At 66.1% G+C, this 111,323-nt stretch carries 114 protein-coding genes, 2 tRNA genes and 1 pseudogene (1 of these 117 cut by a window edge); 48 read left to right on the top strand and 69 right to left on the bottom strand.

Annotation, left to right across the window (positions count from 1 at the left end; translation table 11 throughout):
• The 4 genes from hisD to BSG17_RS09590 all read right to left on the bottom strand — a co-directional run.
• Window positions 1-980, bottom strand: partial view of a histidinol dehydrogenase gene (gene hisD, locus BSG17_RS09605; protein ID WP_089823910.1) — the 5' portion only. Its footprint begins 319 nt before the window's first position; the window shows 980 of its 1,299 coding nt (coding positions 1-980); the start codon lies at window positions 978-980; its stop codon lies off the left edge, out of view.
• Between the two features lie 94 nt (window positions 981-1,074).
• Window positions 1,075-2,145, bottom strand: coding sequence for a Brp/Blh family beta-carotene 15,15'-dioxygenase (locus tag BSG17_RS09600; protein ID WP_089823430.1), 1,071 nt, complete (start codon window positions 2,143-2,145; stop codon window positions 1,075-1,077).
• Complete coding sequence (locus tag BSG17_RS09595; protein ID WP_089823428.1) at window positions 2,142-2,867, bottom strand: lycopene cyclase domain-containing protein; 726 nt, start codon at window positions 2,865-2,867, stop codon at window positions 2,142-2,144. Before BSG17_RS09595 ends, BSG17_RS09600 begins: the two co-directional genes overlap by 4 nt.
• 87 nt (window positions 2,868-2,954) lie before the next feature.
• Complete coding sequence (locus BSG17_RS09590) at window positions 2,955-3,680, bottom strand: bacteriorhodopsin (protein ID WP_089823426.1); 726 nt, start codon at window positions 3,678-3,680, stop codon at window positions 2,955-2,957.
• Between the two features lie 245 nt (window positions 3,681-3,925).
• Between BSG17_RS09590 and BSG17_RS09585 the strand changes: the two genes are divergently transcribed.
• The gene (locus BSG17_RS09585; protein WP_089823424.1) at window positions 3,926-4,537 is read left to right on the top strand and encodes a hypothetical protein; all 612 of its coding nucleotides are present in this window, start codon (window positions 3,926-3,928) and stop codon (window positions 4,535-4,537) included.
• Between the two features lie 19 nt (window positions 4,538-4,556).
• Here BSG17_RS09585 and BSG17_RS25945 read toward each other — a convergent pair whose 3' ends face one another.
• From BSG17_RS25945 to BSG17_RS28585, 3 genes and pseudogenes are all read right to left on the bottom strand, one after another.
• The gene (locus BSG17_RS25945; RefSeq protein WP_139246583.1) at window positions 4,557-4,817 is read right to left on the bottom strand and encodes a hypothetical protein; all 261 of its coding nucleotides are present in this window, start codon (window positions 4,815-4,817) and stop codon (window positions 4,557-4,559) included.
• A 461-nt stretch (window positions 4,818-5,278) separates the two neighbouring features.
• A complete protein-coding gene (locus BSG17_RS27770) occupies window positions 5,279-5,866 on the bottom strand; it encodes an FAD-dependent oxidoreductase (RefSeq protein WP_170864780.1) in 588 nt (195 codons plus the stop codon).
• A gap of 198 nt (window positions 5,867-6,064) precedes the next feature.
• A pseudogene (locus tag BSG17_RS28585) lies at window positions 6,065-6,244 on the bottom strand (VOC family protein); the annotation flags it as partial.
• A 73-nt stretch (window positions 6,245-6,317) separates the two neighbouring features.
• On the opposite strand from BSG17_RS28585, the gene BSG17_RS09570 reads away from it, so the two are divergent.
• Window positions 6,318-6,935 carry a VOC family protein gene (locus BSG17_RS09570; protein WP_089823417.1) on the top strand — a complete coding sequence of 206 codons (618 nt, stop codon included), beginning with the start codon at window positions 6,318-6,320 and terminating at the stop codon, window positions 6,933-6,935.
• A 28-nt stretch (window positions 6,936-6,963) separates the two neighbouring features.
• Here the strand turns inward: BSG17_RS09570 and BSG17_RS09565 are convergent, their stop codons facing one another.
• Window positions 6,964-7,602 carry a hypothetical protein gene (locus BSG17_RS09565; RefSeq protein ID WP_139246582.1) on the bottom strand — a complete coding sequence of 213 codons (639 nt, stop codon included), beginning with the start codon at window positions 7,600-7,602 and terminating at the stop codon, window positions 6,964-6,966.
• Window positions 7,603-7,722: 120 nt separating this feature from the next.
• Between BSG17_RS09565 and BSG17_RS09560 the strand changes: the two genes are divergently transcribed.
• A complete protein-coding gene (locus tag BSG17_RS09560; RefSeq protein ID WP_089823413.1) occupies window positions 7,723-8,382 on the top strand; it encodes an HAD family hydrolase in 660 nt (219 codons plus the stop codon).
• 202 nt (window positions 8,383-8,584) lie between these two features.
• Here BSG17_RS09560 and BSG17_RS09555 read toward each other — a convergent pair whose 3' ends face one another.
• From BSG17_RS09555 to BSG17_RS09535, 5 genes are all read right to left on the bottom strand, one after another.
• Window positions 8,585-9,598 carry a cupredoxin domain-containing protein gene (locus BSG17_RS09555; protein ID WP_089823411.1) on the bottom strand — a complete coding sequence of 338 codons (1,014 nt, stop codon included), beginning with the start codon at window positions 9,596-9,598 and terminating at the stop codon, window positions 8,585-8,587.
• Window positions 9,599-9,892: 294 nt separating this feature from the next.
• Window positions 9,893-10,612, bottom strand: a complete 720-nt coding sequence (locus BSG17_RS09550; protein WP_089823908.1) for a class I SAM-dependent methyltransferase — start codon at window positions 10,610-10,612, stop codon at window positions 9,893-9,895.
• Window positions 10,613-10,635: 23 nt separating this feature from the next.
• Entirely contained in the window at window positions 10,636-11,520 is an 885-nt protein-coding gene (locus BSG17_RS09545; protein ID WP_089823906.1) for an aldo/keto reductase, read from the bottom strand.
• Between the two features lie 106 nt (window positions 11,521-11,626).
• Window positions 11,627-12,277 carry a hypothetical protein gene (locus tag BSG17_RS09540; protein WP_139246581.1) on the bottom strand — a complete coding sequence of 217 codons (651 nt, stop codon included), beginning with the start codon at window positions 12,275-12,277 and terminating at the stop codon, window positions 11,627-11,629.
• Window positions 12,274-13,674: an MFS transporter gene (locus BSG17_RS09535; protein WP_089823406.1), complete on the bottom strand. Its 1,401-nt coding sequence runs from the start codon at window positions 13,672-13,674 to the stop codon at window positions 12,274-12,276. Before BSG17_RS09535 ends, BSG17_RS09540 begins: the two co-directional genes overlap by 4 nt.
• Window positions 13,675-13,809: 135 nt before the next feature.
• Between BSG17_RS09535 and BSG17_RS09530 the strand changes: the two genes are divergently transcribed.
• The 4 genes from BSG17_RS09530 to asd all read left to right on the top strand — a co-directional run bounded on the left by BSG17_RS09530 (window position 13,810) and on the right by asd (window position 18,753).
• Window positions 13,810-14,640 carry a hypothetical protein gene (locus tag BSG17_RS09530; RefSeq protein ID WP_089823404.1) on the top strand — a complete coding sequence of 277 codons (831 nt, stop codon included), beginning with the start codon at window positions 13,810-13,812 and terminating at the stop codon, window positions 14,638-14,640.
• Window positions 14,641-14,797: 157 nt separating this feature from the next.
• A complete protein-coding gene (locus BSG17_RS09525; RefSeq protein ID WP_089823402.1) occupies window positions 14,798-15,910 on the top strand; it encodes a pyridoxal-phosphate-dependent aminotransferase family protein in 1,113 nt (370 codons plus the stop codon).
• 119 nt (window positions 15,911-16,029) lie between these two features.
• Complete coding sequence (locus BSG17_RS09520; RefSeq protein ID WP_089823399.1) at window positions 16,030-17,334, top strand: alpha/beta fold hydrolase; 1,305 nt, start codon at window positions 16,030-16,032, stop codon at window positions 17,332-17,334.
• A gap of 384 nt (window positions 17,335-17,718) precedes the next feature.
• Window positions 17,719-18,753, top strand: coding sequence for an aspartate-semialdehyde dehydrogenase (asd, locus tag BSG17_RS09515; protein ID WP_089823397.1), 1,035 nt, complete (start codon window positions 17,719-17,721; stop codon window positions 18,751-18,753).
• Between the two features lie 150 nt (window positions 18,754-18,903).
• Here the strand turns inward: asd and BSG17_RS09510 are convergent, their stop codons facing one another.
• Complete coding sequence (locus BSG17_RS09510; protein ID WP_089823396.1) at window positions 18,904-19,296, bottom strand: DUF8147 domain-containing protein; 393 nt, start codon at window positions 19,294-19,296, stop codon at window positions 18,904-18,906.
• Between the two features lie 224 nt (window positions 19,297-19,520).
• Between BSG17_RS09510 and katG the strand changes: the two genes are divergently transcribed.
• Window positions 19,521-21,704 (top strand): catalase/peroxidase HPI, encoded by a 2,184-nt coding sequence (gene katG / locus BSG17_RS09505; protein WP_089823394.1) that lies wholly within the window; start codon window positions 19,521-19,523, stop codon window positions 21,702-21,704.
• A gap of 194 nt (window positions 21,705-21,898) precedes the next feature.
• Window positions 21,899-22,621, top strand: a complete 723-nt coding sequence (locus tag BSG17_RS09500; protein ID WP_089823392.1) for a fumarylacetoacetate hydrolase family protein — start codon at window positions 21,899-21,901, stop codon at window positions 22,619-22,621.
• Between the two features lie 30 nt (window positions 22,622-22,651).
• Here the strand turns inward: BSG17_RS09500 and BSG17_RS09495 are convergent, their stop codons facing one another.
• Window positions 22,652-23,608 carry a D-2-hydroxyacid dehydrogenase gene (locus BSG17_RS09495; RefSeq protein WP_089823390.1) on the bottom strand — a complete coding sequence of 319 codons (957 nt, stop codon included), beginning with the start codon at window positions 23,606-23,608 and terminating at the stop codon, window positions 22,652-22,654.
• A gap of 120 nt (window positions 23,609-23,728) precedes the next feature.
• Between BSG17_RS09495 and BSG17_RS09490 the strand changes: the two genes are divergently transcribed.
• Entirely contained in the window at window positions 23,729-24,973 is a 1,245-nt protein-coding gene (locus BSG17_RS09490) for an MFS transporter (protein ID WP_089823388.1), read from the top strand.
• A 117-nt stretch (window positions 24,974-25,090) separates the two neighbouring features.
• A complete protein-coding gene (locus BSG17_RS09485; protein ID WP_089823385.1) occupies window positions 25,091-26,479 on the top strand; it encodes an NAD(P)/FAD-dependent oxidoreductase in 1,389 nt (462 codons plus the stop codon).
• A 105-nt stretch (window positions 26,480-26,584) separates the two neighbouring features.
• On the opposite strand, the gene BSG17_RS09480 is transcribed toward BSG17_RS09485, so the two are convergent.
• The 5 genes from BSG17_RS09480 to cofD form a co-directional block, all read right to left on the bottom strand.
• On the bottom strand, window positions 26,585-26,779 hold the full coding sequence (locus BSG17_RS09480; RefSeq protein WP_089823383.1) for a 30S ribosomal protein S17e: 195 nt from the start codon (window positions 26,777-26,779) through the stop codon (window positions 26,585-26,587).
• 89 nt (window positions 26,780-26,868) lie between these two features.
• A complete protein-coding gene (locus BSG17_RS09475; RefSeq protein ID WP_089823381.1) occupies window positions 26,869-27,489 on the bottom strand; it encodes a DUF447 domain-containing protein in 621 nt (206 codons plus the stop codon).
• Window positions 27,486-28,364: a triphosphoribosyl-dephospho-CoA synthase gene (locus BSG17_RS09470; protein ID WP_394327961.1), complete on the bottom strand. Its 879-nt coding sequence runs from the start codon at window positions 28,362-28,364 to the stop codon at window positions 27,486-27,488. The genes BSG17_RS09475 and BSG17_RS09470 overlap by 4 nt, the downstream gene beginning before the upstream one ends.
• The gene (locus BSG17_RS09465; protein ID WP_089823379.1) at window positions 28,361-29,116 is read right to left on the bottom strand and encodes a tRNA-dihydrouridine synthase; all 756 of its coding nucleotides are present in this window, start codon (window positions 29,114-29,116) and stop codon (window positions 28,361-28,363) included. The genes BSG17_RS09470 and BSG17_RS09465 overlap by 4 nt, the downstream gene beginning before the upstream one ends.
• The gene (gene cofD, locus BSG17_RS09460) at window positions 29,116-30,153 is read right to left on the bottom strand and encodes a 2-phospho-L-lactate transferase (protein ID WP_089823377.1); all 1,038 of its coding nucleotides are present in this window, start codon (window positions 30,151-30,153) and stop codon (window positions 29,116-29,118) included. The genes BSG17_RS09465 and cofD overlap by 1 nt, the downstream gene beginning before the upstream one ends.
• A gap of 382 nt (window positions 30,154-30,535) precedes the next feature.
• On the opposite strand from cofD, the gene BSG17_RS09455 reads away from it, so the two are divergent.
• On the top strand, window positions 30,536-30,811 hold the full coding sequence (locus BSG17_RS09455) for an acylphosphatase (protein ID WP_089823375.1): 276 nt from the start codon (window positions 30,536-30,538) through the stop codon (window positions 30,809-30,811).
• A gap of 1,665 nt (window positions 30,812-32,476) precedes the next feature.
• On the opposite strand, the gene BSG17_RS09445 is transcribed toward BSG17_RS09455, so the two are convergent.
• Window positions 32,477-33,313 (bottom strand): cupredoxin domain-containing protein, encoded by an 837-nt coding sequence (locus BSG17_RS09445; RefSeq protein ID WP_089823371.1) that lies wholly within the window; start codon window positions 33,311-33,313, stop codon window positions 32,477-32,479.
• A 325-nt stretch (window positions 33,314-33,638) separates the two neighbouring features.
• Between BSG17_RS09445 and BSG17_RS26950 the strand changes: the two genes are divergently transcribed.
• The 4 genes from BSG17_RS26950 (at window position 33,639) to BSG17_RS09430 (ending at window position 36,667) form a co-directional block, all read left to right on the top strand.
• Window positions 33,639-33,776 (top strand): hypothetical protein, encoded by a 138-nt coding sequence (locus tag BSG17_RS26950; protein ID WP_170864760.1) that lies wholly within the window; start codon window positions 33,639-33,641, stop codon window positions 33,774-33,776.
• 49 nt (window positions 33,777-33,825) lie between these two features.
• Window positions 33,826-35,049, top strand: a complete 1,224-nt coding sequence (locus BSG17_RS09440; protein ID WP_089823369.1) for an HD domain-containing protein — start codon at window positions 33,826-33,828, stop codon at window positions 35,047-35,049.
• A 48-nt stretch (window positions 35,050-35,097) separates the two neighbouring features.
• Window positions 35,098-36,111, top strand: a complete 1,014-nt coding sequence (locus BSG17_RS09435; protein ID WP_089823367.1) for an amidohydrolase family protein — start codon at window positions 35,098-35,100, stop codon at window positions 36,109-36,111.
• A gap of 94 nt (window positions 36,112-36,205) precedes the next feature.
• Window positions 36,206-36,667, top strand: a complete 462-nt coding sequence (locus BSG17_RS09430) for a universal stress protein (RefSeq protein WP_089823364.1) — start codon at window positions 36,206-36,208, stop codon at window positions 36,665-36,667.
• Window positions 36,668-36,673: 6 nt separating this feature from the next.
• Here BSG17_RS09430 and BSG17_RS09425 read toward each other — a convergent pair whose 3' ends face one another.
• Entirely contained in the window at window positions 36,674-37,621 is a 948-nt protein-coding gene (locus tag BSG17_RS09425; RefSeq protein WP_089823363.1) for a biotin--[acetyl-CoA-carboxylase] ligase, read from the bottom strand.
• Window positions 37,622-37,734: 113 nt separating this feature from the next.
• Here BSG17_RS09425 and BSG17_RS09420 point away from each other — a divergent pair, with 113 nt between their 5' ends.
• The 3 genes from BSG17_RS09420 to BSG17_RS09410 all read left to right on the top strand — a co-directional run bounded on the left by BSG17_RS09420 (window position 37,735) and on the right by BSG17_RS09410 (window position 40,366).
• Window positions 37,735-38,496, top strand: a complete 762-nt coding sequence (locus tag BSG17_RS09420; protein WP_089823361.1) for an acetoacetate decarboxylase family protein — start codon at window positions 37,735-37,737, stop codon at window positions 38,494-38,496.
• A 68-nt stretch (window positions 38,497-38,564) separates the two neighbouring features.
• Window positions 38,565-39,617 (top strand): mevalonate kinase, encoded by a 1,053-nt coding sequence (gene mvk / locus BSG17_RS09415; RefSeq protein WP_089823359.1) that lies wholly within the window; start codon window positions 38,565-38,567, stop codon window positions 39,615-39,617.
• The gene (locus BSG17_RS09410) at window positions 39,614-40,366 is read left to right on the top strand and encodes an isopentenyl phosphate kinase (protein WP_089823356.1); all 753 of its coding nucleotides are present in this window, start codon (window positions 39,614-39,616) and stop codon (window positions 40,364-40,366) included. The genes mvk and BSG17_RS09410 overlap by 4 nt, the downstream gene beginning before the upstream one ends.
• A 171-nt stretch (window positions 40,367-40,537) precedes the next feature.
• On the opposite strand, the gene BSG17_RS09405 is transcribed toward BSG17_RS09410, so the two are convergent.
• Window positions 40,538-41,269, bottom strand: coding sequence for an MBL fold metallo-hydrolase (locus BSG17_RS09405; RefSeq protein ID WP_089823354.1), 732 nt, complete (start codon window positions 41,267-41,269; stop codon window positions 40,538-40,540).
• 114 nt (window positions 41,270-41,383) lie between these two features.
• On the opposite strand from BSG17_RS09405, the gene BSG17_RS09400 reads away from it, so the two are divergent.
• Both BSG17_RS09400 and BSG17_RS09395 read left to right on the top strand, forming a co-directional pair.
• Window positions 41,384-44,155 carry an ATP-dependent helicase gene (locus BSG17_RS09400; RefSeq protein ID WP_089823352.1) on the top strand — a complete coding sequence of 924 codons (2,772 nt, stop codon included), beginning with the start codon at window positions 41,384-41,386 and terminating at the stop codon, window positions 44,153-44,155.
• 248 nt (window positions 44,156-44,403) lie between these two features.
• A complete protein-coding gene (locus tag BSG17_RS09395) occupies window positions 44,404-44,763 on the top strand; it encodes an amphi-Trp domain-containing protein (protein ID WP_211609096.1) in 360 nt (119 codons plus the stop codon).
• A 159-nt stretch (window positions 44,764-44,922) separates the two neighbouring features.
• Here the strand turns inward: BSG17_RS09395 and BSG17_RS09390 are convergent, their stop codons facing one another.
• Window positions 44,923-45,297 carry a tautomerase gene (locus tag BSG17_RS09390; RefSeq protein ID WP_089823900.1) on the bottom strand — a complete coding sequence of 125 codons (375 nt, stop codon included), beginning with the start codon at window positions 45,295-45,297 and terminating at the stop codon, window positions 44,923-44,925.
• Window positions 45,298-45,382: 85 nt separating this feature from the next.
• Between BSG17_RS09390 and BSG17_RS09385 the strand changes: the two genes are divergently transcribed.
• A complete protein-coding gene (locus tag BSG17_RS09385) occupies window positions 45,383-46,087 on the top strand; it encodes a ribonuclease H-like domain-containing protein (RefSeq protein ID WP_089823350.1) in 705 nt (234 codons plus the stop codon).
• A 43-nt stretch (window positions 46,088-46,130) separates the two neighbouring features.
• Here the strand turns inward: BSG17_RS09385 and BSG17_RS09380 are convergent, their stop codons facing one another.
• Window positions 46,131-48,791, bottom strand: a complete 2,661-nt coding sequence (locus BSG17_RS09380; protein ID WP_089823348.1) for an AAA domain-containing protein — start codon at window positions 48,789-48,791, stop codon at window positions 46,131-46,133.
• Between the two features lie 122 nt (window positions 48,792-48,913).
• Here BSG17_RS09380 and BSG17_RS09375 point away from each other — a divergent pair, with 122 nt between their 5' ends.
• From BSG17_RS09375 to BSG17_RS09360, 4 genes are all read left to right on the top strand, one after another.
• Window positions 48,914-49,255 (top strand): hypothetical protein, encoded by a 342-nt coding sequence (locus BSG17_RS09375; RefSeq protein WP_089823346.1) that lies wholly within the window; start codon window positions 48,914-48,916, stop codon window positions 49,253-49,255.
• Window positions 49,256-49,345: 90 nt separating this feature from the next.
• Entirely contained in the window at window positions 49,346-49,900 is a 555-nt protein-coding gene (locus BSG17_RS09370) for a hypothetical protein (protein WP_089823344.1), read from the top strand.
• Between the two features lie 67 nt (window positions 49,901-49,967).
• Complete coding sequence (locus BSG17_RS09365; RefSeq protein ID WP_089823342.1) at window positions 49,968-50,387, top strand: nuclear transport factor 2 family protein; 420 nt, start codon at window positions 49,968-49,970, stop codon at window positions 50,385-50,387.
• Window positions 50,387-50,608 (top strand): hypothetical protein, encoded by a 222-nt coding sequence (locus BSG17_RS09360; protein ID WP_089823340.1) that lies wholly within the window; start codon window positions 50,387-50,389, stop codon window positions 50,606-50,608. The genes BSG17_RS09365 and BSG17_RS09360 overlap by 1 nt, the downstream gene beginning before the upstream one ends.
• Before the next feature lie 38 nt (window positions 50,609-50,646).
• On the opposite strand, the gene BSG17_RS09355 is transcribed toward BSG17_RS09360, so the two are convergent.
• Window positions 50,647-51,603 (bottom strand): zinc-dependent metalloprotease, encoded by a 957-nt coding sequence (locus BSG17_RS09355; protein ID WP_089823338.1) that lies wholly within the window; start codon window positions 51,601-51,603, stop codon window positions 50,647-50,649.
• 126 nt (window positions 51,604-51,729) lie between these two features.
• Window positions 51,730-52,692, bottom strand: a complete 963-nt coding sequence (locus BSG17_RS09350) for a quinone oxidoreductase family protein (protein WP_089823336.1) — start codon at window positions 52,690-52,692, stop codon at window positions 51,730-51,732.
• 218 nt (window positions 52,693-52,910) lie between these two features.
• On the opposite strand from BSG17_RS09350, the gene BSG17_RS09345 reads away from it, so the two are divergent.
• The 3 genes from BSG17_RS09345 (at window position 52,911) to BSG17_RS09330 (ending at window position 55,629) form a co-directional block, all read left to right on the top strand.
• Window positions 52,911-53,612: a helix-turn-helix domain-containing protein gene (locus tag BSG17_RS09345; protein ID WP_089823334.1), complete on the top strand. Its 702-nt coding sequence runs from the start codon at window positions 52,911-52,913 to the stop codon at window positions 53,610-53,612.
• Between the two features lie 576 nt (window positions 53,613-54,188).
• Window positions 54,189-54,494 carry a DUF7526 family protein gene (locus tag BSG17_RS09335; protein ID WP_089823330.1) on the top strand — a complete coding sequence of 102 codons (306 nt, stop codon included), beginning with the start codon at window positions 54,189-54,191 and terminating at the stop codon, window positions 54,492-54,494.
• Window positions 54,495-54,738: 244 nt separating this feature from the next.
• Window positions 54,739-55,629 carry a carbohydrate kinase family protein gene (locus BSG17_RS09330; protein WP_089823328.1) on the top strand — a complete coding sequence of 297 codons (891 nt, stop codon included), beginning with the start codon at window positions 54,739-54,741 and terminating at the stop codon, window positions 55,627-55,629.
• A gap of 3 nt (window positions 55,630-55,632) precedes the next feature.
• Here the strand turns inward: BSG17_RS09330 and BSG17_RS09325 are convergent, their stop codons facing one another.
• Window positions 55,633-56,412 (bottom strand): SDR family NAD(P)-dependent oxidoreductase, encoded by a 780-nt coding sequence (locus BSG17_RS09325; RefSeq protein WP_089823326.1) that lies wholly within the window; start codon window positions 56,410-56,412, stop codon window positions 55,633-55,635.
• A gap of 85 nt (window positions 56,413-56,497) precedes the next feature.
• Here BSG17_RS09325 and BSG17_RS09320 point away from each other — a divergent pair, with 85 nt between their 5' ends.
• From BSG17_RS09320 to sucD, 3 genes are all read left to right on the top strand, one after another.
• The gene (locus BSG17_RS09320) at window positions 56,498-56,692 is read left to right on the top strand and encodes a hypothetical protein (protein ID WP_089823324.1); all 195 of its coding nucleotides are present in this window, start codon (window positions 56,498-56,500) and stop codon (window positions 56,690-56,692) included.
• 105 nt (window positions 56,693-56,797) lie between these two features.
• The gene (gene sucC, locus BSG17_RS09315) at window positions 56,798-57,943 is read left to right on the top strand and encodes an ADP-forming succinate--CoA ligase subunit beta (RefSeq protein ID WP_089823322.1); all 1,146 of its coding nucleotides are present in this window, start codon (window positions 56,798-56,800) and stop codon (window positions 57,941-57,943) included.
• Complete coding sequence (gene sucD, locus BSG17_RS09310) at window positions 57,940-58,809, top strand: succinate--CoA ligase subunit alpha (protein WP_089823319.1); 870 nt, start codon at window positions 57,940-57,942, stop codon at window positions 58,807-58,809. Before sucC ends, sucD begins: the two co-directional genes overlap by 4 nt.
• Window positions 58,810-59,219: 410 nt before the next feature.
• Here the strand turns inward: sucD and BSG17_RS09305 are convergent, their stop codons facing one another.
• Window positions 59,220-59,516, bottom strand: coding sequence for a DUF7577 domain-containing protein (locus tag BSG17_RS09305; protein ID WP_089823317.1), 297 nt, complete (start codon window positions 59,514-59,516; stop codon window positions 59,220-59,222).
• A 115-nt stretch (window positions 59,517-59,631) separates the two neighbouring features.
• The gene (locus tag BSG17_RS09300; RefSeq protein WP_089823315.1) at window positions 59,632-59,823 is read right to left on the bottom strand and encodes a hypothetical protein; all 192 of its coding nucleotides are present in this window, start codon (window positions 59,821-59,823) and stop codon (window positions 59,632-59,634) included.
• Between the two features lie 116 nt (window positions 59,824-59,939).
• Here BSG17_RS09300 and BSG17_RS09295 point away from each other — a divergent pair, with 116 nt between their 5' ends.
• Entirely contained in the window at window positions 59,940-60,344 is a 405-nt protein-coding gene (locus tag BSG17_RS09295; RefSeq protein WP_089823313.1) for a hypothetical protein, read from the top strand.
• 78 nt (window positions 60,345-60,422) lie between these two features.
• Here BSG17_RS09295 and BSG17_RS09290 read toward each other — a convergent pair whose 3' ends face one another.
• From BSG17_RS09290 to BSG17_RS09275, 4 genes are read right to left on the bottom strand one after another with little or no spacing between them, the layout of a single operon-like run.
• Entirely contained in the window at window positions 60,423-61,430 is a 1,008-nt protein-coding gene (locus BSG17_RS09290; protein WP_089823312.1) for a cytochrome b/b6 domain-containing protein, read from the bottom strand.
• Window positions 61,430-61,867, bottom strand: a complete 438-nt coding sequence (locus BSG17_RS09285) for a hypothetical protein (RefSeq protein WP_211609095.1) — start codon at window positions 61,865-61,867, stop codon at window positions 61,430-61,432. Before BSG17_RS09285 ends, BSG17_RS09290 begins: the two co-directional genes overlap by 1 nt.
• Window positions 61,864-62,532, bottom strand: coding sequence for a 4Fe-4S dicluster domain-containing protein (locus BSG17_RS09280; RefSeq protein WP_089823310.1), 669 nt, complete (start codon window positions 62,530-62,532; stop codon window positions 61,864-61,866). The genes BSG17_RS09285 and BSG17_RS09280 overlap by 4 nt, the downstream gene beginning before the upstream one ends.
• Window positions 62,533-62,534: 2 nt before the next feature.
• On the bottom strand, window positions 62,535-65,792 hold the full coding sequence (locus BSG17_RS09275) for a molybdopterin oxidoreductase family protein (RefSeq protein WP_089823308.1): 3,258 nt from the start codon (window positions 65,790-65,792) through the stop codon (window positions 62,535-62,537).
• 238 nt (window positions 65,793-66,030) lie between these two features.
• Between BSG17_RS09275 and BSG17_RS09270 the strand changes: the two genes are divergently transcribed.
• Both BSG17_RS09270 and BSG17_RS09265 read left to right on the top strand, forming a co-directional pair.
• Window positions 66,031-68,151, top strand: a complete 2,121-nt coding sequence (locus BSG17_RS09270; RefSeq protein ID WP_089823306.1) for a hydrogenase iron-sulfur subunit — start codon at window positions 66,031-66,033, stop codon at window positions 68,149-68,151.
• The gene (locus BSG17_RS09265) at window positions 68,151-68,780 is read left to right on the top strand and encodes a TorD/DmsD family molecular chaperone (RefSeq protein WP_089823304.1); all 630 of its coding nucleotides are present in this window, start codon (window positions 68,151-68,153) and stop codon (window positions 68,778-68,780) included. Before BSG17_RS09270 ends, BSG17_RS09265 begins: the two co-directional genes overlap by 1 nt.
• Window positions 68,781-68,792: 12 nt before the next feature.
• On the opposite strand, the gene BSG17_RS26945 is transcribed toward BSG17_RS09265, so the two are convergent.
• From BSG17_RS26945 to BSG17_RS09245, 6 genes are all read right to left on the bottom strand, one after another.
• A complete protein-coding gene (locus BSG17_RS26945; RefSeq protein ID WP_170864768.1) occupies window positions 68,793-68,948 on the bottom strand; it encodes a hypothetical protein in 156 nt (51 codons plus the stop codon).
• A gap of 64 nt (window positions 68,949-69,012) precedes the next feature.
• On the bottom strand, window positions 69,013-69,351 hold the full coding sequence (locus BSG17_RS09260) for a hypothetical protein (protein WP_211609092.1): 339 nt from the start codon (window positions 69,349-69,351) through the stop codon (window positions 69,013-69,015).
• Window positions 69,348-69,491, bottom strand: coding sequence for a hypothetical protein (locus BSG17_RS26940; RefSeq protein WP_170864767.1), 144 nt, complete (start codon window positions 69,489-69,491; stop codon window positions 69,348-69,350). The genes BSG17_RS09260 and BSG17_RS26940 overlap by 4 nt, the downstream gene beginning before the upstream one ends.
• A 1-nt stretch (window position 69,492) precedes the next feature.
• The gene (locus tag BSG17_RS09255; protein ID WP_089823302.1) at window positions 69,493-69,753 is read right to left on the bottom strand and encodes a hypothetical protein; all 261 of its coding nucleotides are present in this window, start codon (window positions 69,751-69,753) and stop codon (window positions 69,493-69,495) included.
• A 75-nt stretch (window positions 69,754-69,828) separates the two neighbouring features.
• Complete coding sequence (locus BSG17_RS09250) at window positions 69,829-70,557, bottom strand: DUF7124 domain-containing protein (protein WP_089823300.1); 729 nt, start codon at window positions 70,555-70,557, stop codon at window positions 69,829-69,831.
• Window positions 70,550-72,361 (bottom strand): aldehyde ferredoxin oxidoreductase family protein, encoded by a 1,812-nt coding sequence (locus tag BSG17_RS09245; RefSeq protein WP_089823298.1) that lies wholly within the window; start codon window positions 72,359-72,361, stop codon window positions 70,550-70,552. Before BSG17_RS09245 ends, BSG17_RS09250 begins: the two co-directional genes overlap by 8 nt.
• A gap of 562 nt (window positions 72,362-72,923) precedes the next feature.
• Between BSG17_RS09245 and BSG17_RS26935 the strand changes: the two genes are divergently transcribed.
• Window positions 72,924-73,094, top strand: a complete 171-nt coding sequence (locus tag BSG17_RS26935; protein WP_170864766.1) for a hypothetical protein — start codon at window positions 72,924-72,926, stop codon at window positions 73,092-73,094.
• A 4-nt stretch (window positions 73,095-73,098) separates the two neighbouring features.
• Entirely contained in the window at window positions 73,099-73,302 is a 204-nt protein-coding gene (locus BSG17_RS09240; protein ID WP_089823296.1) for a hypothetical protein, read from the top strand.
• A 66-nt stretch (window positions 73,303-73,368) separates the two neighbouring features.
• On the opposite strand, the gene BSG17_RS09235 is transcribed toward BSG17_RS09240, so the two are convergent.
• The 5 genes from BSG17_RS09235 to BSG17_RS09215 all read right to left on the bottom strand — a co-directional run bounded on the left by BSG17_RS09235 (window position 73,369) and on the right by BSG17_RS09215 (window position 75,758).
• A tRNA-Val gene (locus tag BSG17_RS09235) sits at window positions 73,369-73,443 on the bottom strand.
• A gap of 48 nt (window positions 73,444-73,491) precedes the next feature.
• Complete coding sequence (locus tag BSG17_RS09230; protein ID WP_089823293.1) at window positions 73,492-73,752, bottom strand: DUF7553 family protein; 261 nt, start codon at window positions 73,750-73,752, stop codon at window positions 73,492-73,494.
• A 243-nt stretch (window positions 73,753-73,995) separates the two neighbouring features.
• Window positions 73,996-74,529, bottom strand: a complete 534-nt coding sequence (locus BSG17_RS09225) for a cob(I)yrinic acid a,c-diamide adenosyltransferase (protein ID WP_089823290.1) — start codon at window positions 74,527-74,529, stop codon at window positions 73,996-73,998.
• On the bottom strand, window positions 74,526-74,765 hold the full coding sequence (locus BSG17_RS09220) for a glutaredoxin family protein (protein ID WP_089823288.1): 240 nt from the start codon (window positions 74,763-74,765) through the stop codon (window positions 74,526-74,528). Before BSG17_RS09220 ends, BSG17_RS09225 begins: the two co-directional genes overlap by 4 nt.
• A 57-nt stretch (window positions 74,766-74,822) precedes the next feature.
• Window positions 74,823-75,758, bottom strand: a complete 936-nt coding sequence (locus BSG17_RS09215) for a DMT family transporter (RefSeq protein ID WP_089823286.1) — start codon at window positions 75,756-75,758, stop codon at window positions 74,823-74,825.
• A 231-nt stretch (window positions 75,759-75,989) separates the two neighbouring features.
• On the opposite strand from BSG17_RS09215, the gene BSG17_RS26930 reads away from it, so the two are divergent.
• Window positions 75,990-76,154, top strand: coding sequence for a DUF7838 family putative zinc beta-ribbon protein (locus tag BSG17_RS26930; RefSeq protein WP_170864765.1), 165 nt, complete (start codon window positions 75,990-75,992; stop codon window positions 76,152-76,154).
• 448 nt (window positions 76,155-76,602) lie between these two features.
• On the opposite strand, the gene BSG17_RS09205 is transcribed toward BSG17_RS26930, so the two are convergent.
• From BSG17_RS09205 to gcvT, 10 genes are all read right to left on the bottom strand, one after another.
• Window positions 76,603-77,460, bottom strand: a complete 858-nt coding sequence (locus tag BSG17_RS09205; RefSeq protein ID WP_089823282.1) for a DUF58 domain-containing protein — start codon at window positions 77,458-77,460, stop codon at window positions 76,603-76,605.
• Window positions 77,457-78,440 carry an AAA family ATPase gene (locus tag BSG17_RS09200; RefSeq protein ID WP_244531508.1) on the bottom strand — a complete coding sequence of 328 codons (984 nt, stop codon included), beginning with the start codon at window positions 78,438-78,440 and terminating at the stop codon, window positions 77,457-77,459. The genes BSG17_RS09205 and BSG17_RS09200 overlap by 4 nt, the downstream gene beginning before the upstream one ends.
• The gene (locus BSG17_RS09195) at window positions 78,433-79,350 is read right to left on the bottom strand and encodes a DUF7502 family protein (protein ID WP_139246579.1); all 918 of its coding nucleotides are present in this window, start codon (window positions 79,348-79,350) and stop codon (window positions 78,433-78,435) included. Before BSG17_RS09195 ends, BSG17_RS09200 begins: the two co-directional genes overlap by 8 nt.
• Window positions 79,347-79,943 (bottom strand): hypothetical protein, encoded by a 597-nt coding sequence (locus BSG17_RS09190; RefSeq protein WP_089823277.1) that lies wholly within the window; start codon window positions 79,941-79,943, stop codon window positions 79,347-79,349. Before BSG17_RS09190 ends, BSG17_RS09195 begins: the two co-directional genes overlap by 4 nt.
• Window positions 79,940-82,330, bottom strand: coding sequence for a vWA domain-containing protein (locus BSG17_RS09185; RefSeq protein ID WP_089823275.1), 2,391 nt, complete (start codon window positions 82,328-82,330; stop codon window positions 79,940-79,942). The genes BSG17_RS09190 and BSG17_RS09185 overlap by 4 nt, the downstream gene beginning before the upstream one ends.
• On the bottom strand, window positions 82,330-84,129 hold the full coding sequence (locus BSG17_RS09180) for a vWA domain-containing protein (RefSeq protein ID WP_089823273.1): 1,800 nt from the start codon (window positions 84,127-84,129) through the stop codon (window positions 82,330-82,332). The genes BSG17_RS09185 and BSG17_RS09180 overlap by 1 nt, the downstream gene beginning before the upstream one ends.
• A 121-nt stretch (window positions 84,130-84,250) precedes the next feature.
• Window positions 84,251-85,669, bottom strand: coding sequence for an aminomethyl-transferring glycine dehydrogenase subunit GcvPB (gene gcvPB / locus BSG17_RS09175; protein ID WP_089823271.1), 1,419 nt, complete (start codon window positions 85,667-85,669; stop codon window positions 84,251-84,253).
• Entirely contained in the window at window positions 85,670-87,001 is a 1,332-nt protein-coding gene (gene gcvPA / locus BSG17_RS09170) for an aminomethyl-transferring glycine dehydrogenase subunit GcvPA (RefSeq protein WP_089823269.1), read from the bottom strand.
• Window positions 86,998-87,381, bottom strand: a complete 384-nt coding sequence (gene gcvH / locus BSG17_RS09165) for a glycine cleavage system protein GcvH (protein WP_089823267.1) — start codon at window positions 87,379-87,381, stop codon at window positions 86,998-87,000. Before gcvH ends, gcvPA begins: the two co-directional genes overlap by 4 nt.
• The gene (gene gcvT, locus BSG17_RS09160; protein ID WP_089823265.1) at window positions 87,378-88,496 is read right to left on the bottom strand and encodes a glycine cleavage system aminomethyltransferase GcvT; all 1,119 of its coding nucleotides are present in this window, start codon (window positions 88,494-88,496) and stop codon (window positions 87,378-87,380) included. Before gcvT ends, gcvH begins: the two co-directional genes overlap by 4 nt.
• A 485-nt stretch (window positions 88,497-88,981) precedes the next feature.
• Here gcvT and tuf point away from each other — a divergent pair, with 485 nt between their 5' ends.
• Window positions 88,982-90,247, top strand: a complete 1,266-nt coding sequence (gene tuf, locus BSG17_RS09155; protein ID WP_089823263.1) for a translation elongation factor EF-1 subunit alpha — start codon at window positions 88,982-88,984, stop codon at window positions 90,245-90,247.
• 218 nt (window positions 90,248-90,465) lie between these two features.
• Here the strand turns inward: tuf and BSG17_RS09150 are convergent, their stop codons facing one another.
• From BSG17_RS09150 to BSG17_RS09145, 3 genes are all read right to left on the bottom strand, one after another.
• On the bottom strand, window positions 90,466-92,217 hold the full coding sequence (locus BSG17_RS09150) for a cation:proton antiporter (protein WP_089823261.1): 1,752 nt from the start codon (window positions 92,215-92,217) through the stop codon (window positions 90,466-90,468).
• Window positions 92,217-92,372: a hypothetical protein gene (locus BSG17_RS26925; RefSeq protein WP_170864764.1), complete on the bottom strand. Its 156-nt coding sequence runs from the start codon at window positions 92,370-92,372 to the stop codon at window positions 92,217-92,219. The genes BSG17_RS09150 and BSG17_RS26925 overlap by 1 nt, the downstream gene beginning before the upstream one ends.
• Before the next feature lie 174 nt (window positions 92,373-92,546).
• The gene (locus tag BSG17_RS09145) at window positions 92,547-94,124 is read right to left on the bottom strand and encodes a S8 family serine peptidase (RefSeq protein ID WP_089823259.1); all 1,578 of its coding nucleotides are present in this window, start codon (window positions 94,122-94,124) and stop codon (window positions 92,547-92,549) included.
• A gap of 163 nt (window positions 94,125-94,287) precedes the next feature.
• On the opposite strand from BSG17_RS09145, the gene BSG17_RS09140 reads away from it, so the two are divergent.
• The gene (locus BSG17_RS09140) at window positions 94,288-94,743 is read left to right on the top strand and encodes an NYN domain-containing protein (RefSeq protein WP_089823257.1); all 456 of its coding nucleotides are present in this window, start codon (window positions 94,288-94,290) and stop codon (window positions 94,741-94,743) included.
• 4 nt (window positions 94,744-94,747) lie between these two features.
• On the opposite strand, the gene BSG17_RS09135 is transcribed toward BSG17_RS09140, so the two are convergent.
• From BSG17_RS09135 to BSG17_RS09115, 5 genes are all read right to left on the bottom strand, one after another.
• Window positions 94,748-95,005 (bottom strand): hypothetical protein, encoded by a 258-nt coding sequence (locus tag BSG17_RS09135; protein ID WP_089823255.1) that lies wholly within the window; start codon window positions 95,003-95,005, stop codon window positions 94,748-94,750.
• A 24-nt stretch (window positions 95,006-95,029) separates the two neighbouring features.
• The gene (locus tag BSG17_RS09130) at window positions 95,030-95,926 is read right to left on the bottom strand and encodes an alpha/beta fold hydrolase (protein ID WP_089823253.1); all 897 of its coding nucleotides are present in this window, start codon (window positions 95,924-95,926) and stop codon (window positions 95,030-95,032) included.
• 65 nt (window positions 95,927-95,991) lie between these two features.
• Window positions 95,992-96,396 carry a DUF4864 domain-containing protein gene (locus tag BSG17_RS09125; protein ID WP_170864763.1) on the bottom strand — a complete coding sequence of 135 codons (405 nt, stop codon included), beginning with the start codon at window positions 96,394-96,396 and terminating at the stop codon, window positions 95,992-95,994.
• Between the two features lie 101 nt (window positions 96,397-96,497).
• Window positions 96,498-96,809, bottom strand: a complete 312-nt coding sequence (locus BSG17_RS09120; protein ID WP_089823248.1) for a DUF7977 family protein — start codon at window positions 96,807-96,809, stop codon at window positions 96,498-96,500.
• Window positions 96,799-97,839 carry a zinc-binding dehydrogenase gene (locus BSG17_RS09115; RefSeq protein ID WP_089823245.1) on the bottom strand — a complete coding sequence of 347 codons (1,041 nt, stop codon included), beginning with the start codon at window positions 97,837-97,839 and terminating at the stop codon, window positions 96,799-96,801. The genes BSG17_RS09120 and BSG17_RS09115 overlap by 11 nt, the downstream gene beginning before the upstream one ends.
• 140 nt (window positions 97,840-97,979) lie before the next feature.
• Here BSG17_RS09115 and BSG17_RS09110 point away from each other — a divergent pair, with 140 nt between their 5' ends.
• Entirely contained in the window at window positions 97,980-98,693 is a 714-nt protein-coding gene (locus tag BSG17_RS09110; RefSeq protein WP_089823243.1) for a MogA/MoaB family molybdenum cofactor biosynthesis protein, read from the top strand.
• A gap of 1 nt (window position 98,694) precedes the next feature.
• On the opposite strand, the gene BSG17_RS09105 is transcribed toward BSG17_RS09110, so the two are convergent.
• Complete coding sequence (locus tag BSG17_RS09105; RefSeq protein ID WP_211609090.1) at window positions 98,695-100,233, bottom strand: alpha-amylase domain-containing protein; 1,539 nt, start codon at window positions 100,231-100,233, stop codon at window positions 98,695-98,697.
• A gap of 186 nt (window positions 100,234-100,419) precedes the next feature.
• Here BSG17_RS09105 and ilvD point away from each other — a divergent pair, with 186 nt between their 5' ends.
• Complete coding sequence (gene ilvD / locus BSG17_RS09100) at window positions 100,420-102,174, top strand: dihydroxy-acid dehydratase (RefSeq protein WP_089823241.1); 1,755 nt, start codon at window positions 100,420-100,422, stop codon at window positions 102,172-102,174.
• A gap of 132 nt (window positions 102,175-102,306) precedes the next feature.
• Window positions 102,307-103,992, top strand: coding sequence for a potassium channel family protein (locus tag BSG17_RS09095; RefSeq protein WP_089823239.1), 1,686 nt, complete (start codon window positions 102,307-102,309; stop codon window positions 103,990-103,992).
• 106 nt (window positions 103,993-104,098) lie between these two features.
• On the opposite strand, the gene BSG17_RS09090 is transcribed toward BSG17_RS09095, so the two are convergent.
• The 4 genes from BSG17_RS09090 to BSG17_RS09075 form a co-directional block, all read right to left on the bottom strand.
• A tRNA-Pro gene (locus tag BSG17_RS09090) sits at window positions 104,099-104,169 on the bottom strand.
• Window positions 104,170-104,281: 112 nt separating this feature from the next.
• Entirely contained in the window at window positions 104,282-105,148 is an 867-nt protein-coding gene (locus BSG17_RS09085) for an RNA-guided pseudouridylation complex pseudouridine synthase subunit Cbf5 (RefSeq protein WP_089823237.1), read from the bottom strand.
• A gap of 2 nt (window positions 105,149-105,150) precedes the next feature.
• Window positions 105,151-105,729 carry a (d)CMP kinase gene (gene cmk, locus BSG17_RS09080; RefSeq protein WP_089823235.1) on the bottom strand — a complete coding sequence of 193 codons (579 nt, stop codon included), beginning with the start codon at window positions 105,727-105,729 and terminating at the stop codon, window positions 105,151-105,153.
• Between the two features lie 192 nt (window positions 105,730-105,921).
• Window positions 105,922-106,842: a DUF106 domain-containing protein gene (locus tag BSG17_RS09075; protein WP_089823233.1), complete on the bottom strand. Its 921-nt coding sequence runs from the start codon at window positions 106,840-106,842 to the stop codon at window positions 105,922-105,924.
• A 389-nt stretch (window positions 106,843-107,231) separates the two neighbouring features.
• Here BSG17_RS09075 and BSG17_RS09070 point away from each other — a divergent pair, with 389 nt between their 5' ends.
• On the top strand, window positions 107,232-107,852 hold the full coding sequence (locus BSG17_RS09070; RefSeq protein WP_089823231.1) for a hypothetical protein: 621 nt from the start codon (window positions 107,232-107,234) through the stop codon (window positions 107,850-107,852).
• A 249-nt stretch (window positions 107,853-108,101) separates the two neighbouring features.
• On the opposite strand, the gene BSG17_RS09065 is transcribed toward BSG17_RS09070, so the two are convergent.
• Complete coding sequence (locus BSG17_RS09065) at window positions 108,102-108,728, bottom strand: adenylate kinase (protein WP_089823229.1); 627 nt, start codon at window positions 108,726-108,728, stop codon at window positions 108,102-108,104.
• Window positions 108,729-108,969: 241 nt separating this feature from the next.
• Between BSG17_RS09065 and BSG17_RS26920 the strand changes: the two genes are divergently transcribed.
• The 4 genes from BSG17_RS26920 (at window position 108,970) to BSG17_RS09050 (ending at window position 111,209) form a co-directional block, all read left to right on the top strand.
• Window positions 108,970-109,116: a hypothetical protein gene (locus BSG17_RS26920; protein ID WP_170864762.1), complete on the top strand. Its 147-nt coding sequence runs from the start codon at window positions 108,970-108,972 to the stop codon at window positions 109,114-109,116.
• Entirely contained in the window at window positions 109,116-110,111 is a 996-nt protein-coding gene (locus tag BSG17_RS09060; RefSeq protein ID WP_089823227.1) for a YeiH family protein, read from the top strand. The genes BSG17_RS26920 and BSG17_RS09060 overlap by 1 nt, the downstream gene beginning before the upstream one ends.
• A gap of 94 nt (window positions 110,112-110,205) precedes the next feature.
• The gene (locus tag BSG17_RS09055) at window positions 110,206-110,619 is read left to right on the top strand and encodes a DUF7975 family protein (protein ID WP_089823225.1); all 414 of its coding nucleotides are present in this window, start codon (window positions 110,206-110,208) and stop codon (window positions 110,617-110,619) included.
• A 146-nt stretch (window positions 110,620-110,765) separates the two neighbouring features.
• Complete coding sequence (locus tag BSG17_RS09050) at window positions 110,766-111,209, top strand: universal stress protein (protein WP_089823223.1); 444 nt, start codon at window positions 110,766-110,768, stop codon at window positions 111,207-111,209.
• Window positions 111,210-111,323: the final 114 nt, after the last annotated feature.

Here is a 111,323-nt window from a genome sequence, read left to right as displayed (position 1 = left end):
CGAGCCTGAATCGTCAGGTGTTCGGCGGCGTACTCCTCGGCGAAGAGGACGGCCTCGGACATCGACCGCGCCAGCAGGACGCCGCTGGCGTCGTTCGCGAGAGCGTCCTCGACGATGTCGGCGCGCTCGCGGTCGGCGGCCTGTCGCTCGACCTCGTCGACGACGGCCTCGGCGGTCGCCTCGTCGTCGGTGACGGCGACGACCGACGAGTTGGGGTCGTGTTCGGCCTGTGCGACGAGGTCCGCCGCGACGAACGCCGGGTCGGCGGTCTCGTCGGCGACGACGAGGATCTCGCTCGGCCCCGCGAGGAAGTCGATCTCGACGTCGCCGCGGACCTCGGCCTTCGCGGCCGTCACCCACTTGTTGCCCGGGCCGACGACCTTCTGGACCGCCTTGACGGTCTCGGTCCCGTAGGCGAGCGCCGAGACGGCCTGTGCGCCACCGACGCTGTAGACCGCGTCCGCGCCCGCGGCGTGGATGGCCGCCAGCGTCACGGGGTTGATCTCGTCGGCAGGCGGCGTCGCGACGGCGACGTGGTCGACGCCGGCGACCTTCGCAGGGATGACGCCCATCAGCGCGCTGGAGGGGTAGGCGGCCGTCCCGCCGGGCGCGTAGACACCGACGCGGTCCAGCGGCCGGAAGCGACGCCCCAGTTCGCGCCCGTCGAAGTTCTCGCGCCAGTCGTCGGGGAGCTGTCGTTCGTGAAACTCGCGGACGTTCGCCGCCGCCGTCTCGATCGCCTCGCGGACCTCCTCGTCGATCGCGTCGTAGGCGCGTTCGGCCTCGTCGGTGATGTCGAGATTCCCCACCTCGACGTCGTCGAACTCGCGGCAGAACTCCCGGACTGCGACGTCGCCCTCCTGGTGGACCCGGTCGACGATGTCGCGGACGTCGCCCCGAACCGCCTCGATGCCGGCGTCGCGTGCGAACAGCGCGTCGCGCTCGTCCGGCCCGAGGTCGGCGATCTCACGTATGTTCATGATCCGGAGTTCGGAACGGTCGCGAAAAACGGTTTCCATCGCGTCACACGCTCTCGGTCGAGTGGACGACCGCGCCGCTCCGTTCGGATATCTCTCACTCGACCGACCAGACACCCTGTCGAAGGTCAGCCCACGTCGCGACCACCACGTGCGGCAGCGTCAACACGGCGAGGAAGACGAGATAGAGCCCCGAGAACCCGGCGACGTCGGTCGGCGCGTAGGGGGCGGCGACGAACAACCCCGCGAGGACGACGAGCGACGCGACCGAGAGCGGTGCCGCGTCCAGTGTGAACTGCCACAGCGCCGCAGATGGTCGCCCCTCGTCGAGGGCGAGCGCCGAGGAGTCGTCGAGTGCGGCCACGCGGAAGACGTGCCGAAGGGCGTGCCACACCGAGAAGTACACCCCGATTGCCAGCACCGGCGGGACGACGGCGAAGTAGCCCGCGAGCAGGACTGTCTCGCCCGCGTCGACCTGCCACGCGCGCCACGTCGCGGCGGTCCCGTTTCGGGCGCGAAGACCGCCGAGGAGGAGTGACCCGACGACGAGCACCGCAAACGAGGTGCCGAGACCCAGACGCACTTCCGGGTGGAACGCCCACCCGAGAGCGTCGGCAGCGGCGGGGTCGAATCGGGAGACCACCAGTTCCGCGACCGTTCGATAGGCAGCCGGAAACGCCAAGAGCGGAACCAACATCGGGAGGCCGCCCCGAACGAGTAGCGTCAGGAGTCGCTGTGGGCGTGTCTGGAGGTGGTCCTCCCCGAACGAGCGCAACGTGGCAAGATCGCCCTGTCCCCAGTGGTACCACGTCAAGAGGATGAACGCGACGAACGACGCCGCCGGGGCGACGAACCACGCGAGGACGTACGCACCGCCGACGACGAGATAGACGACGCTCACGACGCCGAGATTCCGGGCGAGCGAGTCGGAGTCGCCTCGGAGTCGTGCGACGACGAGATGGTCGACCGCTCCGTGTGGGAGGCCGAGGACGGCCAGCGTCGCCAACAGGACCACGTACTGGACGCTGTCCGGAACGGTGCCACCGACCAGACTGCCCACAGCGAGCGCGGCGACGAGGAGCCACGCTGGCCGAAGTGCCGTACGGACGACCGTCTGCGAGTGTTCGACCCACGCGGCGCGCTCAGTGCCGTCTGCGTGCTCGGTCATCGGTCCACCACCCAGAGGAACAGTACGAGTCCCTGCACGACGAACATGTTCGTGACGAGGAAGAACAGTCCCTCCTCGACCGGGAGGCCGCCGACCGTGACGCCCGTCGTGTACGCCGGCGACAGCGACCAGATGCCGAGGTCGATCGCGACCCGGTCACCCGCGGCGAGATAGAGCGTCGGGACGCCCACTCCCAGGGTGACGAGTCGACGCTGCTCCCAGAGCTGTCTCCACCCGAACCCCCACTGGAGTGCGAACACCGGTCCCGCCCACGCGAGAATCGCGCCGAGGTAGAACGTCGCGTCCGACCCGAGAAAGACGGCACCCACTGCCGTCACGACGGCCCCGGCGAGAACGCCACCGGTCCGACTGCCGAGTGTCATCCCCGTCCGCCAGGTCGTTGCGGTCGGGACTCGGGGGAGGCGAGCGAGCCACAACCCTGTCAACACAGGCTGTAGCAGCATGAAGAGGTACTCCTCGGCGGGCGCGCGCCATATCGTCGCCAACACGGCGTTCTCACCGTACCACCAGACGCCACGGCCGATGAGTTCGTTGTCCCACGGCGTCGTGTAGACGAGACCGACGGCGGTGACGATAGTGAGACCGGCAGCCACACAGCGTCGACGGCCGAGCCTACAGTCGCCGGCCCACAGGAGCCCAGCGAGCACTACGAGCGGAGGGCCGAGCAGGAGGACGAGGAAATCCAGGTACGTCAGTGTCATCAGGGTGAATCGTTCATCACGGTTGTTCGGTTCGATAGGTCAGTCTGCTGAAAATTACGGTGGAGCTTTCGATGCTGCGACCGGCGCTCAGGCCGTCGCCGCAGCAGTCGGGGTGCTCGCCTTCTCGAGGACGGCGCGGCTCCGCAGCAGCAGGAAGCCGAAGCCGACCTTCGCCGAGAGGTCGAGCACCATGAACGCGGCCGTCTCCCAGTACAGCGGGAGGATACCGATGGTCCCCTCCGTGCCGAGGATCCAGACGACCGGGTACAGCAACCACAACACCATCGTCAGGTTGCGAAGCGTGCTGAACAGGGACTGTACCTCCGCGTCACGGGTCTCGACCTGCTTCGAGAGCGTGCCGACGAGGATGTACAGGAGCGCGAGCAGCGCACCAGTGCTGATACCCCACCACATGATGCGGTACGTCGCGTTCGGTTCCAGGGCGGCGATGAGCCCCGTCGCGATCATGAACACGTCGAGACCGACGAGGGTCGCGATGGTGTTCCGGTTTGCACCCGCGAGGAGTGCGAGGTCGAGCAACAGCAACGGCGTCGTGAACACCCAGTCGGCGTACCGCGCCCAGTAGATGTCCAGCGTTCTGTTACCGACCTGTACCTGTGTCAAGCCGAACCCTGTCGCCATGAGGAGGTACATCGCCGCCGCGATGGTGGTGATGAAGATGGTGATGATGTAGAACTCCTGCATCTTCTTGTCCGTGACTCCACGGCCACGGCCGACGAAGTACAGAGTCCCGATTGTCATGCCCAGTGTCCCGATCCACAGCCACAGTGATTCTGCGCCTACAGTTACCATACAGTGTGTACGTGGGCGCGCGTGGAAATATCGGTGTCGATAATCGAAGATAGTGAGGGATATCTTCGAGTTTATTGTGATAGAAGCCCAAGTATATTTGCTCTATCGAAAATAAGCAGTAGCTTGTGAATAATTTCTGTTAAAACGTACAGTCGTGTGAACCGAACACACGCGAACCAAAGCGTATATTTGTGTTGTTCGGTGTATCGGGTTTCAGCGGCAGAACAGTGAGACCGACCGCAATCATGACTGAATCAGACCCCCTCACCGACCCGATCGCAGATGCGATTTTAGGTGGCTCGACCTACGAGCGACTCCGTCTCCAGCGCTTTAGCTTCTTCAAGCAGCCTGTCCCGCGAAAGCTCGCGTGGCAGAGTGGCCTCCTCTTCGTCCTCGCGCTCGTCCTTCCACTGGCCGCGGGTTATCCGGCCGAGACGAAGGCGCTCTTCGCGAGCCACTCGCCAACGGCTGCCTCCCCGAAGATGCTCTTGCTCGGACTGGTCGGCGGCGGCATCGAACTCGGAACCGCGAGCGCGCTCGTGGCAGTGACAGTTCGCCGCCTCCAACTCGAACCGGACCTCACGGAGGACGCGGCCCGGCGACTCCTCAACGTCGAAGACGTCGCGACTCTGGTCGGGGTGGTCACCGGTGGCTTCGCCGTCCTGTTGACCCTCGCCTTCTTCGTCCTCGGTTATGCTGGTCCAGAAGCAGTCGCCGCGTTCGTCGAATCGGGCGGAACGAGTCCGTTTGCACCCTCCGGTGTCGGCGTGAGTGTCACGACCCTCGCCGTCGCCGCGCTCTGCGGTAGCCTCGTCGTCTTCGCTTCGAGTGTCGGCCTCGACCGGGTTCTGAACTGAGCGGCCGGAACGAGCCACCTCAATCCGGGTTGTACTCGACCTCACCCGTCCATCGACCGAAGACGTCGTCGCGTTCCGTGTCCTCGTCCATGAGCAGCACAGTCACCTCCAGCGTTCCGGGCCCGAAGGTCGTCAGGCCGCCGCCGCGGACCGTGATGTTGTACTCGCCGTCATCCTGCTCCAAGACGAGTTTCGTCCGTTCCAGCAGTTTGTCGTCCACGAGGACGACGAAGTACGGTTCGCCGTCTGCGGTCCCGTGGTCGGGGTCGACGTTCTCCATCGTCGTGTTCGCCCGGACGCGGAGGTCGAATTCGAGTAGCCCTCGCCGTCGGCCCCCTCGACGGTGTTCACGAACTCGACACTCGCGATGCGACCCTTCTCGACCTGCTTCTCGTCTACCTGTGTGGGGCTGTTCGGTGGTGTCGGCGAACTCCACTCCGCGGTCGGCGTCGGTTCGGACGTCGTCGTCGCGGTCTGCGTTCCCGTCGCTGCGTCGTCTGTCGTCTCTGTCGTGTCCGTCGGCGATACGTCTCCGGAGCCGATTCCACCCGTACAGCCGGCCAAGAGGACTAGTCCGCCGATCAGCAACACGAGAACACGTCGGTTCATCGGGTCGTGGTTCCGACGCGACGATCCTTATTATGCGGTTTCTAGAAGTTCATCCATCAGACACTAGCAGTGGTCGGCGAGCGGGGACCACCCAACGACCGACTGTCCGCTCGGACGGTCGCCCTCGTCCGCTTACGTCTCGTCGTCGGCCATCCCGCCGAACACCTCGTCGGCGTCGGCCGGGACGTCGAAGTCGTGGTAGTTCTCGCCCTTCTCGGCCGAGAGGATGTTGAGCGCGGCGGCGGCGCCGTCGCCCGCGGAGATGACGGCCTGCCACTCCTCTGCGCGGACCATCGCACCTGTCGCGTACGCCCCCTCGACGCTCGTCTCCATCGTCACGTCGACGTCGACGAGGTCCTCGTCGAACGCACAGCCGAGGTCCTCCGCGAGGTCGCGGTTCGCACCCGTCGCGAGGACGACGTAGTCGCCGTCGTACTCGCCGTCACCGGTCGTGACGGTGAACCCGTCGTCCGTCGAGTCGACGGCCGTGACCTCCTCACCCTGTGTGCGGTCGACGCCGAAGCTGTCGACCTGGTTCCGCAGCGTCTCGAGGAAGACGGTGCCGTCCTCCGACCCGATGCCGGGGTAGTTGAACAGATGCGCCTTGTGCAGCCACGTCTTGTCGGTGTCGAACACCGTCGTGTCGAGACCGTTCTTCTGTGCGAACAGCGCCGCGCTGAGGCCGGCGGCACCGCCGCCGACGACGATAACGTGTGCCATATGATGACGTACGTCGCTCTCCGCAGAAGGTGTTAGTTTAGCCGACATCTTTGCCGATACTCTCGGTCGGTCACAGACTCGACGGACGTCCGAGACCAGACGGTCGACCCCGGCCACCTGTCGCTGACGTGGCGACCGAGGTCGTGGTAGCGTCGGTCGCCCACCTCGGCGTCGAGGCGACGGAACGTCGTCGCCGTCGTGGAGGTGGTAGACGAACCTGTCCTCGAAGTCGACCGTCCGTCTGACGAACCGCAGCCCGAGTACGTCGGTGTAGAACTCGACGTTCCGCTGGGGGTCGGTGGCGATAGCAGAGGCGTTTCCCCCGGGGTGTCTGCGAGCACACGTCGACTTCCCCGCGGAGAGGGCTACCTCTCCCACTGACACCGGTGTAACCGCCTGACGGCTGGGTTACTGGATAGTTTATCCGTCGGTAGTGTGTACGAGGAGACAGATGAGCGACGACGTACCCGTCACAGCCGACCTGCCGGACAGTCCGTTCCACACCACCGGAACCGACCACGTGACCATCTGGGGGAGCAACGAGGCCGACACGGTCGCGTTCTACCGCGACCTGCTCGGGATGCCGCTGGTGCTGCGCCAGCCGAACCTCGACGACCCCTCGCAGACACACCTCTTTTTCGACACCGGCGATGGCCGTATCCTGACGTTCTTCGTCAGCGACGACCGCCCGTCGAACCGTCACGGCCAGCGCGGCCAGGTCGGGTCCGTCCACCACCTCTGTTTCCGCGTCGACCCCGAACGGTTCGAGGAGATGGTCGAGGCCATCGACGAGGATGGCCGCGGTTACAACATCTTCGACCGCGGCATCTTCTTCTCGCTGTACACGCAGGACAACAACGGTCTTGTTATCGAACTCTCGACCGACAAGTACGAGATCCCCGACGAACGCCGCGGCGAGGTACTCGCGAAGACCCAAGAGATCCGCGAGGCGGCCGGTGCCGACTACGCGAAGGACGAACATACGAAGGCGGCGCTGGAGGAGCTCGGACTCGACGCGACGGCACACGATCTGCCGGACGCCGCGTCCGGTGTCGGCGGTCTGCAGTAAAACAAAGAACCAACCGTGGGTTGCTGCTCTACTCTTCGGCTTTCGGGTTGTAGACGGTGTCGTAGTCGGTCCAGACGCCGTAGACGTCGTCGAACTCGCTGTCACGGTCGACGAGTTGGACCTTCACCTTCAGCGGGCCGGCGTCGAACTGGTCCCACGCCTCCCGCGGGATGTCGAGCGTCCACTCGCCGTCCTCTTCGAACTGGACGTAGTCGCTGCGGTAGGTGAGCGTGTCGTTGACGTAGACGAGGAAGTACGGTTCGCCCTGCACGTCACCGTGCTCCGGCGGGTCGACGTCTTTCATCGACGTGTTCGCGCGCACGCGGAGGTCGAAACTGGAGACGCCCTCGCCGTTCGCACCCTTCTCGACGTTGACGTACTCGACGCTCTTGAGGCGTCCCTCCTCGACTTTGTCTTCACGAGGGGAGTTCGGCGGCTGCGGTTCGCTCCACGACTCGTCCGGCGTCGCTGTCTCGGTCGGCGTCGCCGTCTCCGTCGACGACGTCGGCGACGTGGTCGCTTCGGTGGCCGCCGTCTCGTTCTCGGTCATCTCGGTGTCTGCTGTCGTCTCGGCCGTCGAACCGGCGTTCTGTCCGGTGCCGCCGGCACAGCCAGCGAGCACGACGAGGACTGCGAGCAGCCCAACTAGTAATCGTCTGTCAGTCATCGCTACGACGATCACCCCGGAACGCCCTTATTATACAGCGCCTATGTCCCCTCGGTTGCTGGTTTATAGCGACTCCGGACACCGAAACGTACAACCGCCCGGTCTGCTACCGAGTATCGTATGACAGCGTACGACGCGGTGCTCTTCGACAGCGACGGGGTGCTCGTCGAACCGCCGGCACGACGGACCCAACTCGAAGCGGCCGCGGCCGCGTTCCGAGCGGTCGGCGTCGACGACGTGGATCGAACACACCTCGTCGACGTGGTGAGCGGCATGACCACCGCTCGACTCGAAGAGATCTGTCTCGCCTACGACCTCGACGTGGCCGAGTTCTGGGACGCCCGAGAGCGCCACGACGAGCGGTCCCAGTTCGAGGCATTCAGAGCGGGCGACCGAGACCGGTACGAGGACGTCGAGGCCGTCGGAGACCTCCGGCGACCACGCGGCGTCGTGAGCAACAACCACCACACCACCGTCGCCTTCAAACTGGAGTTCTTCGACCTCGACCCGCTGTTCGACACCTTCTACGGCCGCGAGATGACGGTCGAGAGCCTGTCGTTGAAGAAACCGAACACCCACTATCTCGACCGGGCGCTTTCCGACCTCGACGCGGAGTCTGCGCTCTACGTCGGCGACAGCGAGAGCGACGTCGTCGCGGCGAACCGCGCGGGTCTCGACTCGGCGTTCGTCCGCCGTCGACACACCCGGGACGTCGACCTCTCGGTGACGCCCACGTACGAGGTCGACTCGCTCTACGACGTCGCTGATCTCGTCGACTGACGACCGTCCGGACGGCGAACTGCCGCCTCTCGACGGCCAGTCCGAGTCCACGGCGAACGGAGACGGCGTCGACGGTGCGCTTCGGCTACACCGCCTCGATCGTCTGTATCCGGCTGTCACGCTCCAGCGTCGCGAGACAGTCGAAGAGTAACCGGTCGTCGGACGCTGTCGGATGCGACCACTCCGAAAAGAGGGAGAACGCTCACTGTCCGCGATGCGCTTTGAGGACCGCGTCCCAGGTGACTGTACCTTCCTCGACGACGTTTTCGGGAGCGAGGACCTCCGCCTGCAGCACCTCCAGCGAGCTGGGGACGTTCGGGTCGAGACCACCGAGAATCGTCGCCAACTCGTTTTCCGCTTGGGGTGGACGGCCCGTGTTCTCGATGGAGGGCGACGGCACTTCGCCGTCCCCTTCGTGGACGACGACGCGCATGACCATCCCGAACACCTGGTGAGGTGGACAGTAGAGGTCGTAGACACCCGGCGTCTCGAATCGGTAGAGCCAGTAACCGCCGACTGGAATCAACGGCGACGCGATCGGGCCGACTCCGTCGGGAACCCGGTTCTGTCGTCCGTGGCGTTCGTGGAACGCCGCGACGGCGTGGTCGGGAGTCTCCGCACTGAACACGACGATGTCGCCGGGTGCGACGGCGATCCCCGCGGGGTTGAAGTGAAACCCGGTCGTCGCCCTGACCACCTGTGCGATCTCTGTGACCGTGAGCGACTCCGTCTCTCCACCGGACCGGCGAATCGAGACAGTCGTCTCGGGATTGTGAAGGTTCCCTGGCGTCACTCTCCCGTCTGCAACCTCTTCGTTGATGCTCTCGGTCGTCCGACGTGAGAGTCCGCCCTGCTCGGCGAGTGCGACCAGTGGCCCCGGTAACCCGATCTGCATCTCGACTTCGTGACTCGGCCGGATTGGCCTCGGGAACTCTTCGAAGCAGTCCGACGAGGCGGCACCGCTACAGGGGTTTCGCCGCTGTGAGGCCACCCCGAACACCGGGTCGAGTGCGGTCGGGTCGGCCGCCCCGCCGTCCGGGCCGTCGCTCTCCCCGCAGTCCCCGCGTTCGCGCTCCCCGTGTGCCGCTACCGTTCCCATCCCGAACGCCATCCCCGTCGTCGCTCCGGTCGCGGCCAGAACAGCACGACGGGGTACGGTGACGGTCGTCTCACGCCTGTACTCGTTTTCGTCCGGTTCGTTCGTTGTTTCGGTCATGGTTCGACGGTCGCAGTTCGTTCCCCCTCCGTTCGACGGACACTTCCCGGCTGTCGCCCGCCTCGGCACAGCAGTCGGTCGGAGGCGGTCGCGGACGCGACCGACCGCAACTACAACTGAGTGGCAGATATCAGTTGGGAGGTTGATAGTTTCGTGAACGAAACAAATCGAATTATTCGGGCGACTCGTCCGCGTCGACGGATTTGCCCGCCGACGTCGACGTCGTCGAGGCAGTCGACCCGCGAGGTCTTCGGCGTGGTCGCAGTCTGACGCTCCGATCGACCGGCGACCGACTCAGGAGGGGAACCGAAACGCGAGGCTGTACATCTCGCCGACGGACTCCGACCCGACCGCCTCGGCGACTCGATCGATCTTCTCCGTCAGAGAGGCCGCCAGTTCGTCCGACAGCAGCGTCGTCGTCGCGAGCGTCGCCTCGGCGTGCGCTCTGACGTGGCTCGCCGTCCACGGTACCGGGTCCAGAAGCGTCAGTTCTCTGTCGAACGCCCACCCGGACCCGACGAACAGGCGTCGGAGCACCGCCGAGGGGTAGAACGTCAGTGCGGGTCGGCCCGTCGCCAACTCGCTGGCGGCGTTCTCCAGCGCGAAGAGCTCCCGGACGGCGGCGGCGTCGGGGAGAGGTTCGTAGTCGTCGACGACGAGGTGACAGCCCGGAGCCGCGACTCGGGTCAGCTCCGAGACGACGGCGTCGAGCGACTCGGGAGCGAGGACGTTGAACAGCCCGTGGGCGGTGACGACGTCGACCGAGTCGGTCGAAAGCGGGAGACTCCGGAGATCCGCCTCCAGCACGGCCGCTCGCTCGGGGTTACTGCGGGCGACTCGGTCGCGCGCGGTCGCCGCGTGTTCGGCGTCGTTCGTCACCGCGTAGACGCGGCTGGCACCCGCCGCGAGCAGTCCGGCGGTCGTGTTGCCGACGCCCGCGCCGGCCTCGAGACAGACCGCTCCCGACACCGGTCGGTCGGCGAGCGCGGCCGTCACCGTCCGTGGAACGTCGATAGACACGCCTCGTCCACTCCGTGTCAGTGGTGCAACTGCTCGGGGACCGGGCTGTCGTCGTGACGCAGTCGCTCGACGAGCGACCGCTGGGCCGCGTCGTCCATCCCGTCGTAGCGTTCGGCCGCGTCGAGTACCATCGCGACCAGTTTCGGGTCGCCCGGGGTGACGACGCTCGTGAGCCCCTGTGCCGCCGCGAAGTCGAACCGCTCGCGGATCTCGTCGGGCGTGTCGACCGGCCGGTACCAGTTGGCGTACGGCCGGTCCGCCTCGGGGAGTTCGTCCGTCGACGGCCACGACCCCTTCGCGAAGGCCTTGATGCCGAGCGTGCCGACGCCGAGATCGTCCGCCCGTTCGAGCACCGACGCGTAGTCGTACTCCGCGCCGTCTTTGCCGACGACGACGGGGTTCATCGGGAGCATCAGCGTCTCGAGGTCGTCGATCCGGTCAAGCGCGTCGTGGATCAGTTGCGGATCCCCGTGACTCGTCAACCCGACGTGGTCGACGAGTCCCTCCGCTCTCGCGTCGCGGATGGCTGCGAGCGCGCCACCCTCGCCGGTGATCGTGTCGAGTTCCTCCTCGTACTCCAGCCCGTGTATCTGATAGAGGTCGATGTGGTCGACGCCGAGTCGAGTGAGCGACTGCTCCAGTTTCCGTCTAGCTCCCTCGTACTCCCGCTCCTGGGTTTTGCAGCCCAGAAAGATCTCCTCGCGGTGCTGTCTGAGCTTCGGTCCCAGTTTCAGCTCCGCGTCGCCGTACGTCGGGGCGACGTCGAAGTGGTTGACGCCGTGGTCGAGCAGCAGTTCGACCAGCTGGTTCGCCCCTTCCTGTTCGAGCCAGTTGAGCGCGATGGCACCGAACGTCGTGACGGTACTGTCGTGACCGGTCTCCCCCAGAGCGCGTGTCTGCATGACCGACGAGTCGCGGGCGACGGACAAAAGCGTGTGTCTCTCCCACAGACGACCGTCCGCTGTGGGAGTCGCCCCACCGTGCGTGGACCCCGACGACAACGGCGCGCTACGTCGAGCGGTCGTGTCGCGACACGGTCCACACGAGTCGACCGAGTGCCAGCCACCCGACGCCGAACGGGACGAGCACGAGGGGGGTCCGAACGACGAGCATACCGAGAGCCAGTGGCAGGAGCGAGAGGAAGCGGAGACCGACGACAAGGGCGGGAACGACGGCTGCGCCGACGAGCAACAGGGACGCGGAGAACGTCGGACCCTCGAGACGCCGAAGCGCGACACCGAGCACTCCCGCTCCCGTGAGTGTCACCCCCAGTCCGAGAAACGCCGTGATCGTGACGACGAGGCCGGCGGGGTCTTCGCCGGTGGCTGGAACGGCGCGAAAGCCGGCGTCGACGAAGGCGACGACTGCTCTGGCGAGGACGACTGCGACGAGCGCCATTCCGACCCCCGTCGTCCACACACCGACACGGCCGAGTCGTCCGTACTGTGCTCGGAACGTCGAGCGAAACCCGACGAGACCCCACACCATCAGCAGCCATCCGGCGCACGCGACGACGTCGTACGCGGTGGCGACGTACGGTCGGGTCCCCAGCGCGATTCGCTGCACCCACGGCATCGCCGTCCACAGTACAGCGCCCAACATCGCTCCGAGCGCGCTCCATGGGACCCACTCGTGAGGGCGACTACGTGTCGTACTCATCTCGTCTGTACCTCGATCTCCTCGCCGACTTCCTCCGTCGAGACGGCCGGGACGGCAACGGTGGACGCCGTCTCGGCCACGTTCTCGTTGGGCGTCTTCGCTGCTCTCTCACCGCCCGAGAGCGTCCGAAGCGAGAAGACGAGAACGGACGCGAGAACGACGAGACCACCTGCGACGCCGAACGCCGTGAGATAGCCGAAGCCGGCGACCCAGCCACCCAGCACGCCGCCGACGCCGCCTGCGACCGCGCTCAGCGCCGTGTGGACACCGAGCACCTCGCCGCGGACGCTCGGTGGCGCAAGTCGGGTGACGATGGCCGTCCCGACGACGGCGATGAACGCCCAGGTCGCCCCGATTGCGGCGAGTACGACGCCGACAGTGACGAACCCGACCGAGACTGCTGCGACGGCAGTGACGAGGACGACCATCGGAAACAGCGCTCCGCGCACGGCGAGTGCGCCGGACTGCAACAGTCGGACATCGTACTTCGTCGCGAACCCCCCGGCGAACTCGTAGAGGACGGCCGACGCGAGACTGGACACCAGATAGAGCGCGAACACCTGTCCAGAGACGAAGTTCGATTCGGTCAGAAAGAGCGGAAGCGGCGCCCAGAACGCCGCGAACCCGACGGAGAACAGCGTCGCGGCGGCGAAGTACGTCGCCAGCGCAGGATCGAGTCGCTCGAGGAGTCGTCGCGGACGAATCCCCCGTGTGGACCAGTACAGTCGGTTCGGAGCGAAGACGAACGTCGTCCCCTTGACGCCGCTTCGCGAACTCGACAGGAGGCGAGCGATCCGTCGCGCCCGACGCTCGCCCGTCACGTGGCCGTCGGGCGCCGGACGCGGTAGCGACCCCGCGGCAGTGACGACGGCGACGGCGGCGCAGGCGGCCAAGAGCCAGAACAACGTCTCCGTGACTGCTGTCTCGTCGACGACTCGAGGGCCGACGAGCGGCCAGACCGTCCCGAGCACAAGCCCCCCGGCCCAGCCGTACCCCTGATACTTGTTCAGCAGGCCGATACGCGCGCTCCACCTCGACTCGGGCGCGTCGTCGACGACCAACATCGTCAACACTGGACTCACCGACGCGACGACGAGCCAGAGCGCTGCATTCGCGACGATGATCGTCGTGATGTTCGTCGACAGGGGAATCACTACGAGCATGGCAGCGACGCCCAGCAACGTCACCAGCACCAGCGGTCGCCGCCGTGTGACGCGGTTCGCGAGTCGCCCGAAGAGAATCGCTCCGGGCGCGCCGATGACCGCGGCCGTCGACGCGAGCACGCCCAACTGGACCGACGTCGCCCCCAACTGGACGATGTACAGCGGCACGAGGAGCGAGGCGCCACCGAAGGCGACCGAACCCAACCCCCACGCGTAGAGCCATCGCTCCGTCATTGGTTTCGATTCTCCGAGCGTGAACTAAACGATGCCGGTCGGGCCAGTCGTTCGACTGGGTGGTCTCCCCTGCGGTTCGACTCGTGTTATCTCGGCTCTCAACAGTTACTTCGTAGATACTGTCGTCTAGAACACATGGTCTCCTCGAAGCGGCTCCTCGTCCTCGCAGTCGTCGGTCTCGTCGCTCTCGCGCCGCTCGCCGCGTTCGCGTTCCTGCTCTTCCCGCCGGACTTCGCGTACAGTCACTACTCCTCGTACTCCTACACGACGTCGGTCAGCACGAACGCCACCGTCGAGAACGCAACGTTGTTGCTCCCGTTCCCCCAGGGCGAGGACGTCGAGGCAGACCTCTCGTCGAACCTCTGGCTCTACGACGACGACGGAAACCGATTAACCGACTGGGACGCGTCGGTCGTCGAGACGGCACGCGGGCCGATGCTCCGCCTGCACGCCGACCGCCTGGTCGGGGAGGACCGCTACGTCCTCTGGACGTACGCCGACAACGGGTCGGTCGTCGACCGTCGGGAGATCTCACGCGACGAGATTCCGGAGGAGATGACTAACAGAGAACTCGTCGCCCACCCCACGACGTACTCCATCTCGTGGCAGGTGACGGTCGACCACGATATCGAGACGCGCGACCCCCTCGCGAACGGGACGTTCCTCGCTCCGATCTCCGACGCGACCACCGTCGACTGTCGAGCCCCGTGGAGCGAGACGGACAACTGCGCTCGCTTCGCCAGCACCGTCTCGGCCACCTACGAGACCGACGGTCCGGCGACGGTCACCGTCGGTGAGATCCGCTTCGAGGGGTGGAACGAGTGGGGGTTCTGGCTCTCGAACAGCTTCAACACGTTCGAGGCGACGACGACCCCCGCCGTCTACACCGACGGTCGGCGCGGGTGGACCGTCGTCGACGGGGAACTCCACGCCGGGATGGGTCGCTACGACGGCCCGTCGCGGTGAGGTCCGTCTCCGGCGTCGGCGCGTCGACGGGGTCCGAACGCCGTTCTCGACCGTCGCGCTCCGGGCCCGACGACCGGCCCGTCGTCCGCCGTAATTGGGGGGAATCAAAAGTACCATGCCCTCCGACTGCACAGTGAGTCGTACTTAGGTGGCTCCTGTGACCGAGAAACGCGAATACAAAGACGACTATCCGAACAAGACACTGTACATCCCGGGTCCGACCGAGGTCCGCGACGACGTCATCGAGGCCATGTGCGAGCCGATGTTCGGCCACCGCATGGACCGGATGACCGACCTCTACACGACCGTCGTCGAGGACACGAAGGAGTTCCTCGGCACGGACAACGACGTGATGATCCTCACCGCGTCGGGGACGGAGTTCTGGGAGGCGTCGACGCTCAACCTCGTCGACGAGAACATCCTCGTCGCGACCTGCGGGAGTTTCAGCGAACGGCACGCCAACGTCGCCGAGCGACTGGGGAAGAACGTCGACACGCTCGAGTACGAGTGGGGGCAGGCGGTCAAACCCGAAGACGTCCGCGAGGCGCTCGAGACGAGCGAGAAACACTACGACGTCGTCGCCTGCGTGATGAACGAGAGCTCCACCGGCGTCCGCAACCCCATCGAGGAGATCGGCGACGTCGTCGCGGAGTATCCGGACACCTACTTCGTCGTCGACGCGGTGTCCTCGCTCGGCGGCGACTACGTCGACGTCGACGAACACGACATCGACGTCATCTTCGCGTCGACGCAGAAGGCGTTCGCGATGCCGCCGGGACTGGCGGTCTGCGCCGTCAGCGACGAGGCCTACGAGCGGGAACTGTCGAAGGACTCCGCGTCGTGGTACGGCGGCTTCCAGCGGGCCCTCGACTACTACGACCGGAAGGGCCAGACCCACTCCACGCCCGCCATCCCCGTCATGCTGGCCTACCGAAAGCAGATGAAGTACATGCTCGACGAGGGCCACGAGGAACGCAGTCGGCGACACGAGGAGATGGCCGAGTACACCCGCGAGTGGGCGTACAAACACTTCGACATGTTCCCCGAGGAGGGCTACGAGTCCCAGACGGTGGCCTGCATCGAGAACACGCAGGGGATCGACGTCGCCGCGACCATCGAACAGGTCTCCGAGCAGTACGACATGGCGTTCTCGAACGGCTACGGCTCTGCACTCGGCGAGGAGACGTTCCGCATCGGCCACATGGGCGAACACGACGTCGAGTCGATCAGAGAACTGACCGACGCCATCGAGGACGTCGCGGGGCTGTAGCTCTCCGGCCTCACTCTCTGTTCGACGGCTGTCCGCTCAGAAGAGTTCCGCGTCTCGTCGAGTGTGACACCGAACACGTCAAACTATTTATCATCGCTCCCGTAATCACGACTCGACGCATGGCCCCCACGAGCGACACCGAAGAGACGGTTCGGGAGTTCGCGACGCGGTTCCTCGACGGGTCGTTTGCCGAAGCCGTCGAACTGGTCGCCGACGACGGTCGAGACGCGGTCGTCGTATCGTTCCCCGACGAGTTCGAAGAGGAGTCGACGACTGCCGAAGACGCCCTTGAACAGTACTGGTGGGGACTCTACGCCCAGTACGGCGACTTCGACGCTGTCGGCGAGGTGGTTGTCGACGGCGACGAAGCGACCGTCACGTTCCGATTCGAGAGCGGTACCGAGACGGCGAACGTCGTCGTCGACGGAGACGGCGTCACGGACTTCTCGTTCGCCCCCGAGTACGACGTCCCGGAGTACGTCGACGAGAGCGCGTTCGGCGAGCGCAGCGTGACCGTCGACGCCGGAGACGTGACCCTCGACGGCGTTCTCACCGTCCCCGACGGTGACGGACCGTTCCCGGGCGTCGTCTACGTTCACGGCGCAGGTATCCACGACCCGGACGGGACCGCAGGCGCATCGAAGCTCTTCAAGGACCTCGCGTGGGGGCTCGCCACCGAGGGAGTCGCCTCGCTCCGATACGAGAAGCGACTGGCAGCGCACGACGTCGACGACGGGGACCACACCCTCGACACCGTCGTCGTCGACGACGCGGTCGCGGCACTGGACACACTCGCCGCAGTCGACGAGGTCGACGGAGACGCCGTGTTCGTCGCCGGACACAGCCAAGGCGGGATGGCCGCTCCCCGAATCGCCGACCGTCACGGTGGCGTCGCTGGCGTCGTGAACCTCGACGGTTCTGCCACCACCGGCCTCGACCCGGAGGACGCCGACATCATCCGGTACGAGTTCGACCGAGACGGCGACCTCGACGACGAACAGGAGGCCCAACTCGAAGCGGACCGAGAGACGCTCCGTCGGATCGCGGCGGGCGAGTTCGAGGACGACGAGACGCTCGTGGGCAGACCGGGCGTCTGGCATCGAACTCTAAACGAGTACGACCCCGAGGCTACCGCCAGCGGCCTCGACGTTCCCGTCTTCGTCGCGACTACGTACCGGGTCGACGAGGAGGCCCGACCGGAGGTCGCCGCATTCCTTCGCGGGCGGTTCGAAGCGTGGGAAACCGCCGACCTCCCCGACGGGAGTCAGGTCGCGCTCTACGAGGGTCTCGACCACTTCTTGCAAGAGGGGTACGTCCCGACGACGCCGCTGAGCCTCTCCTTCGGCGGGAACGTCGCCCGTGACGTCGTCTCGGATCTCGTCGTCTGGATCGACGACGTCGCACCGGAGTCGGTCGGGTCGTAGCTCCAGAGACGTCTCTCGGAGGTGTAGAATGTTGCCCGGAACACTAACGGCCGGTCTCATCCCAGTGGCAGCATGCCGAGTCGACCGGGAAACCCTCGTGCCGGGCACTCGTCTCTTTAGGGCGGACGGAGTCCGGTCCGTCGTCGTCGCCGACGTCGGACGACCACTCAGTACGTGGTCCAGAGATGTCGCACACCCGGGTTCGCCGCGCGGTCATCGCTTCCGAAGTGGAAACACTCGGGCGGGGACTAAAGGTGTGCACTCGGAGGTAGCCGTCGGCGCCTCAAACCCTTTCCGACTCGTACGACCGCAGACCTTCACGGTTCCGCAAAGATGGGCGCGAATCCAAACCCCCTTATCCTCGTGTCACCCTACCGCATACCAATGTCAGTACGAGTCGGAATCCTCGGAGCCACCGGCGCAGTCGGACAGCGATTCATCCAACTCCTCGACGACCACCCAACGTTCGACCTGGCGACGGTCACCGCCAGCGACGACAGCGCGGGCAAGCGCTACGACGAGGCGGCCAAGTGGCGCGTCGACACGCCCATCCCGGACGACGTCGCCGACATGGAGGTCCAGCGGACTGCGGCCGACGCGGTGCCGGACGATCTCGATCTGATCTTCTCGTCGCTCCCCTCGGGCGTCGCCGCCGACGTCGAACCGGAGTTCGCCGAAGCGGGCTACGTCGTCTCCTCGAACTCCTCGAACGACCGGATGGCCGAAGACGTCCCGCTCACCATCCCCGAGATCAACGCCGACCACCTCGGCCTCATCGAGGTCCAGCGCGACGAACGCGGCTGGGACGGCGCGCTGATCAAGAACCCCAACTGCTCGACGATCACGATGGTGCCGACGCTCGCCGCGCTCGACGAGTTCGGCCTCGACCGCGTCCACGTGACGACGCTGCAGGCGGTCTCCGGCGCGGGCTACGACGGCGTCACCTCGATGGAGATCATCGACAACGCAATCCCGCACATCGGCGGCGAGGAGGAGAAGATGGAGTCCGAATCCCGTAAACTGCTCGGCTCCTTCGACGGCGCGGCGCTCTCGCTGCACGACGCTGAAGTCAACGCCTCCTGCAACCGAATCCCGACGCTCGACGGCCACCTCGAGTCGGTGTTCGCCGACCTCGCCGACGACCCCGACGTCGAGGCAGTCGCCGAGGCGATGCGCGAGTATCCCGGCGTCGACCTCCCGAGCGCGCCCGAACAGCTCATCCACGTCTTCGACGATCCGATGCGCCCGCAGCCGCGTCTCGACCGGAACCTCGAAGGCGGGATGGCCGTCGCCGCCGGCGGCATCCAGGAGACCGCAAACGGCATCAAGTACAACTGTCTCGCCCACAACACGATCCGCGGCGCCGCAGGTGCCTCGGTGCTGAACGGCGAACTGCTGGTCGAAGAGGGCTGGGTCTAGAGGACGGCCGTTCTCGTCGCGGACGCTCGCTTCGCTCGCGCTCTCGGAAAAAGTTGCTCTCGCCGTTCCGTTCTACCGAGGACGCTCGGAAGGGACGTCGTGCCTTCCTCCGAAGCAAAACTCGTCGCGAGTACTTTTCGTTTCGACTATTTAAACGGGCGCTGCTCGCTCCCCGAGTCTCCCACGCCCAGTCAGCAGCGCGGCGGCGAGAGCGACGACGACGCTCACGCCGACGTGAACGGGGAAGCTGAACACGTCGTCGGCACCGGGAACGTTGACGTAGCTCGTCCCGGCGATCACGACGAACGTGACACCGAACGTCGCGTAGGCGACGAGGGTCGGCACGGCGATTCCGGAGAGTCGGTCGGCGTACACGCTGACGAGTCCGCCCGCCAGAAGGCCGACGAGGACGCCGACGAAGACGCCGACGATCCCGACTCCGGGCGCTTCGCCCGCTCCCAGCAGTTCGATGGTCGCGGCACCGGCCAGTAAGAAGGTGGTGACGGCAGTTCCCGCTCCGAGAGCTAACGTACGGGCGTTCATGTGTGTGACGTCGTGTTCTCGCGGCAAATAGCCTGCTGGCGATTCTCGGAGGGCGAGAACCGGTCTCCGAGAGCGACCGGGACGGTCGCCACGACTAGCTCGATAGCAAGGTCGAACCCACCGCTGACAGAAGTTTATAAATCCGAAAGACTGCTTGGGTTGCAGCGAAATCTTCGTTTCCGAATTAGACAATCTTAACACGCAAAAGCAACAACGCACACATCATGAGTAGGTCCAACCAGGACTGGTGGCCAAACCAGCTGAACTTGGAGATTCTCGATCAGAACGCTCGCGACGTCGGACCGATGGACGAGGAGTTCGACTACGCCGAGGCGTTCGAGTCGCTCGACTTCGACGCCGTGAAGGCGGACCTCGAAGAGGTGATGACGACGTCACAGGAGTGGTGGCCAGCCGACTACGGTCACTACGGACCGCTGTTCATCCGCATGGCGTGGCACAGCGCCGGAACGTACCGCACCACCGACGGTCGCGGCGGCGCGACCGGTGGTACCCAACGCTTCGCCCCCCTCAACAGCTGGCCCGACAACGCGAACCTCGACAAGGCGCGCCGACTGCTCTGGCCGGTCAAGCAGAAGTACGGCCAGAAGCTCTCGTGGGCCGACCTGATCGTCTTGGCCGGGAACGTCGCCCTGGAGTCGATGGGGTTCGAGACGTTCGGCTTCGCCGGCGGGCGCGAGGACGCGTACGAACCCGACGAAGCCGTCGACTGGGGGCCCGAAGACGAGTGGGAGGCCTCCGAGCGCTTCGACGAAGAGGGTGAACTCGAGGGAACGCTCGCCGCCACCGTGATGGGGCTCATCTACGTCAACCCGGAGGGACCGGACGGCGAACCGGACCCCGAGGCGTCGGCGAAGAACATCCGCGAGTCGTTCGGCAAGATGGCCATGAACGACGAGGAGACGGCCGCGCTCATCGCCGGCGGACACACGTTCGGGAAGGTCCACGGTGCCGACGACCCCAACGAGCACGTCGGTCCCGAGCCCGAAGCGGCCCCCATCGAGCAGCAGGGCCTGGGCTGGGAGAGCAGCCACGGCTCCGGCAAGGGAGCTGACACGATCACGAGCGGGATCGAGGGGCCGTGGAACGCCACGCCGACCCAGTGGGACATGGGCTACCTCGACAACCTGCTCGACTACGAGTGGGAGCCCGAGAAGGGTCCCGGCGGTGCGTGGCAGTGGACCACGACGAACGACGAACTCGACGACACCGCACCGGGCACCGAAGAGCCGTCGGAGAAGGAAGACGTGATGATGCTGACGACGGACGTCGCGCTGAAGCGTGACCCGGACTACCGGGAGATCATCGAGCGCTTCCAGGAGAACCCGAAGGAGTTCCAGGACGCCTTCGCGAAAGCCTGGTACAAACTGATCCACCGCGACATGGGCCCGCCGGAGCGGTTCCTCGGTCCGGAGGTCCCGGACGAGGAGATGCTGTGGCAGGACCCTGTCCCCGACGCCGACTACGAACTGATCGGGGAGGAGGAGATCGACGAGCTCAAAGAGGAGATCCTCGCCTCGGAGCTCTCCGTCTCTCAGCTCGCCAAGACCGCTTGGGCGGCGGCGTCGACGTACCGCGACAGCGACAAGCGCGGTGGCGCGAACGGGGCCCGCATCCGCCTCGAGCCCCAGCGGAGCTGGGACGTGAACGAACCGGACCAGCTGGGGACGGTACTGGAGACGCTCGAAACGATCCAAGAGGAGTTCAACAGCTCGCGCTCGGACGACGTGCGGGTCTCGCTCGCCGACCTGATCGTGCTGGGCGGCAACGCGGCCGTCGAGCGGGCGGCGGCGGACGCCGGCTACGACGTGGAAGTGCCGTTCGAGCCGGGGCGTACCGACGCCTCGCAGGCACAGACCGACGTCGAGTCCTTCGAGGCGCTCGAGCCGGCGGCCGACGGCTTCCGGAACTACCTCTCGGACGAGGACGACCGGTCGGCGGAGGAGCTGCTGGTCGACAAGGCCGACCTCCTGAGCCTGTCGGCGTCCGAGACGACGGTGCTGGTCGGCGGCATGCGCGCGCTGGGTGCGAACTACGACGAGTCCGACCTCGGCGTCTTAACGGACGAGCCGGAGACGCTGACCAACGACTTCTTCGTGAACGTCCTCGACATGGACTACGAGTGGGAACCGGTCGAGGAGTCGGACTCCGGGGACATCATGGAGTGGGAATCGGCCTCGGAAGCCCAGGAGATCTACGAACTGCGCGACCGTGAGACGGGCGACGTCGAGTGGGCAGGAACCCGCGTCGATCTCATCTTCGGGTCGAACTCCCGACTGCGAGCAATCTCGGACGTCTACGCGTCCGACGACGCCGAGGAGAAGTTCGTGCACGACTTCGTGGACGCGTGGCACAAAGTGATGAGCCTCGACCGCTTCGACCTCGAGTAGTTTCGACTGCGATCCTCGCGGTCGAAGCCATCTGCGACGCCTCGGTGACGGGTCGCCGCGGCCCCCGATCCGGTCCTGCGATTGAGTCGTGAACGACTGTCGGGGGAGTGAGGACGACGTTCTCCGTCGTCTCGGGTCACGAACGCCGAGACAGAGCGCCACATCTTTTCGCCCCTCCCCTCTAACCCCCTCTCATGAGACGTGCACGCATCCAGACCGCAGACGGGCCCCGAGCGGGCGAGTATCGGGACGGCGTCGTCGTCGCCGAGAACGGCGAGTACGTCGTCGGTGAGGACGGCGACCTGCTCGCACCCTGTGACCCCTCTTCGCTCTACTGCGTCGGTCGGAACTACGCCGCCACGCTGGACCAGATGGAGTACGAACGACCCGCCGAACCGGACTTCTTCATCAAGCCGCCGGCGTCGGTGCTCGCTCACGAAGAACCGATCGTCTACCCCGAGTTCACCGAGGAACTCACCTACGCCGGCGAGTTGGTCGCCGTGATCGACGATCGCTGTCACGACTTCTCCGTCGAGGAGGCGCCGGAGCACATCCGCGGTTACACCATCATGAACGACGTCGACGCCCTCGACCAGCAGGGCCGGACGGCGCGGAAGGCGTTCGACGGCTCCGGGCCGCTCGGACCGTGGCTGGAGACGGAGCTCAACCCCCGGAGCCTGGAGATGCACACCGACGTCGGCGGCGAGCGACGGCAGGAGGCCAACACCGAACTGATGCTGTTCGGCCCGTACGAGATCGTCTCGTATCTCTCGAAGCGGTTCACCTTCCGCCCCGGCGACGCTATCGCCTTCGGCAGTCCGGCGAACCCCGGAACGATCGAACCCGGCGACGTGGTCGAGATCACGTACGAGGGGATCGGGACGCTGCGGAACGAGGTCGTCGCGGACGAAAACTGAATCCGACGACAACCCCTGCGACCGGCCGAGTCAGACGACCTGGTTTTCGAGCTCTTCGTACGCGCCGAGTTCCTCTGCCTGCTTCACGTTGCGCGCGAGGATGTCGGCCAGCCGCTCCCAGTAGGCCGGCGTGTGGCCGGCGTTGTGCGGCGTGACGAGCACGTTGTCGAACGTCCAGAGCGGGTGGTCCCGGGGGAGCGGTTCGGGGTCGGTCACGTCGAGCGACGCTCCGCGGATGCCGTTGGTCTCCAGCGTCGAGACGAGCGCGTCGGTGTCGACGATGGGGCCGCGACCGATGTTGATCAGCACGCTGTCGGGTTTCATCGTCTTGAACGCGTTCGCGTCGAACATCCCCTCCGTCTCGTCGGTGAGGGGGGCGGCGACGACGACGTAGTCGGCGACGCCGAGCGCGTCGTGGAGGTCGTCGAAGCCGAGCACCTCGTCGGTCGGACCACCTTTCTCTGGGGAGTAGCGGACGCCGACGGTGTCGACGCCGAACGGGTCGAGACGGTCGACGACGGCCTGTCCGATGGCTCCGAGCCCGACGATAGCGACGGTGCTACCCTGCAGTTCGTGGGTCTGAAATGAGCGCCACTCGGTGCGCTCCTTCCGCCGCCACGCCGTGTGGAACCCGCGGGCGAAACCGAGGATGCTGCCGAGGACGTGCTCGGCGATGTTGGGACCGTGAACGCCCGAGGCGTTCGTCACGGCGACGCCGTGGTCCTCCAACTCCTCCATCGGGAGGTGTCCCGTCCCGGCGAACGAGCAGGCGAACAGTTGGAGGTTCTCCACCTCGTCGAGCAGTTCGGTCGGGAGTGTGAACCCGGCGGCGACGGGGACCGTCCGGAGCAACTCTCGCTCCTCGTCGGGCGTCCGAGCGTAGACGATCTCTCGATCCGGCAGTCGCTCGCGCAGGGCGTCGATGTAGCCCTCGGCGGGCATCCCGTGGATCTTCTGTCGCAGCACCGCGATGTCGGCGTCGGTCATGTGGCGGTGGTATACGCGAGGGGACTAAGGTCCCTCCGTTTCGGCAGTCGCCGCCGCGTCCGCTCGCCAACGTGACCGGTTCCAGCGGTGATTTGTAGAGTGCCGCTGTAGCCGAAGGCAGTGACGCTCCGCGATCGACTCGTCGTCGCCACGGCGGCGGCCACCCGTTTCGGCAGTGGCATTCTCATGGGGACCGCACTCGGGTTCTACATCGGCGATTCCGGCGGGTCGGACCTCGCGGCGGCGCTCGTCTACACCGCCTACTTCGCGGGGATGATGCTGTTCGCGCCGGTCTGGGGTGCCGTCGCCGACGTCACCGGTCGCCGGCGAGCGGTGCTCGTCCTCAGCGGGGCGGGAGCGACGCTCGCGGTGCTCCCGCTCGTCGTCGCCGAGGGGACGTGGGCGTCGGTCGGTCTCCGCGGCCTCTACGCCTCCTTCGCCGCGGCGTTCCCGCCCGTGATGCTCACCGTCGTCAGCGCCGCCGGCGGCGAGTCCGGACGCGGACGTGCGGTCGGCTTCTTCAACAGCGCCCGGGCGTTGGGGTTCACCGGTGGGCAGTTGACGGCGGGGGCGCTGCTCGGACTGCTCGTCCCCGACTCGCTGTTTCTCGCCATCGCGGGGCTGAGTCTCGTCTCGACGCTCGCCGTCGCGTTCGTCGCCGACAGCGCACCGACCCCCGACGTCGACCCGACGCTCTCGGAGGTCGTCTCGGAGGTCCGTCACCGACTGCTGCCCGGCGTCGACGACCGTGCACACCTCCGGACCAACGGCCTCCAGTGGCTCTACGTCGCGCTCGCGCTCCGGAACACCTCCGTCCTCGGCGTGATGTCGCTCATGCCGGTCTACCTTCCCCAGTCGCTCGGCCTCTCGGAGCTCCTGATGGGCGCGTTGCTGGCGCTGAACCCCGGCGGACAGGCCGTGTTCATGCTGGTGTTCGGCCGCGTCACCGATGTGACGGGTCGGAAACGCCTCGTCACGCTCGGGATGGCCGGCAGCACACTGTTCGCCCTCGTCGCCGCCGCCGCGACGCTCCCGGCGACGGCGTCCGGTCGGTTCGCCGTCGGCGTCGTCGCTTTCCTGCTCATCGCGGCGTCGTTCTCGGCGATGACGACCGGCGCGCTCGCGTTCATCGGCGACGTCGCGCCGCCGGACCGTGAGTCCGAACTGATGGGGTTGCGGACGACCGCTAAGGGTGTCGGCGGCGTCCTCGGACCGGTTCTCGTCGGCGGGCTGGCGCTCGTCGTCTCGAAGGAGGTCGCCTTCGTCGTCGGCGCGGTGCCCGGCGTGGTCGCGACGGTGCTCGTCGGCGTCATGCTCGTCGAAAGCCACGGAGCACGAGCACGAGTCCCGCTGTTCGGTGGGTGACGTCCGAGTCGGCGACCCGTCTCGGCTCTCACGCGTCTGACCACTCGGGAACGACAGAATCTCTCCGCTCGATACTGTTCCGGGCATTTAATAGCGGAGTGCTTCCGGGTACAGTGTATGAAGCGCGTAGACGTGGCCATCGTCGGTGGCGGCCCGGCCGGGTCCGCAGCGGCCCACGCCGCCGCCAGCACCGGCGCGGAGGCCGTCGTTCTGGAGAAAGGCGTTCCCCGGGCGGACCGCGAGCGACTCGGTCCGGACTCTACCGACGCCGCGGGTATCCTCGACTACTGGGTGGACATCATGGGTATCCACCCCGACGAGTTCCCCGACGACGTCGTCCTCCACGAACTGGACCGCGCGGAGTTCGTCGGTCCCAACGAGTCGCTGACGATGCGGACGACCGGCATCGAATCCTCGTACGACCACTTCGGCTACGCGATGCACCGCGCGAAGTTCGACGACTTCCTCCGCAACCGGGCAGAGGACGCCGGGGCCGAATATCGCGTGAAGACGTCCGTGAAAGACGTCGAGACGGATCTCGACTCTGGCTCCGACGACCCGCGACACGTCCTCACGCTCGCCGACAGGTCGACCGTCGGTGCCGACTTCCTCGTCCTCGCCGACGGTCCCCAGCGGACGGTGACGAACAAGGTGCTCGATCGGTTCCTCCCCGACGGTCGCAAGGCGTCGGACGTGATGGCCTCGGTGAAGGCCAACCACATCGCCTACCAGGAACACCGGAAGTTCCCGCCCGAAGTGTTCGAGGAGGTCGCCGGCGCGATCATGTTCTGGTGGGGGTATATGCCCGGTCACACCGCCTACCCGTGGGTGTTCCCGAACGACGACGGCGTCTGCCGCGTCGGGTTGACGATGCCCATCGGGATGGACATCGACGACGTCGAGGACCGCGAGAAGTACGCGCTGCTCCGCGAGGACGACGAACGCATCCCCTCCGGCAGCGTCTACATCGAACGCCTGCTCGAACTGCTCTGGGGCGACGAGTACGACGTCGAGGAGGAGTTCCCCGTCGTCGAAGAGCGCGGGAAGTCGAAGGGGACCGAGACCTACCCCATCTCCTCGACGCGACCCATCGACTCGCCGACCGAGGCCGGCATCGCCGTCGTCGGCGGCGCGATGGGGGCGACGTCGGCGTTCCACGAGGGCGGCGACCACGTGGCGGTCCGCACCGGCGCTATCGCCGGCGAGCTCGCGGCCGAGGGCGACCTGAGCGACTACAACGACCGCTGGAAGGACGCCATCGGTAGCGAGGTGCTCAGAAACGTCGCGATGGCCGAGTGCGTCCGCGGCTACGGCCCCGACGACTGGGACTGGGCGTTCGAGACGGCGAACAAACTCAAAGCCGACGACGGCTACAGATTGTTCAACACGTCGAAGCTCGGTGCCGGATTGAACGCGGCACGGCTGGTCGGCAGCTACAAGAAGACGAAGCTCAAGTACCGCAAAGGCAAGTACGTCCAGCTCAAAGCGAACGAGTACGTCTACTGACTCTGCTCTGCTCGTCCGACTCTCTCCTTCACGTTCTGCGGCAATCGACGGTGCGACCGCTCGCGGGTCCGAGCGCCAAGAGAACGACTAGACAGAACTCGCAGATTACGCTTCGGCCGTCGCGCCGCCCTTCTTGCGCGTGACGTAGCCGGCGATGCGGTTGCGGACCGACTTCGAGTCGACGTTCGTGAGCTGCGTGACGTTCTCCTTGTTCGTCTCGAAATCCGTGTTGAACGCCTGCGGGTAGCGCTCCAGCAGGAGGTTCCCCATCTGCTTGACGTATTTGGGCTTGATTGCCATGTCCGACGATTTCCCGGAGAGACACTAAAACGATTCGTTCCGCGGCGCGCGTCCGACGGAGTGAACTACCGCTTCTCACGTCACCCACGTCACGCGTCGCGGTACTCGCGCCACTCGCTGACCTCGGTCAACGTCTCGAACGCCTCGCGCTCCGCCGATCCGCCGCACTTCTCGACCGTCTCCGCGAAGTAGTCGAGTCGCCGCAGCAACTCGTCGGTGTCGAACGCCGGGACGTCGAGTCGCGAGACTGCAACCGTCGCGTCCACGACGGCGGCGAACCCCCGATTTATCGTCGGCACGTACTCTCGCACCACCGCGTGCTCGACGGGCGCGAACTCCCACCGCTCCCAGCGCGTCCCGCCGTCTTCGCCCGTGTCGACCTGCTCGGCCTCGACGTCGACCCACGCGTCGGCTCCCTCGAGCACCGGCTCTGTCCGCTCGTGGATCGTCACCGCCGCGGCGACGAACTCCCGCGGGTCCTGGGTGAACTGGACGACGCCACCGCCCTGTCGGTGGAAGTTCCGACGGGTCCGGGTGTTTCCCCACGTCGTTGCCGTCACCGGTTCTCCGTCGTCTTCGGGTGCGTGCAGACCGAGCGCCGCGAAGTTCCACTGGTCGTTCGGGCCGAGCGTGGCGACGACCGACTCGGTGACACCGCGGAGAGCGACGGGCCAGTCCGCGTCGCCGTCGCGACGCAGTCGGCGCGTCACACCGCCACCCCACGTTCGAGCGCGACGAACAGCGCCGCGGCGGTGATGTCGGCGGTCGTCCCCGGGTTCAGCCCCTCAGCGACGAGCGCGTCTGCGAGTCTCGCCACCTCCTCCGGGTCGCCGCGCGCGTCGCCGGCGAGTCGACTCACCTCGGCGGCGACCTCGGAGCCGTGTTGGGTCGCGACGAGCGTGTCCGGTTCGTCCGCGAGCAGGTCGAGGAACGTGCGGGCCGCCCGGTCGAGGATCGGTCCGTCGTCGTCGAGGATCGACTCGGCGGCGTCGAACGTCCGACGGAACCCGCCGGTCCACTCGCGGGCGTTACCGTCCCGCTCGGCGCTCAGTTCCATCACGTCGTAAAGCGTCGTCCCACGATTCTGTAGGGTCGGGATCGCACCCGACCCTCGACGCACGTCGAGCGCCGGCGCGTCTTCGGGCGGGTCGCCGACGGCGACGTCGACGTGTTCGAAGGCGCGGTAGAAATTCGCGGCGTCGTCGACGGTGGTCGCCTCGACGACGGCGGTCACGTCTCCGGGCGTCAGGCCGGCCTCGACGGCGCTGGCAGCCGTCACGAGCGGCACGAGCAGCAGGAGGCAGCCGAACTGCGTGTTGCCGCCGTCTTGCTGGCTCATCCCGGCCACGCCGCGCTCGAACGCCTCGCCGACGGGTGCGCCGTCCTCGGCCGCCTGCAACCCCCGACGCGACCCGACCGACCCGGCGAGGAAGTGCTCGAACCGGAGGTCCGGGAGGTCGTGCTCGCGGTCGACGTTGCCCGGTTTCGGCGTCCCGGCCACTTCGAGTAGGAGCGCGAGTTCGGCGTGCTCTGCCGGCGAGAAGTCGCGAGCGGCGGGGCCGGTCACGTCGGTGTTGTCGCTCACGGCGCGACCTCCGGCCCGTGCGTCTCGAACCACTCGTCGACCGCCGCGCGGACCCGACGGAGGACGACCGGGTCGTCGCTCGGTCGCCCGACGCTCACCGCGTCCGCACCGTAGTCGAGATACTCCCGGACGCTCGCCGCGTCGCGGACGCCGTTGTTCGCGACGACGAACAGGTCGGTCGCGTCGACGACGTCGGCGACGACAGGTTCGGAGTCCATCGCGTCGACGTGGAGCCAGTCTGCACCGGCAGTCTCGACGCGCTGCGCCGTCTCAGCGAGGTCGACGCCGTCGACTTCGGCGCGCACCTTGACCGAGACCGTCGCTCCCGTCTCCGCCGCGGCGGCGACGTACTCGCAGAGGCGGTCGGTGTCGCACAGCAACGACTCGCCGCAGCCGACGGCGCAGAGCTCCGCCTGTCGGCAGTGGGCGTTGACCTCGATCGCCGCGTCGTGGGCGGCACAGACCGCGGCCGCCTCGGCGATCGGAGCGACCGTGGCGCTCCGGACGTTGAACCCGACGGCGAGCGAGGTGTCGGCGAGCTTCGCCAACTCGCGGTCGACGAACGTCACCGGGTCGTCGGGGAGGAACTCGGTTCGGTCGCGCGCGACCAGTTCTCTGGCCGCCGCCCGCGAGTCGACGTCGAGCGCGATACCGCCGAGGAACGCCGCGCCGATGTGGGCCTCGCCCGCTCGCGCCCACGCGGCGTCCGACTCGCCGCTGAGACTGGCGAGCGCCACGCGGGGTGCGAACATCAGCGTCCCCCCGTCGCGCTCGCGTCCGTCTCCGCCGCCTCGAACGCGCCTACCCCTTCGAACGCCTCGGCGACGGCACGAGCGACGCGCTCGGCGTCCGCCTCGTCGTCCATCCGCGTGTCGGTCCGGACGACCGGTCGACCCAGTTCGGTCCCGTCGTCGTCGTCGAGGACGAACGCATCGGCGAACGGGTAGGCGTCGGCGACGCCCGCAGTGCTCGCCTCGTAGCCGACCGCCTCCATCAGTTTCGCCGCCGGCCCGGAGAACACTTCGTCCTCCACGAACGGGGAGACCGCGACGACCGGCGTCTCCCGAAGCGCGTCTTCGACGCCATTCAGTGCCAGCATCGGACCGATGCTCGTCACCGGGTTCGACGGACCGATCACGACGGGGTCGGCCAGCGCGTCGAGCGTCTCTCGTGTCGGCTCTGCCTCACTGGCACCGCGGAACTCGACGTCCTCGACGTTCGGTTCGGCCCGCCTCGCCACCCAGAACTCCTGGAAGTGTAGCTCGCTCGCGTCGGTGTGGACGATGCTCGCGACGGGGTCGTCGGACATCGGCACGAGGTCGACGGCGAGGTCGAAGGCGTCGGCGAGCGTCCGGGTGACCTCGGTCAACGAGTACCCCTCGTCGAGGAGGCTGGTCCGTGTGACGTGGACCGCTCTGTCCCTGTCGCCGATCTCCATGAACTCCGCCACGCCGGAGAAGCGCCGCCAACGGGCGATCTCTCGCCCACTGACCTGCGCCTCGTCGTCGAGGTAACGCGGCTCGGCTTCGAGTCCGGCGGCGTCGGCCAGTCGGTGGAGTTCGGCGCTCGTCTCGGTGGTGTCGTCGGCGATGCCCCACCACCGGTCGGTGTCGAGGACGCCGCCGCCGTGAAAGAGCACGGTGTCGACGTCGGGACAGACGAGCAGTCCGCCGAGTTCGACGTCATCGCCGGTGTTGCCGACGACGGTCGTCTCGGCGGGGTCGAACACGCCGGAAGCGCCGTCCAGCAACTTCGGCGTCCCCGTCCCGCCGGCGAGGAAGGTGACCATTGGTCGGTGGTTGTCCGTCCGGTGGTTTGTATCTGACTCTCTCAGCGACGAGGGTCGCTCGTCGCCGCGCGAAACCTCGGCCATCCACTCCGGCGCGCGCTGGTACCCTCACCTCCGAGGATGCCAGCAGCGTGTGAGGTTCTCGTGACCGCAGGCGAACGAGGGCGAGACAGAGCCTGCTCTGCCGGAGCGACCGAGGAACGCAGCGAGACGCGCGAGTCGACAGCACGTGAGCTTTCGAGAAGGATCGGTTCAGATATCCTGCCGGCGTCTACAATTCCTGATAATTATCTCTTCCGTGCTGAATAGAGAGCGCGTCTTCAGTACGACCGCTCCTGAGCGGACGCGCAGTACTCTTCCGTCTCCAGCGGCAAAGAGTTTCGTGACCGAAGCACGCGCGCACGTTTTCGTCGAAGGTGATGTACAGCACGTCCACTTCCGCGACAACACCCACGAGACCGCTCGCGCACACGACATCGAAGGGTGGGTCAGGAATCTCGAGGACGGACGAGTCGAGGCGCTGTTCGAAGGACGCGAAGAAGACGTAAATACGATGATCGGCTGGTGTCAGAGCGGACCCGTGAAGGCCGACGTGAGCAAGGTCGAAGTCGAAGAAGGTGACCCCCAGGGTGATCTCGACGGGTTCGAAAAACACTGAACGTCGGTGCACGAACTGTCTCTCTTTCCCGTTTCTCGTCCAGCCTGACACGGTTCGGAGGCAATCCGTCCGCCGACGGTCCTCAGTCGTCCTCGCCGAGGAGGGAACGACCACGTCTTACGCGGTGGCCGTGCAACCCCAGAAGTACGAATACACTGGGTCTGATGAGACTGAGAGTCTCGGAGCGGTGAACCACCAGACGCTCACCCGATCGTCGCCGACCGTCGAAAACGGCAGACAAAAGAGTGTCACTCCGAGTCTGCCGGTCGACGAGGCTGGAGAGAACTCTCGGTTCATATTCCCCCGTACAGATCTGAGGCACCGGATACACTGAGTGAGAAAACTGCGTCTGACTCGCTCGTCGTCCCAGTCAAAATCATCACCGCTGAATAGACCCTCTGTGTGTCGACGCGGCTTCTGACAGCACCTGAGTAGGGTTCTGTAATCGTGCTGAATACAGAGCGCACGTTCACTAATCACATTTTCCCACCTATAACTGATATCAGTGAAACAAATAAAAATTTCAAAAGATAGGAAAGATAAAGTTTTTAAGTCTCTGAAGTAAGAATATGATTCGTAACCTACATTCTTCGTTTATGATTTGTGGCCGCAATGTCCTTCGGCGCAGAATTGATTAAGTGCAAATATGAAAACCAATCCTATTTACAGGTGTAGTGACGGGAAATATTACGGTGACGTGGACATTTGGAAACGGCTTGAATCGGGAACGTGGACACCCTGTTGTTGGGATACGGAGTCTGGAAAAGAGTGGATGGAAACGCAAGACGGGGAGCTACTGATTCTTGAGCCGATCTCCCAAAACGAGCTTCCTGAATCGGTACAAACCGAACGTGTTACCACCGGTACTGTCGTCAATAAAGAGAGTAGCTACCGATAGCAGATGAGTTGGTCGGGTGTGACTGTGTCGGCTCCACCGAGTCGAGGAGAAAGCCCACACGACTTCGGTCGTGGAAGGAGATCGAACGAGACAACCCTCGTTTGCCAACGCACGAGAGGGAGAGCCGATGGCGTCGAAGAGAACGTGAGACGAGGCAGGGAAACTGGCCCACAGTGCTCATTGCAGGGGGACACACCGAGACGGGAGCAGATATCCCGTGCCATGGCGTTTAGTGTTTTTTCCCAACGGTTACTGCTGCTTTGCCTGAGTTTTCACGTTGTCGCGCTCCTTGCGAGTTTTGTGCAGACAACCTTTGTCTGTTGCACGATGTTCCTAGCAGAATCTTAGAGGGCTCTGTGGGGTGCTGAATTCAAAGCGCATCTGCAGCACACGCAGTCGACCCGAGCCTACTGTCTGTAAGTGCTTTTTGAGTAAATACCCCTAAGGGGGGGGGGGAGGGGGTATTACCGGAATGCCTTGGTGCAATTCACCCTCCTGGAGTCGTGGTGATGAATTGTAGTTCATCGTTCTCGCGGTGCTCCGAAAAGGATGATGGCAAAATAGGTTAATTGATGAGATGCTCACGTAGCCGAGTAGATTCCTGAATGCACCCTCCTGTTCAGCACGCTGGAAAACGTGCAATTCAGAATCGCAAACCGTTCAGTACTGGCTCGATCCACCCTCGGAATGAGCTTCAGCCGATCGGAACCTGTTGTCTGTGTTCTATCGGAAAACGATATCGGCGAATGGCCAACCTCCCTCACGACTTACTCGTGTTCGTGGCTGACATCGGCACGACCGATGTCCTCGAGAACCTGATCGAACGACACTTTTCCATCACCCTCCTGTATGTTCCTTGGATCAAGCGCGTCCGTATCAAGGATCTCTTTGGGTGTCAGCCATACCCACTCACAGCCTTCGTTGCCTCCTTCGATGAATGCGGTGAAATTATGAAGTTCGTGTTCGAGAGCCTCTTTGCTAAATGGAGCCAAAAGCGGCGGTGGGCCTTCGGAACCCTCGAACGTATCCTCGTAGTCTGGGATATCCTCCTCGCTAAGATTTCCGACGACAATCCGCATTGCCATCCCGAGTATGTGGTGTGGTCCACAATACATGTCATAGAGGCCTTCTGTCTCGAATCGATAGAGCCACGCTCCACCGGCGTTGACCACCGGCGACGAGAAGGGTGGGGTCTGTTTAGGAACCCGCCGTTGGAATCCGTGTGCAGGGTGGTACGCCGTAATTGTGTGGTCGGGAGCGGTAAACGTGAACTGGACAACATCACCGCAGTCCACAGAGAGTCCACTGGGCGCAAAGTGGAACATCGGCGGTTGGTTCTCGGGAGGGTTTGGAGGAATTGCGTGTAATTCGACCACGTGATCCGGTTCCAGCTTCGTCGGAATATCATCGGCGTCCGAGGTCGCATAGCCGTAATGAGAGTCGATATGCGGTGGATGCGGATCGTCGTGCTTTGCGGCTGCGTTACCGGCACTAAGCGACAGCGCAGTTCCCACACCGAGCGCTTTCATCACAGACCGACGATCGATACCGTGGTTTTTGATCAATTCGAGTAGCTCTGCATCACTGAGCTCCCGTTCGTCCATGGCTGGTCGATCGGTCATGTTTTTTCTCTGGCTATCTACTGTTTCGACGAGACAGACTGTTTCTCGCCCGATTCGGACGATCTACGTCGAACCAGATATGTGAATTGTGAACGTGTACCAACATAAGTTGTAGGACGTTGTCGAGACTAGAGGCTATGGATACACCTTCTGTGTGTTGCACCTCCCTTTTGACAAGAACCGAGTAGGTTTCGGTGGGCGTGCTGACTCGATAGAAATTCGGGCAACGTTCGTATGACGATCGCAGCCTGCAAATCCACGCACCCCATCCGAAACACCAGATGACCGACAGCTCGTATCAGTCTCGATGATCGCCGCCAAGGACAGCGTCCACGACTACGTCTCGCTCGACCCGCTGGCGCAGGACCTCGTGGACGGCACCGCGATCGAACACGTCGATGCCGCACGCGACGTGCTCGGGGTGCGAGCGAGCCGGGGCGACTGACCGACGGCGCTCCGACGGTTTTTATCCCGTCGGGCCGAACTCCCGGCCCATGATTACCGTCAAGGACAGCGTCCACGACCACATCGAGGTCGAGGGCGTCGCCGCCGCTCTCCTCGACACTCGGGAGGTGCAGCGGCTCCGCCACATCAAGCAGTTGGGGACGGTCCAACTCGTCTACCCTTCGGCGAACCACACGCGCTTCGAGCACAGCCTCGGCGTCTACCACCTCGCGAACCGCGCACTCTCGCATCTCGGCATCGAAGGCTCGCTGGCCGAACGCCTCCGCGCGGCCGCACTCCTCCACGACGTCGGTCACGGCCCGTACAGTCACAACATCGAGGCGCTCACGTACCGTCACACCGGGAAGTACCACGACGACGTGGCGGAGCTGCTCGCCCGCGGCGAGGTCGGCGAGGTACTCCGCGAGCACGACCTCGACCCCGCCGCTGTCGCTGGCCTCGTCGCCGGCGAGGGACAGTACGGCCAGTTGGTGTCGGGAGAGCTCGACGTCGACCGGATGGACTACCTGGTGCGCGACGCCCACCACACGGGCGTCCCCTACGGCACCATCGACACCGGTCGGCTCGTCCGCGAACTGACGTTCGTCGACGGCGAACTCGTCTTGGACGAAGGAAACGTTCAGACCGCCGAGTCGCTGCTCCTCGCGCGGGCGTTGATGAACCCGACCGTCTACCAGCACCACGTCGCCCGCATCTCGAAGGCGATGCTCCGGCGCGCCGCCGAACGGCTGTTGGGCGAACCGGACATCTCGGCGTCGCAGATACGCCGGATGGACGACCACGATCTGCTGGCGAGCCTGCGGATGACGCCGTCGACGGCGGAGTTCGCCCACCGTCTCGACCGGCGAGACCTCTACAAACGCGGCGTCTGGGCCGAACTCGACGACGTCCCACAGTACGTCCTCGACGCGCCGCACGAGGAGCTCCGAGAGGTCGAACGCGAGGTCGCCGAGCAGACGGGGGTCGACCCCGGCGAGGTCATCATCGACGTCCCCGCCGAGCCGTCGATGAAGGAGTCCTCCTCGCGGGTCGTGGTCAACGGCGACGTCCGGCAGCTCGACCGGCAGTCGCCGCTCGTGAGCGCGCTACGGACCGCCCAGCGCCAGCAGTGGCGACTCGGCGTCTACGCGCCCGCCGACGCCGCAGACCGGGTCGGCGAGACCGCCGTGGACGTGCTCGGTCTCGACATCGAGGGCGCGCTCGTCAACTACGTCCGGACCGGCCAGCGGACGACGCTCGATCAGTTCGACTGAACGCCTGCTTCGGGAGGTTCAAGCCACTCGATTGCGACCCTGTAGACGATGATACTCGAGGGGACCGTGCTTCGAGGCCGCGACTTCGAACCGGTGGAGGGACGCGTCGTCGTCGAGGACGGCACCGTCGTGGACGTAGAGGAGGCAACGGTCGACTCGACCGACATCGTCCTCCCGGCGTTCGTCAACGCCCACACGCACATCGGCGACTCGATCGCCAAGGAGGCTGGGGCCGGCCTCTCGCTGGACGAACTCGTCGCGCCGCCGGACGGGCTGAAACACAGACTGCTCCGACAGGCCAGCGCCGAGGAGATGATCGCGGCGATGCGCCGTTCGCTGCAGTACATGCAGGCGGGCGGACAGGCGGCGTTCGTCGAGTTCCGCGAGGGCGGCGTCGACGGCGTCGACGCCATCCGACGGGCGCTCGACGGCCTCGACGTCGAGGGCGTCGTCCTCGGCCGCGAGACTCCGGAGGCGATGGAGGCGGCCGACGGGTTCGGTGCCAGCGGCGCGCGCGACGGCGACTTCGACGCCGTCCGAAACGCGACGCGCGAGGCGAACAAACTGTTCGGCATCCACGCCGGCGAGCGTGACCCCGATGACATCAACCCGGCGCTGGACCTCGTTCCCGACTTCCTCGTCCACATGGTCCACCCCGAACCGCTCCACCTCGAACGCGTCGCCGACAGCGAGATCCCCGTCGTCGTCTGCCCGCGCTCGAACCTCGTCACGGGCGTCGGTGTCCCGCCGCTGCGGGAGCTGTTGGACCGGACGACCGTCGCGCTCGGTACCGACAACGTGATGCTCAACAGCCCCTCGATGTTCCGCGAGATGGAGTTCGCGACGAAGCTGACCGACGCCAGCGCCCGCGAGGTGCTCCGGATGGCGACGGTCAACGGGGCCGAGATAGCCGACCTGAACTGCGGGCTCGTCGAGCCCAGCCGTGACGCGAAACTGCTCGTGCTCGACGGCGACTCGGACAACCTCTCCGGCGTCCACGACCCCGTCCGGGCCGTCGTCCGCCGGGCGGGTCACGCAGACGTGAAACGCGTCGTGCTCTGAGGCGACCGCATCGTTCGGGCGTCCACCGCCGCACCCTTGCGCTTTCTGCACGAAGAGCTAAGATGTTCGACAGACTAGCGTGTGGTGAGCTAACATGGATCTGTACGACCGGATTCTCGTCCCGACCGACGGTTCCGAAGGCGTCGAACGGGCAGTGTCGCACGCCGTCGACCTCGCGGCGGCTCACGGTGCGACGATCCACGCCGTCTACGTCGTCAACACGGCGGGGTTCACCGGTCTCCCGATGGAGTCCTCCTGGGAAGGCGTCGAGAATATGCTCCGGGAGGACGCCGAGACCGCACTGGAGACCGTCCGGACGCTCGCCGGCCGCCAGGACGTCACGGTCGAGACGCACGTCCTCGAAGGGCCACCGCAGCGCGAGATCGTCCGGTACGCCGAGGAGGAGGGTTGCGACCTCGTCGTGATGGGGACCCACGGTCGCGGCGGCATCGACCGGCTCCTGTTAGGGAGCGTCGCCGAGAAGGTCGTCCGCTCGTCGAACGTCCCCGTGATGACCGTCCGGGTCGGGACGGAACAGCCGGGACAGGCGACGTGAGGGCGTTCACACCGGCCGCAGATGCTCGCAGTCGCCCGCGTGAACCCTCACGTCCCCCTCGCTCGTGTCGACGACGAGCGCACCCGGAAACTCTACGTCGACGGCCGTCCCCTCGACGACGCCGCCGGACGTCTCGACGCGGACGCGCTGCCCGAGCGTCGCCGAGTGTGCGCGCCACGCCGGCAGCACCTCGTCGGGGTTCTCCCGTAGCTCGTCGAACTCCTCCAGCAGCCGCTGGACGAACACGCGACGGTCGACGTCGCCGCCCGTCTGTTCGCGCAGGCTCGTCGCCCCCTCCGGAAGTTCCGCGGCGTCGACGTTGGCGTTGACGCCGATGCCGGCGACGAGCCACGAGACGCGGTCGGCCTCGCCCTCCATCTCGGTCAGGATACCGACGAGTTTCAGACCGCCGCGCTCGCTCCGCTCGCCCGTCTCGACCAGGACGTCGTTCGGCCACTTGATGCTCGCGTCGACGCCGACCTCCCGGCAGACGCGAGTCACCGCGACGGCCGCCGCCAGCGTGAACACGGGGACGTGCGCCGGAGGTCGCTGCGGTCTGACGAGGATGGAGACCCACACGCCACCGGACGGGGCCGACCACGCCCGTTCGAGTCGCCCCCGCCCGCCGGTCTGTTCGTCGGCGACGACGGCGACGTCGTCTGCCCCCTCGGCCGCCAGTTCTCGCGCGCGGAGGTTCGTGCTGTCGACGCTGTCGTGGTACTCGACGGAGAACGGCGCGTCGAGTCCGAACTCGATGCTGGCCGCACCGTAGCCGGGGACGTCGGCGACGACGTAGCCGTCGTTCGTGCTCTCGACCTCGAACCCCTCGTCTCGGAGCGCCTCGACCTGCTTCCAGACGGCCGCCCGCGAGACGCCGAGTCGGTCGGCGAGTTCCGGTCCGCCCACGGGTCCCTCCGCGAGTGCGTCGAGGAGGGCGCGTCGAGTCTCGTTCATACCGAAACTGAGAGTGCAGGGGTCAAATGTCCGCCGCTCTCGGCTCGGCGACGTTCGACGACGCCGGTGCGACGGCCCGGAACGTTTAGACGTTCGGGGCCGTCGGGTCCGGCGTGACACTCCCCGACCACACTGCGACGCTCTCGACGGGCCGCCGCGTCGATCTGCCGCTCCGCTGTGAGGCGGATGTCGTCGGCGCGCTGTTCTCGGCGGACCAGCGGTCGCTCCGGGGGGCCGTCCCCGAGGCGCTGACGCCGGTCCGGGTCGGTCCACGGAGGGGCGTCGTCGTCGTCGTCGGCGTCTCCTACTCGCAGGCCGGCGACTTCGACCCGTACGACGAACTGGCGGTTATCGTCCCCGTCGCTCGCCGAACCGTCGCCGGCGTCCCTCGCCTCGACGGTGGTCTCGGCGGCTACGTCGTCTCCCTGCCGGTGACGACCGAGGAGTCCCGCCGGATGGGACGGGAGATCTGGGGCTACCCGAAGACCGTCGCCGACGTCGAGATCCGACGGGAGAGCGTCGCCGACGGGGGCGACGAGTGGCACGTCGACGTTCGCGAGGGCGGTCGTGACGACGACGGATGCGACGGAGGCGACGGCACTCTCGCGCTCTCGCTGTCGGTTCGTGAGACCGGCCGACGACCGACGCGGGAGGGGACGCTGGACAGCTACACGGTCAAGGAGGACCGACTGTGGCGGACGCCCGTCGACGTTCTCGGGCCGGTCGGTCTCGGCCTCGGCGGGAAGAACGTCTCGTTGAGTCTCGAACGCGGGCGCCTCGCCGAGGACGTACGTCGTCTCGACGTCGGTCGACCGCTCGGTCGGTTCACGGGGCGGGTTCGCGCACACGTGCAGGCCGGTTCGGCCGTCGAGTGAGGTCGGTACTCACGTCGACGGGGACCGTATCCGGAACCTCTGTTATCCCCCACCGCAATCGTCCGGGTATGACCGTCTCAAGCGCTCCCGGGAAGGTGTATCTCTTCGGGGAGCACGCCGTCGTCTACGGCGAACCGGCGGTGCCCTGCGCCATCGAGCGCCGGGCGACCGTCTCCGTCGACCGCCGCGACGACGACCACGTCCGCGTCGTCGCCGAGGACCTCAGTCTCAACGGGTTCGCCGTCGAGTACTCCGGGTCGACCGACGAGCACCCCGACGTCGACGTGCCGACGTCACTCGTCGAGGCCGCGATGGGCTACATTGACGCCGCGGTCGAACAGGCTCGTGACGCCGCCGACGAACCCGACGCCGGCTTCGACATCACCGTCGAGAGCGACATCCCGCTCGGCGCGGGACTCGGCTCGTCGGCCGCCGTCGTCGTCGCCGGCATCGACGCCGCCACCCGCGAACTCGGCGTCGAACTCACGCCGCAGGAGATCGCCGACCGCGCCTACCGCGCGGAACACGAGGTACAGGACGGGCAGGCCTCCCGCGCCGACACGTTCGCCTCGGCGCTGGGCGGGGCGGTCCGCGTCGAGGGCGACGACTGTCGCACCATCGACGCGCCGGCGCTCCCGTTCGTCATCGGCTTCGACGGCGGGTCGGGCGACACGGGCGAACTCGTCGCCGGCGTCCGCGAACTCCGCGAGACGTACGACTTCGCCGCCCAGACGGTCGAGACCATCGGCGACGTCGTCCGCGAGGGTGAGTCGATCCTCGCCGAGGCCGATCCCGACGGCACTCCCGACGAGGAACTTCTAGAGGAACTCGGCGGACTGATGGATTTCAATCACGGTCTCCTCGAGGCGCTGGGCGTCTCCTCGCGCTCGCTGGACAACCTCGTCTGGGCGGCCCGCTCGGGCGACGCCTACGGCGCGAAACTGACCGGCGCGGGCGGCGGCGGCTGTATCGTCGCGCTCGACCCGACGCCGGAGACCGAGACCGCACTCCAGTACACGCCGGGCTGTGAGGACGTCTTCCGGGCGGAACTGGCGACGACGGGCGTCCAGTCGGAAGACGATGCGGAACTGGGGGCGGAACGCGAGGAGCGAGAGCGATGACGACGATCCTCAAACTGGGCGGGAGCGTCATCACCGACAAGGACCGCCGCGAGACGGTCGACGTGCCGGCGCTGGAAGCGGCGGCGACCGCCGTCGCCAGCGCCATCGACACCGAGTCGCCCGTCGACGACCTCGTGGTCGTCCACGGCGGCGGGAGCTACGGTCACTACCACGCCGAGGAACACGGCGTGAGCACTACCGACGGAACCCACGACGCCCGCGCCGCGCTCGCAATCCACGACGCGATGAAGCGGCTGAACGGTCACGTCCTCGATGCCTTCGGCCAGCGCGACGTCCCCGCCCTCCCGGTCCATCCGCTCTCGGTCGGCGCACGCGACGCCGAGGGCGACCTCTCGTTCTCGCTGGATTCGGTCCGGACGATGCTCGCCGAAGGGTTCGTCCCCGTGCTCCACGGCGACGGGGTCGCCCACGCCGGCGAGGGCGTCACCGTCGTCAGCGGCGACGAACTCGTCGTCCGCCTCGCGGAGGGACTCGACGCCGACCGCGTCGGTCTCTGCTCGACGGTGCCGGGCGTGCTGGACACGAACGACGAGGTCGTCCCCGAGATCCGGGAGTTCGGCGACGTCGCCGCCGCGCTCGGCGGGAGCGACTCGACGGACGTCACCGGTGGAATGGCCGCGAAGGTCCGGGCGCTGCTCGCCCTCGGCGCACCCGCCCACATCTTCGGCCCGGACGAGCTCGAGGCGTTCCTCGCGGGCGACGCCCCCGGGACGTGCATCGACGGCTGAGAACTGGGCCGCGCAGACCGCCGACCGTGAGTCGAGTCGAGTCGGAATCCGACCGGAGACGCGAGCCGAGCGCCGACACGGGCAGTTTTCACCGGAAACGTAGTGTGTGGTGCTAGCACACGCAGGTCGCCTCGTCGTCGGTCGACCGGTCGATGTCGACGCGACCCGCGCTCAGAGCTCGAACTGCAATCCGTCGCGAGCAAAGCGGACGTCGCCGTCGAACCGAGCCTCGATCGCGTCGAGCATCTCGCGGTGTTTCCCCTCCGTGTGGGGGTAGAGATGCGTCAGGTAGACGCGGTCGATGTCACGGCCGGCGAGTACCTCGCCCAGTTGGGTCGGCGTCGGGTGGTTCGAGACGTCGACTTCGTCGGGAAAGGAGCAGTCGTGCGCGAGGACGCGGGAGCCGTCGGCGAAGTTCGCGAGACCGTCGAACGCCTCGGTGTCGCCGCTGAAGGTGAACGCGTCGCCGAAGCGGTAGGCGAGACCGGGCACCGAGTGGCGGGTCTCGTACCCCTCGACGTCGAACCCGGCGACCTCGAACGAGGCGGCCGTCACCTCGCGCACTCGGAGGTCGACTCGGCCCTGCAGGTAATCGTGGACGTCGAGTAAGTCGTCGACGAGCGCCTTCGTCCCGGTCGGGCCGACGACTTCGAGATGCTCCTCGCCGGCGAGCCAGCGCGCTTTGAGCAGGGGGAGGAGATCCGAGACGTGATCGAGGTGGTGGTGCGTGAGGAGAACCGTCGAGATCTCTTCGTAGCCGACGTCTGTCTGGCTGAGTCGATGGAGGACGCCGCTCCCGCAGTCGACGAGGAGCGTGTTGTCGTCGGCCTCCAAGAGCAGGCCGGTCTGCACCCGGTCGGCCGTCGGCATCGCGCTGCCGGTTCCGAGGAAGGTGACGCGCATACCGGTTTGCTCGCTCCGGAGGCCGAAAGCCGTTCGGGCTTCTCTCCGGACTTCCACCGGACGCGACGGCCGTCGGACACAACCCACTTACCCATCCGGTCGAAGAAGACAGTAATGAGAGGCCGGGAGTTGCTGACAGCGTCCGACGTCGACGTCGACGCCACCACCGTCGACATCGCGGACGAGGACGTTCTCGACCTGCTGGAGCCGTCGGTCCGAGAGTGGTGGGTCGACGAGTTCGGTTCGTACGTCCCCGAGAACGACGGGTTCTTCACCCCGCCACAGCGGGAGGCAATCCCGCTCATCCACGAGGGAACGAACGCGCTCGTCTGTGCGCCCACAGGGTCGGGCAAGACGCTCGCCTCCTTCACCGCTATCATCGACGAACTGTTCCGCCGCGACCGCGAGTCGGCGGACGGCCTCGACAACGCGGTCTACTGTCTCTACGTCTCGCCGCTGAAGTCGCTCGCAAACGACATCCACCGCAACCTGACGGTGCCGCTCGAGGGCATCTCCCAGAAGATGGCCGACCGGGGGGAACAGGTGGAGATCCGCCACGCCATCCGTCACGGCGACACCGCCTCCAGCGAGCGTCAGAAGATGCTGGAGACGACGCCGCACATCCTCAACACGACTCCCGAGACGCTGGCGATCCTGCTCAACTCGCCGAAGTTCAAAGAGAAGCTCCGAAACGTCGAGTACGTCGTCGTCGACGAGATCCACAGCCTCGCGGAGAACAAACGCGGCACCCATCTCTCGGTGTCGCTGGAGCGACTGGAGGAGCTGGCCGACGGCTCTCCAACCAGAATCGGCTGTTCGGCGACGGTCGAACCGCTGACGACGATGGCCGAGTTCCTCGTCGGCCGCGACGACGACGGCGCTCCCCGAAACTGCGAGATCGTCGACACGCGGTTCGTCCGCGAGTTCGACGTCGGACTGGAGTGTCCGACCGACGACCTCGTCGACACGCCCCGCAGCGTCGTCACCGAGCGGTTCTACGACCGTCTCCACAAGCTGATCCAGTCGCACACGAACACGCTCGTCTTCACCAACACCCGCTCGGGCGCAGAGCGCGTCCTGCACAACCTCCGCGAGAACCATTCCGAGACGTACGACGAGTCGAACTCGGGCTGTCACCACGGGTCGCTCTCGAAGGAGCGTCGACAGGACGTCGAATCACAGTTGAAGGCGGGCGACCTCGACGTCGTCACCACGTCGACGTCGCTGGAACTCGGCATCGACATGCCCTACATCGACCTCGTCGTCCAGGTCGGGTCGCCGAAGTCGGTCGCCTCGCTGCTCCAGCGGGTCGGCCGTGCGGGGCATCGCCTCGGACAGACGGTCACTGGGCGGGTCGTCGCACTCGACCGCGACGAACTCGTCGAATGTGCAGTGATGCTCAAGAAGGCCGAGGAGGGGTTCGTCGACCGCGTGTTCGTCCCGGAGAACGCCTACGACGTGGCCGCCCAGCAGGTGTACGGGATGGCGATAAACGAGATCCGCCCCGAGTCGGAGATTCGGGACGTCCTCACTCGCGCGTACCCCTACCGCGACTTCGACGACGTCGACTTCGAGCGCCTCTTTCGGTATCTGACTGCCGACTACGAGGGGTTGGAGGAGAAGAACGTCTACGCGAAGATCTGGCGCGACACCAACGATGCGCCGGACGGCGAACACCACTACGAGGAGTACGACGTCGGCCAACCGCTCGTCGGCAAGCGGGGACGGATGGCCCGCGTCATCTACATGACCAACGTCGGCACCATCCCCGACTCCTTCACCTGCGACGTCTACACTCGCTCGTCCAGCGAGTGGGTCGGCAACCTCGACGAGAACTACCTCGACACGCTGGAGAAGGGCGACGTGTTCGTCCTCGGGGGGTCACAGTTCGAGTTCAGGTATCGACGAGGGTCGAAGGTGTACGTCGATCCGACGAACGCTCGTCCGACGGTCCCCTCGTGGTTCTCCGAGCGGCTACCGCTCTCGTACGATCTCGGCCGCGAGATTCTCTCCTTTCAGGGTGATCTGGTCGACCGACTCGAACGCGGCGGTCAACCTGCTGCCCGCGACTGGCTTCGCGGGTTCCCGCTGGACGAGAACAGCGTCCGCGCAATCGCCCGGATGTACGACGAACAGCGTCGGTACGCCGGACCCGACAGCGTCAGCACCGACGACCGCCTCGTCGTCGAGGAGGTGAAGGACAGAGAGGAGTACCGCCGGCACTACCACGTCCACTCGAACTACGGCCGGAAGTTCAACGACGGTCTCTCGCGACTCGTCGCCTACCACTGCGCCCAGGAGGCGAACACGAACGTCCAGGTCGCCGTCGCCGACAACGGGTTCTCGCTGTCGATGCCGCTGAACCGGAAGGTCGACGTCGCAGGCGTGCTCCGTTCGCTGGACCCCGAGGCCGTCGGCAGCGACCTCCGGGCGGCGTTGGAGGGGACCGACCTCTTGAAGCGCTACTTCCGCATCAACGCGACGCGCTCGCTGATGATCCTGAAGCGGTACAAGGGGTACGAGAAGTCCGCCGCCGAACAGCAGGTGTCCAGCGAGATGCTGCTGTCGTTCGCACAGGGGCTCGACGCCTTCGCCGTGATGGAGGAGACGTACCGCGAGATCCTGGAGGACAAACTGAACCACCAGGCGCTCCGCGAGTTCGTCGCTTCGGTGCAGGCGGGCGACGTCGCGGTGACTCGCCTCGAACAGTCCTCGCCGTCGCCGCGAGCGTTCGGCCTCGCGACGCTGATGGCGTCGGACGTCGTCCTCGCCGAGGACGAGTCGGCCGTGCTCAGAGAGTTCCACGAGCGCGTGCTGGCCGAGATCGGCGACGGCGACGACGAGGAGCCCGACGAGGCGGCCGCCGGAGCCGGCTACAGAGACTAACAAAAGTTCCCAGAGTCGACCGACGTACTCTGCTGTGACCGACAGCTTGTTCGTGTTGAAGAGAGGGCGTCAGTCGGTCACCGACCGTCTAGTGAGAGGTCGGGCAACCGTTATCGAGAGTAACTGCGACACGCTTGGTCGTGAGCTAATCACAATCGATTTCGAGGCTTTGGTGAGACCACTGCCTAAGTGGTGAAGAACGATGTGTGGCGAGTGGAGTTTTGAGTACCGGGGGCGTACGGTGATGCGTGACAGACCAGCATCAGGACGCGGACGACGTGGAGGAGTCCGAGAACACCGAGAGCGAACAAGAAGAGTTCGAGTTGGAAGGCCAGATGACTCGCGAGGAGGGGGCGGCCATCCTCCGGCGAGTCGCCGACGGCGTCGAGAACGGATCGGTAGAACTCGGCGGGGACGAAGGGTCAGTAACTGTCCCCGAACGGTTCGAGATGGAATTTGAGTACGAGGAAGAAGACGACGAGACCGAACTGGAAGTCGAACTGGAGTGGCCGACGGCCGACGGCGATGCGGCCCCGGCCGAGGAGCCCGACGAGGACGAAGGCGACGAGACGGAGGAAGATAAGGGAAGAGCAGACGACGAAGAGTAGGACAAATCCGTGGGCAGAGTGCCCGTTTTTTGTACCACTGTGATGGATACAGCCTCTCTATTCAGCACGCAGCGTTCAGCAGGTCGCGACTCTGTCACGACGAAGAGGACGAAGACTTCCGATACCCCGTCTAACTGCCGACGCCACCTCGACGACGCATCACTCTTCGGACCAGTCGCCGCCGACGCGGTCGACGCCCATCATCTCCTCGCCCGCGTGCTCCGAGAAGACGACCTTCAGGTTCTCTCGCGGCACGTCGAACCGCTCCCGGAGGACGGTCATCGTCGCCAGCGCGAACGACCGCTTGCGCTCGAACGACCGTCCCTCGCGGACGTCGGCGTTCAGGAAGCAGAGCGGACCGTCGACGGCGCGGCCGAGCGAGAGGTTCTCCGACGAGTGCTCGCGGACGACGACGGCGACGTGACCCGTCGTCGTCGCCATCTCTTCGGCGTACAGGTCCGTCACCGCCGCGGTGAGCGTTCGCTTCTCGTCGGCGGTCAGATCGAGGGTCGTGTCGAACTGGAGCTGTGGCACGGTCGTCGCCACGGGGCCGACGGACCTGAACCCGTCGCTCTCCCGGTGAGACAACTTCAAGTAGCCGACTCTAGTTCCACCCTCTATGGCCGGTACGCTGGCGCTCGACATCGAGACGGTGAGCCCCGACCGCGAACCGACGGAGCAGGCCCAGTTCCGGGACTCCTCGTACTTCGAACTGCTCGCGGTCGGTCTCGGCTACCGGTCGGCGCCCGGCGAACCGGTCGAGACAACGGTGCTCTTCCGTGACGACGACTCCCCCGAGTCGGAACTCGCGCTCGTCGACGCCGTCTGCGAGTGGTGTGCCGACCGACCGGCCGACACGCTCGTCACCTACAACGGCGACGGGTTCGACCTCATCCACCTGCCGGGACGGGCCGACCGCGCCGGCGACGCCGTCGGCGACGACGGCCCCCGCCGGCGAGTCGACGACCTGCTCGCGCTGGACCACGTCGACCTGATGGACGACGTGCAGGCGACGTGGGGCAGTCGCCGGAGCCTCGAGTGGGTGTGCGACGAACTCGGCGTCGAGGTCGAGAAGACCGCCTGGGCCGACTACCGGCACAGTCTCTACCCCGACGACTGGCGATCGTACAGCGACCGCGGCTCTGCCGAGGTGTTGAGCGCGGACGTCCCGCGGTTCGGCGAGCGCTATCTCGCACTCGCCAGCGTCGACGCCCGTGACACGCTCACGTTCCGCGAACTGGAGAGACTGCTGTACGACTACACCGTCTGTGACATCCGACCGCTGTTCGAGATCGCGGATCTGCGACCGCTCGACCCCCGATGACCGATCGCGATCCGGAGACAGGTCAACGTGCCGCGCCGTTGCCTCAGCGCCGCGCCCAGTTCAGCATCCGCTCGTAGAACGGGTCGGACGCCAGCGCCGTCGGGTTGCCGACGAGGACGAGCCCCTTCTTCGCCCGCGTGAGCGCGACGTTCAGCCGACGGTGGTCCTCGAAGATCGGTTCTTCCAGGTTTCCGGTGGCGACGAACGAGACGACGATCACCTCCTTCGAGGAGCCTTGGAACCGGTCGACGGTGTCGACGGTGACGTCGACGCGACGGGCGATCTCGGCGACCTGCGCCCGGAACGGCGCGATGACGCCGACGTCGTCGGCAGCGACGCCGGCCTCGCGGAACGCCCGGACGACGTCGGCGACGCGGTCGGCCTCGACGGGGTTGGTGTTGCCGACGCGCTCCCCCTCGGGGTCGACGAAACTCACCGCGTCCTGTAGCTCCGCGGGGAGCGCGCTGGGGTCGACGCCCGGGAGATGCGACAGTCGCTGGGCGGCTACCTCGCCCGTGGCGGGCCGGAGTTGGCCGTCGTAGAACTCGACTGAGGAGAACGCCTGGATGCGCTGGGCCATCCGGTACTGGCGGTCCAGCATCACCGACGCGTCGGGGTAGCGTTCGATGAGTCGCTGAAAGAGCGATTTCGTGAGGTCGTTCTCCGCGCGGACGACGGGGGGCAACTGCTGGTGGTCGCCGACGAGCACGAACCGGTCGGCGAGGTTGGTCGCCGCGAGCGTGCCGGGTTCGGTGAGTTGGGAGGCCTCGTCGACGAGCGCGACGTCGAACTCCTGTTCGCGCATCACGCGCGACCCACAGGTGGAGGTGGTGGCGGCGACGACCTGCGCGTGGGCCAACTCGGCGACGCGGTCGTTCGGTTCGCCGCGCTGCTCCAGACGGAGGTCCTGCATGTCCTCGCGGACGCCGGTCTCTGTGCCAACTCTCACGATGTCTTCGCATCCCTGGTCGCGCAGTGCCTCCAGCGCGTTGTCGACGGCGCGGTTCGTGAACGCCGAGAGCAGCACCCGATTACCGTCGTCGACGAGCGCGCGGATCGTCCGGGCGATGGTGTACGTCTTTCCCGTCCCCGGCGGGCCGTGGACGAGCGCACAGTCCTCGGCGTTCACCGCGAGGTTGACCGCGGCGTTCTGCGACTCGTTGTTGTCGATGTAGATCTCCTCGTTCTCCTCGAACTCGGGTTCGCGTCGCCCGAACAGCACGTCTTTCCGGTCGGGGTCGCCCTTCAGGAGCGCGTCGTGGAGCGCGGTGAGCATCCGGTCGACAGAGATCTCCGAGGGGTAGACGTCGAGTCGGCGGAGTTCGACCGGTTCGTCGGTCGTGACGACGACCTCGTCGTCGAGTCGTTCGATCCGCCCCAACTCGGCGTGGCCGGAGACGGGGTCGCCGTCGCTGGCGAGGGCGATGTCACCCTCGCGGAGTTTGGAGACGGCGTCGTCGGTCTTCCGTGCCCGCAACTCCCAGCGGCCACCGTCGATCTCTGTCTGGCTCTGCGGGTCGAGATCGATGATAGCCCGGTCGTCTGCCGCCCGCTCCTCGGCCGACTGCTCCCAGAGTTTGCGGTACTCGCGGTGGACCTCGCGACGTTCCTCCTCCAGCGCCCGGTACAGTCGGTCGAAGTAGTCGCGTTCGTCCTCGGGGAGCGGCGTCCCGATCTTCCCCGCTTTCGACTCCTGATCGAGTCGTCCCGAGACGACCATGCAGGTATCCTTCTCGAAGCAGTACTCGCACTTGGCGTCCGCCTCGAACCCGGTCGGGACGGAGACGTCGAACTCCATCGCGGCGAGTTCGTTGCGCGTGCGGACGACGAAGTCGAGGAAGCCCTTGCCGATGGAGAACTCCTTTGCGGGCGAGAGGTCACCGGACTCCTCGGTACGGTCGAGAGCGGTGTTCTTGGTGTAGAGCAGGGTTCCGGTGTCGGTGGGGACGCCGCGCTCGGCGAGCATCAGCGCGTAGCAGGCCGCCTGCACCTTGTCCTGAAATCTGGGGTCGCGCTTGGTGTTCTTCCCCGTCTTCAGCTCGACCGGCATCCCGCGGCGGAGCGCGTCCGCGCGACCCTTGAGGCCGAACGTCGGCGAGATGAGCGTGTACTCCGAGCGCCAGGCGTCCTCCTCGGTCAGCGTCCCCTGCGCCAACCACCCCTCGATGGCGGCGGCGTTCTGCCGCACCTCGTCTGCGACCTCCTCGCGCTCGCGCCCGAGCAGGCCGAGTTCGAGGCCGGCTTCTTCGACACGATCCTCGATGGCGGGTTCGAGATCCTGTCCGCGCAGCAGGTCGCCGAACACCTCGTGGACGATAGTCCCCTTGACGACGGGGTAGTTCAGCGGAATCCCCGACAGCTTGTTCAGATAGTACATCCGGGGACACTGCACCCACGAGCGGATGGCGGTCACGTTGACGAGGAACCCCGGTTCGAGGACGACGTAGGACTCTTTGGAGGTCGTGTAGCCCACCTCGCCACCGAACTCGTTTTCTTCCGCTTCGGTGACGAGCAGCTCCATCCCCTCTTCGGCGTGCTCCGCGGTGTGGGTCCACTTCCCCCAGAGCGTCACGTCGACCGGCTCCGACCTGTCTGCGGGTGCCTCGTCGGGCCGAACTGTGACCTCGACGAGGTCGCGCTCGCCGTACTTCGTGTTGACGCTGCGCGGCTCTCCGACTGCGACGATGGGACCCCGAACGTTCACTATCCGTGTGTGTCGTCGGGGTCGAAAAACGCTGTCGGTCGGCAGAGTCGGCGTTCCGAGAACGCACGCCGTGACTGCCCCGCGACCACAGCACCGAAGTAGAGTCACCACCCAGAGCGGGTATGGCACCCCGACTCTCGGACAGACAGATAACCGTCGTCACGCGGGCGTTCGTCGCCCTGCTCTTCCTCGTCGTCCTCGTCAGCGCGTACTTCCAACTGCAGACCGGCGGCCTCTTCGAGTTGCTCGAAGTCGCCGTCAGCCTCTACGTCGTCTCGCTCGTCGCGCTCGCGGTCTTCCGCGGCGGGTTCGACACGCGCCGGTTCCGCATCGCGCTCTACGCCGGCGTCGTCGCGTGGGCGCTCGTGAACTTCGTCGGCGGGACCCAGACCGTCGTCACGATTCTGCTGCTCGTCCTCGGATCGCTCCTGTTGACCCGGGAACTCACGTTCGGGAGCGACTGACGGCGGCCGACACGTCGCCGCCGTCCGTGGTCTCGCCCCCGGTGTGAGAGAGACCGACACGCTCTTTCTCTGCACCCTCCAAGACACGCCATGCGCGTCAGAGACTGGTCGGACATCCTCCGCGGCGTCACCGAGAGCGGCGACGACCCCGACGAGTGGCGAGCGGTGGCCGGACAGCGCCGCACGGGCGTCGGCGAGGACCTCTATCTCGGCCACCCGACCGTGGGTGTGTTCCACCTCAAGACGTACGCGAAGAACCCCTACGAGCTGAAGGGCGTCGGCACGCAGGTCGCCCGCAAGGTCGACGGCGACGTCGACTCGCTTCTGCCCCGCCGCGACGACTCGACGGGTCGGTTCGCCGTCCGTGGCGCGCCGGAGGACGAAGACCACGCGAAGTCGATGGCGAAGCGGCTGGCGGAGACGCTGAAGGTCCACGCCGACGCGCCGACGACGGGCGAGGACCTCTTCAGCGACGTGATGGACGCCGTCGACAGCCCGGCGTTCGGGCCGATGGAGTTCGAGCTCTCCGAGCGACCGGAGCGACTGCAAGAGCTGTCGACGACGTTCGAAGACGCCGAGGAGGTGCTGGAGGCCGAACTCGACGACCTCGTCGAGCGCGACGAGATCAGCCGCGGCTTCCAGTGAACTTCTCGCCGCCCGCGCCCGCAGCGCTCGCAGAGCGTTCAAATGCCCCGCGCCCGTCCACTCTCCTATGAGCGCCGAAGAGACGGTCCTCGACTACTACGAGGCACTCCGCCGCGGCGAACCGCTGTACCCCTACTTCACCGAGGGCGAGGACGTGGTGAAGTTCGGTATCGGCGAGCGACTGACCGGCTACGACGCCGTCGCCGAGGGACTCCGCGAGCAGACGCGGACGACCGACGACTGGCACGTCGAGAGTCGGAACCTCCGCGTCGTCGAGCGCGACGGCCACGCGGCGTTCAGCGACGACGTCCGGATGGAGTGGCGCGACACCGAGAAGGGAGTCGACCGCGCGTTCGACACGCGGTGGAGCGGCACGCTGGCGGTGCGGTCCACCGGGGTCGACGGAGACGACGCGGCGAACGACGCCGACGACGAGTGGCTGTTCGTCGGGATGCACGTGAGCACGGCCCACCCCGTCGACGACTGATGGTGGGGCCGAGTCTCACGGACGAAGAGAAACGTAGCGCCTCGTTGCAGTTCAAACTCGTGTTCGTGCTCGTCGTCGGCGTCTCCGCGGCCGTGCTCGCCCTGCAGGTGCAGGGGTCGTTGGTGCAGGTCGCCGCAACGGGCGTCGGTGGCCTCCTCGTCGGGTGGATTCTCATCGCCTACCTGTCGCACATCGTCCCGTCGAACGGGCGGTACGACTGACGGCGGAAGTCGCAGTCGAGCGTCGGAACGGAGAGACCTCAGGCGACCCGTCGCACCCACCGCTCGGGGTGGTCGAGTTCGTCGTCGGTCGGGAGGTTGTCGGGGTGGTCCCACACCTTGCTCGCCGTGGCGACGCCGCGGGCGTCGGCGACGGCCTCGAAGAACGCCGCACCGCGTTCGTACTGCCGGCGTTTCAAGCCGAGACCGAGCAGGCGACGGACGAGCATTGCGACCGGGCCGCCGCCGCGCCGACGAGCGTCGAGTTTCTGCCGGAGGTCGGCGTAGTCGTCGTCGAACGCGCGGTCCATCAGCAGTTCGGCGTACCCCTCGACGGCCGTCATCGCCGTGTCGAGTTCGCGGAACGCCTGTCGGTCGAGACTCCCCTCCGAGAGCGCGTCGACCCCCTCCTCCATCCGCTCTTCGAGGTAGCCCGAGAGCCACGGGGCGGAGCCGAACTCGGCGGCGTGGGAGACCTCGTGGAAGGCGATCCAGCGACGGAACCGTGGGTAGTCGACGTCCAGCGAGTCGGCGACACGTCTGATGTTCGGGTGGACGAAGTAGAGGCCGTGGTCGGTGTCGTCGGCCTCCGCGAGCAGCAGCGGGTCGTACTGGCCGAGGACGTTCTTGCCGAGAAACGAGAGCATGAACGCCATCGTGCCGGTGTTGGCGACGCGGGCGACGCCGGGGAAGACGCCCTGTCCTTTCTCCTCGATGGGGCGCATCACGCGCTCGAACGTCTCGACGTTGGCGTCGATCCAGTGGTGGCGGTTCTGTATCTCGATGGCGTTCGGGAGGTCGAACTCGACCTCGCCGACGGTCTGGAGACGCGTCCGGGCGTCCTGTACGTCGGTCTTGTACCCCATCTGTTCGTCGGCCGAGAGAGAGAGCTCGCCGGGCGGGGTGGAGGCTTTCGCGGCCTCGGCGACGGCGTCCCAGTCGACGATGCCCGTTCCGGAGGCACCGGTGACCGCACGGACGCTGCGGTAGATGTTCATACCTCTACTGCGAGACGGCGAGACAAAACCCTTGTGCGAAGCCGTGACGTCGGGCGTGATGGTCGCTCGGTTCGCCGGCGCTCTCGTCCGTCGCTCACCGACACGGGTCGTCTCTGCGTGACCACGTTACGGTGCGATCACCAGCTTCCCGAGGAAACTGTCCTCAAGCACGGCGCGCTGGGCTTCCGCGGCCTCGTCGAGGTCGTACGTTCGGGCGACCGAGATCTCCAGGTCGCCCTGGTCGACCAGATAGCCGACTTTCTCCAGCGTGGCCGACAGATCGGGCGTGTTGAACATGCTCATCAGCGTCACCTGCAGATCTTTCCCTCTCGCGGCCGACGACTGCGAGAGGCCGATCTGCGGGTCGTTCTCGCCGATGCCGACGACCCTGCACCCGAGATTCGCCACGTCGGCGTCGAACTGGAGATAGTCATCGAGGCGGTGGTCGAGAATTACGTCGACGCCGCCGTCGCCCGCTTCGACCACCGCGTCCGCCAAGTCGTCGCGGTCGTAGTCGAGCACGACGTCGGCCCCGAGGTCGACGACCTGTTCGTGGTACTCCGGTGCCGCGGTCGTGACGACGTGTGCGCCCGTCGCGGCGGCGATCTGGACCGCCGCGTGGCCGACGCCGCCGCTCCCGCCGTGGATCAGCGCCACGTCGGCGGGCTTGAGGTTCGCGTGATCGACGAGCGCCCGCCACGCTGTGACGCCCGCGACGCCGAGTCCACCGGCAGCCGCGAGGTCGACGTCGTCGTCGACGACGGCGAGGCGGTCGGTCGGAACGCAGGCGTACTCGGCGTACCCGCCGTAGTGGTCCTTGCCGATTCCCGTGCCGACGACGCTGTCGCCCTCGGCGAAGCCATCGACGCCCTCGCCGACGGCGACGACCTCGCCCGCGACGTCGACGCCGGGGATCATCGGCATCGTAAACGGCTGGTACGACCCCTCGCGGAAGTAGGTGTCGACGGGGTTGACGCCCGCGCCGTGGACCTGTACGAGTACCTGGCCGGGCGCCGGGTCCGGTCGGTCGACCTCGTCTACCTGCAGTACGTCGGTGTCTCCGTGTTCGTGGAAGCGGACTGCGCGCATGGTGGAGAGTGACACGTCAGAGGGAATAAAACCGATAGAAGCGGAAGGAGACGTCGAGAGGGGATACGGGACGGACCTGACGAACTGATCGAGGCTGGACCGCTGTGGCCCGGCTGTATAGAGAGCGCATAGCCGGCACGGATGACTCGACGCTGGGCTGTTCTTCTTCTCTGAGAACCGGGAATACGGCTATTTGGAGACGAGTCGTACTCTTCTTCATGAGTATTATCGTCGAATTCTCTCTCGACACCACGGACTTCCTCTTCGGGTCTGTTTTGGCACCCGTCGAGGAGATGAGCATCGACCTCGAGGCCATCGTGCCCACTGGCAATCTAATCCTGCCGTACTTCTGGGCGACCGGCAAGGACTTCGAGGCGTTCGAACGACACGTCCTCGACGACCCCGACGTCGGGGGTATCACCCAACTGGACCGCGTGGACGATACCGCCCTCTACCGCGTGGAGTGGGCGTCGGACCTCGATGGCGTCATCCACCTGCTCGCCGAAACCAACGCCGTGATCCTCGAGGGGACGAGCAGCGACCGCACCTGGTTCTTCCGGGTGCGGTTTCCCTCTCACGACCAGGTGGCGGACTTCTACAACTACTGTTCCGAGCAGTCCATCAAACTGCACGTCGAGAGCGTCTACACGCTCCAGGAGGCCTCGCGGGCGGGCCGCAAGTTCGAGCTCAGCCAACCCCAGCGCGAGGCGCTGGTACTCGCTATCGAGAAGGGATACTTTTCGGTACCCCGGAAAACGAACCTCTCGGAGATCGCCGCGGACCTCGGTATCTCTCAGCAGGCGGCCTCGAAGAACGTGCGTCGGGGCGCAGAGAAGGTGTTGCGAGCGTGCATGCTCGAACACGTTGGGACCACGGGGCGACCGGAGGAGGAGAATACGGACACAGCCGGAGATAAATAAACGGTTGTCATAACCACCGACGAGAACATTCGGGGAGGGGTTGTGTGTCTGGTTGCGATGAGCGTAATCAACAGAGACGGCAATATGCGGAAGCGGCTCTGTGCCGTCTTGACGCATCCGCAGCGTCACGGGGTGCTACAGACGCTTCGTGGGGGGAACGCGCTGGCCGTCGAGACAGTGGCTGAGAGGCTCGTCGCGACCGATGGGGGGGACGGCGACGCCATGGCAGACGGACGCCGCGTCGCGCTCCGCCCGCACTCCATGCATCTCCCCAAACCGGCTGGGGTGAACGCAACTACCGACAACCGGAGGGGAGCGGCAGTGACGCGTAGTCCGAACATATCGCCCGCGTACGAACTTGTGAGCCAAGTAGCAGAGGCACCCGTTCGACCGACTGAGTCGAGTCGAGACGACTCCGGAGGTGACTGAGATGGTCCAAGTAGTCTGCAAGGAGTGCGGACGGCGACAGTCGGTCGGAATCTTCAGCCAGTTCGTGTGTGAGTCCTGTGGCGGTGACGATCTCACCGCCCCCGCTAACGAGTAGCCCAGCCCTAAAGGCGTACTTCGCCACTGCTCATGACCGAGACAATTCAGGGTGACGTCCTCCACGTCATCCCGCCAGACGAACTGGGTGAGCACGACTTGGAGCCTGGTCTTCAAGCGCTGGCCGACTCGCGGTACGTACTCGTACTCCGCAAGGGAGGTCACCCCTCGATACTGGACCTTCTCGTGGCGTTCGTCCGTCGCAACCCAATCCAGGTTGCGACTGTCGTGACCGACCAGCGTGTCGACGAGGACGACGAAGTTACCCTGACGGTCGAAGAAACGGATATGGAGGGCGTCTACGTCACAGCGGCCTCTGGACCAGACGCACAGAAGTGACAGACTCGGTCGTTGTTCTCTCTGTAGAACGAGAACCGTCTTCTCTGAGCACGCTGGAGGTGGCACTCGTTCCGACCGTCCACGTCGGTGTCCTCGTGACCGGGTCGTCCTCTACATTCGGCACACCAGTTACGTCGAGAGCCAAACAGGTTCAGAGAAGCGTACGAGAGACGTTGCATCTTCGTCGCACACAACGTCCCGCCGAGAACGGCAGGACTAACTCCCGTTTCCGACTAGCCGATGCATGGACGTGTTCGTCGCCGGCGGGTGTTCGTACAACGCGATGGTCTATCTCGACGAGTTCCCCCGAGAGACGGAGACACACAGCGCGAGGAACTTCCAGGAGACGGTCGGGTCGACCGGCGCGGGGAAGACGCTGAACCTCGGCCGCCTGGGGATGGACGTGACGTTCCACGCCACGATCGGTCAGGACCGCTACGGCGAGATAATCGAAGAGACGTTCGCGGCGGAACCGGCGACGTTCCTCCACGACGTAGACCCGAACGGCACCGAGCGACACGTCAATCTGATGAACGCCGACGGCGAGCGCATCAGTATCTTCGTCGTCGAGTCGACCCCGGACCTCGATATCGACTACGACCGACTCGACGACCTCGTCGAGACCAGCGACGCGTTCGTCGTCAACCCGGTCGACTACACCCGTCCGCTCCTCGCGACGGCCGAGCGGGCCGATACGCCGGTCTGGTGTGACGTCCACGACTACGACGGCGAGGACCCTCACTTCGAGGCGTTCGTCGAGGCCGCCGACTACCTCTTTCTGAGCGAGGAAGGGATCGACGACGCCCGCGGGTTCATGCGCGAACAGGTCGACGCCGGCACGGAACTGGTCGTCTGCACTCGGGGGGCCGACGGGTCGACGGCGCTCACGAGCGACGGGACGTGGGTCGAGCTGCCCGCAGAACCGTTCGAGATGGTCGACACGAACGGTGCCGGCGACGCCTACGTGTCGGGGTTCCTCTACGGACACGCCCAGGGTGAGGACGTCGAGACCTGTCTGCGACTGGGGACGCTCGCCGGCGGGCTCGCGGTGGAGTCGTGGGAGCTCGCCCACCCCGACCTCTCGGCCGACCGGCTCGCCATCGAGTACGAGCGACATTACGGCGACGCCGAGTAGCTCTCACCGCACCGTGTACCCGCCGTCGACGACGATGCACGCGCCGGTCATGTAGCGCGAGGCGTCGCTGGCGAGGAAGACGGCGGTCGGAGCGACGTCCTCCGGTCCGGCGATTTCGTCCATCAGCATCTCCGACTCCCAGATCTCGTCGATGTCCGGGTCGACGGCGTCGGCCTGGTCGGTGTTGTCGGTGCGGATGTAGCCCGGTGCGACGGTGTTCACGCGGATGTCGTGTTCGGCCCACTCGGAAGCCAGTTGGCGGGTGAACGACTCGATCCCTCCTTTCGAGGCGTTGTAGGCGACCTGTCGCTGCGGGTAGTTTGCGACGAACGCCGACATCGAAGAGACGCTCAGAATCGATCCGCCGCCGGACGCCATCATCTCCCGTCCGACGTACTTCGAGCAGAGGAACGTCCCTTTGAGGTTGACGTCGACGACCGAGTCCCACTCCTCCTCGGTCATCGTCTCGGCGGCCTCGTGGACGACGATGCCCGCGTTGTTGACGAGCACGTCGATCTCGCCGAACGCCTCGACGACGGTGTCGACCATCGCCCGTACCGACGCCTCGTCGGCGACGTCGGTCTCAACCGCGAGCGTCTCGACGCCCGTCGAGTCGGCGATCTCTGCGGCTGCTTCTCGTCCAGACTCTCCGTTCCGGTTCGCGACGACGACGTCCGCGCCCGCCTCGGCGAGCGCCCCGGCGATCTCGCGGCCGATGCCACGGTTGCCGCCGGTGACGATCGCGGTCTGTCCGTCCAGTCTGAACCGATCGAGAACTGTCATGGCTGTGGGTCACGGAGCGGCGTCATAAGTCACGGGGTGGGGGAAGTCCGAACGCCTTTGCCGTCCCCCGGCGAAGCACCCGGCCATGGGATTGAAACGAGTCGGCATGGCGCTGTTCGGCGTCGGTGTGTTCATCGGAACGCTCGCTCTCGTCGCCGTCGAGTATCTGGACCCCGAACTCAGCGCGAACGTCGTGTTGGGGGCCATCGGCCTCGTCGTCCTCGGCGTTCTCGTCGGCGGCGTCGGCGTCGTCCGCACCGAGGCGAAATGGGAACCCTGAACCGAGTAAAGATTCGTAAGAATCGGCAAACGAAAGCGGCTTTTCTGGCAGGTCTTGGCCTAGATGGATGGGATTTAAGCACATACCTCGCACGCTTACGGACGCATGAAGCTTCACGAATATCAGGCGAAGGATATCTTCGCCGATGCCGGGATTCCCGTCCCTGACTCCCGGCTCGCGTCGAGCGTCGACGAAGTGATGGCGGCCGTAGAGGAGATCGGCTACCCGGCAGCCATCAAGGCGCAGGTTCACGTCGGTGGCCGCGGGAAGGCCGGCGGCATCAAGATCGCGACGAGCGAGGAGGAGGCCCGCGAGGCCGCCGACTCCATCCTCGGGATGGACCTCAAAGGCTACACCGTCGAACAGGTGCTCGTCGAAGCCGGCGTCGATTTCAAGAACGAACTCTACGTCGGCGTCACGATGGACCGCGCCGAGGGCAAGCCGGTCGCGATGATCTCGACGGAGGGTGGCGTCGACATCGAGGAGGTCGCAGCGGAGACCCCCGACGCCATCGCCCGCGAACACATCGACCCCGCCTTCGGCATGCACCCGTATCAGGCCCGAAAGGTCTGCTACGAGGCCGGCATCCCGAAGGAGGTCGCCCTCGACGTCGCCTCGATCCTCACGACGCTCTACGAACTCTACGAGTCGAAAGACGCCTCGGAGATCGAGGTCAACCCCGTGATGATCACGGAGGACGACGAGGTCGTCGCGGCCGACGCCGTGATGAACATCGACGACGACGCGCTGTTCCGCCAGCCCGACCTCGCCGAGATGGAGGAGGAGACTTACGAGGACGATCTGGAGCGGAAAGCCGGCGAATACGGCTTCGACTACGTCCGTCTCTCGGGGAACGTCGGCATCATCGGCAACGGTGCAGGTCTCGTCATGACGACGCTCGACCTCGTCGACCACTACGGCGGCACGCCCGCCAACTTCCTCGACATCGGCGGCGGCGCGAAGGCCGAGCGCGTGACGAACGCGCTGGACATGGTGTTCTCCGACGAGAACGTCGACGCGGTCGTCTTCAACATCTTCGGCGGCATCACCCGCGGCGACGAGGTCGCCAAGGGGATCAACGAGGCGCTGGAGTCGTTCGACGAGATCCCGAAGAAGGTCGTCGTCCGCCTCGCCGGCACCAACGCCGAGGAGGGGATGGAGATCCTCAACACCGACCTCGTGGAAGTAGAAGAGACACTCGAAGACGCCGTACAGCAGGCGGTCAAGAACGCTGAGGAGGCAAACGAATGAGCATTCTCGTCGACGACGACACGCGCGTCGTGGTACAGGGCATCACCGGTGGGGAAGGGAAGTTCCACACCGAACAGATGATGGAGTACGGGACGAACGTCGTAGCCGGTGCGGTCCCCGGCAAAGGTGGACAGAAGGTCCACGGCATCCCCGTCTACGACACGGTCGACGAAGCGGTCGAGAAGCAGGACGCCGACGCCTCGGTCGTCTTCGTTCCGCCGTCGTTCGCGGCCGACGCCGTCTTCGAGGCGCTCGACACGGACCTCGAGTTCGTCGTCGCCATCACCGAGGGCATCCCGACGCAGGACATGGCCAAGGTGAACAAGCGCCTCTCGGAGACCGACACGCGCCTGCTCGGCCCGAACTGTCCGGGCATCATCACGCCCGGTGAGGCCAAACTCGGCATCCTGCCGGGCAACATCTTCACCGACGGCAACGTCGGGCTCGTCTCCCGTTCGGGGACGCTCACCTACCAGGTGGTCGACAACCTGACCCAGCGCGGCATCGGCCAGACTACCGCCGTCGGTATCGGCGGCGACCCCATCATCGGCACCTCGTTCGTCGACGCCCTCGAACTGTTCGAGGCCGACGAGGAGACCGAAGCCGTAGTCATGTGCGGTGAGATCGGTGGCGAGGACGAGGAGCAGGCCGCGAAGTTCATCGCCGAGAACATGGACACGCCGGTCGCCGGCTTCATCGCGGGCCGCACCGCCCCGCCGGGCAAGCGCATGGGTCACGCCGGTGCCATCGTCTCCGGCAGCGGAACCGGCACGGCCGAGTCCAAGATCAGCGCCCTGAACGACGCGAGCGTCCCGGTCGGCGACACACCGGAAGAAGTCGCAGACCACATCGAGAGTTTCCTGTAGGACTCGCTCGGCGTTCGTTCTTTGCGTCTTTTGCTTTGTCACCTCACCCGGCGAGCGACGCGACAGCTACTGCTCGCTGCGGTGAAAGTCGAGAGGTGAGAGAAAGGACGGCGTCGTCTCCGGTGTCTACGCTGCGACGATGGTCGCCGCGACGAACGACCACTTCGTCCCGCTGCGGGACTCCTGTTTCTTGTGCTCTGCCTTCGTCTGGTTTCGCTTGTGCGTCCAGTGCATATTGACACCGAGGGTTTACTCGAATATGAGTTTTACGTTCTCCTGACAAGTTTGTCACGGTTGTCCACGTGTGAAAGATCGTATTGAAAGGCACTGAAACGACGGTCTGTAAGCATTGTTCGTCTCACGACAGTATATCACAGATGCAAACGAACAGAAATAGTACATAACTGTCGTCAACGCAGTTTGGAGAGACACTCGTGACAGAACGTCACGTCGTCCGGATTCGGAGTGCCACAGGAACCGCAGTCGACCAGACTGGGGCGAGCGGTGGGTGACTCCCCGCCGGTCGGCGAGAGCAGCGACGCCGGCGTCAGAGTCGACCGACGCTCCGATTCGCGTGCGTGCTCTTCCATCCGAGCGACGAGGCGGTCGTCGCGGAGCGCGTGCAGACCGTGCCACAGACCGACGAAGAGCGCAGAGGGGGCAACGATGACGAACGCTGCGACGAGTAGGCGGAACGCGAGTTCCATGTACGGTACTGGGAACGGGCGACCTTGTGTGTGACGGTGACACACACAACGTCACTCACCGACGTCGACGTGACCTCGCCACTCGCGGCGACGGAGCTCGCTCCCGAACGACGCTTCAGAACGCGTACTTCGCGACCAGCGCGATCAGAAACACGGCGACCGCACCGAACACGAGCAGCGTCGCGCTCGTCGGCAGCCCGTTGACGAGTCGGTCGTCGTCCCGCGTCACCCAGAGGGCTCCGAACCCGAGGGTCAGTGTGACGAGGAGGATACCCACGCTGTAGACGGTGTTGAGGAGTCCGGCCATACCGGTCGATTCTCGACGGACGTGCAAAAAGCTCCGGGCGTCGGCACACCCCGCTGGCTCCCGCGACTCCCCGAGTTGCCAACTGTTTTAGCCGCGGAACCCCAGTCCTGTTCTGCATGCGTATGGAACTGCGGGTCTGCAAGCACTGCTACGAGGGTGAACACGGCAACCCCCAGAAGACGGCGGTCACCCGTGACATGGTCTCCTGTGCGGAGCGCGTCCGCGAGTACAAAGACCTCATCGGGATCGACGGCATTTACATCACGCGCGTCGCCGAGGGCGACGGTGGCGGCGCTGAGGCGCTACCGGCAGTCGTCGCGAGCATCGAGAACAACCAGATCGCGCTCGCCGACACCCAGCTGGTGATGGAGGACGACGACGGCAACATGCTCGTCTACCCCGAACCGAAAGACATCCTCGAGGTGCTGACCCGAAACATCGAACAGATCGGCACGCACACGCGACAGGACGTCGAAGTCGATCTCTCCGAGGAGAGTCTCGACCTCGTCGGCGGTTACTGACCCACTCGTTTTCGCGTCGTCCGAGACAGTCGATAGTCGCCGCAGACGTCTGTGTCGATAAAAAGCGCCGCGTGTCGATTAGTCGTCGCTGCGATTGCCGCCGTCGGCTGCTCTCGTCCGCGCGGTCCGTTCGCTCAGCTGGCTCTCCCAGCGCACGCGCAGCAGGTTGCCGTACATCTGCAGCACCATCCCGAGGAACAACACGAGCACGCCGATGTTGATCCCGATGGTCATCAGCAGGCCGGTTGGCCCCCCACCGACGGCTAGTTCCGTCGGGACGGGGTAGCCGGAGTCGAAGATACTGCCGAGCATGACGCTGACGATGCCGATGATGACCATCGCTCCCACGACGTGCGTCGACCAGCCCCAGTGTCGCGACAGGCTGAGTTTCTCGATACCGGTCGTCTCTGCGTCGTCGTGGTCGTGCGACTCGGGAATCTTGTCCCGGGAGATGAACGCTTTGACCTCCACCGGGAAGAACGCCGGGTGGAAACTGTGTTCGAAGATGTGGAACATCACACCCATCAGCATGATAACGCCGAGCAGACCGTGGAAGACGACGAACGCCGTCGCGGCGGTCTTAGTCGCCAGGAGGCTCATCACACCGGTCTTGCTCCAGATGAGGATTCCCGAGATGCTCAGAAGGGTCAGCTCGGTCGCGAAGATGAAGACGACGCCCTTGCCGATGTACGACAGCAGCGGGACGTCGTCCGATTTGTAACCGGCGAACTGGCGGGCGTTCGGGTGTCGCTCGTCCGCACGACCGAGGACGAACTTGATGTCCTGGACGAACGCCACGATGTCACCCTTGGTCGGGAGGATCTCGCGGAAGTTGCTCCGCCCGGTGCTGGTCGTCACCATCATCAGCATCCAGAACACGATGAGGCTGAGCAGACCCGCACCGGCGAGTCGGTGGACGGCGAGCACGCCCGTGTTGCCGCCCATCAGCAGCACCATCCACCACAGCTCGTCGTTGAACATGAGACTGTACCCCGAGAAGAACAGGATGAACACGTCCAACGCGAGCAGCGTGTGGAACGTGGTTGTCATCTTGGTGAACTTCCCGTGGTCGAGGTTCGTTCCCATCAGCGGTCACCTCCGCTCGCGCCGCTGTCGTCACTGCTCGTCGCGGACCGAGCTTCGTCGCCGTCGACGCGACCGCCGTCGGTGACGGCCCCGTCGCGTGCGGTGCGAGCCCCGCCCGGCGGTTGCATCTGAGAGGCCAGTCGGCGGAACGCCCCCCAGTGGATGAACACCATCAGGAGGATGAACGCGCCCATCACCACGTCGGCGAGGTGGACGATTTTGATGGCGGCGACCAGCCAGCCGATCTCGTTGCCCGTCTCCCAGTTGGCGCCGATGCCACCGCCCTCGACGGTCGGACTGACGCGGAACAGCGCCTCGAAGTTGACGGCGAAGCCGCTCGCCAACCAGAGGACGACCACGGTGACCGCGACGGCGACGACCGCGTTGACGGCGATGCTCAGCCGACTGTAGTCGCTCGTCTCGGGGAGGTCGCTCATTCGAACGCCTCCGCTTCGTCGCCGAAGATGACGGTCATCGCCTTCTCGTTGAAGAACGGCTTGCTGTCACGGCGGTCGAGTTCGTCGGCGATCTCGCTCGTCTTGCCGACGAGGATGGCGTCGGTCGCACACTCCTCGGCGCACGCCGGCCCCTTGCCGACATCCTGCCGGTCCTCGCACATCGTACATTTGTCCATCGTCCCGCCGCTCCCGAACAGCTGGGCCGCCCCCTCGTCGGACTCGGGGAACTGCGGCGCACCGAACGGACACGCCGACAGACAGTACTGACAGCCGACACAGAGGTTCTCACGAACCTCGACGAACCCGTTGTCCTTCTTGACGAGCGAGTCGACGGGGCAGACCGACACACAGGGAGCGTTGTCACAGTGGTAACACTGCATCGGGACGCTCGTCTCACCGGGCGATTTCCCCTGGTCGAGCGCCTGTGAGCTCTTGGCGTTCAGCCCTTTCGCTCCCTCCTGCCCCTCCAGCATCGTCGAGATGCTGATACGCTGATTGCCTCGGTCGATGTCCCACGTTCGTTTGCACGCGACGACACAGCCGCCGCAGTCGATACACGCCTCCACGTCGGGGAAGATGCGCGTGTCCTCGCCGGTGCTCATCACACCGTCACGCATCACTTCTTGGTCTTGTTCTGTCGACATTGTCACTGAATCGTGCTGTTGTCACGCACGTCGAAGTTCTTCTGTTGGCCGACACCGTTGCGGTCCTGGGGGAACTCCAACTTCGAGAGGTCGGCCTCGTCGTCGAGACCGCCTTTCGCGATCGGCTTCATGCTCAGCTCGTTGACGAGCTCCGGCGTCGCCTTCTCGACGCGACACAGCGCCGCCTTCGTCTCCTGCATCTGCGTCTCGACGTCGTATCCTTTCCCCGTGACGAGGTTGACCGAGTCGCCGATGGCGTACGGCAGATGACCCTCTGGGTACTCCGACTCGAGACTCTTGCCGTGCCAGACACCACCCCAGTGGTACGGGAGGAACGTCTCCTTCTCGTTGGGGCGGTGGGTCACTCGCGCCTTCACCAGAATCGACCCGCGGTCCGTCGTCGAGACGACGACGAGGTCGCCACCGTCGACGCCGAGATCGTCGGCCATCTTCGGATGGATCTCCGCGTACATGTGCGGTTGGAGGTCGGCGGTGAAGATGTTCGACCGCGTCTCCGCCCCGCCACCTTGGTGTTCGACCTGTCGCCCGGAGGTGAGCACCGTGTTGACCTCCTGTTTGGTCGCCTTCGCGGTGGCCTTCTTCTGGACGACCGCGTTGTTCTGGTCGAGTCGGAAGAAGTTGGTCTGCTTCCCGTTGGCCGGCCACTGCTCGACGAGGTCGGGTCGCGGACTCTCGATCGGTTCGCGGTGGACTGGCACCGGGTCCATGAAGTTCCACGCGACGGCGCGAGCCCGGCCACGCCCGGTCGGGGCGTCCGGCTGCTTGTAGTCGTACTGCTCGTAGAACTCCTCGTCGTAGTTCGTCCCGTACTGCTCGTTCATCGCGACCGCCGTGTCGTAGACGGACTTCGTCGGATCGAGCGCGTACTCCATGGGGAGACTCAGCCCGTCGGGGTTGGTGTAGTCCGGCGGCAGCGTCGTCGTGAACCCGGGATACTGGGGGACGCCGTGGATAGTATCGTCCCACCAGTCGGGTTCGTACGGGTCTCTGAGGAGGTTGAGTCCGTCCTCGCCCTCCTGGTCGAAGGTCGCCTGCATCGGGTAGGGGTTGTCGGTCTTCATCTGTTCCCACTCGTCGGGGGTGGGACCGTCGATGCCCCAGCGGGCGCGAAAGTCGTGTCCGCCCTCCCGCGGGTCCATGTCGTCGTTCCAGATGATGGGCGTCCCGGGATGTCCTTCCCCCCAACACGGCCACGGGAGCTGCCAGTACTCGCCGGTGACTGGCAGCCCCTCCTCTTCGCACTTGGTCGTCTCCGGACTGAACGCGTAGTCGAACTCACGCTGGCGCTCGAGTCGTTCGGGGTCCTGCTGGTAGCCGATGGTGCGGACCCCGAGGTTGACCTCGCGGAGCGCCTCTTGGTAGGTCGACTTCCCGTTGTAGATGTTGGACCCCGACCCCCAGTCGAAGTGTTCGCCGAAGCCGAGTCTGTCGGCGAGTTCCTGGATGATCTGCATGTCCGGGCGGGTGTTGCCCGACGGCGGTCGCACCGGGTCGCTCCACTGGACCGCCCGGTGGGAGTTCGTCAGCGAGCGGTGGTGCTCGTACTGGCTCGACGCCGAGAGCACGACCACGTTGTCGCGGTCCGGCATGACGCTCGCGACGGAGGGGAACAGGTCGACGATGACGACCAGATCGAGGTTGTCCATCGCCTCCTTCATCTTGTCCATCTCGGAGATGGAGTTCGCTGAGTGTCCCCAGATGACGACCGCCTTCAGCTCGTTTTGCTGGTAGAGCTCCGAGTCGACGAGGCGGTCCTTCTTCGGGAGCGCGCCGTCGAACCAGCGAGCGACGGTCAGTCCGCTCTGGAACATCATCGACCGCTTGCTCGGGAACGAATCGTCGGTCTGGTCGCTGCCGCCGGAGTCGGCGGACTCGGGGTTACCCGCCTTCTTGTAGTCGATGTACGAGGTCTTCTGGCTGTACAGCTCCTTCGGCATCTTGTCGTACTCCTCGTACAGTTCTCGGAAGTCGACCGTCCCGCTCGTGTAGGGGCTCTTCGACCAGACGTCACACCAGTACTGCCACGACCCGGGCGACCCGACGGAGTAGTACCCCGGGAGGATGTGACTGGCCACGGCGAGGTCGGTCGCCCCCTGGACGTTGGCGTGGCCGCGCATCACCTGGAGACCACCGCCCGACCGGGCGGCCGACCCCGACGCTAGCGACATCAGCGCGTACGAACGGATGTTCTGCGTCCCGTTGTTGTGCTGAGTGCCACCCATCGCCCACTCGATCTGGACGTTCGGCTTGTTCTCGATGACGAGATCGCCGAGTTCCTCGATCTGCTCGACGGACATCCAGGTGATGTCGGCGACCGTCTCCAGGTCGTAGTCGTCGAGATCCTCGTCGACGTCCGGCCACCCCATGACGCGCTCGTCGAGCATCTCCTGGTCGAGCTCGCCCTGCTCGCGCAGGTAGCGCATGAGCCCCATCATGAGCGCGACGTCCGTCCCGGGTCGCATCCGGTAGTAGTAGTCGGCGTGCGCCGACGTCTTGGTGAACCGGGGGTCGACCGAGACGATGGTGCCGCCGCGTCGCTGCCCCTCGAGGATGTGCTGCATCGCGATGGGGTGGGCCTCGGCGGGGTTCTGCCCGATGATGAGGTTGAGATCGAAGTTCCGGTAGTCGTTGATCGTCTGGGTCATCGCCCCGTACCCCCACGTGTTCGCCAGTCCGGCGACGGTCGTGGAGTGACAGATACGGGCCTGGTGGTCGACGTTGTTCGTCCCGAAGAACGACGCGAGCTTGCGGAACGCGTAGGCCTCCTCGTTGGAGTGGTGGGCGCTCCCCATCCACATCACGCTGTCGGGGCCGTACTCCTCTTTGATACGGTTGAGTTCGCTCGCGACTTTCTCGTAGGCGTTGTCCCACGAGACCTTGCGCCACGACCCGTCCTGTTTCTCCATCGGGTGTTTGAGCCGTCGTTCGGAGTGCTCGCTCCCGTAGATGGCGGCACCCTTCGAACAGAGCGACCCGTTGTTGACCGGATGTTCGTGCCACGGTTCCTGTCCGACGAACGCGTTGCCGTCGCGTTCTGCCCGGAACCCACAGCCGACCGCACAGAAGTTACAGATGCTCTTCGTGAGTTCTGTGTCGGTGTCTTGTCCGTCTGCCTCTTCGTCGCTTGCCGCGAGTGCGTGCCCCGCTCCTCCACCACCGAGGGCGATACCGCCTGCGAGGGCACTCGCCTTCAGGAACGAACGCCTGTCTAAGTCGAGTGAAACTGGTTCAGTGCTCATAGATTCTTTCTCGGCATTCCGGGTCCGCGAAGACGTCTCTGCTAACGCGTCCAACAGAAGGATAGATAATCAAAGTAGTGGCCGCCAAAATTCTTTTACCGGCAATCGACGATTGTTACCGGCTGGAATTACCTACTTACATATTGCAAAAAATATATTTTGAATGTCGCAAGAATTTCTCGGCAGAACCGTAGCGTTACGCAAGCCCTTTGCCCGTGGTGGCGGTGAGAGACTGGCAATGAACGTCGGTGCATTCGTCTGTTCCTGTGGGGGAAGCTGTGAGCTCGATCTGGAGGGGGTTCGGGAGGGGGTTCGCGACGTCGAGGTGGTCGCGAGCTCCCGTCTGCTCTGTCAAGACGGCCTCGACGCGGTCGGCGCACTCGTCGACGAGTACGACCTCGACCAACTGGTCGTGACGGCGGCCGACGAGGGCTGCAAACGACGGGTGCGGGCGCTCGCCGAGGAGAAGGGGCTCCACCCGGAGGCGACCGCCTTCGTCGACCACCGCGAGCGCACCGACTGGGTTCACTCGCCGGCCGAGGCCACCGACAAGACCGCACGACTCATCAACGCGACCACCGCCGGGTTGCAGGAGGAGGCGTCGAGCCGCTACGTCTCGCAGACCGCCGGCGACCGCGTCGCCGTCGTTGGCGACGCCGAGACCGCGGCCGCACTCGCGGACACGGCCGACGTGACGCTCGTCGCGGACGGTCGGGAGTTCGCGGGCGTCTCCGGACTCGAAGACGTCGACCTCGAACGCGGCCGCGTCGTCGGCGTCGGCGGCGAGTTCGGCGCGTTCACGCTCACGCTCGAAGCGCACGTCACCGAGGACTGCATCTCCTGTATGGAGTGCGTCGAGCAGGGCCCCGATGGGGCGGTCACCGCCCGCCCGGTCGACATCGCGCCGGACGCCCCCGGCGGCGAGTGGCTCGACTGCTGTCCGACCGACGCCATCGACACCGACGGCGTCCGCCGCGAACTCGAGGTCGACCAGGTCGTCTACCCCGGTGCCTCGAAGGCGACCCGCGGCGGCCGGATCGGGTTCTACACCGGTCCCGTCGACGCCGGCACCATCGCCAGCGTCGAACACCACCTCGGCGGCGTCGAGAAACCGAAGTTCCTTGACCTCGATATGGACGTCTGTGCGGCCGGCGAGTCGAGCCAGGAAGGGTGTACCGCCTGTACCGACGCCTGTCCGCACGATGCCGTCGACCGCCCGGCCGTCGACGAGGTCGAGTTCGACGAGGTCGCCTGCATGAACTGCGGGGCCTGCACGAGTTCCTGTCCGACCGGTGCCGTCCAGCTGCGCGAACCCTCCAACCGGCGGATCGCCCGCGAGGTGGAGGCGCTGCTCGACGCCGAAGAGAGCGGCAGCGGGTGGCTGTTCGACCGGGGACAGCAGGGGATCGAGACGCCCGTCGTCGCCTTCGTCTGCTCCGAGCACGCGGCCGACGCGCTCCGCGAGTACGGTCGCCAGTCGGCGGTCGGCGACGAGCTCTCGTACGCGCCGGTGCTTCCGGTCCGGGTCAACTGCACCGACACGGTGGGCGAAGCACACGTGATGCACGCGCTGGCCGCCGGTGCCGACGGGGTCGCCGTCGTCGGCTGCGGCTCGTCGTGTCTCCACTCCGGCCCGGACCCGAAGGCGGCGCTCGTCGAGCGACTCAACCGGGCGACGACCGACCTCGGTCTCGGCGAACGCGTCACCTTCCTCGCGCCCGAGGCGGGCGAACCCCACGAGTTCGTCGAGGAACTCGACACGTTCGTCGACGACCTCGAGGCGACGTCCGTCCCGCCCGGGGAACACGAGTCGACCGGCGTCGTCCGCGACGAGAAGCCGAACCCCGAGTACAACAACCACGACTGGGCGCTGGAGAGCGTCCGCGCCGTCCTCGACCACGTCGCCCCCGAACGCGACGTGATCCGCGGGCTGGAGAACTTCGGCCGGATGGAGGTCTCGGAGGCGTGCAACCTCACGCCGACCTGTTCGACGCTCTGTCCGACCGACGCCATCCGCCGGACCGACGACGGGAACCTCCAGTTCGACCACGAGGACTGCGTCAACTGCGGGCTGTGCGAGGAGGGCTGTCCCGAGACGGCCATCACGATGCACGACGGGCTGGATCTGACGCTTCTGCCGGAGAACCGCGACGGCGAACGCTGGAGCACCGTCTACGAGGGCGAGATGCTCGAGTGCGTCCGCTGTGGGAAACCCTTTACCAGCCAGGGGTCGGCGAACAAGGTGATGGAGGACGTCGGTCATCTCGTCGACGGAATCGCCCCCGACAGCGACCACAGCATCTTCGAGTACTGCGCAGAGTGCCGTGCGACGCTCATGTTCGAGCAGGGGGGTCAGTGATGGACGACAGCGCCGTCTACGACGCACGGACGGAACTCGTCGACTTCGTCGTCGAGGTGTTCTGGGACGTCCCCGACCGGGCGTTCGTCGACCGACTCCTCTCCGACGAGGTCGCCGTCCCGGACCAGCGCGTCAACGACGCTCTCGACGAGGGGTTCGACGCGCTCGGCGAGTTCGTCGAGACGAACCGCGGACGCGACCTCGACGACGTCCACGAAGAGTTGGAGGTCGAGTACACCCGCGTGTTCGTCGGCCCGCGCCCGCCGGTGTTGCCCCACGAGAGCTACTACCGCGAAGACACCGACTACCTCGGACAGGGGCTGGCGGACGTCGAGGCGAGTTACGCCGCCGCGGGGTGGAAACCGCCGGAGGACTACGCCGAGGAGAACGACTTCGTCGCGGTCGAACTCGCCTTCCTCCGGTGGATTATCGGCCGACAAGCGACGGGCGCCGAGGAGGCGTTCGGCTACGAGCGGGTCTTCCTCGACGAGCATCTCACAACGTGGGTCGACGACTTCGTCGACGACGTGCTCGCGGAGACCGACCACGACCTGTTCAGAGCCGCGGCGCTCGTCCTCCGCGGACTCGTCGAGTTCGAGGACGAACTCGTCGCGCAGATGGCGCGTTAAAAAGGGGTCCGACTACTCGTCTTCTGCTTCGTCTACGTCGTCGAAGGAAATGTCACCGTCGACCTCGCCTTCGTTCACTTCGTGAGGACCGATCTTGTACTCCCAGATGTCGTGTCCCTTGTACGGTTCGACACCTTTCGGCCGCCACCCGGTGTCTTCGTGTCCCATGCCAGAACGCTCGGCTGCCGCTTCCTTAAGTCGTTGGGCCCGCGAACCCGAACTCGCCGGCGCGTCACTCCGGCTGGTCGGGCGGCCGGTGGAGGTCGGAGTCGAGGAACGCCCGCGAGAAGAGATCGACGTAGAGCCGCATTATCGTCACCTCGTCGACGCCGGACTCGGCCGACTGGGCTGCGAGGAACCGGGCGAGGTCCTCGCTCGGTTCGTGTCGGATGACCCCGGCCTCGGCGTCGACCTCGAACACGACGTCGTTCGCGTCGGAGGCCAGATGTTCGATCTCCAGCAGCGCCTGTTCGGCCTTCGCCTCGAAGGCGTCCGTGTCGCTCATGAGACGGTCGTTGCCCCACTCGGCTGCCGCCTCGCGGAACCGGTCGGTGATAGGGATACGGATCAAAACGTCACCCCCTCGCCCTCGAAGGCGACGGTCCAGAGCGTCTGCTCTTCGCAGGCGGGACACTCCATCTCGAACGACGAGCGGTCCATCGCGGTGAACCGTCCGAGTTGACCGCACTCGGTGCACTCGAACTGTGTCACGTCACTCCTCCGGCGGCCACGTCTGCGGGCCAGGCCGTCGTTCACCTAGTTCGCCGAGCAGGGCGACGAGCAGTCCGACTGAGACGGCGATGACGATCGCACCGACGAGTCCGGTGACGGCCGTCTGCCCGACGCTCTCGCCGCCCCAGAGCGGTTGCATCGTCCCGACGACCTGCAGGGCGGTCAACCCGAGCCACCCGGCCGCCCCGAGAGCGGCGAACGGGAGCACGTTCGACTGGCTCAACGCGGTTCGAAAACTCATAGTCAGACCGTGACACGGCAACGACCAAAAGCTTGTGGCAACCGAGAGAAGGGGAACGGCCGTCTCCCGGACACGTTACTCGTCGACGAGCGGCCAGTCGGCCTTCGCGGCGGCGTCGGCCACGTCGACGAACTCCCAGCCGGCCTCCTCGGCGATCCACGACTCCCCGTCGACGCCGACGACGACCATCCGGTCGGCGTAGAACATCGAGTGGCTGTCGACCTCCGCGAGTCGTTCCGCCGGTCCCATTCCGCCGCCGTTGAAGAAGTCCAGATCGAGTCGCTCGTCCCGCTGGAACTTGTTCAACACGTGGGCGGGCACCTCGCCGACGAGCCCGACGTAGTCGGTCCACGTCTCGGCGTCCGCGAGCGCCGCGTGGAGCATCTCGAGCCGCTGGACCGCTTCGTAGGTGAACGCCAGCGTCATGTCGGCGGTCGTCCCGCCGTACGGATCGCCGTAGGGTGCCTCGCCGGAGTCGTCGCCGCGGTTCTGTGCGGCCACCCCACCGCCGCCGCCGGCGTCCATCGGGACACCGACTGGCTTGTCGTCGTCGGCGCGGGGGACGCGCGGGGTCGCCGACCCGCTCGTCTCTCTGTCGCCCGCGTCCGGTTCGTCCGGCGTATCCGGTTCGCTCGGCGCGTCCGTCCGGGCGGTCGCCGCGGCGTCGGTCTCCTCCGCGCCGCTCTCGGCGGTCGGTTCCGCCTCGGGCTCTCCCTCGCCCTTCCAGAACCAGTCGCCGCGGTTCGGTTCGGGCTCGTCGTCGGCCGATACGTCGAGGTCGTCGAGGTCGATTCGGTCAGTCATCGGTAGGCTCCGTCGATCGGGGGGTGCGTGTCGGTTCGTCGTCGTTGCTCAGCGGCGTGTCCTCGTCGACGACGTCCGCGAGGTCGAGTCGGTCGACCGTCTGCATCGTCGGGAGACCGTCGCTCCCCCACCCGCGGGCGGCGTAGTAGGCGTCGAGCAACCGCTCGAACCCCTCGGGATCAATGCGTCGACCGGCCGCCGGTCCCGTCTCCAGCGGCTGACGGAACACGGCCGGCAGTTCGTCCTCCGCACGGGCGAACCCCTCGCGGGCGTTGAACAGACGGACGAGCGTCCAGATGCGTCGCCCGGCGTCTCGTAGCTCCCCCGGGTCGTACTCCGTGCCCACGGCGGCGAGCCACTCCCGGCCGAGGTCGCTCCACAGTGTCTCGCCTGCGAAGTCGTCGGCGACGAGACTCCAGAGCACCGACCGTGCGTTCTGCGACGTGACGACCGCGCGGACGCGGTCGGCCGTCGTCCAGTCGTCGCGGGCGAACGCCTCGCGCTCGACGGGACGCGCCCGACGGTGACAGCCGCCGCGGTCGCTCGTCGCGTAGGCTAACGCCATCGCCACGGCCCCACGCGGATCGTACGACGGGACGGCCATCGACTTCACCGTCGGGATGTACTCGCCGCCGAAGCGGTCGCTGGCCGCGTCGACGCCGTCGGCCAGCGCGTCGGCGACGGGGTCCGCCCGTCGGGCGATACGTTCGATCAGCGTCCGGGCCGCCTCGCCGTCGCCGAACGAGACGTCGGCGTCGATCCGGTCGGCGGCGTTGGCTCGCGCGGCCCAGGCGACGGCGTTGCCCGCGCTGATGACGTCGACGCCGAGTCGGTCGCAGGTCGCCCCGAGCGTCGCGACGACGTCGAAGTCGTCGATTCCGAGGCCTGCACCGAGCGTCATCGGGGCCGCACCGCGGGGGACGCTCTCGCCCTCGCCGGTGTCGACGCGGAACCCGCCGGGGACCGAGTCGTCGGGGTTCTCCCGCCCGACGGCAGCCTCGCGGGCTGCCTCGATGCCGATCCCATCGAGCCCGCCGAACTGTCCGCGTTGCCACCCTTCGGTGGCGAGGACGCCGACCTCGTCGGCGAAGTCGACCGACTCCAGCGTCTCGCCCGCGGTGAGCCATCGACCGGTTTCGCCGTCGGCGAACGCCGCGTCGTCCGCCTCGCGGAGCTGTTCGAGCTCCGGGGGCGTCCCCGGCGGTGGATCGCGAGCGACGACGGCCTTCAGCCGCTTTGCGCCCATCACTGCGCCCGCACCGCCGCGACCGGCGTGGTGGTCACCCCCGTCGGAGGCGATCGTCGAGTACTCTACCAGTCGTTCTCCTGCGGGGCCGATGCACGCGACGGCCGCGTCCGGAAACGCCGCGTCTGTCTCGACAGTGTCCGCTCCCCACACCTCGCCGGCCGGTTCGACGTGAGCGTCGCCGTCCTCTACGACGACGACCACCGGTTCGCTCGCTCGTCCCTCGACGAGGAGGCCGAGACTGTCTCCCAGCGACCCGGCCAGTCGCTCGGGGAACGTCCCACCGCTGTACGAGTCGAGGAACGCGCCCGTCAGCGGCGACTTCGTGATCGCGGCGTACCGGGTCTCGCCCGGGAGCGCCCCCGAGAGCGGTCCGAGCATGAACGCGAGTCGGTTGTGGGGACCGAGCGGGTCGGCCCCGGCGGGGACGTCCTCGTAGAGATAGCGTGCGCCCAGCCCTTTGCCGCCGACGTACTCGCGGAGCCACCGCTCCGGCACGGGTTCTTCGCGACCCGTCTGCGTACCGAGGTCGACGCGGAGGAGAGACGACCGTCCCATTCACTATCTATTCCCCTCTTGGCCGGTTAAGGGTTACCGCCGCGAACCCTGTTGCCGGAGACGACGCCGTCACCCACGTCCGGTCTCCGCTTCGACCGGTGACCGAGATGCTCTCCTGCCGAATCGCGAGGGCGACTTTTAGATAATTATCTATCTTTGTATATCGTTGTCTAAACAAACATACTATCCTGCAGACCACACGCTCGTCTACTCTCGGCGGCGTTCACTACCCGTTCGTTCAACCGCTGCGCTGCGACGAGCCGAACCGTACCCCGACGGTTCTGTCGCCCCCTCCCTCGTCGGGAACTCTCGGGAGAGCATATGTTGCATGAGCACTCAGGGGTTCGATTCAGGTCCCTCTCGGAGAACTGTTTACTGAGAACACACACGTTTCCGCCCCCTATCGACCACTATGTCCGAAACGCAGTCGTCACGCGGTGTCCGCCCGGGCCGTGATCGTTCGCTCTCGACGACCGGACGGACTCCATCGAAGGCCCGACTGTCTTCGAATCTCTCTGATACGAACGTTTATCACGCATGAATAACACAGAGGAATACCAGGATGGAATTGAGAACGTACGACGATATGTCACAGGTCGGTCTAGTGACGTGTCCGCTCTGTAGGCACGACTACGACCGGCGAGAAGGTCTCCGCGAACACATCATGGTCGACCACCGGAAGAGCGCGGTCACCGACGAACTGCTCTCGCAACTCGGGAAACGCGCTCGATAACAGCATGTCGAGTACACTAGGCGTCGACGCGGTCGACACGGACGCGACAAGAGGCGACGACGCATCTCCGCCGCGAGACAGCAACGGCTACCACATCTGCTATCGCGAGTGCAAAGACGGGACGCCGTGTCGGCGGATCACCAACGTCCCGTGGCTGGCGTGCCACGTCCACTTCGACCAGCCGCCGATGCTACTGGAGTCCGAGTGAGCGGCGTCGTCGCTCCGGTTTCGGTCGGACGCTCGACTCCTCCTTCAGTGGCGTCGAGAGAACGAGTGGGTTGGGGCGGATTCGAACCGCCGGCCTGCTCCGTGTGAAGGAGCCGTCATAACCTGGCTAGACCACCAACCCGGCAAAACATCGTACCCCGCTTCGACACTTAAGGGTTACCTTGTTCGGTCACTCGTTGGCGGCAACCGTGTCCTCACGGTACTGATCGATGCGACCTTTGGCACCCTTCAGCGCGTCCTTTCCTCTCCCTTCGGCGCGTCGGAGTTCTTTCTGGACCTTCTCCATCCGCTTCGGTTCGGGCTCTTTCTCACGGCCGGTGGCCTTCCGCACCCGGTCTCCGACCGGAGCGAACTCTTCGGCGACCCCCGACCGGAGGTGCGACCCCGCTCGTTTCAGGTAGTACCACGCGTCGCTGAAGTGACGGTTCATATTCGTCCTTAGGTAGACAACAGATATATTCCTTGCGGACGGTTGTCATCCACGGAGTTGTTTTTAGGCAAACCTAAACCGACACGTTTATGGGTTAGATTAGGCTACCCTAAACCACGGTGTCACACTGAAGGTGTACACCGAGTCTGTCCCGACCCAGTTCGACCGTGGGCATCATCCGGTCCGAACGGGTCTCCTTCTGAACCGACCTCACTCGGACGAGATCGGTCTCTGTCGGTCGCGTCAGTAGGTCGGCGTGTCTTCGCGCTGTCCGTCGCGCTTGTTGACCAACCGCGCGAGCGTAAAGAGCGCATCAGAGAGGCGGTTGAGGTAGGCGACAGTCAGTTCGTTGATCGACTCCTCCGCCGCCAGTGCGACGACGCGACGCTCGGCACGACGCGAGACCGCTCGCGCGTGGTGGAGCTTCGCCCCGGCGCCGCTCCCGCCGGGCAGGATGAACGACTGAAGCGGGTCGAGCTCCTCGTCGGCCTCGTCGATCCAGTCTTCGAGCTCGTCGACGTGCTCCTCGCGGATCTGTGGGTCGTCCTCGTCGGGCGAGGGGTTCGCGAGGTCCGCCTGGACGACGTGAAGTCGGTTCTGGATCCCCGTCAACTGCTCGTCGACGTCGTCGTAGCCGGTCGGTCGGACCGTCCCAACGAGCGCGTTCACCTCGTCGACGGTGCCGTACGCCTCGATCCGCGGGTTCGTCTTCGAGACGCGGCTCATGTCGCGAAGGTCGGTCGCCCCCGCGTCGCCGCGACCGGTGTAGATCGTCATGCGAGACTCGTTTCGACGTACTCGACGATTTTCTCGCTCTCGGCCATCGTCACGCCGCGGTCCTCGTCGACGAGCACCGGAACGCCACGCTGACCGCTCACTCGTTTCACCTCGTCGCGTTCGGAGTGTAGCCCCTCGACCCAGTCGGTCTCGTACTCGACGTCGTGCGCTTCGAGGGCGTCGTGGACCGTCTCACAGTACGGACAGCCATCGAGTGCGTACAGCGTGATGGACATACCTCCCGTTGGAACGGGTGGGAGAAGTAAGTTCGGCCAGCGGCGACCGCCCGGCGCTCACGCGTTCCGTTCAGTGCGGACGGCCCGGTAGACGCGCCGAAGTTCCCGCCGGAGTGCGTCGAACTTCAACAGCGAGAACCCGGCGAAGATGACGACGAAGCCGACGGCCGTGGTGACGGTCGGCGTCTCGCCGAGCGCCGCCCACCCGGCGAGCGCAGCGAACATCGGGATGACGTACTCGATGAGGCTCATCTCGATGGGACCGATGGTGTCCAGAAGCTCGAAGTAGAGAAAGAACCCGGCCGCACCGGCGACGACGCTCAGGTAGATCAGTGCCGCGATCGCGTCGAACGTCCACTGGGCGCTCGCGAACGACTCGGTCGGGAGTACCGCACTCGTCAGGTGGAGCAACCCCGCACCGACGACCATCATCCACGCCTGCAGCGCGAGCGCCGGCAGCGACGACTCGCCGTCGTGCGTCAGCACCGCGCCGACGGCGAACACCACCGCCGACGCCAACACGAGTCCCACACCCAGCAGGTTCGCCGACAGCAGGTTCGACGGGTCCGGGTCGGCGATGACGACGACGCCCACGAACCCGAGGAAGACGCCGGTGACGCCGTTCGGTGACAGCCGTTCCGACGACGAGATCGTACGCGCCAACGCCGGCGTGACGACCGGGATCAACCCCAAGAGGACGGCCGCGACCGCGCTCTGAACGTACTGCTGGCCGGCGAAGAGGAGCGCGTGGTGGGCACCGATGAGCAGCGCTCCGCCGGTCGCGATCTGCCGCCAGTCCCCTCGCGACCGAGGCCACAGTCGGTCGTCTCTCACCGCTGCGACGCCGAACAGGAGGACCGCAGCGAGGTCGAACCGGACCGCCGCAAAGAGCGCGGGCGGGAGGTAATCGAGACCGACCTTCGTGACGACGAACGCCGACCCCCACACCAAAGAGAGCAACGAGAACAACGACGCGTTCCGATACCGTCTCATCGGTCGAGCGTTCGCGTCGGGCGTCAATAGGTTATCTGTTCGTCTCGACGGAACTCTGTATCGCACTCAGACATTTATCCGAGCGGCGACTTCCGGAGTCGCGCTCGCCGACTCGTGGCATCGGCGACCGTCTCGTCGCACACTCTCGGTCTCTACGGGGCGAACTCCCGGTCCAGGTTGGCGAACGGTCGAATCAACATCTTCAACATACCCCACGCCGGAGTTCGTGGTATGAGCTTAGAGATCGAACACGACTGCCCGGAGTGCGGAGGGTCCCAAGAGTTCTACCGTGCGGCGAGCACGACCGTCCACCTCGGCGAGAAGACGAAGTGGCGATGCACGGAATGTGACTACGGGTTCGTCCTCATCGACGACGTCGTCGACAGCTCCGCGTAGATCGTTCTTTTTGAAGTTTGGTCACGCCCAGACGCCGACCGACGAGCGACTCGTCTCTCCTCGCCCGTTTCGTACACTACATTCGACGATACGAAAGTTCGGAACGACTCCGAAACCGGTCGGCTGGCGGTCGTTTCGTTTCCGCTCGAACAGACAGAGACCGTAGCTGCCGTCGCTACTACCCGCGTGTCGGCGGCAACAGGTCGGCCTGACACTCCCGACAGGTGACCATACTGCAGCGTTCGGTACACGTTCGAACCTCCCCACAGAGTTCGCACTCCACTTGCGTCCCGTACCACTCACACGAAGAGAGCGAGTCGTTCTGGTTTCCGGACCCGAGCATTCTATGGTGGAGACTCGGGTCTCGGACTACTTAGCGCCTTTTTCCAACGATTGTTGACGATAGACGCCGAGTCCGGACGGTCGACGAGACGGAACACGAGCAGGATCAACCGACCCACACCGCGCCGAACGAGTCGAAGAAGTCCTCGCCGGTGTCGACGAGCGTGTGTTCGGCTCGGAACCGACGACAGCGCTCCTCGACCGCCGAGACGTGGGCGTCGAGTCGCTGTCGGTACGACCTGGTCCGCGTCCCGCCGAAGTAGGTCCGAAGCGTCTCTGTCGTCTCCAGATCGCGGAACAGCGTGTCGCCGGTCGGATCCGGTCGGAGTTCGCGCGGCGACAACACCGTACCGACGACGATGCCGCTCCGGCCGAGACCGGCGAGCCCGGCCTCGATGGCGTCCGGGTCGGCGAGGCAGTCGCTCAGGACGACGACGAGCGAGCGACTCCGGACGGTCGACCCGTAGCTGTCGAGTGCGGCTGCGAAGTCACCCTCGCCGCCGGGTTCGACGTCGTTCAGGTGGTCGACGAGTCGGAGTAGCTCCCCCCGGTTCGACCGGCCGGTATCCAGCCGTTCGACCCGGTCGTCGAACAGCGAGAACCGGAAGTCGTTGTTCTCCTCGGCGGTGAGGTAGGCGAAGCCGAGGCCGAGTTTGGCGGCGTACTCGAACTTGTACGCGTCGCCGTCGCCGTAGCCCATCGACCCACTGGCGTCGACGAGCACGTGAACGGTCAGACTCCGCTCGGCCTCGAACTGCTTGACGAAGTACTCGCCCGTCCGGGCGAACAGTTTCCAGTCGACGAGACGGATGTCGTCGCCGGGGACGTACCGTCGGTAGTCGCTGAACGTGAGCCCCTCGCCGACGCTCTTCGAGCGCTGTTCGCCCTGTCGGACCGACGAGCTCTGCCGTTTCAGCGCCGACCGGAACCGGTCGAGCTCGTCGAGGAAGCCGGGGTCGATCATCCGTCGACGGACAGCGAGGCGATGGCGTCGTCGGGCGTCGTCCCCTCCCGTTCGGCGCGGAAGTCGACGAGGATCCGGTGGCGGAGGACGGCCGGCGCCATCGCCTCGACGTCCTCCCAGCTGACGTGTGCGCGACCGCGGAGGAACGCCCGCGCCTTCGCGGCGAGGACGAGCGCCATGCTCGCCCGCGGACTCGCCCCGTACTCGATCGACGGCGCATCACGAGTCGCTCGGACGAGCGAGATGGCGCGGTCGCGGATGTCGCTCGCGATGGGCAGTTCGCGGACGAGCGACTGCATCGTCTGGAGCTGCTGCCGCGAGACGACCTGCTCGACCGCCGGCGTCCCCGACCCCTCGGTGTAGAGGTCGACGATCCGCCGCTCCTCGTCGTACGAGGGGTAGTCGAGGACGATCTTCAGGAGGAAGCGGTCGGTCTGTGCCTCCGGTAGCGGGTAGGTCCCCTCCTGGTCGATGGGGTTCTGCGTCGCGAGGACGAAGAACGGCCGGGGTAACGCGTAGGTCTCGCCGGCGGCCGTCACCTGTTTCTCCTGCATCGCCTCGAGCAGCGCTGCCTGCGTCTTCGGCGTCGCGCGGTTGATCTCGTCGGCCAGCACGACGTTCGCGAACACCGGTCCCTCCTCGAAGACGAACTCCCGGCCGTGTTCGTTCTCCCGGATGATCTCGGTTCCAGTAATGTCTGAGGGCATCAGGTCCGGCGTGTTCTGGATGCGCGAGAACTCGAGGTCGACCACCTCCGAGAGCGCCCGTATCATCGACGTCTTGCCGAGGCCGGGGTTCGACTCCAGCAGGGCGTTGCCGTCACACAGCAGACAGACGAGCAGCTGTTCGATCACCGCCTCCTGTCCGACGATGCGCTTGCCGATCTCCGTGCGCACCCGGTCGAGTCGTTCCTGCAGTCGGTCGATCTGGTCGTCGGTCGCCGCCATCGCGTCGCCGTTGGTCTGTGGGTTGTCAGGCATTGGTCTCGTTACGGAGTTCGAGGTTGTAGTCGCGGATCAGTTCGGAGTCTTCCAGTCGTTCTGCGGCGCTGAAGCCGGCCTGCTGGCTCTCGACGTCGCCCGAGGGGACGCCGCCGGCGTCGTACGACGACGAGGCACCGCCGGGCGGCGCGTCGCCCTCTCCGGCCCCCGAGATGCGGGCGTCGATCTCGTTGTCGCCCGCCGAGACGTTCTCGGCCGCGCCGAGCACTTCGCTGCCGTCTCGCAGGCCGTCGTACGAGGGGTCCGCCTCGCTGTCCGCCGACGAGTCACCGCCGCCGAGATCGAGGTCGACGACGGCGACCTGGATGCTGGCGACGCTCAACACCAGTACGACGACGAGCGTGAGCGACAGTCGTCGGAGGTCGACGAGGTCGACGCTCGAGGTCTCTCTGAGACGGGCGAGCACCTCGACGTACAGCACGCGAGCCATCCGCGAGTCGCGGTCGGCGGCGACGGCGTCGCGGGCGGTCCGCAGCAGCTCGGAGACCGACGGGTTCGCCGCCTCGAACTGCTCGACGATCGGACGGCGACGTCTGACCGCGAACTCGACGCCGCCGACGAGTAAGCCGACGCCGACGGCGACGAGCGTCGTCCCGGGGAGCGTGCCGTCCACGAGGAACGGTCCGAGCGGCCACTCCGTCCCGAAGAGGTGAAAGGCGAGGTTCACGAGCAGCGTCGCGAGCGCGGCGTCGACCACGCTGTAGACGACGGCGATCTTGAGCCCCTCTCGACGGATCTCGCGGAGCGCCTCGTCGACAGCCGTGCGCGGCGACTGCGTTTCGGCGAGCCGCTCACCGCCCGTCGCGGTGTCGGAACCGGCGACGGCCGTTCGGGTTCCGGTGCCCGTCGCCGTCCCGGTCGCCCCAGATGCGTCCGACCCGCCGTTCATGTCGAACACTCCTGGGGCCGCTCGCCCTCGATGGAGCCGCAGACGCTCCCGAGCGCCGACTCCAACTCGTCGACGCGCGACTCGAGTCGGTCGACCTCGGCGGCGAGTTCGTCGCGCTCGTCGGCGACTGCGTCCCGTTCGTCTTCGAGCGTCTCGACGCGCGACTCCAACTCCTCCCGTTCGCTCGCCGCGGCGTCACGCTCCTCGCGCGCCGCTTCGAGTTCCGCTTCGGCCTCGTCGAGTTCCGCCTCCGTCTCCTCTAACTCCGACTGCGTCGCCGACAGTTCGTTGATCGTCTCGCTGAGCTGTTTTTCGGTGCCCTCGAGTTCGTTCGACACCTGGCCGACGTCGCCCTGCGTGCTCTCCAGCGTCTCGTTGGCCTCCTCGAGGCGGTCTCGCGTCTCGCCGAGTTCCGCCTTCGTCGCAGACAGCTCCTGTCGTAGCTCTCGGTTCTCCGTGCGGAGCTGTTCGTTCTGGTCGTCGAGTTGGTCCGTCGAGTGCTGGTAGAACAGCGACGCTCCGGCGGTCCCCGCGACCGCGAGGACGACGAAGACGACGAGCGCGAGGTTGATCGATCGCCCGAGATAGCTCATGTGAGACCACTCTCGTTGGTCGTGTGGTTGGTGTAGACTCTCATACGCCGTGTTAGCACCTCGATTAGGTAGACCGCCAGTCCGACGACGAGGAACAGCCAGTCCCAGGTGCGTTCGACGTCGCGGACGCGGGTCGACTGCTCCCGCGCGAACGCCGCGATCTCTGCGGCGTCGTTCGGTCCGAACTGCCGCCCGTCCGTCGCTCGGACGAGTTCGGACAGCTCCCGACTCTGTCCGAAGGCGGCGTACTCCGAGCGGTAGTTGACCGCGTACGACGCGCCGAACAGCGATCCGTACCCCGCCTCCGACGGCGTCACCGTCGCCTGGTAGGTTCCGGGAGCGACCTGCCGAAGCGACACGTCGTCGCTTGCGGGTGCCTCGGGACCGCGATACGTCACCGTCGTCGACTGTCCGACGCGCGTGTCGGTCGCCTCGGCGACGTTCGTCGCCTTGCGCTCGGGGTCGCCGATAACGTAGTTCGTCGACTTCGTGAGCAGCAGCGAGTCGGGCTCCGTCAGCAACCCGTCGAGCGTCCCCTGATCGTCGTAGGCGGTGATGGTGGCGACGCGGCCGAGGCCGTACCGCCACGAGGCGACCGCCGGCTTGCCGGAACTCGACGCGACGAGGTAGTCCGCGCCGCTCCGAACCGACACGTCGTTGTTCTTCGGTGGGTCCGCCGTCAGTTCGACGCCCGACGTGACGAAGGAGTCGCGGTCGACGACGGTCAGTGCGTTGCCCTCGTAGCGCCGTGAAGAGCCGCCGAACAGCAGGCGTAGGCGGTCGGTGTCGGTCGCGCGGAAGTAGCTCCCGCCGGACGCCTCGGCGATGCGCTGGAGGTGTGCCTCGTTGGGGTTGCCGGTGCCGACGGCGACGATACGGACGCCGCGCTCGCCGAGTCGCTTGGCGGCCGCCGCCGCCGGGCCGACCGACCCGCGGCCGTCGCTGACGAGGATGATCGAGCCGCGTTCGTCGCCGAGCAACTCCTCGGCACCCAGGATGCCTCCGGCGATGTCGGTGCCGCCGCCGCTCTCCAGTCGACGGATGCGGTCCGCCACTCGCTCGCGGTTCTCCGAGAGGGGAGCGAGGTCGGCCACCTCGTAGGCGTTGTGGTTGAACCCGACGACGCCGACGGCGTTCTCGTCGCCCAGCTGCTCCAGCGCGTCGAGGGAGACGGCCTTCTGGACGCGCATCCCGTTTTTCGAACTGCCGGAGACGTCGATCGCGAGCACGAGGTTCGTGCTCCCGCCGACGCTCTCGCCCATCGTCACCGGTAGCATCGACGCCACCGACGACCCCTCGTAGCCGCCGTTCTCGAAGGAGTTGTCGCCGCCGACCATCAACAGCCCGCCGCCGTCGATGACGAACTTCTGGAGACTGTCGACGTCGCCGATACCCTCGGCGGGGACGTCCTGGACGACGACCGCGTAGTACGGACTGAGATCCTCGGGGACCGACTCGACGCGCTCGACGTCGTAGATCTCCTCCAGATAGCGGCCGAACGGGTAGTCCTGCTTGGCGACGTAGAGGAGCTTCGGCTGTTCGACCACGCGGACGGTCTTTCTGAAGACGTCGTTCTCGGCGACGCCGTCGCCGGACTCGATCTGTGCGGTGATCCGATGTGAGCCGGTCTCCTCGAAGGTGTGCGAGAGCTCGACGCGACCCGCCTCCGCCACCGACCGCTCGAGCACCGTCTCGTCGTCGACGGTGACGACCAGCCGAGTCTCGTCGTCGAGGTTCACGCCGTCGACGCCGACGAGGAAGCTGTTGTCGACGCCGGCGCTGGTCTTCGCGGGACCGGAGACGTCGACGGAGCGTTCGCTCCGCCACGGGTCGAGTCGCACCGACGCCACCGTCGCGTTCAGCGACGTAGCGAGTTCACCGGCGTCGGCGAGGCTCCGCCCCTCCGTCACTCGGCCGTCGCTGACGACGACGACCGTCCCGTTCTCCCGGAGGTTCGCGGCGATCCCGTCGCCGAGCGGCGAGCGCGTCCCCTGGCCGATGGTGGCCGTTGTCACCGGGACGCCCTCCGCTTCGATGGCCTCGGCGAGGCGATCGCCCGCGTCCGGCATCACGTCCATGCTCTCGGAGTCGTCGACGAGCAGCGTCACGCGCGGGTCGCCGGTCGCCTGTGACCGCTCGACAGTGTAGGGACCGGCGGCGGCGACGACGAGACAGCAGACGACGAGCACTCGCGAGACGGTCAGCAGTCGGCGACTGCGCGCCGTCGCCGTCCCCGTCGCGTCCCGGTAGACGAGTGCCCACACCGCGAGCAGGCCGAGCGGCACCGCGAGCAACAGCAGCGGTCTCGCGAACCCGACGGTGACGCCCTCGACGACGGTCTCCCACGCGTCGAACAGTCCCGACTGGAGCACGGCGAGCGCCCACATCACAGATCACCCCGCCGTCGGAGATAGCCGAGTTCGACTATCGACACCGTCAGTCCCGCGAGGACGACCCACTCGGTGACCGGATCGGGGACGCGCCGCTCCTCCTCGCGGCCGCCGGCGACGCCGTCGTCGCGCGAGTCGAGCGGGTCGGCGACGACGGCCGACTCGGCCTCGCTGGTCAGCGAGACGCCGTACCGACGGTCGCCGACCTCGTAGAACCCCGCCCGGTCGAGTCGGACCGCGCGCGTGGTCACCTCTCCGTTCGGCGTCGTCACGGTCGTCTCGTTCGCGAACCGAAGGACGTCGCCGGCCGGACGGTTCAGCGTCGGCAGCGGGTCCCGGCCGGCGAGGTGGAACACCGCACGTTTCCAGAACACGGGGTACTGGTAGTTGTGCTTGAACGACGAACTGTCCTCGACGTAGCCGTAGTAGAGCACGCGCCCGCCGTTCCGTTCGGCGGTCGCGATCAGCGGCGACCCGTCGGCGAGACCGACGAGCGTCCGGGTACCCTCCTTGGGGCGAGCGGCGAACGCCCGCTCCGGCGGCGGGAAGTTGACGTCGCGGGTGAGTTCGTCGCCCGCGACGCCGCCGACGGAGGTGACGTTGGCCGACTCGCCGACCTCGACCGGGAGCAGTTGCGAGTAGCGGTTCGGCATCCCCTCCTGGGCCTGGAAGACGACGCCGCCGCCTCGCTTCAGCGCCTGTTTACCGTCGTCGACGTTCCCTTGGAGCAGTCGCCCCGACTCGATGTTGCTGTAGACGACGACGTCGTACGTCTCCTCGACGTTCGCCGGCGGCGAGCGCACCGTGAGGTTCACCTCGGGGACGACCGAGAGCGCCGTCGCGAGATAGCGGTTGCGGTCGTTCGTCAGGAGCAACACGTCGACGGTCGCCTCCTCGGGGGCGGCGACGGAGACGGCGTCGTCGGTGGCGAAAGAGTCGCCCGGCGTCAACTCGGCGGTGCCGCCGCCGGTCGGAATCGGCAGCGTCACGGTCGTCACGTCGCCGGCGCCGAGCGCGAGCGTCCGCCGCTGGCCGCCGAACGTGAGCGTCCGCTCGACCTCGCGGTCGGCGTAGTTCTTCACCGTCAGCGTCACCTCCGCACCGCTGAACGATCGGTCGACGATACCGACGTTGTCGTCGCCGCCGCCGGCGAACTGCCGCAGGTCGACGAGGAGACCGCGGGCCCGGGCCGACTCGACGGCGTCCTCCCACCCGCTCTCGTCGGCGAAGTCGCTGAGGACGACGACGCGAGCGCCGTCGCCGGCGACGGCCGCCGCCTGTGCGATGCCGTCGCGGAGGTCGCCCTCGACGTCGGTGACCGCGAGGTCGCCGAGCGTCCGTCGCGCCTCGTCGGGCGTCCCGTCCCGGACGGCCATCTCGCCCTCGCGACCGACGAAGACGACCGACGTGGTGCTACTCGTCTCTCGGCGAGCGGCGGCGACGGCCCGGTCGAACCGAGTCGCGTCGCCGTCGACGGTCGCCATGCTGGCGCTTCCGTCGACGACGAGCACCGTCTCCTCGACCGTCTCCGACTCCGAGACGAGCGTGTACGGCGTCGCCAGCGACGTCGCCAGCAGGATCAACACCGCTAGCTGGAGCAGCATGAGGAGGCTACGACTGAGTCGCTGGAGGACGGGGTTCGACGCGTCCTCCCCTCGCTTCTCGCGCAGGAAACGCAGCGTCGGGAGGTCGATCTCCCTGGGGTCGGGACGGATGAGATAGAGCAGGACGACGGGAACCGTCGTCAGGAGCGCGAGAAGCGCTATCGGAGAGAGGAAGATTCCGTCGAGGACCATAGTCTGTTTTCACGACGCGTCTCCATATGACGTTTGCGCAACAGTATGTAAAAAACGACTTTCTTAGAGTCTTGAACGTCCGATACCGGGAGAACCGAGAACGCGGTCGCGTGGCTCGTCGCTACTCGGCGTCGTCGAGCGCGTGCCACGACAGCCGCGGGTCGCGCGCCGCGCTCACCTGGTCGATGCGGCGAGCGGTCGTGCGCTCGGGGGCGGCGGCGAGCGTCTCGTCGTCCTCGCCGTGAGCGGCGTTGAACGCGGCCGCCAGGTCGTCGAGCGTCTCGCGGTTCTCGATCTCGGTCGGCTCGGTGAGCATCGCCTCCGGAACCATCTCGGGCCACTTCGTCGTCGGCGGGTGGACGCCGTAGTCCAACATCCGTTTGGCGACGTCGGCGGCGTCTTGGTCGCCTGCAGTCGCGGCGAACTCGTGGTGGAACGGGCCGTAGGGGATGTCGTACTCGATCTGCGAGCCGAGGTAGTTGGCGTTGAGCACGGCCTTCGCGCTTGCGTCCGCGAGTCCCGCGTCGCCGAGACGGGCAATGTAGGCGTAGGCCTTCACGAGCACCAGCCAGTTACCGTAGAAGCCGTGGACCTTCCCGATCGACCGTTCGGGGTCGAACAGTTCGAAGCCGCCGTCGTTCCGTCGGACCTGCGGCCGCGGGAGGAACTCGGCGAGGTCCTCGACGACGCCGACCGGCCCCGCTCCGGGGCCGCCGCCGCCGTGAGGCGTCGCGAACGTCTTGTGGACGTTGTAGTGCATGATGTCGAACCCCATGTCGCCGGGGCGCGCCCGCCCCAGGAGCGCGTTGAGGTTCGCGCCGTCGTAGTAGAGCAGACCGCCGGCGTCGTGGACGATCTCGGCGATCTCGGTGATGTCGCGTTCGAACAGGCCGACCGTGTTCGGGTTGGTCAGCATGAGCGCGGCGGTGTCCTCGCCGACGGCGGCCTCCAGTGCGTCGAGGTCGACGCGGCCGTCCTCGCCGGAGGGGAGTTCGACCACGTCGTAGCCGGCCATCGCCGCCGTCGCGAAGTTGGTGCCGTGGGCGCTGGCGGGGATGACGACCTCGCTGCGGTCGTTCCCCTGTGCCTCGTGGTACGCCTTCGCGACGAGGATCCCGGTGAACTCGCCTGCGGCACCCGCCGGCGGCTGGAGCGTCACTGCGTCCATCCCGCCGATGCGGGCCAGATAGTCCTGCAGGTGATAGAGCATCGCCAGCGTCCCCTGCATCGACCGCTCCGACCGGTCGGGGTGGATGGCCGCGTTCGGGTCGGCGGCGACGTCCTCGGTGAACTTCGGGTTGTACTTCATCGTACAGCTGCCGAGCGGGTAGGGCCCCGTCTCGACGCCGTAGTTCATCTGCGAGAGTCGCGTGTAGTGTCGCGCCAACTCGGGTTCAGAGAGCTCGGGCAGCTCCAGCGAGTCGCGGGTCAACTCGTCCGGGAGCGGCGAGTCGTCGCCGATCTCTACCTGCGTACTGTCCTTCTCCGAGAGGAGCGGTTCGTACTCGCCGTTCTCCGTGAATCGTGCTTGGTCGTACATTCAGGCCACCTCCTCGCACGCCATGACCAGCGCGTCCGCACGGTCGGCGTTCACGTCCGTGATACACACCTGTATCTCGTGTTTGCCGACGACGTGGACGGCGAACCCTTCGGACTCGAGGTCCTCGGCGACGGCCGCCGCCGGTTGGTCGGTGTGAGCGACGAACTCCCGGAAGTGATGGCGGTCGTGGACCGGTGCCTGCACGCCCGACACCTCGTCGAGTTTCGCGGCGAGTGCCTGCGCGTCGCGGACGCAGTCCTCCGCGAGGTCGACCAGCCCCGAGGGGCCGAGCGACGCCGCGTGAATCGCCGCGCGGAGCGCGACCCACGCCTGGTTCGTGCAGATGTTGCTCGTCGCACGCTCCTTCCGGATGTGCTGTTCGCGCGTCTGCAGGGTGAGGGTGTACGCGCGGCGGTCGCTTTCGTCCTCGCTGACGCCGACGAGTCGCCCCGGCACCTGCCGGAGGTACTCCTCGCGCGTGGCGAACAGGCCGAGACCCATACCGAAACTCGTCGGCATCCCGAGCGCGTCGGCCTCGCCGACGACGACGTCGGCACCGACGCTCGCAGGCTCCTGCAGCAGCGAGAGCGCGACGACGTCCGACCCGAGACAGAACAGCGCGTCGACGTCGTGGGCGAGATCGCCGATCTCGGCGAGGCGCTCCTCGACGGTCCCCCGGACGGTCGGGTTCTCGGCGTACACCATCACGGTGTCGTCGCCGACGGCGTCGGCGAGTGCGTCGACGTCGACGTTGCCGTCGTCCATCGGATACGTCTCGAGCGTGAGGTCGGTGCCGTCGACGTAGTTCTCGACCACGTCGCGTTTGCCCGCCCGCAGCGACTCGGGGAGGAGCACCGTCGTCCCGGAGGCCTGTCGGACTCGGTCGGCGAGGCGTGCGGCCTCGGCGATTCCCGTCGCCGCGTCGTACATCGAACAGTTGGCGACCGGCAGCCCCGTGAGTTCGACCAGCATCGACTGGTACTCGAAGAGCACCTGCAGGAACCCCTGCGTGATCTCGGGTTGGTACTGCGTGTAGCTGGTGAGGAACTCCGAGCGCAGCGACAGGTGGTCGACGACCGAGGGGACGTAGTGGCTGTAGTGGCCGCGACCGAGGAACTCCGTCAGGTCGTCGTTCTTGGCGAACAGCCGCGAGAGCTCGCCACGGAGGTCGCGCTCGCCGCGCGCCTCGATACCGAACTCGCCGGTGAAGGCGACGTCGTCGGGGATGTCGAACAGCGCCTCCTCGCTGTCGACGCCGACGGCGTCCAGCATCGCGGCCGTCTCGTCCGCTGTGTGGGGGGCGTACGGGCTCCCCCGTTCGTGTCGCGTCATTCGATCTGCTCGCGGTACTCCTCGGGCGACAGCAGTCCGTCGAACGCTCCCCCGTCGCTCGGGTCGACTTCGAGCATCCAGCCGTCGCCGAACGGGTCGGTGTTGACGAGTTCGGGCTGGTCGAACAGCGCCTCGTTGACGGCCGTGACCGTCCCCGAGACGGGGCTGTAGAGGTCCGAGACGGCTTTGATCGACTCGACGACGCCGAACTCCTCGCCTTCCGTCACCTCGTCGCCCTCGTCGGGGAGTTCGACGAAGACGACGTCGCCGAGTTCGTCTTGGGCGAAGTCGGTGATGCCGATGCGGACGGTGTCGTCGTCCGTGCTCGTCCACTCGTGCGATTCCATGTAACGCAGGTCGTCAGGTACTTCGAAGCTCATTGGTTCAGAAATGGGGTTTCGGTTACTTTCGCGCGCTTTGCTCGACCGCGGACCACGACGTCGACGCGCGTGCCGGGGTCCGCGTACTCGACCGGGAGATAGCCCAACGCGATCGGTTCTTCGAGCGTCGGACTCATCGTCCCGCTCGTGACGTGGCCGACGACGTGGCCCTCCTCGTCGGTGACGTCGTAGCCGTGTCGGGGGACGCCCCGGTCGAGCAGTTTCAGCCCGACGAACGTCGCTTCGACGCCCGCCTCCTGCACCGCGGCGAGCGCGTCGCGGCCGACGAACTCGGTGTCGAGAGCGACGGTGAAGCCGACGTCCGCCTCGTACGGGTTCCGCGGCTCCGACTCGGGGTCGAAATCCTGTCCGGAGAGCAGGAAGCCCATCTCGATGCGGAGCGTGTCGCGTGCGCCGAGGCCACAGGGCTGACAGTCGAAGGCGCTCCAGACGTCCTCGGCGGCGTCCCACGGACAGAGCACCTCGAACCCGTCCTCACCGGTGTAGCCGGTTCGCGCGACGAGACAGCGTGCGCCCTCGATCTCGGCCCACGTCGCCTGGAACTTCGCGAGGTCGAGGACGTCCTCGGCGACGTCACCGGCGGCGTCGCCGACGAGGTCCGGCGAGTCGGGCCCCTGGACCGCGAACATCGCCCACTCCTCGGTGACGTTCTCGACGACCGCATCGAGCTCCCACTCGTCGCGGAAACTCGTCCATCGGCCGTGCATCTCCTCGTCGTGGCCCGCGTTCGGGATGAAGAGATACGTCGGGTCGTCAGCCTCCGTGTGCTCGGCGTCGAGCGGGAGCCGGTAGACGACAGTGTCGTCGAGGATGGTCCCCTCGTCGTCCGTGATGGTCGAATACTGTGAGTCGCCGGGGTCGAGTCGAGTCACGTCGTTGGAGGTGAGTCGTTGCATCAACGCGGTGGCGTCCGGTCCGGACACCCGAATCTCGCTCATGTGCGAGACGTCGAAGATGCCCGCCGATTCGCGAACCGCGGTGTGCTCCTCGCGGATGGAGTCGAACTCCACCGGCATATCCCACCCGCCGAACTCCGTGAACTTCGCCCCGCGACCGTCGTGTACTGCTCGCAACGGCGGCTTACGAAGGGCCATATCTCTGCGTTGGTTCGGGGGAAGTAATGCTTTGGTATCTCGGACGATTGTGAAGGAGGTGTTATACACACAAGTGTATACTGCCTCGTTAACGACGGCCCATATGGGCGAGTTCGTGTCAATTATTGCGTCGCTCTTTGCACGAACGCGTATACGAGACTTCACGTCACCGACTGCGTGACCCGACCGCAGCGGCTGACGTCGTGCATAGCTTTAAGTTGATTCGGACCGTAGTATTTACTATGATTGTTGCAAACTCTTCTACGCACGCTCACGACGACGCCGACGCCATCGACACCACTCGCCGCACGGCTCACTTCGCCGAGATGACGCGGGCGATGCAGCACTAGTAACCGAGAGCGCGGTGGGTGAACAGCCCGAACCGTTCGGAAACATGGAGAGTCGGGGAACCTGTTATCGAGGGAACCGTTTTGTCCTCTCGCTTCGTAACACTCTCGTTAGGCGTCCCAGCGCCAGTGACTCATATGGCAGACAAACCACACCAGAATCTCGCAATAATCGGACACGTCGACCACGGGAAAAGCACACTCGTCGGTCGACTCCTGTTCGAGACAGGATCCGTCCCAGAACACGTGATCGAGCAGCACCGCGAGGAAGCAGAAGAGAAGGGCAAGGGCGGCTTCGAGTTCGCCTACGTCATGGACAACCTCGCCGAGGAGCGCGAGCGCGGGGTGACCATCGACATCGCCCACCAGCGGTTCGACACGGACAAGTACTACTTCACCATCGTCGACACGCCCGGTCACCGCGACTTCGTGAAGAACATGATCACGGGCGCGAGTCAGGCGGACCACGCCATCCTCGTCGTCGCCGCCGACGACGGGGTCGCCCCGCAGACTCGCGAGCACGTGTTCCTCTCGCGCACGCTCGGGATCGAGACGCTCATCATCGCTATCAACAAGATGGACGTCGTCGACTACAGCGAAGACACCTACAAGGAGGTCAAAGAGGAGGTCCAGAACCTCCTCAAGCAGGTGCGGTTCGACTCCGACGACGCGCGGTTCATCCCGATCTCCGCGTTCGAGGGTGACAACGTCTCGGAGCACTCCGACAACATGTCGTGGTTCGACGGCCCGACCATCCTCGAGGCGCTCAACGACCTCCCGGAGATGTCGCCGCCGACGGACGCGCCGCTTCGCGTCCCTATCCAGGACGTCTACACTATCTCCGGCATCGGGACGGTGCCGGTCGGCCGCGTCGAGACGGGCATGCTGAAGACGGGGATGAACGTCTCGTTCCAGCCGTCGGGCTCCGGCGGCGAGGTGAAAACCATCGAGATGCACCACGAGGAAGTCCCCGAGGCGGGCCCCGGCGACAACGTCGGGTTCAACGTCCGCGGCGTCGGCAAGGACGACATCCGCCGCGGCGACGTCTGCGGGCCGGCCGACGACCCGCCGAAGGTCGCCGAGACGTTCCAGGCGCAGATCGTCGTGATGCAGCACCCGTCGGTCATCACCGCGGGTTACACGCCGGTCATCCACGCCCACACGGCGCAGGTCGCCTGCACTTTCGAGTCGATCGATCAGAAGATCGACCCGAAGACGGGCGAGGTCGCCGAGGAGAACCCGGACTTCATCAAGGCCGGTGACGCCGCCGTCGTCACCCTTCGCCCACAGAAGCCGCTGAGCATCGAACCCTCCTCGGAGATCCCGGAACTCGGCTCCTTCGCCATCCGCGACATGGGACAGACCATCGCCGCGGGGAAGGTGCTCGAAGTCCACGAGAAGTAAGCGCCCCAGCGCAACACCGAGTTTTTTTTGGTCGAACGACCGAGAGCGACCGCGTCGTCGCTCGGGCCAAGAGATCAAGTACGGTGACGGAACCATCGACGGCGTGATCTGACGCACGCCGCGGGGCGGGTCGCGACCGTACGGCACGCCGTCCCGCGTGTTCGCCGCCGTGCCGTCTGTCAGCCCCTACAGGTCGCCCACCCAGACGTCGCCGGCGACTAGTCCTCCGCCCCCGGTCTGTCGTCCGGTTCGACGGCCACGTCGGTCGACAGCCCGAACTCCGCGGCACGCTGTCGCCACGACTCCGTGTAGCCCTCGTCTCGCTTGTGGACGGTGCTCTCGCCGGACCGGATGCGGTCCAGTTTGAGGTCGGACTCCTCGATGAGTCGTTCGCCGATCTCGCTGGAGACGACGCCCGAACGCATCGCGTCCATGATGGCGCCCTTCTCCCGCTGGAGCACCCGGCGCTCGCCCATCAGCACCTGCTCGTGACGGAGTTCCGGGTTGTTCTGTAGCAGCGTCGCGATCGCCTCGTCGAGGTCGGACTTCTCGCGGCCGTACTCGGCTTCGAAGTCTTCGAGCACGTCGCTCGGGATCTCCCCGCTCGCGTGGAGTCGGTCGGCGGCGTCGAGTGCGGCGTCGACCGCGCGGGCGCGGCCGACGAGCAGTTCGTACAGCTCCTCGGCGTCGGTCCGCGTGACGATGCCCAGCCGGGACAGCAGGCGTCCCATCGTCAACCCCTGGACGATCAGCGAGAAGGCGGCGACGCCGAACACCATCGCCTTCAGTTCCGCCGTCGGCACGCCCGGCGGAGCCTCGGTCTGGAGACCGAGCACGAGCGCGATCGGGATCGAGGCGTGAAGGCCTCCCCAGACCATGACGTGTTGGTACGACCGGGGGACGGTCTTGTGGCCGCGGAGGTTGAGGAGCGCCGTCAACGGGTAGACGATCGCCGCTCGTGCGAGGATGACGAGGACGATCCCGGCGACGATGAGCTGCCAGTTCTCGACGAGTCTCGGGATGGGCGTCCGCACGCCGATGGCGACGAAGATGAACGTGTTGACGAGGAACGCTGCGGTCTCCCAAGTGTTGAACACCGACACTTTCGTCCGGGGACTCATCGCGTACTCCGCACCCTGGTTGCCGATGAACAGCCCCGCCGCGACGGTGGCGATGACGCCCGAGACGTGCAGATAGTGCTCTGCGAGGACGAAACTCCCGTAGGCGAGCACGATCGTCAGGACGATCTCGGTCATCTGTTCGTCGAGGTTCACCATCACGCTGTAGACCGCGTAGCCGGCGACGAGACCGACGACGAGGCCGCCGAGGCTCACGACCGCGAGTTCGGCGGCGACTTCGGCCGCCCGTCCTGGTTCGAGCAGGACGCTGGGACTCGCTCCGTCGTGCAACAGCGCGAGGAGCGTCGAGAAGACGACGACGCCGACGCCGTCGTTGATGAGGCTCTCGCCCTCGACGAGCACTGACAGCCGGTCGGGCGCACCCAACTCCTCGAACAGCGCGAGAACGGAGACGGGGTCGGTCGGGAGCACCATCGACGCAAACAGCAGCGAGACGAGCAGCGTATAGTCGAACGCGTACGTCCCGACGAACCCCAAGAGCGTCACCGAGATGAGCAGCCCCGGCACCGCGAGCGTCAGGATGGGAACGAGGTTCCGCCGGAACCGTTCGAGGTCGGTCGTCGCCGCTCCCTCGAACAGCAGCGCGGGCAACAGCACGAGTAGGATGAGGTCGTGTGAGAGCTGGAGCTCCCGGGCGAACAGCTGTTCGATGACACCGACGTCGTAGACGGCGACGACGATGGAGACGCCGAGTCCGGCGAGGAGAAGCGCGATCGTGTAGGGAAACCGTCCGACTTTGGCGACGAACGTCCCGACCGCACTCGCGATGAGGAACACCGAGAGCAGCAGGATGAGCGAGTCGACGACGGCGGTCCCGGCCTCGGCGGCCATCACGACTGGCCTCTCGGGACGGAGCGGCGTCGTGTGATCGGCGTCGACTCGTCCTGCTCGGGGGCGTCGACTCGACTCTCGATAGTCGGTCGGCGGAGTCGTCGCGTTCCGGCCCAACGGTCGTCCAGCGTCGCCCACTTCGGGCACGAACTCATTGTCGACAGCGACTCTCGGCGCGTGGAAAAGTCCACGGGCCACGGGCAGTCGGCATCGCTCGCACTGGCCGGACTAGCTGCTTCCGTGGACGCCGCTCGCGGTCGAACGGCGGCAGAAGAGGATGACAGCGTCGCGGAGACCGTGGTTGACAGTGTCCGCGGTCGGCCGAGTCGTTACTTGTACTCCGTGATGGTCAGGTCGTAGGAGCCGCTGCCCGAGTACGAGTCGACGTCGACCTGCATCGCCGTCGAGTCGTCGGGGTTGTCGATGGTGATCGACTCCTGGCTGTCCGTCGTGTAGGAGGCGTAGTCGTAGTTGCTCGGCGACGCGTTCGTCGTCGTCCCCGTGTTGACGTAAAGGTCGAAGTCGGCGTCGCTCGGGCCGTCGAGTTCGACGACGACCTTGCTCGGCCCGCTGTAGCTCCACGAGTACGAGTAGTCGTCGTAGTCGTAGGAACTGGATAGCGACCCCGAGGCCGTGGTGGTCGTCGAGTCACCCGAACCACCGTCGCCACCGTCACCGCTGCCCGGTTCGGTGCCGACCGCGTTCGCGGCGTCGACGCGACCGCTCCCCTGTTTGTCGCTGGAGAGTCCGACGTCGACGGCGGTGGCCTTCAGGTGGTCGCGAAGCTCGGTGTTCGTCAGGTCCCACTGAGCGAGTGCGAGTCCGGCGACGCCGGAGACGACCGGCGTCGCCATCGACGTCCCCGACAGCTGTTCGTAGGAGCCGCGGGCTTCGGTCGTCGTCGCGAGGACGTTCGTGCCCGGGGCAGCGAGTTCGACGGAGTCGCCGTACTGCGAGTAGGAGGCGAGCGTCTCGTCTGGGTCGAGCGCCGAGACGGCGAGACACTCGCTGTAGGCGGCCGGGTACGAGACGCTGCTGGAGCCGTCGTTGCCCGCGGCGGCGACGACGAGTGCGCCGTTGTTCGTCGCGTAGGAGACGGCGTTCTTCATCGTGCTAGTGTAGCCACCGCCGCCGAGCGAGAGGTTGATGACGTCGGCACCTTGGTCTGCGGCCCACTCGATGGCGTCGGCGATGTCGGCGGTCGACCCGCTGCCGCTCTCGTCGAGTGCGCGCCCGTTGATGAGCGAGGAGTCGCTGATTCCCGCGGTACCGGTCCCGTTGTCGGTGACGCCGCCGGCGATCCCCGAGACGTGCGTCCCGTGGTACTCGTCGGAGAGAACGTCCGGGTACGGGTCGCTGTCGTCGTCGGCGAAGTCGTAGCCGGGGTTCGACGCGAAGTTCCCCGAGAGGTCCGGGTGATCGTACTGAGCGCCGGTGTCGACGACGGCGACGGTGACCGACGAAGAGCCGAGCGTCGTGTCCCACGCCGTGTCGGCGTTCACCTGCTGCGGCGCGTACTGGTCGCCGAAGCGCGGGTCGTTCGGCGTCAACAGCGTCTGGTGCGTCGCGTTCTGCTCGGCATACTTGACGCGGTCTTTTTTGGTGACGGCGTCGATGAAGTTCTCGCGCGCTGTCTCGGAGGCGTCCGAGGGGAACTGCACCGCGACGTAGCTCAGCGTCTTGTTCTCGTGGACGATTCGCGCGTTGCCGGGAACGGCGCTCTCGACGACGTCCGAGGGACTGTCGCGTCCCTGTGCGACGCCGACGAGGATCTCGTCTTCCTTCGGACCGGGGTTCCGACCGGGCGTCGCCGATGCGACGCCACCGAACGCGCCGGCGAGGCCGAGCGCACTCGTCGCCTGAAGGAACCGTCTTCGCTTCATATGTGGGGTGCCATCTTCTGACATGATGCGACCTGTACTGCAGACCGTCTATATTTATATTTTTTCTTTTTTTCTTGTATATAACAAATCACATTACTCGCGCCAAACACTGGAATATATTTGAAAGGTGCGCACGCCACCGGCGTGAAATCAGCAACGATATTGGTCCCCACCGACTTTCAACGGTATGGACGTGCTGGACGGTCGTCCCGACGACTCACGTGGCCATCGAGAAGGGGTGGCGCTGTTCGTCGACGGGCCGAACATCCTCCGAGACGAGTTCGACGTCGACCTCGACGACGTGCGCGAAGCCGCGAAAGAGGCGGGCCGACTCGTGGCCATCCGCCTCTACGTCGACGAACACGCCACGCCCGGCCTGATCCAGGCCGCCGAAGCCCGCGGCTACGAGGTCGTCGTGACCAGCGGCGACGTCGACGTGAAACTCGCCGTCGACGCGACCCGCGTCGCCGTCGAAGGCCGTGCGGAGACGTTCGCCATCGCCTCCCGCGACACCGACTTCAAACCGGTGCTGGAGGTCGCAAACGCCTACGGGATGCGGACGTTCGCCATCGCACCCGGTACCCACGGTCGGTCGGACGCGCTGCGGAACTCCGCCACCGAGAGCGTCACGCTCGGCGAGTGAGCGTTCAGGACAGCAGGCTACACCCCATGGTCGTCGAGACAGTTCGGTCCGTGACGGCGCGGTCCGCCCGAACCGCGACGTCGGTCGCCGAGTCGCTGCGGTCGAACAGCTCGGAGCCGACTACAGCGGTCGCTTTCTCCCCGTCGCTGCCGATCTCGAGTCGGTAGTCTGCGGGTTCGAGCAGGTCGATCGCGACCACATCGAGAAGCGAGCGACGCGAACGTCGGGAGGAGACGGCGAGCGGTTGAGTCGTCGCCGTCAAACGTTTTGTCGTCGACTCCCCAGGTCACTCCGCGAAGAACTCGAGGAGCGCCTCCGCCACGCGGACGGACTCCTCGTGGTGGACCCAGTGGGTCGCGTCTTCACAGCGCAGGAGTCGGCCGTCGTCACACAGGTCGACGCTCTCGCGGGCCATCGACTTCCGGAGGAACCGGTCGCGCTCACCCCAGACGACGAGCGTCGGCACCGTCACTCGGGTCCGTCGCGGCCGCGGGCGACTGCGGACGATAGCCCGATACCAGTTGAGCATCGCACGGAACGCGCCGGGTCGGTTCCACGCCTCCCGGTAGCGCTCGAAGTCGGCGACGGTGAACGTCCCCGGGAGGCTCGTCCGGCGCATCGTCCGGACGAGCGGCTGCCAGCCGTGGACTCGCGAGACCAGTTCGGGGACGACCGGCAGCTGGAAGAAGAGGACGTACCAACTCCGGAAGCGCTGGTCCCAGTGGCGACGCATCGTCCGGTCGAAGACGTGGGGGTGCGGAACGTTGACGACGCAGAGTTTCTCGACCCGGTCGGGGTGATGGAGGGCGACCCACCACGCGACCGCCGCCCCCCAGTCGTGGCCGACGAGGTACGCGCTCTCTGCACCGAGGGCGTCGACGAGACCGACGACGTCGGCGGCGAGTTCGTCGAGGTGGTAGGCGTCGACGCCGTCGGGTTTGTCGCTGAGGTTGTACCCGCGCTGGTCGGGAACGACGACGCGGTAGCCGGCGTTCGACAGCGGTCGCAGTAGGTCGTGCCAGCCGTACCAGAACTCGGGGAACCCGTGGAGGAGGACGACGAGCGGCCCGTCTTCCGGTCCGGTCTGGACGGTGTGTAGTCGGACGCCGTTGGTCTCGACGTACACCGACTCGCCCGGATCTTCGGCCGGGTAGCCCTCGGGAGTCGCGGTCTCGACGTTCATCGCTACCAGTGCGCACCCGGCGGTATTAGCGGTTGCGTGCGGTGGGGGTCGAACGTCGGTGGGGACTACGCGATGCGGACGACCGCCTCGGTGAGCCAGCAGTCGACGAACCGGCCCGACGGCTGACGGGCGAGGCGGAACTCGTAGACGGTCTCGTGGCCGTCGTCGTCGACGACGGTCACCTCCTGTCGGGCGTCGTCGCCGTACCGTTCGATGGGAGTCGTCCCGACGCGGTCGAAGTCGACGAGCGGTGCGTAGCGCTCGCTCCTGACGACCTTCGAGAAGCGAGTCAACGGGCCGACGACGCGGCGGACGGCGGGCGAGGCGAAGACGAACGCGGTCTCGATGCCACTGTCGGGATACGGGTCGTCGTTGGCGCGGAGGGCGTCGAGTTGGAGTTCGACCACCGTCTCGGGCGGGAGCGACGGCGTCGGGCGGGGCAACCCGTGGTTGACGTACTGTTCGTTCACGTACTGTGGTACGCCGTGGCAGGGCATATACTTGTTTCCCCTGTTCGGCAGTTACGCACTACCTACCGTCGGTCTTCGTCGGAAGCAGTGACGCACCCGGCTCAGTCGCGGCCGTTGGTCGCGGCCGTCATCGTCCAGACGGCCGTCAGGCCGAGTACGAGCGCCGGCAGCATCGGGAGCGCGAGGAACGCCGCGATGTAGGGGATACCGAACGACGCCGGAATACCCGGAAAGAGGTAGATACTCCCGGGGACGACGAGAAACGAGAGGACGACGACGGCGACGAGCAGCCACCCCTGTCGGCCGAACCCACCTTCGACCGCCGACGCGTCGCTGGCCGGTTCCTCGGTGCCGTCGGGGCGGTGGACGTAGCCGCCGTCTGTTCTCCCGTCGTGGTCGGTCTCAGAGCTCACTATCGGGGATTACCACCACTTTACCAAAGCCCTCACGGTTCTCGATCATCTCGTGGGCGCGGTCGGCCTCGCTCATCGGTACCGTCTCGCGGATGCGGGGTTCGAAGGTGCCGTCCCAGACGAGTTCGAGCACGTCGTCGACCTGTCCGGGCGTCGCCATCGTCGACCCGATGACCGACAGCTGGTTCCAGAAGATGCGGTTGAGACCCGCATCGGGGTTCGGTCCGGTCGTCGCGCCGCAGGTGACGACGCGACCGCCCTTCGCGAGGCTCTTCAGCGAGTCCTGGTACGTCGCCTCGCCGACGTGGTCGACGACGACGTCGACACCGCGCTTCCCGGTCAGCTCTTTGATCTCCTCGGCGAAGTCGTCGTCTTCGTAGTTGATGACGTGGTCCGCACCGCAGTCGCGGGCGTACTCGAGTTTCTCCTCGGTCGAGGCCGTCGCGAACACCTCCGCGCCGGCGTAGTCGGCGATCTGGACCGCGGCGTGGCCGACCCCGCCCGACGCGCCGAGCACGAGTACCTTCTCGCCGGCCTCGAGGTCGGCGCGGTCGACGAGCATCCGCCACGCGGTCTGGAAGACGAGCGACGCCGACCCGGCGACCTCCCAGTCGACGTGGTCCGGCACCGGGACGAGATTGTCTTCCGGGACAGTCGCCTTCTCGGCGTGGACGCCGCGGACGTGTTCACCGATGATGTGGAAGCGGACACAGAGCGACGGATCGCCGTCGCGACAGAACTCGCACTGTCCGCAGGCGACGCCGGCACTGACGGCGACGTGGTCGCCCTCCTCGAAGCGGGTGACGGCCTCGCCGACGGCCTCGACGACGCCCGCGGCGTCGCTGCCGGGGATGTGCGGCATGTCGAGATCGACGCCCGGCAGTCCCTTCCGCGTCCAGATGTCGAGGTGGTTCAACGCGCCGGCCTTGACGTCGACGAGTACCTCGTCGCGGTCCGGTTCGGGGTCGTCGAACTCGTCGTAAGTCAGCACGTCGCGGTCGCCGTGTTCCGTAAATTGAACGGCCTTCATCGTAATTCGTCCGTTCACCCGAAGATGTAAAACTGTGAGCTTTCGTAGAATGTCTTGCCCGTAGTTCGTCGTCTGTCGAAAGAGCGGAGCGAAAGTGAACGACGTGGTGATTTTTCCGCTCACGTTCCGAAGCGGGAGGCATGAGCGAGGACCCGCTCCACGGACGCGACGAGCACGAACTGGAAGGCGACCACGAACAGGACGACCACACCCACGCGGACGCCGACACTCACGACGAGCACTCCCACGGAGACGACCACGGCAAGACGCACGACGAGGAACACGGCCACCACCACCACGACGTCGACACCGTCCGGTACGCCGTCGTCACCGTCTCCTCCTCCCGGTCGCTCGACGACGACCCCGCTGGCGACGCCATCGAGACGGCCATCGAGGCCAACGACGACGACATCACCGTGCGCAACCTCCTGCCCGACGACTACGACAAGGTACAGGGCGAGGTTCACAACCTGGTCGGCCGAGAAGACGTCGACGTCGTCGTCACGACGGGGGGGACGGGCGTCACTCCCGACGACGTCACCGTCGAGGCCACCGAACCGCTCATCGAGAAGACGCTGCCGGGGTTCGGCGAACTCTTCCGTCGACTCTCTTACGACGAGATCGGGACGCGCGTCGTCGGGACGCGAGCGATCGGCGGCGTCGTCGACGGAGTCACGGTCTTCTGTCTACCCGGCAGCGAGAACGCTGCCCGACTGGGTGCCGAGGAGATCATTGTCCCCGAAGGGAGCCATCTGGCCGGGTTGGCGCAGCGGGACGAAGACGAGGCGGACGAGGAGAAGGAGGCAGACGAGGAGAACGGAGCGAGCGACCGCGGCGAGAGCGACGAGGAGTAGGTCAGTACGGCGCGTAGAACACCCAGTCCTCCGCCGGGACGGTGACGTCGACGTACCCGTTCGCGTCGGTCGTGACGTCGCCCATCGACCCGCTGTAGTCGTGGAGCGTCGTGTTCGCCCACGAGGTGTAGACGTTCTGCGTCTTCGTCGACGACCCGTCGTTGTTCAGCCCGACCAGCAGGTTGTTGTACCGTTCGTAGATTGCGAGGTCGTAACTCGTGTGCCGGAAGTACGTCTCGCCGCCACAGAGGTTCTTGCGAACCCACACCATGTTGTTGACGTCCGAGTCGTCGAGGATGGCGTTCGGGTAGAGGTTGTACACCATCGGGAACCCCTCGATGGTGAGCACGAACGCGTGGGCGAGATGATACTGTGAAGGTGCCCCCTCGTCGTGGTTCTGAACGAACGGTCGAGCGTGCCACGGGTCCTGTGCGACGAGGCCGGCACCGGCGAGGCGACTCATGTCGCCGTACTCGAACACCGAGTCGAGAACGAAGTACAGCGGGTAGTCGAACGCGTCCATCCCGGTGTCGGCGTAGGTCTGGACGTAGTCGACGCTCCCGCTGAACACCTCACCGACGCGTTTCATCCCCAGTTCGTCGGCCTTCGGGTTGGCGTAGTCGCGCCAGTACTTCTCTTCGACGTGTTTGACGGCGTCGTAGCGGTAGCCGTCCGCGTCGAAGGAGGCCATCTTCTCCATGTAGTTCATCAGTTCGCCGCGGACGTAGTCCGACGTCGAGGACTCGTACTGCGCGAGGTCCGGGAGGCCGAGCAGTTCACCGTGTTCGACCTGATGGTCGTCGTCGTAGTCGTCGATAGAACCGACGTCGTGGTGGAAGTCGTCGTAGCTGAACCGCGGGAAGTCGTAGTCGTACCCCGTCGCCATGTGATTCATCACGCAGTCGAAGTACACCTCCAGCCCCTCGCTGTGGGCCGTGTCGACGAGCGTCTGGAGATCCGCCTCCGTCCCGAACTCGCTGTCGAACGTCGTGAAGTCGACCGGTTGGTAACCGAGCGGCGGGTCGTTACGTCCGTCCTGGTCCTCCCACGTCAGATCGCTCTGCTGTGGTGCCTGAATCCAGACGGCGTCGTACCCCTTGTCGGCGACCTTCGAGAGGTTGTCCGTGATGGTGGGCCACGTCTCGTGGAAGTACTGGAACGCGACGAGGTCACCGGAAGCGGCCGTCGCGGTGTCGGCGACGGTCGCCGTCCCGGCCGCGCCGAGACCGGCGACGCCGAGCGCGCCGAGCACCTGCCGACGGGTGACGCCGGGCCCGCCTGCCCCGTCCGCGTCGTCTCTCCCGACCGTACCGGCCGCTTCACTCGACGGGAGGAGATCCGTCCACGTCGTCTCGGCGGCGTTGCGCGTTCGTTCGATCGCCGCGGCCCGGCGTGCCCGCTCGTCGGGGTCCGCGCGGGCCGCTCCCGCCTCGGCTTCGCGCCTGGCGGTCTCGCGCATCGATGCACGACGCCGCTCGCGCTCGTTCCGATCCGTCGGCGACTGCCCGCTGCTCCCGTCGTCCGTGGCTTCGTCCGTCATACACGATTGTTGTACTAAGACTTCGTACATATATCTAGGTGTAGTAGAAAGATGATTCTATCTTATACTACTGCTCAAATTAATAAGCGATCCGACGGATAGTGCGATCGGTCGACACGCCGTCGATTCGACAGCAATCCTTGTCGTGTCGCGTCCCTTTATCAGCCTCGACCGCAACTCCCGAGCATGAGCAATCAGCAGCCGCCCGAGCAGGAAGAGGAGGACCCCTTCGCGGGCGAGAAAGACCCGCGACTCCGCAGTTCGGAAGTGACGCAGGGTGCAGAGCGCGCCCCCCACCGCGCGATGTTCCGCGCGATGGGGTTCGACGACGAGGACCTCTCCTCGCCGATGGTCGGTATCGCCAACCCCGCCGCCGACATCACGCCGTGTAACGTCCACCTCGACGACGTCGCACAGGCGGCCATCGACGGCGTCGACGACAACGGCGGGATGCCCATCGAGTTCGGCACCATCACCATCTCCGACGCCATCTCGATGGGCACCGAGGGGATGAAGGCCTCGCTCATCTCGCGGGAGGTCATCGCCGACTCCGTCGAACTCGTCTCGTTCGGCGAGCGAATGGACGCGCTCGTCACGGTCGCCGGCTGTGACAAGAACCTCCCCGGGATGATGATGGCCGCCATCCGGACGGACCTCCCCTCCGTCTTCCTCTACGGCGGCTCCATCATGCCCGGCCAACACGAGGGTCGCGACGTGACCGTCCAGAACGTCTTCGAGGGCGTCGGCACCTACGCGGAGGGGAAGATGAGCGCCGACGAACTCGACGACCTGGAGCGGCACGCCTGCCCCGGTGCAGGCTCCTGCGGCGGGATGTTCACCGCGAACACGATGGCCTCCATCTCCGAGGCGCTCGGCCTCGCACCACTGGGCTCGGCTTCCCCGCCCGCAGAGTCCGAGGAGCGCTACGACGTGGCCCGTCGCGCCGGCGAAGCCGTCCTCGAAGCCGTCGAGAACGATCTGCGCCCCTCGGACATCCTGACGAAGGAGTCCTTCGAGAACGCCATCGCCATCCAGGTCGCCATCGGCGGGTCGACGAACGCTGTCCTCCACCTGCTCGCGCTCGCCGCCGAAGCCGGCATCGACCTCTCCATCGAGGAGTTCGACGAGATCTCCCGCCGGACGCCGAAGATCGCCAACCTCCAACCCGGCGGCACGAAGGTGATGAACGACCTCCACGAGGAGGGCGGTCTCCCGGTCGTCGTCCGGCGGCTAGTCGACGCCGGCCTGTTCCACGGCGACGCGATGACGGTCACCGGCCGGACGATCAGCGAGGAGCTCGAACAGCTCGACCTCCCCGACGACGAGGACGTCTCGGGCGAGTTCATCTACACCGTCGACGACCCGTATCAGGAAGAGGGAGCGATCAAGATTCTCACCGGCAACCTCGCACCCGACGGTGCGGTGCTGAAGGTGACCGGCGACGACGCGTTCCACCACACCGGCCCCGCCCGCGTCTTCGAGGGTGAGGAGGACGCGATGCGCTACGTCCAGGAAGGACACATCGAGTCCGGCGACGTCATCTGTATCCGCAACGAGGGACCGAAAGGCGGTCCCGGGATGCGCGAGATGCTGGGCGTCACCGCCGCCGTCGTCGGCCAGGGCCACGAGGACGACGTGGCGCTGCTGACCGACGGGCGGTTCTCCGGTGCGACGCGCGGACCGATGGTCGGCCACGTCGCGCCCGAGGCGGCCGTCGGCGGTCCAATCGCCCTGCTCGAAGACGGCGACGAGGTGACCGTCGACATCCCGGAACGCGAACTGTCGGTCGACCTCTCCGAGGAGGAGCTCGACGCCCGGAGAGACGACTGGGAACCGCGTGACCCGCCGTACACGTCCGGCGTCCTCGCGAAGTACGCCAACGACTTCGGCTCCGCCGCGAACGGCGCGGTGACGAACCCCGGTGCGAAGCAGCGAGACTGAGCTGTCTCCCTTTTGATCCACATTTTGCGAGGGAGCGAGCGAAGCGAGCGACCGCGTGACGTTGGAGTCGACGGCGTCCTGCGTGGATCGGAGCCAGAGCACTAATCTGTCTGACGGCGAAGAAGTAACTAGATGAGTTCAAGCCGTCCAGGTTCTCCGCTTGAACAACAGCTCAAACGTCTCTCGTCTGTCGAGTCACTCGGCGACCTCTCGGAGCGACAGTGGAAGGTCCTGAAGTTCATCCTCGTCTTGGTCGCGATCATCCTCGTCTACGCCGTCATCTACCAGATCGGGATGGCACGCTTCGAGGGCGAAGAGCGGTCGTTTCTGCGGTCGCTGCAGACCGTCATCAACACGTTGACCACCACTGGTTACGGGGGTGACGCCCCGTGGCAGTCGGATATCATGAACGCACTGCTCGCCTGGTATCAGATCTCCGGCGTCATCATGGGCTTTGTCACCCTCCGAATCCTCATCATCCCGCTGTTCGAGCGTGCGCCGGTCATCCTCGACGAGCGGTTGACCGCCAAAGACGGTCACGTCGTCGTCTGTGAGTACGGACGCGGCAAGGACGTCCTGCTCGACGAACTGCAGGAGTCCGACGTGGAGTACGTCCTCGTCGACTCCGACAAGGAGGAGGCGCTAGACCTCTCGAACCGCGACTACCAGGTGATCGACGGCGACCCGACGAAGACCGAGACGCTGCAGCGGGCGTCGGTCGGAGACGCCGGACTCGTCGTCGTCGACGCCCGAAACCGGAACGCGAGCATCGTGCTCACCGCCCGCCAGCTGAACGAGAACGCGCGTATCGTCTGTCTCACCGAGACGCCCCAGCGACGCGAGGCGCTCGAGCGAGTCGGCGCCGACTGCGTCGTCTGTCTGCCGGCGCTCATCGGACAGCGGCTGGCCGAGAAGGCCTCCGTCACGTTCAACGCCGAGACCGCGCCGGACGTGATCGGCGACGGACCCGTCGTCCGCGAGCTGCTCGTCCGCCGCAGCGGCCCGCTGCACGGTGAGTCGGTTGGAAAGACCGCAATCGCCTCGAACCCGGAGCTGAGGGTCGTCGCCGCCTGGATCGACGGTGAGCTCCGACTGCCGCCGCGCGAGGAGGACGTGCTCACGTCCAACGCGACGCTCGTGGTCGTCGGCCCCGAAGAGGCGTTCGACGCGATACGGACGCAGGTGACGGGAATCCGGTCGCCACGCACTCACTCGAGCGTCGTCGTCGCCGGTCTCGGCGAGGCGGGGCAGTCGGTGGTCGATAGCCTCCCGGACGGGGTGGACGTGACGACGCTCGACGTCGACGAGACGACCGACGCGGACGTCGTCGGCGACGCCAGCGAGCGGACGGTGCTCTCGGAGGCCGGCGTCGAGGACGCGACGGCGCTCGTCGTCGCCGTCGACGACGACGACACGGCGCTGTTGACGGCTGCCGTCGGCCGCGCGATGACCGACGACATCGAGATCCTGGCGCGGATGACCGAAGACGAGAACGTCTCGAAGGCGTTCGACGCGGGCGCGGACTACGCGCTCTCCGAACAACGGACGACCGCCCGGATGATCGCGAGCGAGATCTACCGGGACCGGATCTTCCACCCCATCGGACAGGTCCGGTTCGTGGAGTTCGACGGTGAACCGTTCGTGGACCACACGCTCAGCGAAGAGGAGGAGCGCCTCGACAGCGGCGTCGTCCTCGTCGGCGTCCGCCGGGACGGTGCGTTCTACACCGCCGACGACACCGACATCTCGGCGGGCGACTCCGTCGTCGTCGCCGGCACCGACGAACGACTACGAGAACTGGAACACGAGATACAGTAGCGGACGGGGGGCGCTCCGCTCGGCATCGGCGCGATTCGTCTGCGAGAAAGTGGGACAGCGAAGACTCGCACCGCTCGTCTCAGTGTTCCGTTTCGTTCCGCAAAAGTGGGACCGCCGAGATTCGAACTCAGGTCCTACCGACCCCATCGGCAGAGGATACCACTACCCTACGGTCCCGCTGTGTCTGCTGTTTTTCCGCATTACAGGCGACGGTCGACTGTCGTTTAAGACCTTCGTTTCGGCCGCGCGCGAGAAGTGCTGTCACGATACGGCGACCGAGGACGACGTCTCAGACCAGCACGCGTTCGAGACGGACGACCTCGCCGCTTTCGGCGTCGGGGTCACCGACGAGTCTGCCGAGACAGACGACCGCGTCGTCGGGGGTGTAGCAGGCGACGAGCGCGTCGCGGGCGGCGTCGTCCTCGACGTCGATGACGCCGGGAGCGTAGACCTGGGCGCCGTGGGCGACCTGTTCGGCCGCGCTCGGGGCGATCGTCACGCTGGGGAGGTGTGTCAGACTACGCTCGGCGGGGGCGACGATCTCTCGGAGTGGGTCTTCGTCGCCCTCTTCGGCGAACGCGAGTGCGTCGACGAAGTCGTGGAGCGTGACGAGGTCGGTGTCGTCGAACGGGTCGGTTCGGGTGCGTCGGAGATGGCCCATGTGGCCGCCGGTGCCGAGCGCGAGCCCGAGGTCGTGACAGAGCTTCCGGACGTAAGTGCCGCTCTCGCAGCCGATTCGGAGCAGCACCTTCCGGTCGCGAACTTCGAGTACGTCGAGGTCGTACACCGTCCGGGTCCGGAGTCGCCGGGAGACGGCGCTCTTGCGCGGCGGTTTCTGATACAGCTCTCCCTCGAACTCGGCGACGACGGCGTCGAGATCAGTCGGCGCGGGACCGTGGAGTTCGAGCACGGCGACGTACTCCTTCGCTCCCTCGAGGAAGACCTGCGCGAGTCGAGTGGCGTCGCCGAGGAGGATCGGGAGACAGCCGGTCACCTTCGGGTCGAGCGTGCCCGCGTGGGCGGCCTGCTCGACGCCGGCGAGGTCGCGGACCCACCCGGAGACCTGGTGAGCCGAGGGACCCGGCGGCTTGTCGAGGTTCACGACCCCGAAGTTCAGCAGTTCGTCGACGCCGCGGTCCGCGGGCGGGCCTCGCATGGTCAGAAGTCGTAGACGACGCCCTCGACGGGCGCTTTCCCCTCGTCGGTGTTGGGGTCGTAGGAGTCGACCGCCGTCGTGAGCATTCCGAGGACGCCCTCGGGACTCCAGCGGGCCGTGTTGTAGACGATGTCGTAGATGCCGCGGTCGCCGATCTCGATGTTGTAGTACTCCATGTAGCGTTTGGCCTCGCTCATCTCGCGGCGTTTGGTCTCCTCGCGGGCGACCTCGACGTCCTTGCCCTCGCGGTCGGCGATGCGCTCGGCGCGGATGTTGAGCGGTGCGTCGAGCCAGATGCGGATGTCGGCCTCGTCGGCCGCCAGCCAGCCGGCGAGTCGCGACTCCAGCAGCACGTCGTCGCGCTCCTGGGCGATCTCGTAGAGCCGTCGGTCGAGATCGCGGTCGATCTGGTCGTCCTCTTCGGCCAGTTCGTTGAACTCGACCGGGGAGTAGCCGCGTTCGGCGGCGAGCTCGCGGAAGATGTCGCCGCCGCTGATATGTTCCAGTCCGAACGCTTCGGCCAGTCCGGCCGCAGTCGTGCTCTTCCCGCTTCCCGGCGGGCCAGAGACGGTCAGTAACATACCGTCATTCGGTCGGTGCTCCTCAAAACGGTTGCCGTTACGGACGCGCGTGGCGTGTGCGGACGAACCACGCACAGACCGGACCGCTCCGTGGCAGTGGGGGTGTTTGCAACGGAAACACGCTCTCCACGAGGATTCCGAGTCGATGACGACCGCGGGCGACGACAGGGAGAATCGAGACCGCGAAGAGAGTTAGCTCGTCGACGGCGTCGTGCTGATGTTCAGTCCCTTGCGAATGATCTGGGTGAACGCCATCGAACAGAGGAAGTACCAGATGATCCACGTCTGGATGGGGCCGAGGATCTGTTCGGTCCACTCGACTTCCCCACTCAGCGGCAACACGAGGTTCTGCAGGTCCACGTGAACCGGGTTGCCGCCGATACCGATGGCCCAGTACATCCACAGGAACACCGGGATGGTGAGGAACATGATCCACACCATCGGGCGGAACTGCTCTTTGAACATCCCCATCTGGTCGCCCATCGCCTCCATCTGCTCCTCCTGGATGGCCTCGAGCGCAGCGTCGTCACCGCGCTCCTGAGCGTCCTTCCGGCGCTGCTGGATGTCTTTCATCCGTTCTTGGTACGCCCCCATCTTCTCCATGTTCATCAGGTTCGCCTGCAGGAGCGTCGAGTACAGCCCGGTACCGAGCGCGAGCACCATCACGACGGCGTAGAACGGCAGCAGTTCGGCCAGCGGACCGAGCAGGACGTCCATCGCACCGCCGATGACGTTTCGGACTTGTGTGACCGAGTAACCGAGGAAGAGACCGACCGTCACGAGGGCCGCACCCTTGTCGTACTTCGACCACGTCGTCCCCTCGACGTCGTCGACGCCGGACGAACTCGTCGCGCTCGCAGCACTCGCCGTCGAGTCGTCGTTTTCGAGTGCGTTCCGGGTCGCCTCGGGGTCGGCCAGCGCGAACCCCTCGTCGCCGTCGACGAGGACGCCCTTCTCGATGAGTCGACCCCACTGTCCGCTCGAGATGTCGTCTTTCACGTCGACCCACTTGACCTCGCCGTCCTCCGAGCGGGCGAGGACGGTTTCGATGGCCCCTCGCATCTCCGGATCGTTGGAGACGAGCGACCGAACCTTCGATTCGATACGTGCCATTACTTCTCCGTTGGCAACCACCGTTTATCAAGCTTTTACTCTGACGTTCGTACGCACGAAACGCTCAGTCACTCCCACAGCGAGGTCGAAATCTCGCTACTAAACTATCGTCCCACGGGTATCGTTGCGCTCGGACTGTCTTCGCCGTCGACCTGTCGAACCACACTGTTCGATCGACAGTTCAGAAAAGTGTCTATTTAACCGAGCGACTGCGGCCACGTGGGGGCACGGTAGTCTCACCACAGGTTTGATAGGCAAACGTTCGGTAAAATTCGTCATTCCGAATAGATATAGCATAAAATATTCCGATTTAATTCGGGATTGAGATGGGTAACTAAGTCTGTATTCGACGATTTGGTTTCGTCGGGAGACCCCCGGCTGATAAACCAATGGTAGGGAAATTCGGAAGACAGGTGCTCGTGGTGTTCGTCGTGATGACCATCGCTCTCAGCGGCTTCGCCGGTGTGGCAGCCGCTCACGACAACCACGATAAAAAGGACAAAGACGAGAAGAACGACGCCGAGCAACGGCAGCAGAGTCACGCAAGCGCTTGGGCACAACAGGTCGGATACAACAACGACCTCGACCAACGCCAGAAGAACCGACAGGCTCAGTGGGCCGCGCAGGTCGGCAAGTACAACGACGCGAACCAGCAGCAGGACAACGACCAGCGCCAGCGGGCCAGCCAGAAGGGCAAGTACAACGACGCCGATCAGACGCAGAAGAACGACCAGGACCAGGTGGCGCTGCAGGCCGGCTACAAGAACGACGCCGACCAGAAGCAGGAGAACGACCAGCGCCAGCAGGCCAGCCAGAAGGGCAAGTACAACGACGTCGACCAGACGCAGAAGAACGACCAGAACCAGGGCGCTCTGCAGGTCGGAAAGTACAACGACGTCGACCAGAAGCAGGACAGCAAGCAGGACCAGCAGTCGAGCCAGAAAGGCTCGAAGAACTCTGCGAGCCAGACCCAATCTAGCAGTCAGACCCAGGTCGCATACCAGGGCTGAGTCGCTTCGCGACTTCGAGACACTCCCGCCCGGACCAACCGCCCGTGGACCGCCCCCCCGCGGAGTCGCTGCCTCACACGGCGTGACTCGACTCGAGAAGGAGACCCGTCTCGTCGCGGAGTTTCGACGTGTTCGACCACGGACTCCGTTTTGTGCGTACTTTCGCACTATAGTGCATCGCTCGCGAGGAGTACGCCGCTCACGTCCGGGTGTTGGTACCGCAGAAACGAGACGGTGGCCGCGTTCAGTTTATTCGCGCAGTTCCGAGGCGAGACGGTCGAACACGTCGTCCGGGGTGCCCTCGCCCTCGATCTCGACGAGCGTCCCCTCCTCGCGGTAGTGTTCGACGACGGGTTCGGTGTTCTCGTGGTAGACGCGGAGTCGTTCGCGGACGGTCTCCTCGGTGTCGTCGTCGCGCTGCGTGAGTTCCGCACCGCACTCGTCGCAGACCCCCTCCTCCTCGGGTTGGTTAAACTCGACGTGGTAAGTCGCGCCACAGTCGGGACAGACACGACGGCCGGTGAGTCGGCGGACGAGTTCCTCCTCGTCGACGTCGAGGTAGAACACGTAGTCGAGGTCCGTCACACTGTCGAGATACTCGACCTGCGAGAGGTTCCGCGGGTAGCCGTCGAGCACGTAGCCGTCGGCGTCTTCGAGCGCCGTCTCGACGATCTCGTTGACGACGGGGTCGGGGACGAGTTCGCCCTCGTCCATGTACGAGGCGGGCGTCCCGTGTTCGGTCTCCATGTGTTTGTTCTCCCGAAGCGCGTCACCCGTCGTGACGTGTTCGAGGTCGAACTCGGCGGCGAGTCGCTTGCTCTGCGTCCCTTTACCTGCACCCGGCGGTCCGAGCAGGAGCACGTGTTCGTCGCTCATACGTTACCTGTCCCGCTCCGGGGTTAAAATCTTGTAGAAACACGCGGGTTTGTCGTGAACGTCACGCGTCGAACGCGGCGGCCGATAAGCAGGAACTCCTTTCCGGTTCCTCTCCGGGAGACTGTTGCGAGAGAACGTTCGCCCGGTGCGACCATCTTTCGGTTGCGGCAACACCGTCTGCTACCCGTGACGCAGAGCGACAGTTTCAACTCCGGGCTTCCCGTCGCCCGAGATAGCTGCCATGGTGGACGACGCACTTCGGTCGCCCCGAGACGCCGAACTGGTCGAGTCGGTCGCAAGCTACTGGGTCTCCCTCGACCGCGGATGGCGAGCGACGGCGCTCGGTCTCACAGTCGTCGTAGTTCACGCGCTGCTGCAGGTCGCCTGATGGCGAGGACCACACTGGGAGACGTCGCCCCCGGCGTGGCGGTGTTGGCGGTGCTGGCCGTCGCCGCACACGTCCTCGCCGGCGTGGTTCCGGGTGTGAGTGCCCTCATCGTCGCCGTCGCGCTCGGCGCGCTCGTCGCCAACGCCGTCGGCACCCCCGACTGGGCGTCCGGCGGTGTCGCGACCGGGTCGCTGTTTCTCGAGGTCGGTATCGTCCTCCTCGGTGCGAGCGTGTCGCTCGCCGAGATCCGCGAGTCGGGACCGCTCGTCGTGTTGCTCGTCGTCCTCACGGTGGGCGCCGGCGTCGTCGGCGTCGAACTGCTCGCGCGGCAGGGGTTCGGACTCCGAGACAAGATGGCGTCGTTGCTGGCGGCGGGGTCGAGCATCTGCGGCGTCTCCGCTGCGGCCGCCGTCGCCGGCACCATCGACGCCGACGGCGACCAACTGACGCACGTCGTCGCGACCGTCCTCCTCTTCGACGCGGTGACGCTCCTCGTCTTCCCCGTCGCCGGCGACCTGCTCGCGCTGTCCGGCAAGCAGTTCGGCGTCTGGGCCGGACTGAGCATGTTCTCGACCGGCCCGGTCGCCGCCGCCGGATTCGCTCACTCGCCGGTGGCCGGTCGCTGGGCGACGGTGACGAAACTCACCCGCAACTCGCTTCTGGGGGTCGTCGCGGTCGGCTACGCGGCCCGGTACGCCACGGACGAGGGGACGTCGGACACGAAGCTCCGACAGATCTGGACAGAGTTCCCGAAGTTCCTCGTCGGCTTCCTCGTCGTCGCCGCCGTCGCCAACACCGGCGCGCTCTCGTCGGCGACGCTCGCTTCCATCGACACCGTCGCCGACTGGCTCTTCACGCTCGCGTTCGTCGGCCTCGGCTTCGACATCCAACTGGCGAAGATGCGCGACACGGGACTGACGCCGGTGCTCGTCGTCCTCGTCCATCTCCTCGGGGTGAGCGCGCTCACGCTCGTCGCCGTAACGACGCTGTTCTGACGCCCAGACTGGCGGGTCGTCGGCGACTCGGGCTCGTCGGCCCGACGTCGGCCTCGTCGCCCCGCTTTTCATCCCCGACCGCGTAGCCGGAGGTATGACGAGATTCGAAGCCGACACGCCGGCCGAACGTCGGAAACTGTTCGCCGACGGCATCGTCGCCCACCGCAACCGCAGCAGCGCCTACCTCACGATCGAAGCCGACCCCGACCCGGAGCTCGACGGCACCGACGAGGACGGCGACCCGCTGCCGACCGCGTGGGTCCAGTTCTCCGAGAAGACGTTCAACTTCGACGTCACCGACGACGAGTTGGACCGACTGAAGGCGATGCTCGAGGAGTTCCCCGAGTTCCGCATCGACCAACTGGAGAGCCCCGAGACCGCCGAGGGGACGAACGTCCGCGTCTCCGCCCGCTCGGACGCCAACCGCCTCGCGGGGTTCGTCGACCGGCTGTTCCAGGAGGTCTACGGGCGGGACGAGCACTACCGTGCGTGGGTCGTCGCGCTCTGAGATAGTTCACGAACGTTCGTTAGCTTCGCCGACGCGAGGGGAACGAACTAAGCCCGACGCTGACAAAGCAACTCGTATGAATCTGGTACGAGGAACGACACAGACGTGTCTAAACCGGCCGTTCGCTGCGTCCTGCCCGTCGGGAGGTGGCGTCCGTGGTTAGATCCCTCTTCGACGCACCGCTCGTACCCGTCGCCAACGAGGACGACGCCGTCGCGACGTGTACGGCGACGTTTCCGCACGTCGCGGACGCCGGAGGACGAATGCTTGTCGTCCACGTCGTCGAGAAGGCCGGCGGCGCGCCCGACAAGGCGTCGGTAGAACAGCGAGAGAAACTGGCGGAAGAGCTGTTCGAGGAAGTGCGCGAACGGGCCGCCGAAGCCGGCGTCGACGTCGAGACGCGACTGCTGTACGGAACCGACGTCGGCGAGACGATCCTCGACGCCGCACGCGACGAGGACGCCAGCGCCATCGTATTCACGCCACGCGAGGGCAAGAAGTGGTGGGACATCTTCGGCCACGAGGCGCGCGACACGCTCGTCGAGGACAGCGATCGACCGGTCGTCGTGCTGCCGGGTGCTGACGAATGAGTGACGACTGTTCTTCGCTACTCCGGGCGGTCACCACGACAGAGGTGACCCGCGATGAGTGACGACTGTTCTTCGCCACTCCGGGCGGTCACCACGACAGAGGTGACCCGCGAT

It is taken from the genome of Halogranum amylolyticum, from assembly GCF_900110465.1.
In the GTDB taxonomy this organism is placed as follows: Archaea; Halobacteriota; Halobacteria; order Halobacteriales; family Haloferacaceae; genus Halogranum; species Halogranum amylolyticum.
The sequence above is the reverse complement of the archived record's forward strand: the minus strand, read 5'-3'. Positions and strand labels throughout refer to the sequence as shown.

Coding starts and splice junctions, on each gene's coding strand:
- gcvPB (WP_089823271.1), bottom strand. CDS start 85,669: ATGTACGACCAAGCACGATTCACGGAGAACGGCGAGTACGAACCGCTC.
- sucD (WP_089823319.1), top strand. CDS start 57,940: ATGAGCATTCTCGTCGACGACGACACGCGCGTCGTGGTACAGGGCATC.
- BSG17_RS09435 (WP_089823367.1), top strand. CDS start 35,098: ATGATACTCGAGGGGACCGTGCTTCGAGGCCGCGACTTCGAACCGGTG.
- BSG17_RS09510 (WP_089823396.1), bottom strand. CDS start 19,296: ATGAACGCCCGTACGTTAGCTCTCGGAGCGGGAACTGCCGTCACCACC.
- BSG17_RS09530 (WP_089823404.1), top strand. CDS start 13,810: ATGGTCTCCTCGAAGCGGCTCCTCGTCCTCGCAGTCGTCGGTCTCGTC.
- BSG17_RS09320 (WP_089823324.1), top strand. CDS start 56,498: ATGGGATTGAAACGAGTCGGCATGGCGCTGTTCGGCGTCGGTGTGTTC.
- BSG17_RS26945 (WP_170864768.1), bottom strand. CDS start 68,948: ATGGGACACGAAGACACCGGGTGGCGGCCGAAAGGTGTCGAACCGTAC.
- BSG17_RS09115 (WP_089823245.1), bottom strand. CDS start 97,839: ATGAAGGCCGTTCAATTTACGGAACACGGCGACCGCGACGTGCTGACT.
- BSG17_RS09570 (WP_089823417.1), top strand. CDS start 6,318: ATGAGCGACGACGTACCCGTCACAGCCGACCTGCCGGACAGTCCGTTC.
- BSG17_RS09150 (WP_089823261.1), bottom strand. CDS start 92,217: ATGGCCGCCGAGGCCGGGACCGCCGTCGTCGACTCGCTCATCCTGCTG.
- BSG17_RS09535 (WP_089823406.1), bottom strand. CDS start 13,674: ATGACGGAGCGATGGCTCTACGCGTGGGGGTTGGGTTCGGTCGCCTTC.
- BSG17_RS09485 (WP_089823385.1), top strand. CDS start 25,091: ATGAAGCGCGTAGACGTGGCCATCGTCGGTGGCGGCCCGGCCGGGTCC.
- BSG17_RS09495 (WP_089823390.1), bottom strand. CDS start 23,608: ATGACCGACGCCGACATCGCGGTGCTGCGACAGAAGATCCACGGGATG.
- BSG17_RS09305 (WP_089823317.1), bottom strand. CDS start 59,516: ATGGAACTCGCGTTCCGCCTACTCGTCGCAGCGTTCGTCATCGTTGCC.
- BSG17_RS09190 (WP_089823277.1), bottom strand. CDS start 79,943: ATGAGCTATCTCGGGCGATCGATCAACCTCGCGCTCGTCGTCTTCGTC.
- BSG17_RS09130 (WP_089823253.1), bottom strand. CDS start 95,926: ATGAACGTCGAGACCGCGACTCCCGAGGGCTACCCGGCCGAAGATCCG.
- BSG17_RS09285 (WP_211609095.1), bottom strand. CDS start 61,867: ATGAGCGACCTCCCCGAGACGAGCGACTACAGTCGGCTGAGCATCGCC.
- BSG17_RS09070 (WP_089823231.1), top strand. CDS start 107,232: ATGGTAGGGAAATTCGGAAGACAGGTGCTCGTGGTGTTCGTCGTGATG.
- cofD (WP_089823377.1), bottom strand. CDS start 30,153: ATGGTCACCTTCCTCGCCGGCGGGACGGGGACGCCGAAGTTGCTGGAC.
- BSG17_RS09250 (WP_089823300.1), bottom strand. CDS start 70,557: ATGACTGACCGAATCGACCTCGACGACCTCGACGTATCGGCCGACGAC.
- BSG17_RS09245 (WP_089823298.1), bottom strand. CDS start 72,361: ATGGGACGGTCGTCTCTCCTCCGCGTCGACCTCGGTACGCAGACGGGT.
- BSG17_RS09335 (WP_089823330.1), top strand. CDS start 54,189: ATGACCGAGACAATTCAGGGTGACGTCCTCCACGTCATCCCGCCAGAC.
- BSG17_RS09375 (WP_089823346.1), top strand. CDS start 48,914: ATGGCACCCCGACTCTCGGACAGACAGATAACCGTCGTCACGCGGGCG.
- BSG17_RS09400 (WP_089823352.1), top strand. CDS start 41,384: ATGAGAGGCCGGGAGTTGCTGACAGCGTCCGACGTCGACGTCGACGCC.
- BSG17_RS26950 (WP_170864760.1), top strand. CDS start 33,639: ATGATCGCCGCCAAGGACAGCGTCCACGACTACGTCTCGCTCGACCCG.
- BSG17_RS09500 (WP_089823392.1), top strand. CDS start 21,899: ATGAGACGTGCACGCATCCAGACCGCAGACGGGCCCCGAGCGGGCGAG.
- gcvPA (WP_089823269.1), bottom strand. CDS start 87,001: ATGACGCGACACGAACGGGGGAGCCCGTACGCCCCCCACACAGCGGAC.
- BSG17_RS09215 (WP_089823286.1), bottom strand. CDS start 75,758: ATGAGACGGTATCGGAACGCGTCGTTGTTCTCGTTGCTCTCTTTGGTG.
- BSG17_RS09540 (WP_139246581.1), bottom strand. CDS start 12,277: ATGAGTACGACACGTAGTCGCCCTCACGAGTGGGTCCCATGGAGCGCG.
- BSG17_RS09065 (WP_089823229.1), bottom strand. CDS start 108,728: ATGAGCGACGAACACGTGCTCCTGCTCGGACCGCCGGGTGCAGGTAAA.
- BSG17_RS09270 (WP_089823306.1), top strand. CDS start 66,031: ATGAACGTCGGTGCATTCGTCTGTTCCTGTGGGGGAAGCTGTGAGCTC.
- BSG17_RS09205 (WP_089823282.1), bottom strand. CDS start 77,460: ATGATCGACCCCGGCTTCCTCGACGAGCTCGACCGGTTCCGGTCGGCG.
- ilvD (WP_089823241.1), top strand. CDS start 100,420: ATGAGCAATCAGCAGCCGCCCGAGCAGGAAGAGGAGGACCCCTTCGCG.
- BSG17_RS09110 (WP_089823243.1), top strand. CDS start 97,980: ATGAGCGAGGACCCGCTCCACGGACGCGACGAGCACGAACTGGAAGGC.
- BSG17_RS09410 (WP_089823356.1), top strand. CDS start 39,614: ATGACGACGATCCTCAAACTGGGCGGGAGCGTCATCACCGACAAGGAC.
- BSG17_RS09330 (WP_089823328.1), top strand. CDS start 54,739: ATGGACGTGTTCGTCGCCGGCGGGTGTTCGTACAACGCGATGGTCTAT.
- BSG17_RS09185 (WP_089823275.1), bottom strand. CDS start 82,330: ATGTGGGCGCTCGCCGTGCTCCAGTCGGGACTGTTCGACGCGTGGGAG.
- BSG17_RS26920 (WP_170864762.1), top strand. CDS start 108,970: ATGGTGGACGACGCACTTCGGTCGCCCCGAGACGCCGAACTGGTCGAG.
- BSG17_RS09360 (WP_089823340.1), top strand. CDS start 50,387: ATGGTGGGGCCGAGTCTCACGGACGAAGAGAAACGTAGCGCCTCGTTG.
- BSG17_RS09520 (WP_089823399.1), top strand. CDS start 16,030: ATGGCCCCCACGAGCGACACCGAAGAGACGGTTCGGGAGTTCGCGACG.
- BSG17_RS09430 (WP_089823364.1), top strand. CDS start 36,206: ATGGATCTGTACGACCGGATTCTCGTCCCGACCGACGGTTCCGAAGGC.
- BSG17_RS09555 (WP_089823411.1), bottom strand. CDS start 9,598: ATGACCGAAACAACGAACGAACCGGACGAAAACGAGTACAGGCGTGAG.
- tuf (WP_089823263.1), top strand. CDS start 88,982: ATGGCAGACAAACCACACCAGAATCTCGCAATAATCGGACACGTCGAC.
- BSG17_RS09240 (WP_089823296.1), top strand. CDS start 73,099: ATGTCGAGTACACTAGGCGTCGACGCGGTCGACACGGACGCGACAAGA.
- BSG17_RS09200 (WP_244531508.1), bottom strand. CDS start 78,440: ATGCCTGACAACCCACAGACCAACGGCGACGCGATGGCGGCGACCGAC.
- BSG17_RS09355 (WP_089823338.1), bottom strand. CDS start 51,603: ATGAACATCTACCGCAGCGTCCGTGCGGTCACCGGTGCCTCCGGAACG.
- mvk (WP_089823359.1), top strand. CDS start 38,565: ATGACCGTCTCAAGCGCTCCCGGGAAGGTGTATCTCTTCGGGGAGCAC.
- BSG17_RS09095 (WP_089823239.1), top strand. CDS start 102,307: ATGAGTTCAAGCCGTCCAGGTTCTCCGCTTGAACAACAGCTCAAACGT.
- BSG17_RS09440 (WP_089823369.1), top strand. CDS start 33,826: ATGATTACCGTCAAGGACAGCGTCCACGACCACATCGAGGTCGAGGGC.
- BSG17_RS09300 (WP_089823315.1), bottom strand. CDS start 59,823: ATGGCCGGACTCCTCAACACCGTCTACAGCGTGGGTATCCTCCTCGTC.
- BSG17_RS09180 (WP_089823273.1), bottom strand. CDS start 84,129: ATGGTCCTCGACGGAATCTTCCTCTCTCCGATAGCGCTTCTCGCGCTC.
- BSG17_RS09585 (WP_089823424.1), top strand. CDS start 3,926: ATGACTGAATCAGACCCCCTCACCGACCCGATCGCAGATGCGATTTTA.
- BSG17_RS09255 (WP_089823302.1), bottom strand. CDS start 69,753: ATGAGTTTTCGAACCGCGTTGAGCCAGTCGAACGTGCTCCCGTTCGCC.
- BSG17_RS09560 (WP_089823413.1), top strand. CDS start 7,723: ATGACAGCGTACGACGCGGTGCTCTTCGACAGCGACGGGGTGCTCGTC.
- BSG17_RS09405 (WP_089823354.1), bottom strand. CDS start 41,269: ATGCGCGTCACCTTCCTCGGAACCGGCAGCGCGATGCCGACGGCCGAC.
- BSG17_RS09480 (WP_089823383.1), bottom strand. CDS start 26,779: ATGGCAATCAAGCCCAAATACGTCAAGCAGATGGGGAACCTCCTGCTG.
- BSG17_RS26925 (WP_170864764.1), bottom strand. CDS start 92,372: ATGAGTTCGTGCCCGAAGTGGGCGACGCTGGACGACCGTTGGGCCGGA.
- BSG17_RS09075 (WP_089823233.1), bottom strand. CDS start 106,842: ATGGCACGTATCGAATCGAAGGTTCGGTCGCTCGTCTCCAACGATCCG.
- BSG17_RS09345 (WP_089823334.1), top strand. CDS start 52,911: ATGAGTATTATCGTCGAATTCTCTCTCGACACCACGGACTTCCTCTTC.
- BSG17_RS09220 (WP_089823288.1), bottom strand. CDS start 74,765: ATGTCCATCACGCTGTACGCACTCGATGGCTGTCCGTACTGTGAGACG.
- BSG17_RS09195 (WP_139246579.1), bottom strand. CDS start 79,350: ATGAACGGCGGGTCGGACGCATCTGGGGCGACCGGGACGGCGACGGGC.
- BSG17_RS09565 (WP_139246582.1), bottom strand. CDS start 7,602: ATGACTGACAGACGATTACTAGTTGGGCTGCTCGCAGTCCTCGTCGTG.
- BSG17_RS09325 (WP_089823326.1), bottom strand. CDS start 56,412: ATGACAGTTCTCGATCGGTTCAGACTGGACGGACAGACCGCGATCGTC.
- katG (WP_089823394.1), top strand. CDS start 19,521: ATGAGTAGGTCCAACCAGGACTGGTGGCCAAACCAGCTGAACTTGGAG.
- BSG17_RS09370 (WP_089823344.1), top strand. CDS start 49,346: ATGCGCGTCAGAGACTGGTCGGACATCCTCCGCGGCGTCACCGAGAGC.
- cmk (WP_089823235.1), bottom strand. CDS start 105,729: ATGTTACTGACCGTCTCTGGCCCGCCGGGAAGCGGGAAGAGCACGACT.
- BSG17_RS26935 (WP_170864766.1), top strand. CDS start 72,924: ATGGAATTGAGAACGTACGACGATATGTCACAGGTCGGTCTAGTGACG.
- BSG17_RS09230 (WP_089823293.1), bottom strand. CDS start 73,752: ATGAACCGTCACTTCAGCGACGCGTGGTACTACCTGAAACGAGCGGGG.
- BSG17_RS09365 (WP_089823342.1), top strand. CDS start 49,968: ATGAGCGCCGAAGAGACGGTCCTCGACTACTACGAGGCACTCCGCCGC.
- BSG17_RS09290 (WP_089823312.1), bottom strand. CDS start 61,430: ATGGGAACGAACCTCGACCACGGGAAGTTCACCAAGATGACAACCACG.
- BSG17_RS09595 (WP_089823428.1), bottom strand. CDS start 2,867: ATGACACTGACGTACCTGGATTTCCTCGTCCTCCTGCTCGGCCCTCCG.
- BSG17_RS09350 (WP_089823336.1), bottom strand. CDS start 52,692: ATGCGCGCAGTCCGCTTCCACGAACACGGAGACACCGACGTACTGCAG.
- BSG17_RS09275 (WP_089823308.1), bottom strand. CDS start 65,792: ATGAGCACTGAACCAGTTTCACTCGACTTAGACAGGCGTTCGTTCCTG.
- BSG17_RS09060 (WP_089823227.1), top strand. CDS start 109,116: ATGGCGAGGACCACACTGGGAGACGTCGCCCCCGGCGTGGCGGTGTTG.
- BSG17_RS09600 (WP_089823430.1), bottom strand. CDS start 2,145: ATGACCGAGCACGCAGACGGCACTGAGCGCGCCGCGTGGGTCGAACAC.
- BSG17_RS27770 (WP_170864780.1), bottom strand. CDS start 5,866: ATGGCACACGTTATCGTCGTCGGCGGCGGTGCCGCCGGCCTCAGCGCG.
- gcvT (WP_089823265.1), bottom strand. CDS start 88,496: ATGGCCCTTCGTAAGCCGCCGTTGCGAGCAGTACACGACGGTCGCGGG.
- BSG17_RS09055 (WP_089823225.1), top strand. CDS start 110,206: ATGACGAGATTCGAAGCCGACACGCCGGCCGAACGTCGGAAACTGTTC.
- BSG17_RS09140 (WP_089823257.1), top strand. CDS start 94,288: ATGGACGTGCTGGACGGTCGTCCCGACGACTCACGTGGCCATCGAGAA.
- BSG17_RS09545 (WP_089823906.1), bottom strand. CDS start 11,520: ATGCAGACACGCGCTCTGGGGGAGACCGGTCACGACAGTACCGTCACG.
- BSG17_RS09225 (WP_089823290.1), bottom strand. CDS start 74,529: ATGACGATCTACACCGGTCGCGGCGACGCGGGGGCGACCGACCTTCGC.
- BSG17_RS09425 (WP_089823363.1), bottom strand. CDS start 37,621: ATGAACGAGACTCGACGCGCCCTCCTCGACGCACTCGCGGAGGGACCC.
- gcvH (WP_089823267.1), bottom strand. CDS start 87,381: ATGAGCTTCGAAGTACCTGACGACCTGCGTTACATGGAATCGCACGAG.
- BSG17_RS26930 (WP_170864765.1), top strand. CDS start 75,990: ATGAGCTTAGAGATCGAACACGACTGCCCGGAGTGCGGAGGGTCCCAA.
- BSG17_RS09280 (WP_089823310.1), bottom strand. CDS start 62,532: ATGTCGACAGAACAAGACCAAGAAGTGATGCGTGACGGTGTGATGAGC.
- BSG17_RS09145 (WP_089823259.1), bottom strand. CDS start 94,124: ATGTCAGAAGATGGCACCCCACATATGAAGCGAAGACGGTTCCTTCAG.
- BSG17_RS09590 (WP_089823426.1), bottom strand. CDS start 3,680: ATGGTAACTGTAGGCGCAGAATCACTGTGGCTGTGGATCGGGACACTG.
- BSG17_RS09465 (WP_089823379.1), bottom strand. CDS start 29,116: ATGTTCGCACCCCGCGTGGCGCTCGCCAGTCTCAGCGGCGAGTCGGAC.
- BSG17_RS09385 (WP_089823350.1), top strand. CDS start 45,383: ATGGCCGGTACGCTGGCGCTCGACATCGAGACGGTGAGCCCCGACCGC.
- sucC (WP_089823322.1), top strand. CDS start 56,798: ATGAAGCTTCACGAATATCAGGCGAAGGATATCTTCGCCGATGCCGGG.
- asd (WP_089823397.1), top strand. CDS start 17,719: ATGTCAGTACGAGTCGGAATCCTCGGAGCCACCGGCGCAGTCGGACAG.
- BSG17_RS09295 (WP_089823313.1), top strand. CDS start 59,940: ATGCGTATGGAACTGCGGGTCTGCAAGCACTGCTACGAGGGTGAACAC.
- BSG17_RS09445 (WP_089823371.1), bottom strand. CDS start 33,313: ATGGACGAACGGGAGCTCAGTGATGCAGAGCTACTCGAATTGATCAAA.
- BSG17_RS25945 (WP_139246583.1), bottom strand. CDS start 4,817: ATGGAGAACGTCGACCCCGACCACGGGACCGCAGACGGCGAACCGTAC.
- BSG17_RS09105 (WP_211609090.1), bottom strand. CDS start 100,233: ATGACGGACGAAGCCACGGACGACGGGAGCAGCGGGCAGTCGCCGACG.
- BSG17_RS09265 (WP_089823304.1), top strand. CDS start 68,151: ATGGACGACAGCGCCGTCTACGACGCACGGACGGAACTCGTCGACTTC.
- BSG17_RS09085 (WP_089823237.1), bottom strand. CDS start 105,148: ATGCGAGGCCCGCCCGCGGACCGCGGCGTCGACGAACTGCTGAACTTC.